The organism is Klebsiella sp. 18074, assembly GCF_902705905.1.
In the GTDB taxonomy this organism is placed as follows: Bacteria; Pseudomonadota; Gammaproteobacteria; order Enterobacterales; family Enterobacteriaceae; genus Klebsiella; species Klebsiella terrigena.
In genome coordinates this window covers 1-115,343 of record NZ_CACSIS010000016.1, presented here as the reverse complement: position 1 = coordinate 115,343, position 115,343 = coordinate 1, and the positions used below count along the sequence as shown (strand labels likewise).

Below are 115,343 nucleotides of genomic sequence, written 5' to 3'. Positions count from 1 at the left end.
ATAAATGACGGTGTGCGCTTTTATTCCTGATTCACGAAAAGGTAAAGCGGAAGAACCTGTGCTCTATCTCACGGATTTTTGCCGGGTAAAACCGTGATCGAGATCACTCAAAACGGTGTTACGAAAAGGGGTTACATTAAACGTGAAGCCGGGCGTAAATTGCCGTTACTCAAAGGGTTAACGATAGTGAGGTTCGATTCTCTTTTTGTTCATCGGCAGGCATAATAACCTGATGCAGTGGACGTATTTGACGGGCAGGTAGATGAAAGCACAACGCATAACGCTCAATGATATCGCAGCGCTGGCTGGCGTAACCAAAATGACCGTCAGCCGCTATTTACGTACGCCGGATAAAGTTAAACCGGAGACGGCAGAGCGCATCGCCAGCGTGATTGCGGAAATTGGCTACGAGCCCGACCCCGACAACCCGGCGATGATCGGCGTCGTTGTGCCGCGCATTGGTGTACTGATCCCCTCCTTTCATAACCAAATCTTTGCCGACCTGCTGGCCGGTATTGAGTCGGTTACCGCCGCGCACGGCTATCAGACGCTGGTGGTGAACTATGATTATGACCGCCAGCGCGAAGAGGAGCAGATAGCCGCCGTGCTGGCCTTTAACGTCAAGGGCCTGCTGCTGACCGAATCAGTTCACACCCTGCGAGCCGATAAGTACCTGAATGCGGCGAAAATTCCCGTTGCGGAAGTGATGGGTCTGACGGACAACCCGGGGCGTATCAACGTGGGCTTTGACAACTTCAAGGCCGGTTTCGATATGACCAATATGCTGCTGGCGAGCGGCAAACGGCAGATCGTCTATTTTGGCGCGATGTCCGACGTGCGCGACGAGCAGCGCTACGCCGGCTACTGCCAGGCGATGGAAAATGCCGGGCTGACGGTGGGGCGCATCGCGCCGAACAAGGTGTCGTCGGTATCGATCGGTACCGGGATGATGACCCTGGCGCGCCAGATGTATGCCCGCATGGACGGCATTCTGTGCACCAATGACGATCTGGCGGTTGGCGTGTTACAAGAGTGCCTGGCATCAGGTATCAACGTGCCTGAAGAGCTGGCGATAGCCGGTTTTCATGGCCTGGAAATCGGCCAGATTATCTCCCCGCGTCTGGCGAGCGTCCTGACGCCGCGCTTTGAAATGGGCAAGGTCGCAACCGAGATATTAATTAAAAAAATCAAAGGGCTGCCGACGATTGAAAAGGTCGATCTGCACTATCGCCTGTCGATGGGGGAGACCATATAGCGTCCCCGGCGCGGCGATGGCGCCGTGTTAGCAGAAAGTTAACGTACGATCCGCTCCAGGCCCGCAATCCGCGGGTTTTGTCTTATCGATCACGGACGGTGTAACAGCTATTTTTAACACGATTCAGCGTGATGTAGATCGCAAAACGCCGCGACAAAAAACCGTTTGATAGTGGCTACAGTCGTTATGAAACTTCAAACAGGTGATCCGATGAATAGTGCTATTACCCGAGCCGTCCTTTTAGTGGCCCCCGTTATTGAGACCTTACAGGAGCAGCTGGCCGTCGAGTTCCCGCTGTTGCGCCTGTACGAACAGGACGATCCGATCGCCTTTTTGCGCGAGCAGGGGGAGAACGTGGCGGCCGTGGTGACCCGCGGGGACGTCGGCGTGCAGAATGGGGTGCTTGAGCTGCTGCCGCACGTTGGCCTGATCGCTATCTTCGGCGTCGGCACCGACGCGGTGGATTTAGAGTTCGCCCGCTCCCGGCAGATTGCCGTCTCCATTACCTCCGGCGTGCTGACCAACGATGTCGCCGATCTGGCGATGGGGCTGCTGCTGGCCGGCTCGCGCCAGCTCTGTCAGGGCGACCGTTTTGTGCGTGAAGGCCGCTGGCTGAACGGCGGCCTGCCGCTGGCAACTCAGGTCAGCGGCAAGCGTATCGGCATTCTGGGGATGGGCAATATCGGCCAGGCCATTGCCCGCCGCGCTCGCGGTTTTGATATGCAGGTGCTCTATACCGACCGTAAGCAGGTTGCCGGACTCGATTATCAGTGGTGCGCCGACCTGCATACCCTGGCCCATGAAAGCGACTTTTTGGTGATCGCCGCCTCCGGCGGTGAAGCCAACCGCGGGATTATCGATGCCTCGGTCTTTAACGTGATGCCGAAACGGGCGTGGCTTATCAACATCGCCCGGGGATCGCTGGTCGATGAGAAGGCGCTGATTCAGGCGTTACAGGATGGTGTTATCGCCGGGGCCGCTCTCGACGTCTTTGAGGATGAACCGCGGGTTCCCGCCGAGCTGATTGCGCTAGACAACGTGGTCCTGCAACCGCACGTGGCCAGCGCAACCCATGAAACCCGACAGAAAATGAGCGATGTGGTTTTTGCTAACGTCGCCGCTTATTTTTCCGGCAAGCCGCTGCCTAACGCTATTAATTAATTAGCGCTCTTATTTTTGTACCCAGCGCCAATAAGAACCTGGTGGGACAGGTTCTTAAATGACAACGATAACCTCTGCATAGAGAGTGCGAAATATGAATGATAAAATTCCCAGCACCCGCTGGCTGCGTATTATTACGCCGGTGTTGATCGCCTGTATTATTTCGTTTATGGATCGGGTTAATATTAGTTTTGCTTTGCCCGGCGGCATGGAAGAGGATTTAGGTATTACCAGCCAGATGGCCGGCGTTGCCAGCGGTATATTTTTTATTGGCTATTTATTCCTGCAAATACCCGGTGGGCGGATTGCGGTTAACGGCAGCGGAAAACGTTTTATTGCCTGGTCGCTGGTGGCCTGGGCGATCGTGTCGGTGGCGACCGGTTTTGTGACCCACGAATATCAGCTGCTGGTTCTGCGCTTTATTCTCGGCGTTTCCGAGGGCGGGATGCTGCCGGTGGTCCTGACGATGGTCAGCAACTGGTTCCCGGAAAAAGAGCTGGGCCGGGCCAACGCCTTCGTCATGATGTTTGCTCCGCTGGGCGGCATGCTGACCGCTCCGGTCTCCGGCGCCATTATTGCCGCGTTCGACTGGCGCTGGCTGTTTATTATCGAAGGGCTGCTGTCGCTGGTGGTGCTGGCGGTGTGGTGGTTCATGATTAGCGACCGCCCGGAAGAGGCCCGCTGGCTGCCGGAGAAGGAGCGCGACTATCTGGTCACCACCCTCGCTGCCGAGCGGGCGGCGAAGCTGGCGGAAGATGCGGTGAGCAACGCGCCGGTAAAAGACGTGTTCCGCAATTCCGGACTGATGAAGCTGGTGATCCTCAACTTCTTCTACCAGACCGGCGATTACGGCTACACTCTGTGGCTGCCGACCATTCTTAAAGGGCTGACCGGCGGTAACATGGCCAGCGTTGGCCTGCTGGCGGTGCTGCCGTTCGTCGCCACCCTCGCCGGGATCTACGTGATTTCACTGTTTAGCGATCGCAGCGGCAAGCGCCGGCTGTGGGTTCGCTTCTCGCTCTACAGCTTTGCCGCTGCGCTGGTGGCGTCGGTGGTGCTGCGCGACCACGTGGTCGCCGCCTATATTGCGCTGGTTATCTGCGGCTTCTTCCTTAAATCGGCCACCAGTCCGTTCTGGTCGATGCCGGGGCGGATTGCCTCAGCGGAAGTGGCCGGCAGCGCGCGCGGGGTGATTAACGGTCTCGGAAATCTCGGCGGCTTCTGCGGCCCCTACCTGGTGGGCGTGATGATCTATCTCTACGGGCAAAACGTGGCGGTCTGCGCGCTTGCCGGATCGTTACTCATTGCCGGAACCATGACCTTCCTGCTGCCGAAGCGCTGCGACCTTGCGGTCAGCGGGCCCAAGGTCAGCGTCAGCAAGCAGCCACGGAACGCGTAAGCTAAGGCGACATAAATCACAGTTATCATTGTAAGCGCTTCAATTAACTGACTACACTCTTGCAGATTACAACAAGAGTTAACGCAGGCTAATCAATGATTCTGATAATTTATGCCCATCCCTATCCGCATCACTCGCATGCGAATAAGCGGATGCTTGAGCAGGCAGGGACGCTGGACGGCGTAGAAATACGCTCTCTTTATCAACTTTACCCCGATTTTAATATCGACGTCGCCGCCGAACAGGCGGCGCTGGCCCGCGCGGATCTGGTTATCTGGCAGCACCCCTTACAGTGGTACAGCGTCCCGCCGCTGCTGAAGCTGTGGATGGATAAGGTGCTGTCGCACGGCTGGGCCTACGGTCATAACGGCATCGCGCTGCGCGGTAAATCGCTGATGTGGGCAGTCACCACCGGCGGCGGCGAAAGCCACTTCGATATTGGCTCCTTCCCCGGTTTTGACGTGCTGGCCCAGCCGCTGCAGGCCACCGGCCTGTATTGCGGGATGAAGTGGCTGCCGCCGTTTGCGATGCACTGCACGTTTATCTGCGACGATGAAACCCTCCAGGCGCAGGCGCGCCACTATCGACAACGCTTAATCGAATGGCAGGAGGCGCACAATGGATAGCCATACGCTGATACAGGCGCTGATCTATCTCGGATCCGCCGCGCTTATCGTACCGATTGCCGTCCGTCTTGGCCTCGGCTCGGTGCTGGGGTATTTGATCGCCGGCTGTATTATCGGCCCGTGGGGCCTGAAGCTGGTGACCGACGCCGAGACGATCCTCCACTTCGCCGAAATCGGCGTGGTGCTGATGCTGTTCGTTATCGGCCTCGAGCTTGACCCACAGCGCCTGTGGAAGCTGCGGGCCTCGGTATTTGGCGGCGGGGCGCTGCAGATGGTGGTTTGCGGGGCGCTGATTGGCCTGTTCTGCATGCTGCTGGGAATGCGCTGGCAGGTGGCAGCGCTTATCGGCATGACGCTGGCGCTGTCGTCTACGGCGATCGCGATGCAGGCCATGAATGAACGTAACCTGACGGTTTCGCAAATGGGGCGTAGCGCCTTTGCGGTGCTGCTGTTTCAGGATATCGCGGCCATCCCGCTGGTGGCGATGATCCCGCTGCTCGCCAGCAGCGGCGGCTCAACCACGCTGTGGGCGTTCGGCCTGTCGGCGCTGAAGGTGGCGGGCGCGCTGGCGCTGGTGGTGGTGCTGGGTCGCTACCTGACCCGACCGGTGCTGCGCTTCGTTGCCCGCTCCGGCCTGCGGGAGGTATTCAGCGCCGTAGCTCTGTTCCTGGTCTTTGGTTTTGGGCTGCTGCTGGAGGAGGTCGGGCTATCGATGGCGATGGGCGCCTTCCTGGCCGGCGTACTGCTGGCCAGCTCTGAGTACCGTCACGCGCTGGAAAGCGATATTGAACCGTTCAAAGGCCTGCTGCTGGGGCTGTTCTTTATTGGCGTCGGGATGTCGGTAGATTTTGGCACCCTGGTGAGTCATCCCCTGCGCATTTTGATTCTGCTGGTCGGCTTCCTGGTTATTAAAGGCGTCATGCTGTGGCTGATTGCGAAACCTCTCGGCGTACCGCGCGCCCAGCGCCGCTGGTTTGCGGTGCTGCTGGGGCAGGGGAGCGAGTTTGCCTTCGTGGTATTCGGCGCCGCGCAAATGGCCGAGGTGCTGGATAGCGAGTGGGCCAAGGCGCTGACCCTGGCGGTGGCGCTGTCGATGGCGGCGACGCCGATTCTACTGGTGCTGCTGACCTGGCTGGAAAAATCATCCTCCGGGCAGGAGCGCGAGGCCGATGAGATTGATGAGGAGCAGCCGCGGGTGATTGTCGCCGGCTTTGGCCGCTACGGGCAGATTGCCGGCCGCGTGCTACTCTCCGGCGGCGTGAAGATGGTCATCCTCGACCACGATCCTGACCACGTTGAGACGCTGCGCAAATTTGATATGAAGGTGTTCTACGGCGACGCGACGCGGGCCGATCTGCTGGAGTCGGCGGGAGCGGCAAAAGCGGAAGTGCTGATCAACGCCATCGACGATCCGCAGGCTAGCCTGCAGCTGGTTGAGCTGGCGAAAGAGCACTTCCCGCATCTGCAAATTATCTCGCGGGCCCGCGATATCGATCACTATATTCAGCTGCGCCAGGCCGGGGTCGAGGCGCCCGAGCGTGAAACCTTCGAGGCGGCGCTGAAATCCGGGCGCATGGCGCTGGAGGCCCTCGGCCTGGGCGCCTACGAGGCGCGCGAGCGCGCCGACCTGTTCCGCCGCTTCAATATCAAAATGGTGGAAGAGATGGTGGAGATGGCGGAAAACGATTCGGCTTCCCGCGTGGCGGTCTTTAAGCGCACCAGCGATATGCTGACCGGCATCATCAACGAAGACCGCACCCATCTGTCGCTGGTCCAGCGCCACGGCTGGCAGGGTACGGAAGAGGGCAGACACACGGGTGATATCGCCGATGAGCCGGAGAATAAACCTTCAGCTTAAGGTATCGCGCGTCGTTCTAATCTGGCGGCTCACGAGGCTGACGTGGGCTCGCCAGCAAATCCGAAAATTTTCGTATTCTTTACCCTCCGTCCAGTCGACGAAGTATTATGCTTTCCGTATAGTGGCGGCAATTTTTTGTATTTGGGAAATATTCAATGATCAGTCTGATTGCGGCGTTAGCGGTGGATCGCGTCATTGGTATGGAAAACGCCATGCCATGGAACCTGCCTGCCGATCTCGCCTGGTTTAAACGTAATACGTTAAACAAGCCGGTGATTATGGGTCGTCTGACCTGGGAATCTATCGGTCGTCCGCTGCCTGGCCGTAAAAATATCGTCATCAGCAGCCAGCCCGGGAGTGACGATCGCGTGCAGTGGGTTAAATCGGTTGATGAAGCGATTGCCGCCTGCGGCGACGTTGAAGAGATGATGGTGATCGGCGGCGGCCGCGTGTACGAGCAGTTCCTGCCGAAAGCCCATAAGCTCTATTTGACGCATATTGATGCTGAAGTGGAAGGCGATACCCACTTCCCGGATTACGATCCGGACCAGTGGGAGTCGGTATTCAGCGAATTCCACGACGCCGACGCGCAGAACTCGCACAGCTACTGTTTCGAAGTTCTCGAACGTCGCTAAGTCCGTCCCCGGTAGCGCCGAGCTTCCGGGAACAGGGCTTCTCAGATTACCCGGATAGCGCGCAGCTATCCGGGATCTTTCTCAGGAGGCGACCGCCTCACCCTCATGCAGATCCTTCTGCCGGTTCGACGGCTGGGTGAAGTACGTCTTGTCTTCCCAGCGCAGGCAGGTGAGATCTCCCCCCCAGCAGCATCCGGTATCCAGGGCATAAATGCCGTCAGGCGTCCCGCGCCCTTCCAGCGAAGCCCAGTGGCCAAAGGCAATGCTGTACTCGTTCGCTACTGGTCCGGGGATGGCAAACCACGGCTTTAGGGGCGCCGGGGCGTCCTCCGGCGCTTCTTTGGCATACATATCCAGCTGCCCGTTCGGGAAGCAGTAGCGCATGCGGGTAAAGGCGTTGGAGATAAAACGCAGTCGCGCAAGGCCGCTCAGCTCGCTGCTCCAGTTGTTGGGCATGTCGCCATACATGGCGTCGAGGAAGAACGGATAGGAGTCGCTGGAGAGCACCGCTTCAACGTCGCGTGCGCACTGCAGCGCCGTTGGCAGATCCCACTGCGGCGTGATGCCGGCGTGGGCCATCACCAGCTTTTTCTCTTCATCAATCTGCATCAGCGGCTGGCGGCGAAGCCAGTTGAGAAGCTCATCGGCATCCGGCGCTTCCAGCAGCGACTTGAGGCGATCTTTCGGCTTGTTGCGGCTAATGCCGGCGAAGACCGCCAGCAGATGGAGATCGTGATTGCCGAGGACAATGCGCACGCTGTCGCCCAGGGATTTTACGTAGCGTAAAACCTCCAGCGAGCCCGGGCCGCGGGCGACTAAATCGCCGGTGAGCCACAGCGTATCCCTGCCGGGAGTAAACGCAACCTGCTTTAATAATGCGATCAGTTCATCGTAGCAACCGTGAACGTCGCCAATAAGGTATGTAGACATGGTTTTAGTGAATGAGCGTTGGTACTGCGAGACGGAAAACAGGGATGTCGACGGAGAACGGCGCACCGTTCACGTCGATCATAGCGTAATGTCCCTGCATGGTGCCCAGCGGCGTTTCAATAACCGCGCCGCTGGTGTATTGAAACTCCCCGCCAGCGGGAATATGCGGCTGCTCGCCGACAACCCCTTCACCCTGAACCTCAGTCTCACGACCGTGACCGTTGGTGATAAGCCAGTAGCGGCCAAGTAGCTGAACCTGACTCCGCCCCAGGTTGCGGATGGTGACGGTATAAGCGAAGACGTAACGATCGTTTTCCGGAGAAGACTGCGATTCGATATAGACGCTCTGTACCTGTACACAAACTCGGGGCGAATTAATCATGGTTAGCTCTCCTTGGTGGGCGCGTTTTCAGTTAACCAGTTAGCTAGCTGACAATACTGTGCCACGGAAATATTCTCTGCACGTTTAGTCGGGTCGATGCCCAGCTCGGTCAGCACTTCAACGCTGAACAGATTGCCGAGGCTATTGCGAATCGTTTTCCGGCGCTGGTTGAACGCTTCGGTGGTGATTCGGCTCAGTACGCGAACCTCTTTGACCGGATGCGGCAGCGTGCGATAGGGCACCAGGCGCACCACGGCGGAATCGACTTTAGGCGGCGGCGTAAAGGCGGTCGGCGGGACTTCAAGCACCGGGATTATCTGGCAGTAATACTGCGCCATGACGCTCAGTCGACCATACGCCTTGCTGTTCGGACCGGCAACCAGGCGATTGACGACCTCTTTTTGCAGCATAAAGTGCATGTCGGCAATGGCATCAGTATAGCTGAACAGGTGGAACATCAGCGGCGTGGAGATGTTGTAAGGCAGGTTGCCGAACACGCGCAGCGGCTGACCCATGTTCTGCGACAGCTCGCCGAAGTTCATGGTCATGGCATCCTGCTGATAAATGGTCAGCTTTGGCCCTAAGAACGGGTGCGTTTTCAGGCGGGCGGCCAGGTCGCGGTCCAGCTCGATAACGGTGAGCTCGTCCAGACGTTCGCCAACCGGCTCGGTCAGCGCGGCCAGGCCCGGGCCGATTTCGACAATCGCCTGGCCTTTCTGTGGATTAATGGCCGAGACAATACTGTCGATCACAAACCGATCGTTGAGAAAGTTTTGCCCGAAGCGTTTACGGGCTAAGTGGCCCTGATGGACTCGATTATTCATTGCGTATTAACAATCATTTTAATGGCGAGATTAAGCGCCGTGATAAAACTGCCGACATCCGCTTTCCCCAGGCCCGCCAGTTCCAGCGCGGTACCGTGGTCAACGGAGGTTCGAATAAAGGGTAAACCGAGCGTAATGTTCACGCCACGGCCGAAACCCTGGTATTTTAGCACGGGAAGACCCTGATCGTGGTACATCGCGAGCACCGCATCGGCATGGTCGAGATATTTAGGCTGAAAAAGGGTATCAGCCGGCAGCGGTCCGCTGAGATTCATCCCCAGGGCGCGCATCTCTTCCAGCACCGGAATGATGGTGTCGATCTCTTCCGTGCCCATGTGGCCGCCTTCTCCCGCGTGCGGGTTCAGACCGCAGACCAGCACGTGCGGATGGGCAATACCAAACTTGTGCCGCAGATCGTGGTCAAGGATAGTGATGACTTCACGCAGCAGGTCGGGAGTAATGGCGTCACTGATCGCTTTCAGCGGCAGATGCGTGGTCGCCAGCGCGACGCGAAGCTCCTCCGTTGCCAGCATCATCACCACTTTACTGGCCTGCGCCCGCTCTTCGAAGAACTCGGTATGCCCGGTGAAGGCGATCCCGGCGTCGTTGATATTGCCTTTATGGACCGGCCCGGTAATTAATGCCGCAAACTCGCCGTTCAGGCAGCCGTCGCAGGCGCGCGCCAGGGTTTCCACCACGTAGCTGCCGTTGCGCACGTCCAGCAAGCCGGGCGTTACCGGGGCGTTCAGCGTGACGGGAAGCAGGGTCAGGGTGCCGGCGCGCTGTGGGGCGGCGGGGCGGGACGGGTCGTAGGGCTGAAGCAATAAAGGAAGACCGAGCCGTTGGGCTCGGTCAGATAACAGTGCGCCATCGGCGCAAACCACCAGTTCAACCGGCCAGTCGCGCTGCGCAAGCTGCGCGACGAGGTCAGGGCCAATCCCGGCAGGTTCCCCGGGAGTGATGACAACACGATTCATACACTTCATCCTTCAGGCTATTTCCTGGTTGGCTACGCCGTTGGCGGTTCATCCATGAGCCTCGCCCGTTTTGGGCCGTCGCAGGCAACGTTAGGGTCAGCGGCTTCGCCCCGCGGGCTCATCGGTGGGCCTGGGGGCGCTATGCGCTTGCCGCCCGATACGCGTGGAACGTCTGGCGTATCGGGCGGTGAATTAGTTACTCAGAACTTTTACGTAAGCGCTGGCGCGCTGTTCCTGCATCCAGGTCGCCGCTTCTTCCGAGAACTTACGGTTCATCAGCATCCGGTAGGCGCGATCTTTCTGCGCCGCGTCGGTTCTGTCAACCTGGCGGGTGTCCAGCAGCTCGATCAGGTGCCAGCCGAAGGAGGAGTGCACCGGAGCGCTGGTCTGGCCTTTGCTCATGTGCATCAGCGCATCGCGGAACGCCGGGTCGAAGATATCGGTGGTTGCCCAGCCCAAATCGCCGCCCTGGTTAGCAGAGCCCGGATCTTCAGAAAACTCTTTCGCTGCTTTAGCGAAGGTGGTTTTCCCGCTCTTAATGTCCGCTGCAATCTGCTCCAGCTTGGCCTTCGCCTGGGCATCGTTCATGATCGGCGACGACTTCAGCAGAATGTGGCGAGCGTGGACTTCGGTCACGGAGATATTCTTGCTTTCGCCGCGCATATCGTTGATTTTCAGGATATGGAAGCCAACGCCGGAGCGGATCGGGCCGACGATGTCGCCTTTCTTCGCGGTGCTCAGCGCCTGGGCGAAGATCCCCGGCAGCTCCTGAATACGACCCCAGCCCATCTGGCCGCCTTTCAGCGCCTGCTGGTCGGCAGAGTAGCTGATCGCCAGCTTGCCGAAGTCCGCGCCGCTGCGCGCCTGCTCAACGATAGAGTTCGCCTGCTCCTGCGCGGCAGCAACCTGGTCAGAGGTTGGGTTTTCCGACAGCGGAACCAGGATGTGGCTCAGGTTCAGCTCGGTGCTGGCATCGTTCTGATCGCCAATCTGTTTTGCCAGAGATTCAACTTCCTGCGGCAGCACGGTAATACGGCGACGCACTTCATTATTACGCACTTCTGAAATCAGCATCTCTTTGCGGATCTGATTACGGTAGGTGGCGTAGTTCAGACCGTCATAGGCCAGACGGCTGCGCATCTGATCCATGCTCATGTTGTTCTGCTTCGCAATGTTGGCAATCGCCTGATCGACCTGGTCGTCAGAGATTTTCACGCCCATCTTCTGGCCCATCTGCAAAACAATCTGGTCCATAATCAGTCTTTCGAGGATCTGATGACGTAGGGTGGCATCATCCGGCAGCTGCTGGCCGGCCTGGCCGGCGTTAAGCTTAACCGATTGCATCAGGCCATTGACGTCGCTTTCAAGAACAACGCCATTATTGACGACTGCCGCTACTTTATCGACAACCTGTGGGGCAGCGAAACTGGTATTCGCGATCATGGCGATACCGAGAAGCAGCGTTTTCCAGTTCTTCATACTTTTTCCATTTCAATTAACCGCAAATGCGGATTACGTTTTAAACCAGCCACATCACAGGGAGTTCTGGTACGGTAAAATGTTCGAACGCAGCATCTGCTGGGTGCCGAGACCGTAGTTGGAGCTCAGGCCGCGTAGCTCAATGTTGATGCCAAAGGTGTTATCGTATTTGCTCTCGCCGTTGCCGTTGTTATCCCAGCCGTTGATCTTACGTTCATAGCCGAGACGAATCGCGTAGCAGCAGGAGTTATACTGCACCCCTAACATCTGGTTGGCGCTCTTTTTGGTATGGGTATCAAAGTAGTATGCGCCGACGACGGACCAGCGATCGACTACCGGCCAGCTGGCGGTCATACCCACCTGAGAAATACCGTTTTTGTACTGCTCAGCGGTTGAATACGAAGGCAGCGTGGCCTGAATGTATTCCGGGCTGGCGTAACGATAGTTAAGTTGGACTAAGCGGTTTTCGTCGCGACGGTATTCAACGGTGCCGTTACCGGTTGCGACGTTATCCAGACGCGTATCGTACTGAATTCCCCCGCGTAAACCCCAGTCATCGGCGATGCGCCAGTAAGTATCTCCGGCCCAAACCAGTGAACCCCTTGTGTCGTTATTCTCCCAGTTGATGTTGTCATCACCGGTACGTGACTCGGTGAAATAATAGATTTGACCAACGGAAATATTAAAACGTTCAACGGCGGCTGCATCATATACGCGAGACGTGATGCCGGTGGTGACCTGGTTTGCGGATGCAATACGGTCCAGGCCGCTGTAGGAGCGGTCGCGGAACAGGCCGCTGTAGTCCGATTGCAGCAGGGTGGAGTCGTAAGAACCGATGTGGCTCTGGTCGCGATACGGGATGTACAGGTACTGCACGCGCGGTTCCAGAGTCTGGGTAAAGCTCTCCTGCATATCGCGCTCGAAGACCATTTTGCCGTCGATTTTGAACTGCGGCATCACGCGGTTAACGGACTCTTTGTAGTCCGCATTGTTCGCCGCGTTGTAGTCGTCGAGGTTGCTCTGCTGGTAGTGGGTCGCCAGCATCTTGGCTTCGGTATTGATGCTACCCCAGCCGTTAGACAGCGGCAGATTGATCGTCGGTTCAAAGTGGACGCGGGTCGCTTCCGGCATGTTGCCGTTAGTATTAACGAAGTGCACCGCCTGACCATAAAGATGGGTATCAAACGGGCCGACGTCGTTCTGGTAGTAGTTAACGTCCAGCTGCGGCTGAGCGGCATAGGAATTGCTCGAATCGCGGTTAAAGACCTGGAACTGTTTGGTCGACACGGTGGCGTCGAAGTTCTGGTTGACGTAGCCGGCGCTGAATTTCTGCGTGGCGTAGCCGTCGGTACTGGAACCGTATTTCGAGCTGAAATCGTTAAAGTAGTCCGGATCGCTGACCTTGGTGTAGTCGGCGTTAAGGCGCCATACCTGGTCGATGACCCCGGAGTGGTTCCAGTAGAACAACCAGCGGCGGCTGTTGCTGTCGCTGGAGTGATCGTCCTGGTAGATCTTATCGGACGGCAGGTAGTCAAACTCGAACAGGCCCGTGCCGGCTTTGGTCAGATAGCGAAATTCGTTTTCCCACATCACGCCGCCACGCTTGTTCATATAGTGCGGCGTCAGGGTAGCGTCGAAGTTAGGCGCGATATTCCAGTAGTAAGGAAGCGAGAACTCCACGCCATTTTTGGTGCTGTATTTGGCGTTAGGGATCAGGAAGCCGGAACGACGCTTATCCCCGACCGGCAGCTGCAGGTAAGGGCTGTAGAAAATAGGCACTGAGCCAAGCTTAAAGCGCGCGTTCCAGATCTCCGCCACCTGCTCTTCGCGGTCGTGGATAACTTCGCTTCCGACGACGCTCCAGGTGTCAGAACCCGGCAGACAGGAGGTAAAGCTGCCGTTTTCCAGAATGGTGTAGCGGTTTTCACCGCGCTGCTTCATCAGATCGGCCTTGCCGCGGCCCTGACGGCCGACCATCTGGTAGTCACCTTCCCAGATATTGGTATCTTTGGTGTTCAGGTTTGACCAGCCTTTCGGGCCTTTCAGGATCACCTGATTATCGTCATAGTGAACGTTGCCCAGTGCATCGACCGTGCGCACGGGCTGAGGCTGGCCCGCTGCCTGCTGCTGATGAAGCTGAACCTCATCCGCCTGAAGACGGCTATTCCCCTGATTAATATCGACGTTACCGGTGAATGTGGCATTATCCGGATAGTTGCCCTTCGCATGATCGGCATCGATCGTCACCGGCAGCTCGTTAGTTTTACCTTCAACGAGGGGACGATTATAGCTTGGGACGCCAAGCATACACTGCGTGGCGAGATCGGCAGCGAGGCCCTGTTGGCTATACAAGGCGCTGGCAATCATGGTGGCCAGGAGGCTGGGAATACGTTTTTTCATACGTTGTATTTGTTGTTCCGTCATCTTGTGGCAGCGGCTTGCAAACGGTCAGAGCCTAACGTACTCATCTTCATCGCGCTAGTGTTAATCCTGCCCGTTTCAATCCCGAGCGTTAGGCACCGTGTAGAATGACGAGTATGATAAAGCAAATTATAGGCTATGTCCCACAATTGACCGAAGCGTCAGTGCTTTGTAACGTGCGGTCATATATAGCTTAACTGGCGGCATAAAGTTTGGGGAGTCTATGCAGTATTTGGGAAAAATAATTGGGGTTGCGGTTGCGCTGATGATGGGCGCGGGCTTCTGGGGCGTGGTGCTGGGCTTATTAGTCGGCCATATATTCGATCGCGCGCGCCGTCGGCGGATTAACGTTTTTGCTAACCAGCAGGAGCGGCAGTCGCTATTCTTTTCCACCACCTTTGAGGTGATGGGCCATCTGACCAAATCGAAAGGTCGCGTGACCGAAGCCGATATTCACGTCGCCAGCATCCTGATGGATCGCATGAATCTACACGGCGAGTCGCGCACTGCGGCACAGCAGGCGTTTCGCGTAGGGAAATCTGATGATTACCCACTGCGCGAGAAAATGCGTCAGCTGCGCAGCGTCTGTTTCGGCCGTTTTGATTTGATTAGGATGTTTCTGGAAATTCAGCTGCAGGCGGCCTTCGCCGACGGCGAATTACACCCTAATGAACGTGAAGTTCTGTTCGTCATCGCCGACGAGCTGGGGATCTCTCGCGCCCAGTTTGAGCAGTTCCTGCGCATGATGCAGGGCGGAGCCCAGTTTGGCGGCGGCTCGCAGCAGCACTCCTCCAGCCAGGGCCGCGGTCAGGCCGGCTGGCAGCAGGCGCAGCGCGGGCCGACCCTTGAGGACGCCTGCAACGTGCTGGGCGTGAAGCCGACCGACGACGCGGCAACCGTCAAGCGCGCCTACCGCAAGCTGATGAGCGAGCACCATCCGGATAAGCTGGTGGCGAAGGGCCTGCCGCCGGAAATGATGGAGATGGCGAAGCAGAAGGCCCAGGATATTCAGAAGGCCTGGGAGCTGGTCAAAGAGCAGCGCGGCTTCTGATTTGCCGACCTCTCCCGCCGGGGAGAGGTTTCAGGACGGGCTCCTGGCGCGGCGGTACATCCGCCGCGGATGGCCAATTTTACCGTACAGCATTTCCACCTCCAGAAAGCCCGTTTCCACGCAGTGCTCCAGATAGCGGCGGGCGGTCGTTTTACTCAGGCCGGCGTCGCTCACCACCTCATCGACCGAAAAGCAGTGCGCTTCCCGCCCGCTAAATAGGTTCTGCACCAGCGCCAGCGTTTTTTCCTCAATCCCCTTGCTGCCGCTGTCGGCGCGAAAGTTTTTCGCCTGCAGCTGGTACAGAGAATCGACGTTTTGCTGATCGACAATCTTCCACTCCCGCTGCTGGTCGTAAAACTGAACGAAGCGCTCGAGAGACTGGCTCAGCCGTTTCCAGGAGACCGGCTTCAGGATGTAGTCGAAGGCCCCGTTGCGAATGGCCAGGCTGCAGGTTTCCATGTCGCTGGCGGCGGTAATAAAGATAACCGAGCAGTTGGCGCTTGCCAGCAGCGGGTCGGTCATCAGCGTCACCCCCTTACCGTCGGGTAAATAGTTGTCGAGCAGCACCAGCTGCGGCGGGCTGGCGTTGAGCATCTGCCGCGCCTGGGTGAGCGAGGCGGCCATGCCCGCCAGCCGCATACGCGGGTGTTTTTGAATCAGCTCGGCGTGCAGCCGCGCCAGCTCGCTCTCATCTTCGACGATCAGTACATCGACCAGGTCATGATGCATAGTGTGCCCCTTGTGGCGGGTGGGCCGGACCGTCGGCGGGAATAAACAGCGTAAAGATGGCCCCGCGCGGCGAGTTATCGGCAACCTCAATGGTGCCGCCAGCCTGAGTGACATAGTGTTCAATAAGATACAGGCCGATGCCGTGATCGCCACGGGTTTTAGTGGTGACGCCGCGTTCGAAAATTCGCTCGCGGATCTCCGGGCGGATGCCGACGCCGCGATCGGCCACTTCAATCATCAGCTCCCGGGCGTTGAGCTGAATCAGCACCTCTACCGGCTCGTGCGGCAGGTCGGCGCGCTGGGTGGCTTCGATGGCGTTATCCAGCAGGTTTCCGATAATCGAGATGAGCTCTGATTCGATTAACGACGGCAGCGGCCGGTCGATGTGGCAGGCGGGATCGAAGCTCAGCTCGACGCCTTTCTCCCGCGCCCGGGCGGCCTTACCCAGCAGCAGGCCGCAGAGCGTCGGCGAGCTAAAGCGGGATGAAATAAAGTCCAGCAGCTCCTGGGCATGCTCCGACTGCGCCTGAATATAGCGAATGGCCTCGTCGTAGTGGCCCATGTGCAGCAGGCCGGAAAGCGTCGTCATGCGGTTCAGCTGCTCATGGCGCATGATACGCAGGTTATCGACATAGCGTTTCACCTGGCTGAGCTGGGCGCTAAGGGAGTTGATTTCGTCCCGGTCGCGGAAGGTGATCACCCAGCCCTGCAGCGAGTTTTCCAGCATAATGCGTACCCGGCTGGCGAGGACGGTGAGCTGGTTGAAGCGGCATAGCTCGTCGTGCGTGTCGTTTTCCAGCATCTCGCCGCTGGCGAAAAACGGCTGCGGCACGATGACGCTATCGATCGACTGCCCGCGCAGTCGGTGCGCGGGCTGGGTCAGGCCGAGCAGGCTGCGGGCGGCGTGGTTAATGACCTTGATGCGGCGGGTGTGGTCGATAACGATAACCCCTTCATAGATCGATTCCATCATCGCCTTTTGTTGGCGTACCAGCAGGCCGATTTCCTGCGGCTCCAGGGAGAAGATCTGCTTCTTGATGCTGCGGGTGAAGTACCAGGAGAAGATAAACAGCGCAACCAGCAGCAGCACGGCGGCGACGAAGATATTGATGACTTTTTGCAGCGTGATGCTGTCGAGGTAGCTGGTCAGATAGCCGACGGAAACGATTCCCACCACCCGGCCCGCGTCGTCACGCACCGGCGCCTTGCTGCGCAGAGAAATCCCGAGCCCGCCTTTGCGGATGGTGGTAATGGTTTTCCCTTCCAGCACCGCCTGATTATCGCCGCCAACCAGCCGGGTGCCGACCCACTCCGGGTGCACGGAGTGGAACAGATGCAGGCCCCGCGCGTCGCCAACAACAATAAAGCTGGCGTCGCTGTGGGCGGCGATTTCCTGCATAAAGGCGTTTATCGCCTGCGGGTCCTTGCGGGCAACCTGCTGGCGTAAATTAGGCATCAGGGCGATCTCTTCGGCCTGTATTTTGGCGCGGGTGCTCATTTCCTGATAAAGCTGATGGCTGGCATCGAAATAGTAATAAACGCCCAGCAGGGCAAAGAGGATCGAGAAAAATGCCACCAGGGAAATAAACAGCTTAAATTGAAAGGAAACTTTCATAGGCCTTGTACAGAGTCTCAGTAAGGCGGGCAAGTCACGAGCGGCCGCTTACGCCGGGGTCAGGGAACAGAATCGATCCGCGAAGCCTATTTATAAATGATCTCCAGGGCTGCGACAAAAAACCATAAAAACCACGCTAATAAATCAGAGATATATCACGCCGGTAATAGAAACCATAAAAACCATAGTGCCCATTAAAACTTCATTTTTAATCTGGCGACCCTCACATTAAGTCGGCTTATTCCCCCCTAGTCTGAAGATGAATAATAACTAAAGGGCTAAACCTATGAGCACCACCGACGATGCATTCTCTGCGACCCTCGATCCCATCGATACCCCAAAGGCCACGCTGAAGCAGCGCTGGTGGCACGTTATGGACAACCGCAAAGTCGGGATTATCCCGCTGCCGCTGTTCCTGCTGGCCGGGGGCTTAATTGCCCTGGACTGTCTGGGCGGCAAGTTGCCGAGCGACATTGTGGTGATGGTGGCGACGCTGGCCTTTTTTGGCTTTGCCTGCGGCGAGTTTGGCAAGCGCCTGCCGGTTCTCGGTAAGCTCGGCGCGGCGGCAATCTGCGCGACCTTTATTCCCTCGGCGCTGGTTCATTACGGCCTGCTGCCGGACGTGGTGGTTGAATCCACCACCAAATTCTACAAGTCGACCAATATTCTCTATCTCTACATCTGCTGCATTATCGTCGGCAGCATTATGAGCATGAACCGCACCACGCTGATTCAGGGGTTCCTGCGCATTTTCTTCCCGATGCTGTGCGGTGAAGTTGTTGGCATGCTGGTTGGCGTTGGCGTCGGGACCGCACTGGGCCTGGAGCCGTTCCAGGTCTTCTTCTTTATCGTCCTGCCGATTATGGCCGGCGGCGTAGGGGAAGGGGCGATACCGCTGTCGATTGGCTACGCCGCGCTGATGCATATGGACCAGGGCGTTGCGCTGGGCCGCATCCTGCCGATGGTCATGCTGGGCAGCCTGACGGCGATTGTCATCTCCGGCAGCCTGAATCAGCTGGGCAAGCGCTTCCCGCATCTGACCGGCGAAGGCCAGCTGATGCCGAACCGCAGCAACGAAACGCATCATGAAAGCGTCGGCGGCGAAAGCGCTGACGGCAAAACGGACGTGGCGACGCTGGCGTCCGGGGCGCTGCTGGCGGTGCTGCTCTATATGCTGGGGATGCTGGGGCAAAAGATGATTGGCCTGCCGGCGCCGGTGGGGATGCTGTTCCTGGCGGTGCTGCTGAAGCTGGCTAACGGCGTATCGCCGCGCCTGCAGGAGGGCTCCCAGGTGGTGTATAAGTTCTTCCGCACCGCGGTGACCTATCCGATTCTGTTTGCCGTTGGCGTCGCGATTACGCCGTGGCAGGAGCTGGTTAACGCCTTCACTATCACCAATCTGCTGGTGATTATCAGCACCGTATCGGCGCTGGTGGCGACCGGGTTCTTCGTCGGTAAAAAAATCGGTATGCATCCGATTGATGTGGCGATTGTCTCCTGCTGCCAGAGCGGTCAGGGCGGCACCGGCGACGTGGCGATTCTGACTTCCGGCAACCGCATGAACCTGATGCCGTTCGCGCAGATCGCAACAAGAATTGGCGGTGCGATTAATGTTTCATTGGGTCTGCTATTCCTCAGTCACTTTTTAGCCTGATTTAACTTTTTTGTAACAGTTAAGTCTGCTTTTTCGTGCTAAATGGCGCAGAAAATTTCTGCGCCCCGTCTCCAAAACAGGGATCGTTTAGCGATACAATCAGCGCCATTATTCGCTATTGCGACGACAGCTCGATCGCTGTCTTTTATTAAGTGAGGAGAGGAACAAATGTCAGTGGATACTCTCGCCCGTGAGGGCGTAAGCATGGAAGCGCTGCTGGCGGCGAAAGAGCAGCGTGCGGCTCGCCAGGCCGACTTGTTAGCCCATTATCAGCAGCCGGTGATTTCGCTGACCCTGGTGACGCCGGGCGCGGTGAAAGACAGCATTCGCTACCGTAATATGATGGGTATGGCGCTGCAGGCCTGCGATCAGATGCTGTGGAAACATCGCTGGCAAACGCTCGATCGCCAGGTATTGTGGCTGCCGACCGGCCCGGAAGCGCTGTGGTGTGTTGATCACGCCGCCAGTGAAATCAAAGCGTTTTGCTCGGAGCTGGAACAGACTCATCCGCTGGGGCGCCTGTGGGATATCGACGTGATTTGCCCGAAAAATGGCCTGGTTGGTCGTCAATCAATGGGTGAAAATCAACGCCGCTGCCTGCTGTGTGAAGAACCCGCGCACGCCTGCGCCCGCAGTCGTCGTCATGATACCGGGCTGGTTGTCGCTCGCGTCGAGAAGATGATTGATGCGTGGTTTGCCCGCGATTAACGCGAACTTCTCGTTTGCTGAATAAGCGATGGGATAGCCCGGGTGAGCCGCTAGCGGCACGACCCGGGACAGTTCTGAACGATTAGAAATCGACGGGGGCGCGAAACGTCATCGCGTTACCGAACGATGGGTGGGTGATGGTCAGCGTTTCGGCGTGCAGCAGCAGACGCGGCGCCATGGCCAGCGCTTCCGGCGTCGCATAAAAGCGGTCGCCGAGAATCGGATGACCGAGGGCCAGCATATGCACGCGCAGCTGGTGCGAGCGCCCGGTAATCGGCTTCAGGCGCACGCGGGCGCTGTTATCGTCCGCGTACTCCAGCACCTCATACTCGGTTTGCGCCGCTTTGCCGGTTTCGTAGCACACCTTCTGCTTAGGCCGGTTCGGCCAGTCGCAAATCAGCGGCAAATCCACCAGACCTTCTGCTTTCTGCGGGTGACCCCACACGCGGGCGACGTACTGCTTCTTCGGCTCACGCTCGCGAAACTGACGCTTCAGCTCGCGCTCTGCCGCTTTGGTCAGCGCCACCACAATCACGCCGCTGGTGGCCATATCCAGCCGGTGAACCGACTCGGCCTGCGGAAAGTCGCGCTGCACGCGCGTCATCACGCTGTCTTTATGCTCCTCCAGGCGCCCCGGCACGGACAACAGGCCGCTCGGCTTGTTGACCACCATAATGTGCTCATCCTGATAGAGGATGACCAGCCAGGGATCCTGCGGCGGATTGTAGTTTTCCATCGCCATATTCGCGTTCCGTTACTGGTGAGTGACGACGATTAAGCGCAGCGCATCGAGACGCCAGCCGGCCTGGGCCAGCGCATCCATCACCTGCTGACGGTTGCTCTCAATGGCCGACAGTTCGTCATCGCGGATGTTCGGGTTCACCGCTTTAAGCGCTTCCAGACGCGACAGCTCCGCCGACAGCTTGTCGTTAGCCTCATCCCGCGCCGCGTCGATCAGCGCCTGAGCGGCTTTTGCGACCTGCGCTTCGCCGAGCTGGAGGATCGCGTGAACGTCCTGCTGTACCGCGTTGACCAGCTTGCTGCCGGTATGGCGGTTAACGGCGCTCAGCTGGCGGTTGAAGCTCTCAAACTCCACCTGGCCGGCGAGGTTGTTGCCGTTCTTATCCAGCAGCATGCGCACCGGCGTGGCCGGCAGGAAGCGATTAAGCTGCAGCTGCTTCGGCGCCTGCGCTTCGACGACGTAAATCAGCTCGAGCAGCAGAGTGCCGACCGGCAGCGCCTTGTTCTTCAGCAGCGAGATGGTGCTGCTGCCGGTATCGCCGGAGAGGATCAGGTCCAGACCGTTGATAATCAGCGGATGCTCCCAGGTGACGAACTGCGCGTCTTCGCGGGAGAGCGCGACGTCGCGCTCAAAGGTGATGGTGCAGCCGTCTTCCGGCAGGCCCGGGAAGTCCGGAACCAGCATATGATCGGACGGGGTCAACACGATCAGGTTCTCGCCGCGATCGTCCTGGTTGACGCCGACGATATCAAACAGGTTCATGGCAAAGGCGATCAGGCTGGTGTCGTCATCCTGCTCTTCAATGCTTTCGGCGAGCGCCAGTGCCCCTTCGCCGCCGTTAGAGTGGATCTCCAGCAGGCGGTCGCGGCCCTGCTCCAGCTGCGCTTTCAGCGCGTCGTGCTGCTGGCGGCAGGATTTAATCAGCTCGTCGAAGCCGTCGGTGGTTTCCGGCGCGGCAAGATAGTTAATCAGCTGGTCATGGACGCTATCGTAAACGGTACGGCCGGTCGGGCAGGTGTGCTCGAAGGCATCAAGGCCTTCGTGATACCAGCGGACCAGCACCGACTGGGCGGTTCTTTCCAGGTACGGTACGTGGATCTGAATATCGTGCGCCTGGCCGATACGGTCCAGACGGCCAATACGCTGCTCCAGCAGATCCGGGTTAAACGGCAGATCGAACATCACCAGGTTGCTGGCGAACTGGAAGTTGCGGCCTTCGGAGCCAATTTCAGAACACAGCAGCACCTGCGCGCCGGTGTCCTCTTCGGCAAACCACGCGGCGGCGCGGTCGCGTTCGATGATCGACATGCCTTCGTGGAAGACCGCGGCGCGAATACCTTCACGCTCGCGCAGCACCTGCTCCAGCTGCAGCGCGGTGGTGGCTTTCGCGCAGATCACCAGCACCTTCTGCGAACGGTGGCTGGTCAGGTGGCCCATCAGCCACTCGACGCGTGGGTCGAAGTTCCACCAGGTTCCGCTATCGCCTTCAAACTCTTGATAGATCTGCTCCGGATAGAGCATATCGCGTGCGCGCTCTTCGGCGGTTTTACGCGCGCCCATAATGCCGGAAACCTTGATGGCCGTCTGGTATTGCATCGGCAGCGGCAGGCGAATGGTGTGCAGCTCGCGTTTCGGGAAGCCTTTCACGCCGTTACGGGTGTTACGGAACAGAACGCGGCTGGTGCCGTGGCGGTCCATGAGCATGGAGACCAGCTCCTGACGCGCGGACTGGGCTCCATCGCGATCGCTGTTGGCGGTCTGCAGCAGCGGCTCGATATCCTGCTCGCCGATCAGCTCGCCGAGCATGTTCAGATCGGCATCGCTCAGCCTGTTGCCTGCCAGCAGCAGGGCAACGGCGTCGGCGACCGGGCGGTAGTTCTGCTGCTCTTCAACGAACTGGGCGAAGTCGTGGAAACGATTTGGATCCAGCAGGCGCAGGCGAGCGAAATGGCTCTCCATTCCCAGCTGCTCCGGCGTGGCGGTCAGCAGCAGTATCCCCGGCACGCGCTCTGCCAGCTGTTCAATCGCCTGATATTCACGGCTTGGCGCCTCTTCGCTCCACACCAGATGGTGCGCCTCATCGACGATCATCAGGTCCCATTCGGCGTCGCATAGGTGCTCAAGGCGATGCTTGCTGCGGCGAACAAAATCCAGCGAGCAGATAACCAGCTGCTCGGTTTCAAACGGGTTGTAAGCATCGTGCTGCGCTTCGGCATAGCGCTCATCGTCAAACAGCGAGAAGCGCAGGTTGAAGCGGCGCAGCATTTCGACCAGCCACTGGTGCTGCAGGGTTTCCGGGACGACGATCAGCACGCGCTCGGCGGCGCCGGCAAGCAGCTGCTGATGCAGGATCATCCCGGCTTCGATGGTTTTACCGAGCCCGACTTCATCCGCCAGCAGCACGCGCGGGGCGTGGCGACGGCCAACGTCGTGGGCGATGTGCAGCTGGTGCGGGATCAGGCTGGTGCGCTGGCCGCGCAGGCCGCTCCACGGCATCCGGTACTGCTCACTCTGATATTTACGCGCGCGGTAGCGCAGCGCAAAGCGGTCCATACGGTCGATCTGCCCGGCGAACAGGCGATCCTGCGGCTTGCTGAAAACCAGCTTGCTGTCGAGCAGCACTTCACGCAGGACCACGTTGGCTTCTTCGGTATCCAAACGGGTACCGGTATAGGCCAGCAGGCCGTTCTCTTCATTAACTTCGTCAACCTGGAGCTGCCAGCCTTCGTGGCTGGTGATGGTGTCGCCCGGATTAAACATCACGCGGGTGATCGGGGAGTCGCTGCGTGCGTACAGACGATTTTCGCCGATGGCGGGGAAAAGAAGGGTAACCATGCGCGCATCCAGCGCTACGACCGTCCCTAATCCCAGTTCGCTCTCTGTGTCGCTAATCCAGCGTTGACCAAGTGTAAAAGGCATATGTGTTCGGCTCTTTAGTTCTTAAATTGCAGGCAATAGTTGATCATCTCCGAATAAGCTGGAGAGGGATCAAGATTGGGTCCAGGAGTGGAAAGGGCGCTATGGTACTGGATGCCGCGGTGATAGTCACCTGTCAAAATAGCCCCAGCTGCCCTGTCACTATTGTAGCAAAATCATCGTCGACAAAGGGAAGAATTCCTTCCGCGACCGGCTGTAATTGTTTCGACAAATAGTGATCGTAATCGAGCGGCGACTGCTGATAATCGACCGGTTCCGGCCCGCCGGTGGTCCAGACATATTTGATGCTGCCGCGCTGCTGGTACTGCTGCGGCCTGCCCAGCCTGACGTTGTGCTCGTCGGCAAGCCTTGCCGCGCGCACGTGCGGCGGGACGTTACGCTGATATTCCGCCAGCGGCCGGCGCAGCCGCTTGCGGTAGATCAGCCGATCGTCGAGCTCGCCGTTCATCAGCCGATTAATCGTCTCCAGGACGTAGTCGCGATAGGGCTGGTTGCGGAAAATGCGCAGATACAGCTCCTGCTGAAACTGCTGGGCCAGCGGCGTCCAGTCGGTTCGCACCGTCTCCAGCCCTTTAAAGACCATTCTCTGCTCCTGCACCTCCTGAATCATCCCGGCGTAGCGCTTTTTGCTGCCGGTATCGGCGCCGCGGATGGTCGGCATTAAAAAACGGCAGAAGTGGGTTTCAAACTCCAGCTCGAGGGTGCTGGTGAGGTGCGATTTCCCCAGCTCGGCGGCCCACCAGCTGTTGACGTAAGCCACCAGCGACCGGCCGATTTTCGCCGCCTCTTGTTCATCATGGGCGCGCCTGAGCCAGACAAAGGTGGAGTCGGTGTCGCCGTAGATAACGTCATAGCCCTGCGACTCAATCAGCGCTTTGGTCTGGCGCATGATGGCGTGGCCGCGCATGGTGATTGACGAGGCCAGGCGCGGGTCGAAAAAGCGGCAGGCGCTGGTGCCAAGCACGCCGTAAAAGGCGTTCATAATGATCTTCAACGCCTGCGACAGCGGCTTGTTTTTATGCCGCTTGGCGTCGTCGCGCCCGTGCCAAATCTGGCTGACGATATCCGGCAGACAGTGCTTCTCGCGGGAGAAGCGCGCGCCGAGAAAGCCTTCGGTGCTGTGCTCGTCATCGGGCTGGGCGCTGCCTTCGATGAGCCCCACCGGGTCAATCAGAAAGGTGCGGATAATCGAGGGGTACAGGCTTTTGTAGTCCAGGACCAGCACCGAATCGTACAGGCCGGGACGTGAGTCCATCACGTAGCCGCCGGGGCTGGCCTGCGGCGGAACTTCGCCGAGATTGGGCGCAACGTAGCCCAGTCGGTGCATGCGTGGAAAATAGAGGTGGCTGAAGGCGGCCACCGACCCGCCGTGGCGGTCGGCGGGCAGGCCGTTAACCGTGGCGCGCTCCAGCAGAAAGGGCACGATCTCCGTTTTCTGGAAGATGCGCGTCACCAGCTCGCAGTCCTGCAGATTGTAGGTTGCCAGCGCGGGCTTATCCTCGCTGAAGCGGCGGTCGATTTCGTCCATCCGATCCCAGGGATTATCAATCGCTTTGCCTTCACCCAGCAGCTCGCGCGCGACCGTCTCAAGCGAAAAAGAGGGGAAGTTCCAGAAGGCGGATTTTAGCGCCTCAATGCCGTCGATAATCAGCCGCCCGCTGGCCTGGGCGAAGAATACGCCATTTTTAAAACCGTGCTCGCGCCACTCCAGCTCGCTGTTGCCGCGGCCGAGCAGCAGCGGAATACGGTAGCGCTCGGCGTGTTTTTGCAGCACGCGCAGGTCGAACTGGACGACGTTCCAGCCGATCAGGATGTCCGGGTCGTGGGCGGCAAACCAGGCGTTGAGCTTTTCCAGCAGCTGCGGGCGGCTGGCGACGTACTCCAGCTGAAAATCAACCGCGGAAGAGGCCGCCGGCTCCGGCCCGAGCATATAGACGACCCGCTGCCCGCAGCCTTCAAGGCCGATGCAGTAGAGCTCGCCGTGGCGGCTGGTTTCGATATCCAGTGAGACCCATTTCAGCGGCGGGCGGTAGTCGGGGTTGGGCTTCATCCGCGCGTTAACCAACTGCAGGCCGTGCGTTTCACCTTCGACCCACACCGGGGCGGTGATAAAGCGCTCCATCAGATAGCGTTCCGGCGGACGAATGTCGCCTTCATAGACCGTGATGCCGTTTTCGCGCAGCTTTTTATCCAGCCGCATCAGCTGGCGGTGAGCGCGGCAGTAGAGGCCAAACACCGGCTGGCGATGAAAATCTTTCAGGGTAAGAGGAGCAAGGCGATGGCCGTTTTCGCCCTCTAGCAGGCGTTCAACCTGCGCACGCTGGGATTCAGGGATAAACGCGACGGATTCCTGCGGCGGCAGCGTGACCTGAAGCGGGCCGTCATCGGTCGCCAGCCAGAAGGTCAGTTCGGTGCCCTGCGCGGTATCCCGCCAGTGACGGGTCAGTAAAAAACCTTCTCGTGGCTGCGTCACGCCGTGCTCTCATTAGTAAAAACCAGGCCTGATTATAGCCTGGTTCATGCAATGGTGCTGGGGTTTTATACAGGTGTGACGGGCATCCGTTCCCGGAGGCGGTGCTTCGCACCTGTTCGGGCAACCAGACTCGCAGACGGTTGTGGAGTTTTATTGCCCGTAATAGGCTTTCGCCCCGTGTTTACGCAGATAGTGTTTATCCAGTAGCGTTTGCTGCATATCTGGTAATTGCGGTGCCAGCTGGCGGCAGAAGATGCCCATATAGGCGATCTCTTCGAGCACAATAGCGTTATGCACAGCGTCTTCGGCGTTTTTCCCCCAGGCAAACGGGCCGTGGGAGTGCACCAGTACACCGGGTATTTGCGCCGGATCGATGCCATTTTCACGGAAGGTTTCGACGATCACTTCACCCGTTTCCCACTCATATTCACCATTGATTTCGTCGTCGGTCATCAGGCGGGTGCAGGGGACCGCGCCGTAGAAATAGTCGGCGTGGGTGGTGCCGGTGGCGGGAATCGACTGCCCGGCTTGCGCCCAGATGGTGGCGTGACGCGAATGGGTGTGGACGATGCCGCCCAGCGTTGGAAATGCCTGATACAGCAGGCGGTGGGTTGGCGTATCTGAAGAGGGTTTCTTCTTACCTTCAATTACTTCGCCAGTCTCAAGGCTGACTACGACCATGTCTTCGGCGGTCATCACGCTGTAGTCGACGCCGGAAGGTTTAATCACCAGTACGTCCTGTTCACGGTCGACGGCGCTGACGTTGCCCCAGGTAAGGGTGACAAGATTGTGCTTTGGCAGGGCCAGGTTGGCTTCCAGTACCTGGCGTTTGAGATCTTCTAACATAATGTACTCCAAATAGCAGGCGAGTCAGGTTTCCCTCACCCCGGCCCTCTCCCAAAGGGAGAGGGAGAAAGGCGGCATCGCGCTCGATCGGTCCCCTCTCCCCGCTGGGGAGAGGGTTAGGGTGAGGGGAACGGCCTCTTAACGTTTTGAACCGTAATAAACTTCGTTCCAGCGCAGCGCATCTTTGAACGACGGTAGGCGGGTCTCGTTATCAATGACGGTCAGCTCGATATCCTGCAGTTCGGCGAACTGACGCATATCGTCCAGGGTCAGCGCGTGGCTGAAGACGGTGTGGTGCGCGCCGCCAGCGATAATCCAGGCTTCAGACGCGGTACGCAGGTCCGGATGGGCTTTCCACAGGGCGTTAGCCACCGGCAGCTTCGGCAGATCGTGCGGGGTTTTCACCGTTTCAATGGTGTTAACCAACAGACGATAACGATCGCCGAGATCGATCATGCTGGCGACGATCGCCGGACCGGTCTGGGTGTTGAAAATGATACGAGCCGGATCGGCTTTGCCGCCGATGCCCAGCGGCTGCACGTCGAGAATCGGTTTCTCGGCGGTAGCGATGGTCGGGCAGACTTCCAGCATGTGTGATCCCAACGCCAGATCGTTACCTTTCTCGAAGTGGTAGGTGTAATCCTCCATAAAGGAGGTGCCGCCCTGCAGACCAGTTGCCATCACCTTCATGATGCGAAGCAGGGCGGCGGTTTTCCAGTCGCCCTCGCCCGCAAAGCCGTAGCCCTGCTGCATCAGACGTTGTACGGCCAGACCCGGAAGTTGTTTCAGGCCGTGTAAATCTTCAAAAGTGGTGGTGAACGCATGGAACCCACCTTGTTCGAGGAAGCGCTTCATCCCCAGTTCGATGCGTGCGGCATCAATCACGTTCTGACGCTTATCGCCGTGGATTTGCGCCGCAGGCGTCAGTCGGTAGGTACTTTCGTACTCATCGATCAGCGCGCTGATTTCACCCTCAGTGACCGCGTTGACCACCTGCACCAGATCGCCCACTGCCCAGGTGTTAACCGTGAAGCCGAACTTGATTTGCGCGGCAACTTTATCGCCGTCAGTGACCGCCACTTCACGCATGTTGTCGCCGAAACGGCACACTTTCAGATGGCGAGTATCCTGTTTCGATACCGCCTGGCGCATCCATGACCCGATGCGCTGATGAGCTTCCTGATCCTGCCAGTGACCGGTCACCACGCTGTGCTGTTGACGCATACGCGCGCCGATGAAACCGAACTCGCGGCCGCCGTGCGCGGTCTGGTTCAGGTTCATAAAGTCCATATCGATGCTGTCCCACGGCAGGGCCGCGTTGTACTGGGTATGGAACTGCATTAGCGGTTTATTGAGGATAGTCAGGCCGTTAATCCACATTTTGGCAGGTGAGAAGGTATGCAGCCACACCACCATCCCGGCGCACTTATCATCGTAGTTCGCGTCGCGGCAAATATGGGTGATTTCATCCGGGGTGGTGCCTAACGGTTTAAGTACCAGTTTGCACGGCAGTTTGGCTTCCGCATTGAGGCTATTCACCACATGTTCGGCATGCTTCGTGACTTGACGCAGCGTTTCTGGGCCATACAGATGCTGGCTGCCAATCACGAACCACACTTCATAGTTATTAAAAATTGTCATTTTCATGTCCTTAATGGGTGAGAGCTGCCTGGGATTGCGGGGCTGTTTCCGCCTTTGCAGTCGAAGGGAGATAGAGTTGTTCTGCGCTGACCGACCACTGCTGGTAGCGCTGATAGAGTTGTTCGAAACGTTGTGCCTGCTCAGGGCGCGGCTGCAAGGTGCTTTCCACCTGGCTGGCCATGTTCTCCTGCGCGGTCGGAATATCGCGGTACACGCCGGCGGAGACGGCGGCAAAGATGGCCGCACCCAGCGCACAACACTGATCGGAGGCGACAATCTGCAGCGGGCGGTTCAGCACGTCGCAGCAGGCCTGCATGATGACCGGGTTTTTGCGCGCGATGCCGCCCAGCGCCATCACGTTGTTGACCGGGATCCCCTGGTCGGTGAAGCACTCCATAATGGCGCGCGCGCCGAAGGCGGTGGCCGCCACCAAACCGCCAAACAGCGCCGGCGCATCGGTGGCGAGATTCAGATCGGTGATGACCCCTTTCAGGCGCTGGTTAGCGTTTGGAGTGCGCCGTCCGTTGAACCAGTCCAGCACCACCGGCAGATGATCGAGGGAGGGATTTTTCGCCCAGGCTTCGGTCAGCGCCGGCAGCAGCTGTTTTTGGCTGGCGCGGATCTGCTCTTTCAGCTCCGGATGGGCAAGCGCCAGCTGCGCCAGCGGCCAGCCGAGAATGCGGCCAAACCAGGCGTAGATATCGCCAAAGGCCGACTGCCCGGCTTCCAGACCGATAAAGTCGGGCACTACGCTGCCGTCGACCTGGCCGCAGATCCCCTTCACCGTGCGGGAGCCAACGCTGTGCTTATCGGCAATGAGGATGTCGCAGGTGGAGGTGCCGATAACCTTAACCAGCGTATTCGGCTGCGCGCCGGCACCCACCGCGCCCATATGGCAGTCGAAGGCGCCGCCGGAGATGGTCACCGTTTCCGCCAGACCCAGGCGCTGCGCCCATTCGGCGCTGAGCGTGCCGACCGGCACGTCGGCAGTCCAGGTGTCGCTAAACATCGGATAGGTCAGGTTCTGGTTAAGAATGGGGTCGAGTTCATCGAAGAAGCTGGCCGGCGGCAGGCCACCCCAGCTATCGTGCCACAGTGATTTATGCCCGGCGCTGCAGCGGCCTCGACGAATATCCTGCGGGCGGGTGGTGCCGGAAAGCAGGGCTGGCACCCAGTCGCATAGCTCAATCCACGAAGTTGCGGCCTCGGCGACGGCGCTATCCTCGCGGGTGACATGGAGGATCTTGGCCCAGAACCACTCGCTGGAGTAGATGCCGCCGATATAGCGAGAGTAGTCCTCTTTGCCAGGCTGGTGGCACAGACGGGTGATGGCCTCCGCCTCCTCCACCGAAGTGTGGTCTTTCCACAGCACGAACATGGCATTCGGGTTGTTAGCAAACTCTTCCCGCAGGGCCAGCACGTTGCCGTCGGCGTCAATCGGTGCCGGCGTCGAGCCGGTGCTGTCAACGCCGATACCGACGACGGCGGTGCGCTGCTCGGGGCTCAGCAGCGCCAGCACGCTTTTCAGCGCGGCTTCCATTGATTCAATGTAATCACGCGGGTGGTGGCGAAACTGATTATTCGGGGCATCGCAAAACAGCCCCTCCTGCCAGCGCGGGTACCACTCTACGCTGGAGGCGAGCTCTTCGCCGGTGGCGCATTCCACTGCCAGAGCGCGAACTGAATCACTACCAAAATCGAGGCCAATCGCAATTGCCATGCTGTTACTCCATGCTGAAAACCATTCATGGTGAAACAGTAGATATTCGTGCCGAAAACCGTCAGGCTGTATTCGCTAATCTTATGGACTATATTGCTGTGAGGTCGCAAAGTGTGACGCCGTGCAAATATTCAATGTGGACTTTCCTGCCGTATTTATAGACACTTTCGTTATGCGCTGGAATGGCTTACATTGAGCGTTGTTGTCGATTTTTGCTGAAATCAGGCGGGTTTTAATTCGAATGTCAACCCGCATCCCATTACGGGAAGCGCGCTTAGCGATAAAATAACGAATATGGACAATTGGTGTCCAGTACCTCTCCGGGAGAGCTGAGTTTATGGCTGAAACACAAAACGATCCCTTGCTACCGGGCTACTCTTTTAACGCCCACCTGGTGACGGGGCTGACGCCGATTGATGCGGAAGGCTATCTGGATTTCTTCATTGACCGCCCGCTCGGCATGAAAGGCTTCATCCTCAATCTGACGATTCGCGGTGAAGGGGTGATCAACAACCAGGACGAGCATTTTGTTTGCCGGCCTGGCGATATTCTACTCTTCCCGCCGGGGGAGATTCATCACTACGGCCGCCATCCTGATGCCCGCGAGTGGTATCACCAGTGGGTCTACTTCCGCCCGCGGGCCTACTGGCATGAGTGGCTGAACTGGCCGACGATTTTCGCCCACACCGGCTTTTTCCGTCCCGATGAGCAGTGGCAGATGCGCTTTGGCGAGCTTTTCGGCCAGATCGTTGACGCCGGACAGGGAGCCGGGCGCTACTCTGAGCTGCTGGCGATCAACCTGCTGGAACAGCTTCTGCTGCGGCGCATGGAGGCCATTAACGAATCCCTCTATCCGCCGCTGGATAACCGGGTTCGCGACGCCTGCCAGTACATTAGCGATCACCTGGCGGACAGCCATTTTGATATTGCCAGCGTCGCCCAGCACGTCTGCCTGTCGCCGTCGCGGCTGTCGCACCTGTTCCGCCAGCAGCTGGGCATCAGCGTGCTGGGGTGGCGGGAAGATCAGCGGATCAGCCAGGCCAAGCTGCTGCTGAGCACTACGCGAATGCCCATCGCGACGGTGGGGCGCAACGTTGGCTTTGAAGATCAGCTCTATTTCTCGCGGGTATTTAAAAAATGCACCGGCGCCAGCCCGAGTGAATTCCGTGCGGGATGTGAATAAAACGTAAATAAAGTGAAATGATGCCCCGGAAAATTGTCACAACCAGTAAACTAAACCCTAAATAATACGAGTTGCAGGCAGGCGGCAACGCAGGGAATCCCCAGGCGCTTACTCAAGTAGGTGACTGGGGTGAGCGAGGAAAGCCAACGCGCATGCAACTTGAAGTATGACGGGTTTATTCTGACAATTGATGGCTTGACGAATGCACGACGGCTCTGGAGAATCCGTGCTTCGTTTTTAAACCGGGCACACTATGCAAGCATTGCTGGAACATTTTATCACCCAATCCACGGTCTACTCTCTGATAGCCGTGATGCTGGTCGCCTTTCTTGAATCGCTGGCGCTGGTCGGGCTGATACTGCCGGGCACGGTGATGATGGCCGGGCTGGGCGCGCTGATCGGCAGCGGTGAGGTTAACTTCTGGCAGGCGTGGCTGGCGGGGATCGTCGGCTGTTTATTCGGCGACTGGATCTCATTCTGGCTCGGCTGGCGGTTTAAAAAACCGCTGCATCGCTGGTCGTTTATGAAGAAAAACAAAGCGCTGCTTGATAAGACCGAGCACGCGCTGCATCAGCACAGCATGGTCACGATCCTGATCGGGCGCTTCGTTGGGCCGACGCGGCCGCTGGTGCCGATGGTTGCCGGGATGCTCGACCTGCCGGTGGCGAAATTTATTCTGCCGAATATTATCGGCTGCCTGCTGTGGCCGCCGCTCTACTTTTTGCCGGGCATTCTTGCCGGCGCGGCTATTGATATCCCCGCCGATGAGAACAGCGCCAGCTTTAAGTGGCTGCTGCTGGGCGCCGCGCTGCTGGCGTGGCTGGCCGGCTGGCTCTGCTGGCGCCTGTGGCGTAGCGCGAAAACAAGCGACCGGTTGACCCGGCTGCTGCCGCGCGCGCGCCTGCTGTGGCTGTCGCCGCTGGCGCTGGTGCTGGCGGGTGTGGCGTTAACCCTGGTGGTTCGCCACCCGCTAATGCCGGTCTATCTCAATATTCTGCACCACGTTATCGCGCGCTGATCCCGAGCAGATGCGAGGCGCTGCTGTTGCCGCTTAAGAGCGCATCGGTGGCGCCATCCCAGGCGATGCGCCCGTCGGCCACCACCAGCGACCGTGGGGCGATGCGGGCGGCATCCTCCACGCTATGCGACACCATCAGCAGCGTCAAACTGCGGCGCTGGCAAACCTCCGCAACCAAAATCAGCATCTCCTGGCGCAGCGCCGGATCGAGCGCGGAAAACGGCTCATCCAGCAGCAGTACCGGCTGCTCGCGCACCAGACAGCGCGCCAGCGCCGCGCGCTGGCGCTGGCCGCCGGAGAGCTCGCCGGGAGGCCTCTCCAGCAGGGAATCGATGCCCATCTGTTCGGCAATGGCCAGCAGGTTGGCGTTTTGCCCGGCGCTCAGCTTAAGGCCAGGGTGCATGCCGAGGCCGATGTTCTGTCGAATGGTGAGATGGTTAAAGAGGTTATTTTCCTGAAACAGCATTGATACCGGGCGACGGGCGGGCGGCGTCGCGGTATGCGGCTCGCCGTCAATGACGATGCTGCCGCTCGCCGGTGGTAAAAAGCCGGCGATCAGGTTCAGCAGCGTGCTTTTCCCCGCCCCGCTGGGGCCGAGCACCGCAATGCGTTCGCCCCGCTGTACGGAAAGGGTGAAACGCATCGGCAGGTGTTGGTACAGCCAGGTTACATCATTCAGTTTTAACATCACGCCCCGGTAGCTTCTCAATCACGGTAAAGAGGACAAAGCACAGCGCCAGCAGCAGCAGGGCGGTTACGGCACCGTCCTGGCTACGATAGGCGCCAATCTGCTGATACAGATAGAACGGCAGGGTGCGGAAATCGTCGTTGCCGAACAGCGCCACCACGCCGAAATCACCGATAGACAGCACGCAGGCAAAGGCCAGCGCCTGGGCCAGCGGGCGCTTCAGGGCGCGCAGCTCAACGACCCTCAGGCGAGTAAAGCCGCTTATTCCCAGCGAGTTGCAGAGCATGCCGTAGCGCACGGCGACGTCGCGCATCGGGTTTTCCAGCACCTTCAGCGCATAGGGGATGGCCATCAGCGCATTGGTGAAGATAACGATACCGTCGGCGGAGTCGGGCAGGCCAACGCTATTATTGAGCAGTAAAAAGAAGCCGGTCGCGAGCACAATCCCCGGCATGGCGAGGATCAGCATCCCGCTGAGCTCCAGCGCCTGGCCGGCCAGCGGGCGGCTGCGGATACGCAGCTCGCGGCTGCTCCACAGCAGCATCATCGTTAGAATAACGCTGAGTATGCCGGCGGCCAGCGCGATGCGCAGGGAGGTCGACAGGGCTTGCCATAGCTCAGGCTGGGCCAGCACCCGCGGCAGGTTATTATTCAGGCCATCAATGATGACCGCCAGCAGCGGCGGCAGCAGCAGCAGCAGCGCGACGGCAATCAGCACGAAGTCGGTGAGACGGCTGTGCAGGCGGTCGTCGGGGTCGCGCCAGCCGCGAACGAGGGTCACGCCGATCGCCACGGCCTTGCTCAGGCGCTGGCTGAGCAGCACCAGCCCGAGGCAGCAGCTCATCTGGATCAGCGCCAGCATCGCCGCACGGGCCGGGTCGTAATCAAAGCTCAGCGCCTGGTAGATCGCCAGCTCGATGGTGGTGGCCCGCGGGCCGCCGCCAAGAGAGAGGACGGTCGCGAAGCTGGCGAAGCAGAGCATAAAGATCAGCGCCGCCACCGGAGGAATTTGCCGCCGCAGCCACGGCCACTCCACGAAGCGGAAAAAGTGAAAGCCGCGCATGCCAAGCTGGGCCGCAATTTGCCGCTGTTCGCCGGGGATATGCTCCAGCGCCTGCAGTAGCAGGCGGGTCGCCATCGGCATATTGAAGAAGACGTGCGCCAGCAGGATCCCCTGCAGCCCGTAGGGTGAAAAATCCCACTGCCATCCCAGCGCGTTAAATACCGCCGCCAGCCAGCCCTGGCGTCCGTAAACGCTCAGGATGCCAAATACCGCCACCAGCACCGGCAGGATGAGCGTCATCGCGCACAGGCGCAGCAGCAGCGTGCGGCCGGGAAAGCGGCGCCGGTAAAGGGCGCGGGCAAGAAAAATGGCTGGCACCACCGAGAGCAGCGCCGAAAGAAACGCCTGCCAGAAGGAGAAGCGAACGACGTGCCAGAGATAGCTGTCGCGAACGATAGTCATCCAGGCCGCCTCCGGCGCGCTGCTCCAGAGCGCCAGAAAAGCGGCCAGCGCCACCACGACCAGCACGGTGGCGGCCGTCAGGCCCGGCAGCAGCCAGCCGATGGTTAGCGGCTGACGGCGCGTTGCCATGCGTTAATCCAGTTCTGCCGTTCGCCAGCGACCTGCTGCGGAGTGAACTCCAGGGTGGTCTGCGGTTTGATCAGCGTGTCAAAGCCGGCAGGGAGCGTCACCTGGGTGACAGGGTACATCCAGTTGCCCGCCGGAATCGCATTCTGGAACCCCGGAGAGACCATAAACTTAAGGAACTTCTCCGCCAGCTCCGGCTGCTTGCTGGCCGCGGTGCGGGCCGCTACTTCGACCTGCAGGTAGTGGCCTTCGCTGAAGCCGGCCGCCGCGTAGTTATCTTTTTTCTCTTCGATGATGTGATAGGCCGGAGAGGTGGTATAGCTCAGTACCAGATCGCTTTCCCCCTTCAGGAACAGGCCGTAGGCCTCGCTCCAGCCTTTGGTGACGGTGACGGTTTTCGCCGCCAGCTTCTCCCACGCCTGCGGGGATTTATCGCCGTACACCTTCTGCATCCACAGCAGCAGGCCGAGGCCCGGCGTGCTGGTGCGCGGATCTTCGTAGATCACCCGCCATTTCTGGTCGCTCTCAACCAGCTCCTTCAGGCTTTTGGGCGGATTTTTGAGCTTGTTTTTATCGTAGACGAAGGCGAAATAGCCGTAATCAAAGGGGACGAAGGTATCGTTGTTCCAGCCACCGGGAACCGTGATCGCGTCGGTCGGCACGTTGCTTTTGGCGAACAGCTTGCTTTGCGCCGCCGCTTCCAGCAGGTTGTTGTCCAGTCCGAGCACCACGTCGGCTTTGCTGTTTTTGCCTTCCATGCGCAGGCGATTCAGCAGCGAAACGCCGTCTTCCAGCGCTACGAACTTCAGCTCGCAGCCGCAGTCGGCTTCAAATGCCTTTTTGACGGCCGGACCCGGGCCCCAGTCCGCGGAAAAGGAGTCGTAGGTATAGACGGTGAGAACGGGTTTAGCCAACGCGGGAGCGGCGACCAGCACCAGCAGCGGGAGTAATTTTTTCAACACTTTGCACCTCACAAAAAGGGGGGTGGCAAAGGATTTTGAGTGAGCCTCAAATCCCTTCGCCGGCGTTATCCGGATCAGGTTCGACGGGTATTTTCTCAGCCTATACACTTCATCCTTCGCGCTGCCTCTGCGTTAGCGTCGCGTGTTCACCCCAGTCACATAGTTTTCTATGCTCCCGGGGATTCACCCGCTTGCTGCCTTGATGCAACCCGAATGATTTTGTGTATACACACTTCATCGAGCGCGCTGCCTCTGCGTTAGCGTCGCGTGTTCACCCCAGTCACATAGTTTTCTATGCTCCCGGGGATTCACCCGCTTGCTGCTTTGAGGTAGTCCGAACGATCGCGTGTATGTTTAATAGCACCCCGTTGAGAACGGCGAATAGTGTAATGATTTTGTTAGTTGACTGAAAGCATTACGGCTCCGGCGGGGCGAACCATGCGGATTTGAAATCAAACCAGCCGAGGGTGTTCATCCTCACGCCGCGCATGCTGCGCTGGCCCTGGATCATCAGCCAGTGGTGGATCAACGGGACGATCGTTTGGTTGGCCAGCAGCTGCTGGCTCCAGGTCGCAGGGTTTAACTCGCCCGCATGCCAACGGCCGGCGTCCTCCTCCCAGTCAATCGGGATGCAGTGGCGAATGAGCGGAACTTCATACAGCCAGGCGAAGAGGGAGAAGTCGATCGGCAGGGTAAAGTTGGCGCTGTTTAGCCAGATGTCGCTGACCACCTCGCCGCGGTGCCACTCCGCATATTCCAGCTCGCGAATCTCCAGCCTGACCTGATGCTCGGCTAACAGCGTCGCCATAATGCCGCCGATCGCGCGATGCTCAATGTGGTCCTGATAATAGGTCAGCGTCACCGACTCGAGGCCCGCGGGCTTCTCGCAGGCGTGGCTGCGCGCATGGTGCCAGCGCGGCAGCAGGCCGTAGGCCGGGAACCAGTTGCCCTGGTAATGTTCGCCCCCGTGGTAGAGCAGGTTCGCCGGCTGGAACAGGTAGCTCAGCCACTGGCGGACGGCGGCATTGGCGCCAAGCGGGCTGCGGGAATCAAACAGCAGGTAGTAGCAGCCCTCTTCCAGGCGGCTTTCGACGGCTTTCTCGCTCTGGGTGGTGCCCTGCAGGGTTAAGCCGCCGTTCGACTCTTCGCCAATCTCCGGAAGCACCCAGACGTTGACCTCGTCAATTAATGCCCGATAGCCGAAGTAGTCGTCGAAGGCGTGGATCTTAAGCTGGTTTTGGTTATTGCGCGCGACGGCATAGGGGCCGGTGCCGATCGGCATCGAGGCGTAGTTTTCCATCGACTGCCATTCGCGCGGCAGTATCACCGCCGAAACCTGGCCCAGCAGCCACGGTAGCCAGCGATCCGGCTGCGTCAGATGGATATCCAGCGTCCAGGCGGTCGGCGAGACGATGCGCTCAATATGGGCGTACAGCGGCAGGGCGTTGCTGCGCTGCAAAGAGGCGATCACGTCCTCCATTTCCAGCTCGCGCCCGTGGTGAAAGTGGATGCCGGGACGCAAAAAGAAGCGCCAGTGTGTGGCCGATAGCTGCTGCCAGTGATGGGCAATATCGGCTTCCAGTTCCCCGTTTTCCTCATTTACCCGCGTCAGGGCGCTGAAGATTTGCCGGGCGATATGGTTTTCCGAACGGCGCAGCGCGCTGCCGGGGAGCAGATTTTTCATTGGTCGGTAGTAGAGCACGCGCAGAATATGCCGCCCCTGGCGAAAGCTCCGTCCGAGGTGGGAGACCAGCATCTGGCGCACGGCGGCCTTATCGCCGACCAGCTGCACCAGCTGATCGATGCGATCCTGCTCCAGCAGATCTTCCGCCCGCTGCTGCTGCAGCGCCAGGCCGGTGTAGAGGAAAGCCAGCTTCGAGCGCTTTCCGCGTCCCGCTTCCGCCTCCCAGGTTAGCCAGCCGCGCTCTTCCATCATGTTTAGCAGGGTTCGCATATGGCGGCGCGAGCAGCTTAGCATCTCAGCCAGCTCGTTGAGCGTCGTCTCCTGCGACTTCCCTTCGCAGCATTGCCACAGGCGGATGAACTGTTGTTGCAGACGGGCAGAAGACATAAAAGGGGAACTCCTGATGAAAACTCAGCAATTTATTAATCCTCATATTAGGTCAATAATAGATTTCGATGAAGCGAGGAGATGAATATGACGAGGTCAACCGCTAAACAGTTCAACCAACGCTACTTTTCTGCGACGCAGGATGCGTCATGGCTAGCCCGCCTGATGGCAGGACGACAGCAGGAAATACTCGGCGAGCTGATGCAGTGGGGAGTTACGTCGCCGACCTCCGATCGTTAACTTGCGCAATCATGTGTGACTGAGTATTGGTGCGTACCTGTCCGCTTTCGCGTTCCCGGCATTAGCATGGCCCACTTGTAGCGGCCGCCGGCCTGTAACCTGAAGCAGATAGAGTATAAAATCACCCGCCAGCAGATGACTTCTGCTGGCTTTTTTCGTTTTCTTCGCGTGGTTTAAGGACATGACATGCTGTGGTTAATGACGATGGGGCGACGTCTTAACGGCGTTTACGCCGCTTTTATGCTGGTCGCTTTCATGATGGGAATCGCTGGTGCGCTGCAGGCGCCAACGCTCAGTTTATTTCTTAGCCGCGAAGTGGGCGCACAGCCTTTCTGGGTGGGGCTTTTCTATACGGTTAACGCGATTGCCGGGATCGCGGTCAGCCTGGCGCTGGCGAAGCGCTCCGATAGCCAGGGCGATCGCCGCCGGCTGATTATGTTCTGCTGCCTGATGGCGGTAGGCAATGCGCTGCTGTTTGCTTTTAATCGCCATTATCTGACGCTGATTACCTGCGGGGTGATGCTGGCATCCATCGCCAATGCCGCGATGCCGCAGCTGTTCGCCCTGGCGCGGGAGTATGCCGACAGTTCGGCGCGGGAAGTGGTGATGTTCAGTTCGATCATGCGCGCCCAGCTGTCGCTGGCGTGGGTTATCGGCCCGCCGCTGGCTTTTATGTTGGCGCTGAATTACGGCTTTACCACCATGTTTACGATAGCGGCGGGCATTTTTGTCGTCAGCCTGGTGCTGATTGCCTTCAAGCTGCCGTCGGTTGCCCGTGTTGAGCAGCCTTCGGAAGGTGCGGAAGTGCTACAGCAGGCTGGGGGGTGGCATGATAAAAACGTACGTATGCTGTTTATCGCCTCGACGCTGATGTGGACCTGCAACACGATGTATATCATTGATATGCCATTGTGGATCAGCAGCGATCTGGGTCTGCCGGATAGTCTTGCGGGGATTCTGATGGGGACCGCCGCCGGGCTGGAAATTCCGGCAATGATTTTGGCGGGCTACTACGTTAAACGCTGGGGCAAGCGTCGCATGATGGTCGCCGCCGTGGCCGCCGGGGTGCTGTTCTACGCCGGGCTGATCCTGTTCCACGACCGTACGGCGCTGCTGGCGCTGCAGCTGTTTAACGCGATTTTTATCGGTATTGTCGCCGGGATCGGCATGCTGTGGTTCCAGGACCTGATGCCGGGACGCGCGGGAGCGGCCACCACGCTGTTTACCAACAGTATTTCCACCGGCGTGATCCTGGCCGGCGTGCTGCAGGGGGCGCTGTCGCAGAGCTACGGCCACGCCAGCGTTTACTGGGCGATCGCGGCGATTTCGCTGGTGACGCTGTTTATGACCTGTAAAGTTAAGGATATCTAATTACTTAGCTACCCCGGCAGGTGATGCCAGCCGGGGTAGTTTCACGCAACTTGCTATTTCAATACAATCCGTTTGATATCGCCAATAATAAAAATATACGCGATAACGCCAATAAGTGCCGTCAAGCCAATATAAATGAGCGCGTAGAAGAAATTACCGGTCATCGATATAATGACGCCAATAATCAATGGGGTAATGATCGACGCCATATTTGCGCAGAAGTTGAAGATCCCACCGGTAAGCCCAGCCATATTTTTAGGGGCAATATCTGAAATTAGCGTCCAGCCCAGTCCAACCATCCCCTGACCAAAGAAGGCTATCGACATAATAATAATGACCGCAGTGTTACTCTCAACCCAGTTAGCCGCGATGATACAGCTGGAAAGCAACAGCCCTGAAATAATGGGTAATTTTCGGCTAATATTTACAGACTTTGTTTTTCTTAATATTTTGTCGGAGACCCAACCACCGAAAAGAATGCCAACAGCCGCTGCCATAAATGGCCAGGAGGCGAAGAAACCAACGTGAAGCCATGGCAAATGGCGCTCATTGGCCAGATAGGTGGGAAACCAGGTCAGGAAGAAAACCAGCGTAGTATTACCTGCAAACTGCCCGAGGCTGGCGCCAATGATTTGCCTGCAGCACAATAAACGTTTTGCATCGGGCCAGTTGAAAGGGACATTTTCATTCGCTTTCTCGGTATTTTCTAAACCGATATATTCCAGTTCGGCTTTATTAGCAGTTTTAGATTCATGCGGCTCATGATAAAACTTCCACCATACAAAAGTGAAGGCAATACCTAATCCACCAGTAATAAAAAATAACGTTCTCCAGCCATGATGCTCAAGAATAATAAATAGTAACGGAGAGAATGCTGCCAGGCCAATATATTCTCCGACGGTGTAAGTTGCCGTTGCGCGCGCGCGTTCATGTTGGGGAAACCATTTACTTACGACCCTACTGTTGACTGGGAAGCAGGGTGCTTCACTGATTCCCAAACCTAAGCGCAGTAGCAACAAGGATTTTAAACCGACAGAAAAGCTTTGTAATAGAGTGAAAGTTGACCAGAAAAAAATTGAAAGTGCGTAGGTTAATTTGTTACCAAAGCGATCTAAAAACATGCCGCCAGGGATTTGTGCCAGCGCATAGGTCCAGGCAAAAGCAGAAAAGACGATGCCCATCATGGCCGGATCGATATGTATTTCGCTTGTTAACTTAGGGGCAACAATACCAAGGATAGTACGATCAAGATAATTTATCATCGTACCGATAGAGAGTAACATTAAAATTACAATTCGCGTTTTGGTTCGCTTCTGTGTGGCCGGTGGCGAGATAGGCCTTTCCTGAACATCGATTGTCCTCATTGAGAATTCCTTTAAAGTTTAAAATATTTTTGCATATATTGACACATGCAAAAATATTTTACTGAACCATTGATTTATTCTATGATATTGCAATCCTTTGTTACGTAATGAATAAAATAACAAAACAATATTTGATGCGACGCCGATATTTGCCCTTTGCGACTCATCATAGATGGCTTGCATGGTATATTAGGTGCATTGGTTTTATTCTTATATTATACGAGAAAAAATAATGAACCTAAAGCAACTTTATTATTTTAAGCGACTGGCAGAAACCGAGCATTACACCGAGGCGGCCTCCAGCCTTTTCATCACCCAGCCCTCCTTAAGCCATGCCATATCAGAGCTGGAGAAAGAGCTGGGAGTGGCACTATTTGCCAGAAAAGGGCGAAATGTCAAGATCACTCAGAATGGTAAACGCTTTCTGCCCTATGTGGAAGATGCGCTAGCCTCTCTGGAAAATGGTCGTATGACGCTGCAAAAAAATAGTGCGGAGAACAAAGAGAATATTCGTATTGCTTTTATTTATACAATGGGTGAGTTTGTTGTTCCGCAGTTAATTAATAAGTACTCACTCTCACCATCTTGTCACAATGTGACGTTTTCTTTTACTCAGGGCACGTCGCTAACGCTGCTGCAGGAACTGAAGGCCGGAAAGACTGATTTAGCGATTTGCTCTTATATTGCTGATGAGCCAGATATTGATTTTATTCCTATAATTCAGCAAGAACTGGTTGTAGTGACGGCGAAAGATCATCCTCTTGCCAGGCTATATGATGATGAAGTCGATCTCGTGGAGACGATTCATTATCCCTATGTCTATTTTTCAGAAAATAGCGGTCTGCGGCATTTTATTGATAACGTATTTATGCAGCAAAAATTAGTGCCGGACATTGCTTGCTACGTTGACGAGGATACGGCGATGGCGGGGCTGGTGAGTATTGATTATGGTATTGCGATTATGCCGCGAATTTCCGCACTCTCGTACTACAACGTGCATATCCTGACGATCAAAAATGCGATTCCTCCACGCTATATCTATCTGGCAACGATGAAAGAGCGGGTAATTTCCCCTGCAATTCAGTCGTTTAGGGATATCATTATTAATGACAGCCAAAAAATGATTTAAGCAGATGCCCGGAGGAAACCTGCGGGCACCGTTTTATCAGGAAAGAATATCCATCAGCTCACGCAGCTGAGTAATGGCGATTTGTCCCGGTGCTGACGCCTGACCCACGGTACCGAAGGTCATTGCTGAACCGAACAAACGACCCGTTACCCGGCTAACCCCGCCGGATTTACCCATCGACATGGTAATTAATGGGCGGGTTGCATATTTTTCTTTCATCGCCAGGGTTGCAGACAGCAGGGTTAATACATCCTGTGGCGACTGCGGCATGACGGCGATCTTCGGTAAATCGGCACCCAGGTCCTGCATACGACGTAGGCGGTAGATAATATCTTCCTGAGCCGGAGTTTTATGGAAATCATGATTACTCATGATGACTTTTACACCAGCCGCATGGGCATCGTTCACCAGTGAACGAATCTGTGCTTCATCATTGAATAGCTCGACATCAATGACGTCAGCGAGCCCGCTAACCGCCGCCTGGCGATTCAGTTCAAAATAAGCTTCATCGCTAATTTCCGTTTCGCCGCCCTCTTTTTTACTGCGGAAGGTGAACAGAAGCGGAATGTCTTTCAGCAACTGACGAATTTCGCCCAGCGCCAACAGTACCTGCTTAATTTCTCTAACCTGCGTGAAGTGATCAACACGCCATTCGATAATATCGGCTCCGGCAGTAGCCAGGGCGCGAGCATTGACTTGCAGTTCGTCAATGGTTTTACCAATCAGCGGAACGCAAATCAGGGTTTCCCCTTCCTGGAAGGTGACGTTTTTTACTGTTACTGCTTTAGTCATGTTGGTATCCATTATTCTTTTTGTCATTGACCATCAGGCGGTTGCTGCAACATAAGATGTTTTTGCAGCGGCGCGAGCCTGAAACTGACGATAACCGATGTACAGAGCGATCACAAAGCCGACGATAGCGATCAGGAGATCAAACCACATAATGCTGGCGATACCAATCTTCGACAGTTTTGCTGTGATGAGCGGAATCGTAAAGCTTGCCAGACTCCCTGCGGTATAAAAGATCCCGGTGGCTTTGCCTTTTCCGTTAGGAAAGCTCATCGCCATAATGGTCGCGCCTATCTGCAGAACACCCCCTGCGGCAGCAAAGCCGATGATAAAGGCAAATCCAGTGACCACCATTGGCGTGGGAAACAAGCAGACGATCAGCAGTGAAATCATCGACAGGAAGGTATAGATGATCATGGCGATGGCCGAACTGAACACCTCTTTGACAAAGGCCGCGGTGACAAATACGCAAATCAGAGAACCCGCGGTATAGACGCTCAGCAGTTTAATGGCTGACTCATGCGGGATCCCTGCAACGAACTCGCCGTACTGCGCTAACCATTGGCTAACCAGATAGAAAGTCGCCATCCCGATATAGCCGTACAGGGTAAATATCACCATATCCAGCTTGCCGGAATTAGTTTGCGGAGCAGCTGTAGCAGCCTGCGACTTTTCAACAGTTTCCTTTTTCGCCCTATGATCCGGGAAAGGCATTCTTATCAGATAGATGGCGCTCAGAACCATCAATACTGCAGCGATGATAAACGACCAGCCATACCACATATTCGCCCATATCAGCGCGCCGATAATGAACGGCAGCAGGAACTGTCCGGCAGAGATGAAGGCTTTGATCAGCACGTTCGCGCGGCTGGCGGAGTTAGGGAAAGACTCCATCAACGCCGGATAGGTTCCGGAATCGAGGAAGCTGTTTGCCAAACCGGCCATAATGCCGAAGAAGTAGGCCATATAAATGTTTTTCGTCAGTAAAATACCGAGGAAAAACACCAGATAGCTGGCTATCCCGAGATAGATAAAGGGTTTGCGTCCAAAGCGATCGGACAGGAATCCTGTCACGATCGTGGCGAGTTTACCAATACCCAGCGACGATATGACGATGGAGACACCAGCAGCGTCGGTTCCCCATTGCGTCTGTAAATTCGCCATATTGAGGGTAATTAATAACACCCCCATGCCATGGATCAGATAGTTAAGGTATAGCCCCGCTGCCGTTGGGACATATTTATTTTTCATCGCGCCCCATCCTTAAAAAAGGATACTTTTGACGTGTTCAACCGGCATTTCTTTGCCCGTCCAGATTTCAAAAGCACGCGCACCTTGCCAGAGCATCATGCCCAGACCGTTGATGGTGCGGCAGCCTTTTTTCTCAGCCACTTCCAGCAGATACGTTTTGCGCGGGTTATAAACCACGTCAGAAACGATCAGATCCGGACGCAGGAAGCTGTCGTCAGGCAGCAGCATCTGGCCTTCAAACGGTTTCATGCCAACGCCGGTCGCGTTAGTAAGAATGACGCTGCTGTCGATCTCGGCGCGCAGTTTGTCATGATCGTCCAGGTCGAACAGATGGATCGCACAGTTGGTGTTATTACGGATCTTGGCGACGGTTTGTTCTGCGTTGGCGAAGAATTTATCTTTACGGTTGAAGATGGAGATCTCTTTAACGCCATCCAGCGCTGCCTGTACGCACAGTGCGGTTGCTGCGCCGCCTGCGCCCAGAACGGTCATTTTTTTGCCGATGATGTCGATACCTGCTTCAGACAGCGCGCGCATATAGCCGGTGCCATCGGTGATGTGACCAGTCAATACACCGTTGTCGTTTACCACGGTATTCACCGCGCCAACCAGTTCTGCTGCCGGGGAGAGTTTATCCAGATACTGACAAATCTCGGTTTTGTTCGGCATAGAGACGTTGCAGCCGCGCAGTTTTAGCGCCCGAAAGCCCTGTACGACATCTTTCAGCTCCTCATTACCAACTTCAAAAGCCAGGTAAACATAGTCCAGTCCCAGTTTGGCAAAGGCTTCGTTATGCATTGTCGGTGACATGCTGTGGCGAATCGGAGTTGCAATCAGGCCAATCAGCTCAGTGTGTCCAGTAATACGTTCTGCCATGATAAAATCCTCAATATGTTAGAAATGGAATTTTTGTAGATTCGCGGTTACCCAGAGCACCCATATCTTCCAGGGTGTCCAGCACGTTGCGCCCCTCGCGCACGCCATCAATGATTCGCCGGGCCATCAGGCTGTCGCCGATGTTCATTATTTTTACGTTATTGGCTCTGGCCCATTGTTCAATCTCATTGAGACCGGTGGTATTGGCGCGCATTCCCAGGCAGACGAAGCCGTAATCAAAGGGAATGTCAAAGGTGCTATCCGCGTTTTTAACTGTGAAGTGCGTTGGGGTAACGGCAACCAACTGCGTTTGCATGTGCTGTTCCACGTGATGTTCATCAAGCATGGTCAACATGGCATTTTTAGTAATGATGTCCAGGTCGCGGCCCGCTGACTCCTGCATTTCGATAAGTACTGCGCTGGCACCGCGTGCGGAGAAATACTCGATGACGTCCAGACCGACGGCACCTGCGCCGACGACGGCAATGCGTTTACCTTTCGCATCGGCAAACTGGTCCAGATGATGAATCATATTGGTAATCGAAAAGACGCTGCCGCCTTCGACATCAATGTTCTCGCGCAGCCCTTCAATTGGAGGCAGCAGGGGAACTGAACCGGTTGCGTTGACGATTAAATCGGGGCGCAGGGCGGAAACCGATTCAACAGTGGCGCGTTTGCCGACCTTCAGCATCAGGTTATCCAGCGAGGCGATACGGTTTTTCATAAACTGCGGGAAATCGGCAATACGCTTTTTCTCTGGTAACAGAGAGATCTCGCTGGCCAGCCCGCCGATGCTGTGTTTTTCCTCCAGCAGCCAGGTATGGCAGCCAACTTCGGCCGCGGTACAGGCCGCTTCCATACCCGCCGTACCCGCGCCGATGACCACCACGTTGGTGTCGCGGTTCACACGCTGCTGTTTGTAGGCGTCGCCGTGGATAATATCCGGGTTGATAGAGCAACGCAGCGGGCGAGAACGGGCGATGCGGTGATCCGCGCAGCCAATGTTGCAGGAGATGCATTTGCGCATCAGGCGCTCGTTACCGCTCTGAACTTTTTGTACCCATTCTGGCTCGGCGATAAGCCCGCGGCCAATTGCAATCAGGTCGGCATCGCCGCTGGCGATAATATCTTCGGCGACTTTTGGTGAACGAATGTTGCCTGCAATAACCGTTGGTTTGTGGAATTTGTCGCGGACCGCGCGGGAGAGATAACGCTTCCAGCCATCCTCCAGAGACATCTGGTCAATCTGGAAATTCAGGTTGTCGTTTTGCGCTGCGGAGACGTTGATAATATCCACTTTTTCCTGGCACAGTTCGAGGATGCGCAGCGAATCTTCGAGCGTATTTCCGCCTTCTAAGAAATCATCAGCGCTAATACGTAAGCTCACCGGAAAACGTGGCCCTACGCAGGCGCGCACTTTATCAACAATTAAGGTTAATATTCTGGCGCGATTTTCTATACTGCCGCCAAATTCATCGGTGCGTTTATTAAACAGCGGCGATAAAAACTGGCTAATTAAATAAGAGTGACCAGCATGAATTTCCACACAGTCAAAACCTGCCCGGCGTACGCGCTCTGCGGCATCGCCAAATTTACTCACGGCGTGATAAATTTCATCACGTGTCATCGGGCGCGGAATATTGCCATTCTTTTTCGATGGTGTGCTGGAAGAGGAAAGCGGCATTTCACCATTCAGACGATAAGCATAAGCTGAAGCGCCGGCATGGTTTAATTGGATACCGACGCAGGCACCGTGTTTATGCAGGATTTCGGTTAATTTGAACAGTCGCGGAATATATTGATCGTTATCGATACGCAGCTGCGTTGTGCCATTAGAAGCGAAAGGAAAATCGATACAAATATTTTCGATAGTGATGAGTCCGGTGCCGCCACGCGCGCGTAACTCATAGTATTCAATCTGTTCCTGAGTGACTTCACCGTTCAGGCTGGCCAGGTTAGTCCCCATTGGCGGCATGATGATACGGTTTTTTATGGTCATCCCGTTAATGGTCAACGGGGAAAAAAGATGGGGGTAGTGGCTCATATGCTCTCTCCACTGGATGCCTGATGGCCGCTGTACGGCGATCCTGGCCTGTCCAAAGTTAATATTTCTCTATAGGGAAAGATAACGAGGCACCAAATGGAAAAATAATGCTTTTTTTTGCGTGGAGCTATAGTGTTCTTCTATGAAATTAACGTTTTAGTTACATGTTTGTATTCTTATCTTAAATATCTCAAGCGATTTTTTACTTGTACTTGTGAATTGACACAATAAAAGGAGGGGAGTGATTGAATAAATTCCCAATTGATAAATATTTATTTTTCCTGGCTTTAAATATTTCTATATATCAGGCTGAACAATATCGATATATGTGCGTCAGATCTCATTTTTCTGCTGAGGAAAACAAAAAGGCCCGGCGCAAAGACCGGGCTGAGAGATGAACTGCGCGTGGTTTTAATTCATAAAGGCGGGTTGTTTATTCTCGTAGGTAGAGATTGCATCTTCATGCTGCAGAGTCAAGCCGATGCTGTCCAGGCCATTGAGCATGCAGTGACGGCGGAAAGCATCAATTTTAAAGCTGTACGACTTGTCGCCTGCTTTAACTACTTCAGCTTGCAGATCAACTTCAAATTTAATGCCTGGCTGCGCCTGCACCAGCTTAAACATCTCGTCGACCTGCTCGTCGCTCAGGGTCACCGGCAGCAGCTGGTTGTTGAAGCTGTTGCCGTAGAAGATGTCGGCGAAGCTTGGCGCGATCACTACCTTAAAGCCGTAGTCGGTCAAAGCCCAGGGAGCGTGTTCGCGCGATGAGCCGCAGCCAAAGTTCTCCCGCGCCAGCAGAATAGAGGCGCCCTTGTATTCCGGGAAGTTGAGAATGAACTCCGGATTCGGCTGCTGCCCCTGGTCATCGAGGAAGCGCCAGTCGTTGAACAGATGCGCGCCAAAACCGGTGCGGGTCACTTTCTGCAGGAACTGCTTGGGAATGATCGCATCGGTATCGACGTTTGCGGCATCCAGCGGAACCACCAGGCCAGTATGTTGGGTAAATTTCTCTGCCATGATGGTTTCCTTATTTAATGTCGCGAATGTCGGCGAAATGGCCGCTGACGGCCGCCGCTGCGGCCATGGCCGGGCTGACTAAGTGGGTGCGTCCGCCGCGGCCCTGACGGCCTTCAAAGTTACGGTTGCTGGTGGATGCGCAGCGCTCGCCGGGGTTCAGGCGGTCGTTGTTCATCGCCAGGCACATGGAGCAGCCCGGCAGACGCCATTCAAAGCCGGCTTCGATAAAGATCTTATCCAGGCCTTCCGCTTCCGCCTGCGCCTTCACCGGGCCAGAGCCTGGGACAACCAGCGCCTGCACGCCCGGCGCGACTTTACGCCCTTTGGCAATTTCGGCCGCCGCGCGTAAGTCTTCAATGCGCGAGTTGGTACAGGAGCCGATAAAGACTTTATCAATCGCGACGTCGGTCAGCGGGATGCCCGGCTTCAGGCCCATATAGGCCAGCGCTTTTTCCGCGCTTGCGCGCTCTACCGGATCGGCGAAAGAAGCCGGGTCGGGGATCAGGTCGGTGACGGAGATAACCTGGCCCGGGTTGGTTCCCCAGGTCACCTGCGGAGCAATCTCTGCGGCCTGTAAGGTGACGACGGTGTCAAAGGTAGCGTCGGCGTCGGTGGTCAGGGTTTCCCAGTAGGCGACCGCATCGCTAAAGTCCTGACCTTTAGGCGCGTGCAGACGGCCCTTCACGTAATCAAAGGTGGTCGCGTCCGGCGCCACCAGGCCCGCTTTCGCGCCCATCTCGATGGCCATATTGCACAGGGTCATGCGACCTTCCATGCTCAGGTTGCGAATGGCTTCGCCGCAGAATTCAACCACGTGGCCGGTACCGCCGGCGCTGCCGGTTTTGCCGATGATCGCCAGCACGATATCCTTCGCGGTGATCCCCGGCGCCGCCTGACCCTGAACTTCAATCTTCATCGTTTTGGCGCGGCCCTGCTTCAGGGTTTGGGTGGCCAGCACGTGCTCAACTTCGGAGGTCCCGATGCCGAAAGCCAGCGCGCCGAACGCGCCGTGGGTCGCGGTATGGGAGTCGCCGCAGACGATGGTCATCCCCGGCAGGGTTACGCCCTGCTCGGGGCCCATGACGTGAACGATCCCCTGATACGGGTGGTTCAGGTCATACAGCTCAACGCCGAATTCGTTACAGTTCTTAATCAGCTCCTGCATCTGGATACGCGCCATTTCGCCGGACGCGTTGATGTCTTTGGTCTGAGTCGAAACGTTATGATCCATGGTGGCGAAGGTTTTTCCCGGCTGGCGCACCTGGCGGTTGTGCGCCCGCAGGCCGTCAAACGCCTGCGGGGAGGTTACTTCGTGTACCAGATGACGGTCGATGTACAGCAGCGGGGTTTCGTTTTGCGCTTCATAAACCACGTGAGCATCAAACAATTTTTCATACAACGTCTTAGCCATGATTACACCCCTTCAGCGACATAGCGGGCAATGATGTCGCCCATTTCATCGGTACTGACCGCCGCCGCACCGCGCGCTAAATCGCCGGTACGGATGCCTTCTTCTAATGCCCGGTTGATCGCGCTTTCGATAGCCGTTGCCGCCGCGTCCGCGTCGAGGCTGTAGCGCAGCAGCAGCGCCAGCGACAGGATTTGGGCTATCGGGTTAGCGATGTTCTTGCCGGCGATATCCGGTGCCGAGCCGCCTGCCGGCTCGTACAGGCCAAAGCCTTGTTCATTGAGGCTGGCGGAGGGCAGCATGCCCATTGAGCCGGTGATCATCGCGCATTCGTCGGACAGGATGTCGCCGAACAGGTTGGAGCACAGCAGCACGTCGAACTGGGACGGGTCTTTAATCAGCTGCATGGTGGCGTTGTCGATGTACATGTGCGCCAGCTCAACGTCCGGGTACTCTTTGGCGATTTCGCCGACGATTTCTCGCCACAGAATGGAGGACTGCAGCACGTTGGCTTTGTCGATAGAGGTCACTTTGCTCCGGCGCTTGCGGGCCGATTCAAACGCGATGTGTGCAATGCGCTCGATCTCAAAGCGGTGGTAAACCTCGGTATCAAACGCTTTCTCGTGATGGCCGCTGCCTTCACGACCCTTCGGCTGGCCGAAGTAGATGCCGCCGGTCAGTTCACGGACGCACAGGATGTCGAAGCCGTTGGCGGCGATATCCGCGCGCAGCGGGCAAAACTCTTCCAGCCCCTGATACAGCTTCGCCGGACGCAGGTTGCTGAACAGCTTGAAATGTTTACGCAGCGGCAGCAGCGCGCCGCGCTCCGGCTGCTCTGCAGGCGGCAGGTGTTCCCATTTTGGGCCACCGACCGAGCCGAACAGAATGGCGTCTGCCTGCTCGCAGCCTTCCACCGTAGCCTGCGGCAGCGGGGAACCCTGACGGTCGATGGCGGCGCCACCGACATCATATTGGCTGGTGGTAATGCGCATATCAAAACGGGTACGGACAGCTTCCAGTACTTTCATCGCCTGGTTCATGACTTCCGGGCCAATGCCATCACCTGGCAACACAGCAATATGGTAATTCTTCGACATTACACAGTTTCCTTCTTGTTCTCGTTATTTTGAGCTTTGCGTTGCAATTCTTTTTCGACTTCAGCGGCGCGCCAGATGTTGTTCAGAACGTGAATCATCGCCTTCGCGGAGGATTCAACGATATCGGTCGCCAGACCGACGCCATGGAAGCGACGACCGTTGTAGTTCACCACGATGTCGACCTGACCCAGCGCATCTTTACCGTGGCCTTTGGCGCTTAAGCCATATTTAACCAGTTCGATGTCATAGCCGGTAACGCGGTTGATGGCCTGATATACGGCATCGACCGGACCGTTGCCGTTAGCCGCTTCGGACTTCACTTCATCGCCGCAGGCCAGCTTGACGGAGGCGGTGGCGATGGCGTTGGAGCCGGACTGCACGCTGAAGTAGTCCAGGCGGAAATGCTCAGGCTCTTCCTGTTGCTTGTTAATAAAGGCCAGCGCTTCCAGGTCGTAGTCGAAGACCTGACCTTTTTTGTCCGCCAGCTTCAGGAAGGCGTCATACAGGTGGTCCATGTTGTAGTCGCTTTCCTTGTAGCCCATCTCTTCCATGCGGTGTTTCACCGCCGCGCGGCCGGAGCGGGAGGTCAGGTTCAGCTGTACCTGATTCAGGCCGATGGATTCCGGGGTCATGATTTCGTAGTTTTCGCGGTTCTTCAGTACGCCATCCTGGTGAATACCGGAGGAGTGAGCGAAGGCACCGGTACCGACGATGGCTTTGTTCGCCGGGATCGGCATGTTGCAAATCTGGCTGACGGTCTGGCTGGTGCGCCAGATTTCGTTGTGATTAATGCGGGTGTGCACATCCATGATGTCTTTGCGCACTTTGATAGCCATGATCACTTCTTCCAGCGAGCAGTTACCTGCGCGCTCGCCGATGCCGTTCATTGCGCCTTCAACCTGACGAGCGCCGGCGTGAACCGCAGCGATGGCGTTACCGACTGCAATGCCTAAATCGTCATGAGTGTGGACGGAGATAATTGCTTTATCGATATTCGGAACGTGTTCGTACAGGCCGGTAATAATATTGGCGAATTCGAACGGCATGGTGTAGCCGACGGTGTCCGGGATGTTAATGGTGGTAGCGCCGGCGCGGATGGCGGCTTCAACGACGCGTGCCAGATCGGCAATCGGCGTACGGCCGGCATCTTCGCAGGAGAACTCAACGTCGTCGGTATAGTTACGGGCGCGTTTAATCATATAGATCGAGCGCTCAATCACCTCATCGAGGGTGCTGCGCAGCTTGGTGGCGATATGCATCGGCGAGGTGGCGATAAACGTATGAATACGAAACGCTTCGGCGATTTTTAAGGATTCGGCCGCGACATCGATATCTTTCTCTACGCAGCGCGCCAGGGCGCAAACGCGGCTGTTTTTGATGGTGCGCGCGATGGTCTGTACGGATTCAAAGTCGCCCGGAGATGAGACAGGGAAGCCGACCTCCATCACGTCTACGCCCATACGCTCAAGGGCCAGGGCAATCTGCAGCTTCTCTTTAACGCTCAGGCTAGCCTGTAACGCTTGTTCCCCGTCACGTAAGGTCGTATCGAAAATAATGACTTGCTGGCTCATGGTTAAATCCTTAATCGGTGTCCTGGGCGCCTTGCTGACGAGCATAAAAAAACCCGCGCAATGGCGCGGGTTTTATAGTCTTACTGGAAGATGACTAACGCTTAACGTCGCCCAGCAGCCTACCGCGCAAATTGGATGCGTTTAGTAGTAGTAGGCTGGTGAAACGAGTGCTGCGAATCATTGCGTCATGCTCCAGATGAAATCGATATGCTTTTAGAGTTACTGGATACGCCTTTTGATGTCAACCCCTGAGGGGGAAAAACGTCTTTTTACCCCGTCACTGAATTAGCTAATTGTGCTGAAGATCGCGCTTTTTTGCCGACAATCGTTTTTGGCGCCGCGGCAGGGGGCGAGGCCATTTAAAACATTCGCACAATTTCATTTTGATTCAAGGCCTCACGCTGTCGTGGCGGCGACGGTAGCCATCTTAATGAAAAGACTGAGAATATTTGACATGTGAATATATTTAAATGAGTTCAGGCTAATTATCTATGATAACGACATGTTAATTTTAATAGCGTGTTCAATCTATACCTTAATGCTGCTTCAATTTAAGTTAACTATTCCTGCCGTTGTTTATCCTTATAACTTATGATTAAACTTAGCACCATCAAGTAATCGATATAGTTAAAATGAAACGGCCATCTTCTAATTCTGCTTATTTTTGCCGAAATCATAACTTTGATATATTCCTAAAATTCATTTTTACCCTTTTGCAAATTTCATATGCGTGCTAAATGATATTTTCAGCATTAATTACTGTACTTGTGCAAAGGGAATTTAGCCTGATGATGAAATTAGATATGATAATTGAAAGTATTGAATATCAAGCAGCCCCTGCGGCAGAGGTGACGAAACCTCAGCTACGCATGGTCGATCTCAATCTGCTCACCGTCTTTGATGCGGTGATGCAGGAGCAGAATATCACTCGCGCGGCGCATTCTCTGGGGATGTCGCAGCCGGCGGTCAGCAACGCCGTATCGCGTCTGAAGGTGATGTTTAATGACGAGCTGTTCGTTCGCTACGGCCGCGGGATTCAGCCAACGGCGCGTGCGGTCCAGCTGTTTGGCTCGGTGCGCCAGGCTCTGCAGCTGGTGCAGAACGAACTGCCGGGCTCCGGTTTTGAGCCAATAAGCAGCGAGCGGGTGTTTAATTTATGCGTGTGCAGCCCGCTGGATAACTATTTGACCGCCACAATCCTCAATAAAGTTAGCGAAGCCGCGCCAAATATTCATTTGATTTTTAAATCGGCGCTGAATCAAAATACCGACCATCAATTACGTTATCAGGAAATTGAATTCGTGGTGGGCTATGAAGAGTTTCGCCGCCCTGAATTTGCCTGCGTGCCGCTGTTTAACGATGAGATGGTATTAGTCGCCAGTCGTCAGCATCCGCGTATTAGCGGATTGCTGGCGGAAGAGGACATTTATCGGGAAGAGCACGCGGTTGTTGCCCTGGATCGCTATGCTTCATTCAGCCAGCCCTGGTATGACACTCTCGATAAACAGGCGCGAATTGCCTATCAGGGCAATGCGATGGTCAGCGTATTAAATGTGGTTTCGCAAACGCAAATGGTGGCTATTGCGCCGCGTTGGCTGGCGGCTGAATTCGCGGATAAGCTTAACCTGCAGCTGGTCACGCTGCCGCTGCAGGTTAATAGCCGGACCTGCTATCTCTCATGGCACGAAGCCGCGGGTCGCGATAAAGGCCACCAGTGGATGGAAGAACTGCTGGTCAGTATTTGCCGGCGCTAATCTGTGCGTACATCACCACAAACGGGAGCCGCGGCTCCTGCTTTGTGAGCGGGCTGCAGGGGATATTTGGGCCTGCCGCTGACCAGGGCCAACGTCGCGGCGCTTTTCGTATGGTTTTATCTATTATTAAGTAATAAGTTAGAATTTTATTCTGTTTGTCTGCGGCGGCTGGCGGCAGATTCAGATGAAAAATGGATGATTTCCTGCGGCACGGCAATTTGTCCGAGTTATTATTTGCGTCAATTCCTGTCGGTGAAGTTTTCCACCTGATTTTTTATTAAATCCTCTTTTTTATTCTTTTAATACCTCTCATGTACCCGCGGTGGCGAATTGCCTGCCCGGTAGGGACCAGTTATGGTAAAGGCACGCAGTCCATTCACCTCAATGCGAAGACGAAACTCTGCGCATTGTGCGAACGCGCGGAAATTGAGTTCCGCTGTCGTTAAAAACAATAAGCCGGGAGGCAAACCATGGAGATGTTGTCAGGAGCCGAGATGGTCGTCCAGTCGCTTGTCGATCAGGGCGTCAAGCAAGTATTCGGTTATCCCGGGGGGGCGGTCCTCGATATCTATGATGCGTTACATACCCTCGGCGGTATCGATCATATTTTGGTCCGCCACGAGCAGGCCGCGGTGCATATGGCGGACGGTCTCGCCCGCGCAACGGGCGAAGTCGGGGTCGTGCTGGTGACCTCCGGGCCCGGGGCCACGAACGCCATTACCGGCATTGCGACGGCTTACATGGACTCTATCCCCCTGGTCATTCTCTCCGGACAGGTGGCGACTTCCCTGATTGGTTACGACGCTTTCCAGGAGTGCGACATGGTCGGTATTTCCCGACCGGTGGTGAAGCACAGCTTCCTGGTTAAGCAAACCGAAGATATCCCCGGTGTCCTGAAGAAAGCCTTCTGGCTGGCGGCCAGCGGCCGTCCCGGCCCGGTTGTCGTCGATCTGCCGAAAGATATCCTCAACCCGGCGAACAAACTGCCGTACGTCTGGCCGGATGCGGTCAGCATGCGCTCCTATAACCCGACAACCAGCGGGCATAAAGGACAAATTAAACGCGCGCTGCAAACGCTGATCGCGGCCAAACACCCGGTAGTATACGTTGGCGGCGGGGCGATTAACGCTCAATGCGAAGAGCAGCTGTATAGCCTGGTGGAAAAACTGAATCTGCCGGTTGCGTCGTCGCTGATGGGGCTGGGCGCTTTCCCTGCCTCGCACCAGCAGGCGCTGGGTATGCTGGGCATGCACGGCACCTATGAAGCCAACATGACGATGCATCACTCCGACGTGATTTTCGCCGTTGGCGTCCGCTTTGACGATCGCACGACCAACAATCTGGCAAAATACTGCCCGAATGCCACGGTGCTGCATATCGACATCGATCCGACGTCGATTTCGAAAACGGTGCCGGCAGACGTGCCGATCGTTGGCGATGCCCGTCAGGTGCTGGAGCAGATGCTGGAGCTGCTGGAGCAGGAAGAGGCGCAGCAGCCGCTGGATGAGCTTCGCGACTGGTGGCAGCAGATCGAGCAGTGGCGCGCGCGTCACTGCCTGCAATACGATACGCAAAGCGGCAAGATCAAACCGCAGGCGGTGATCGAGACTATCTGGCGTCTGACCAACGGCGACGCCTACGTCACCTCCGACGTCGGTCAGCATCAGATGTTTGCTGCGCTCTATTATCCCTTTGATAAGCCGAGACGCTGGATCAACTCCGGCGGCCTGGGCACGATGGGCTTCGGCCTGCCCGCGGCGCTCGGCGTGAAGATGGCGCTGCCGGATGAGACCGTTATTTGCGTCACCGGCGACGGCAGTATTCAGATGAATATCCAGGAGCTTTCCACCGCGCTGCAGTACGAACTGCCGGTTCTGGTGCTGAACCTGAATAACCGCTATCTCGGGATGGTGAAGCAGTGGCAGGACATGATCTATTCCGGCCGCCACTCGCAGTCGTATATGGAGTCGCTCCCGGACTTTGTCCGCCTCGCAGAAGCGTATGGTCACGTAGGGATTCGCATTAACGAGCCGCAGGAGCTGGAGTCAAAGCTGACCGAAGCGCTGGAGCAGGTGCGTAATAATCGTCTGGTCTTCGTCGACGTGACGGTTGACGGCAGCGAGCACGTGTATCCGATGCATATCCGCGGCGGCGGGATGGACGAGATGTGGTTGAGCAAAACGGAGAGAACCTGATTATGCGCCGGATATTATCGGTATTACTGGAAAACGAATCGGGCGCCTTATCGCGCGTTATTGGTCTCTTTGCGCAGCGTGGGTATAACATTGAAAGCCTGACGGTGGCACCCACCGATGACCCGACGCTCTCGCGGATGACGATTCAGACCGTGGGCGATGAGAAAGCGATCGAGCAGATCGAAAAGCAGCTGCATAAGCTGGTGGACGTGCTGCGCGTCAGCGAGCTCGGACAAAACTCGCACGTTGAGCGCGAGATTATGCTGGTGAAGGTGCAGGCAAGCGGCTTTGGCCGCGAGGAGGTCAAGCGCAACACCGAGATCTTCCGTGGGCAGATTATTGACGTCACCCCGTCTATCTACACCGTTCAGCTGGTTGGTACCAGCGATAAGCTGGATGCATTCATCGCCTCGCTGCGTGACGTTGCGAGAATCGTTGAAGTTGCTCGTTCGGGGGTCGTTGGCCTGTCGCGCGGCGACAAAATAATGCGCTGAGTCGCTGAAAATGAGCTAAAAATAGCCCGACACAAACTGTCGGGCTATTTTTTTGCGAAATCGGTAGGAACTGGAGACAAAACCGGTTGCTGTGCTAACTGTTCTGCGTTTAGATGTTATGAAAATGAATCCATACCTGAAGAAAGGTTATGTTCTGTACTAAATTACCCAAGGGGCAATTGTGAAACTGGATGAAATCGCCCGGCTGGCCGGTGTTTCGCGAACCACCGCTAGCTATGTGATTAACGGTAAAGCGAAGCAGTACCGCGTGAGCGATAAAACGGTCGAAAAGGTGATGGCTGTGGTTCGTGAACACAACTATCACCCGAATGCGGTCGCTGCCGGCCTGCGTGCAGGACGCACGCGTTCTATTGGTCTGGTTATTCCGGATCTGGAAAACACCAGCTATACCCGCATTGCTAACTACCTCGAGCGGCAGGCGCGCCAGCGTGGCTATCAGCTGCTGATCGCCTGTTCGGAAGATCAGCCCGATAACGAGATGCGCTGCATTGAGCACCTGCTGCAGCGCCAGGTCGATGCCATTATCGTGTCGACCTCATTACCGCCCGAGCATCCGTTCTATCAGCGTTGGGCCAACGATCCGTTCCCGATTGTTGCGCTCGATCGCGCACTCGATCGTGAACACTTCACCAGCGTTGTCGGTGCCGATCGCGACGATGCGGAAATGCTCGGCGCCGAGCTGCGCAAATTCCCCGGCGACAGCGTGCTGTATCTTGGCGCTTTGCCGGAGCTGTCGGTGAGCTTCCTGCGCGAGCAGGGCTTCCGGACCGCGTGGCAGGACGATCCGCGTGAGGTGCAGTATCTCTACGCTAACAGCTACGAGCGCGAAGCGGCGGGTCAGCTATTCGAGAAGTGGCTGGAAACCCATCCGATGCCGCAGGCGCTGTTTACCACCTCGTTCCCGCTGCTGCAGGGCGTGATGGACGTGACGCTGCGTCGGGAAGGCAAGCTGCCCTCCGAGCTGGCGATTGCGACCTTCGGCGATAACGAACTGCTGGATTTCCTCCAGTGTCCGGTGCTGGCGGTGGCTCAGCGCCACCGCGACGTTGCCGAGCGCGTGCTGGAGATCGTCCTCGCCAGCCTCGACGAACCACGCAAGCCAAAGCCTGGCCTAAGCCGGATTCGCCGGAATTTGTATCGCCGCGGGAGCCTGAACCGTCGTTGAATATTTCCGGCAGCGGGCTGCCGGCATAATTCTTCCACCGCTCGCCAGACGGATGCGCGTCTGGCGATAATCCATACAAATTGGCTTAAAAATGCAAAACTGAATATCTTTCAGACAAATCCCTAAACTTCTTTACGCATTATTTTGTTTTATTCTGGAGTAGGGGCTTTCTTGCACCTGAGGGGTATAAGAAAAGATCTCCCGGTTGATATTTGTATTATTTTGTTACATTCACTAAGTTAATCGCTGAATTAACACTCATTTTATCGCAGACAATACCCCCAATCTTCTCTACCCCGCGACAAGAGAGCCTCTCCGCAGACATCAGGCACTGTTAACGGGCAACAGAATCGCCTAAAATGCCGCTCGCGTCGCAAACTGACACTTTATATTTTCCCGCCGAAGATATTTTGTTGCTTTTAACTGTTACGAATTTGTTGGTTGTTTTCTTACACGTATTCATGACGTTAATTTGCCTCGTTTGTTGATGATTTTATCATCAGGCCTAATATCGGCGGCAAATAATGGGTTTTTAAGCTTCGTTGGTATTCGTGCTGGCTTGACAAGCTTTTCCTCCGCTCCGTAAACTCCTTCTGGTGGGAATTTGTGGGTTAAAGTGGCGAAAAGGGGTGAGGCTGGCATGTTCCGTGGGGCAACGTTAGTCAATCTCGACAGCAAAGGCCGTCTGGCCGTGCCGACGCGTTACCGCGACGGGCTGATTGAGAGTGCTTCCGGTCAATTGGTTTGCACCATTGACATTCATCACCCGTGCCTGCTGCTTTACCCCTTGCCTGAATGGGAAATCATCGAGCAAAAATTGTCGCGTTTGTCGAGCATGAACCCCGCTGAGCGGCGCGTACAGCGTCTGCTTCTGGGACATGCCAGCGAATGTCAGATGGATAATGCCGGGCGGCTCTTGATCGCTCCGGTGTTACGGCAGCATGCCGGGCTGACAAAAGAAGTGATGCTGGTCGGGCAGTTCAATAAGTTTGAGCTGTGGGATGAAACGACCTGGTATCAACGGGTCAAGGAAGATATCGACGCTGAGCAGTCCGCAACCGGGGAACTGCCGGAGCGACTGCAGGATTTGTCTTTATAAAATGATGGAAAATTTTAAACATACTTCGGTACTTCTGGATGAAGCCGTTAACGGCCTGAATATTCGCCCGGATGGTATCTACATTGATGGCACTTTTGGTCGCGGTGGCCACTCGCGTCTGATCCTCTCCCAACTGGGAGCGGAAGGCCGTCTGCTGGCAATCGATCGCGATCCGCAGGCAATCGCCGTGGCGAAGACCATTGATGACCCCCGTTTTTCCATCGTACACGGACCTTTTTCTGCGCTTGCAGATTATGTTAGTGAGCGCGAACTGACGGGCAAGATCGACGGGATTCTTCTCGATCTTGGCGTCTCGTCGCCGCAGCTGGATGACGCGGAGCGCGGCTTCTCGTTTATGCGCGACGGTCCGCTGGATATGCGCATGGATCCGACGCGCGGCCAGTCGGCCGCCGAATGGCTGCAGACGGCCGATGAGGCCGATATCGCCTGGGTGATTAAGACCTTTGGCGAAGAGCGCTTCGGTAAGCGCATCGCGCGCGCCATCGTCGAGCGTAACCGCATTGAGCCGATGACCCGCACGAAAGAGCTGGCGGAAGTGGTGACGGCGGCAACCCCGGTGAAGGATAAGTTCAAACATCCCGCGACCCGTACCTTCCAGGCGGTGCGCATTTGGGTGAACAGTGAACTGGAGGAGATAGAGCAGGCGCTAAAAAGCTCGCTCAGCGTGCTGGCCCCGGGCGGGCGGCTTTCTATCATCAGTTTCCATTCGCTGGAAGACCGCATTGTGAAGCGCTTTATGCGCGAGCAAAGCCGCGGTCCGCAGGTTCCGGCAGGGCTACCGATGACTGAAGAGCAGCTGCGTAAACTGGGCGGCCGTGAGCTGCGAGCATTAGGCAAGTTGATGCCGGGCGAAGAAGAGGTAGCTGAAAATCCTCGTGCCCGTAGTTCAGTTCTGCGCATTGCAGAGAGGACGAACGCATGATCGGCAGAGTGACAGAAGCCCTAAGCAAGGTTAAAGGGTCGATAGGAAGCAACGAGCGCCATGCCTTGCCTGGCGTGATCGGAGACGACCTTCTGCGGTTTGGGAAGCTGCCACTCTGTCTGTTCATTTGCATCATCATTACGGCGATTACGGTGGTAACGACGGCGCACCATACCCGTTTGTTAACCGCCCAGCGCGAGCAGTTAGTTCTGGAACGTGACGCGCTGGATATTGAATGGCGCAACCTGATCCTCGAAGAGAACGCCCTGGGCGATCACAGTCGGGTTGAGCGGATCGCGACCGAGAAGTTGCAGATGCAACACGTCGATCCATCACAAGAAAATATCGTTGTACAAAAATAAGGATTATTGCGACGCATGAAAGCAGCGCCGAAAACGCCAAGACCAAAACGTCAGGAAGAACAGGCCAACTTTATCAGTTGGCGTTTTGCGTTGCTGTGCGGCTGTATTCTGCTGGCTCTGACTTTCCTGCTGGGCCGCGTGGCGTGGCTGCAGGTTATCAGTCCGGACATGCTGGTGCGTCAGGGCGATATGCGCTCCCTGCGCGTACAGGAAGTGTCGACCGCGCGTGGGATGATTACCGACCGCTCGGGCCGTCCGCTGGCGGTGAGCGTGCCGGTGAAGGCGATCTGGGCCGATCCGAAAGAGCTGCACGATGCCGGTGGCGTTACCCTCGACAACCGCTGGAAAGCGCTGGCGGATGCGCTGAATATGCCGCTGGATCAGCTGGCGTCGCGCATCAATACCAACTCGAGAATGCGCTTTATCTATCTGGCTCGTCAGGTCAATCCTGATATGGCCGACTACATCAGAAAGCTCAAGCTGCCGGGGATCCACCTGCGCGAAGAGTCGCGCCGTTACTACCCGTCAGGCGAAGTCACCTCTCACCTTATCGGTTTTACCAACGTCGATAGTCAGGGTATTGAGGGCGTTGAGAAGAGCTTTGACAAATGGCTTACCGGCCAGCCGGGCGAGCGTATCGTGCGTAAAGACCGCTATGGCCGCGTCATCGAAGATATCTCTTCGACCGACAGCCAGGCCGCGCATAACCTCGCGCTGAGCATCGACGAGCGCCTGCAGGCGCTGGTTTATCGCGAACTGAACAACGCGGTGGCGTTTAACAAGGCGGAGTCGGGAAGCGCGGTGCTGGTTGACGTCAGCACCGGCGAAGTGCTGGCGATGGCCAACAGCCCGTCCTACAACCCGAATAATTTCTCCGGCACGGCAAAAGATATCATGCGTAACCGCGCCATCACCGACGTCTTCGAACCGGGTTCCACGGTGAAGCCGATGGTGGTGATGACGGCGCTACAGCGCGGGATCGTCAACGAAAACACCGTGCTGAATACCATTCCTTACCGTATTAACGGCCACGAAATTAAAGACGTGGCGCGCTATAGCGAATTGACCCTGACCGGGGTACTACAGAAGTCGAGTAACGTCGGTGTTTCCAAGCTGGCGTTAGCGATGCCGTCCTCAGCGTTAGTAGATACTTACTCACGTTTTGGGCTCGGAAAAGCGACCAATTTGGGGTTGGTCGGAGAACGCAGTGGCTTATACCCTCAAAAACAACGGTGGTCTGACATAGAGAGGGCCACCTTTTCTTTCGGCTATGGGCTAATGGTAACCCCGTTACAGTTAGCGCGAGTCTACGCAACGATCGGCAGTTACGGCGTGTATCGCCCGCTGTCGATTACCAAAGTTGATCCACCGGTTCCGGGCGAGCGAGTCTTCCCGGAACCTCTCGTTCGTACCGTTGTGCACATGATGGAAAGCGTGGCGCTGCCTGGCGGCGGCGGCGTGAAGGCGGCGATTAAAGGCTATCGCATCGCGATCAAAACCGGTACGGCGAAAAAAGTGGGGCCAGACGGCCGCTACATCAACAAATATATTGCTTACACCGCAGGCGTTGCGCCCGCCAGCCACCCGCGTTTTGCGCTGGTGGTGGTGATCAACGACCCGCAGGCGGGTAAATACTACGGCGGCGCCGTTTCCGCGCCGGTCTTCGGTGCCATCATGGGCGGCGTTCTGCGCACCATGAACATTGAACCGGATGCGCTGGCAACGGGCGAAAAAAGTGAATTTGTGATTAATCAAGGTGAGGGAACAGGTGGCAGATCGTAATTTGCGCGACCTTCTCGCTCCGTGGGTGCCAAATGCGCCGGAGCGAATTCTGCGAGAGATGACGCTGGACAGCCGGGTGGCTGCTTCCGGCGATCTCTTTATCGCGGTATTAGGTCATCAGGCGGACGGGCGTCGTTATATCCCGCAGGCGATAGCGCAAGGTGTTGCTGCCATTATAGCTGAGGCCAAAGATGAGGCTGCTGACGGCGAAATCCGTGAAATGCACGGCGTGCCGGTCATTTATCTTAGCCAGCTCAACGAGCGCCTGTCGGCGCTGGCCGGGCGTTTTTACCATCAGCCTTCTCAGCAGCTGCGCCTGATCGGCGTAACCGGGACCAACGGCAAAACTACCACCACTCAGCTCCTGGCGCAGTGGGGCAAGCTGCTCGGCGAAACCAGTGCGGTCATGGGTACGGTAGGCAACGGCCTGCTGGACAAGGTTATCCCAACGGAAAATACCACCGGCTCTGCGGTAGACGTTCAGCACGTGCTGTCCGGTCTGGCGGGGCAGGGCGCGACCCTGGCGGCGATGGAAGTCTCTTCCCACGGCCTGGTGCAGCACCGCGTTGCTGCGCTGCAGTTTGCCGCCTCGGTGTTTACCAACCTGAGCCGCGATCACCTGGACTATCACGGTGATATGGCGCATTACGAAGCGGCGAAATGGCTGCTCTATTCCACCCACCACTGCGGTCAGGCGATCGTCAACGCCGATGATGAAGTGGGCCGCCGCTGGCTGGCGAAGCTGCCGGATGCGGTTGCGGTATCGATGGAAGACCATATTAATCCGAACTGTCACGGCCGCTGGCTGAAGGCAACCGCGGTGAGCTATCACGACAGCGGTGCGACCGTTCAGTTTGACTCCAGCTGGGGCAAGGGCGAAGTAGAGAGCCGCCTGATGGGCGCCTTTAACGTCAGCAACCTGCTGCTGGCGCTGGCTACCCTGCTGGCGCTGGGCTATCCGCTGGCCGAGCTGCTGAAAACGGCTTCTCGTCTGCAGCCGGTTTGCGGGCGTATGGAAGTGTTTGGCGCGCCGGGCAAAGCGACCGTGGTGGTGGATTACGCCCATACGCCTGATGCGCTTGAAAAAGCGCTGCAGGCCGCGCGTCTGCACTGCAACGGCAAGCTGTGGTGCGTGTTTGGCTGCGGCGGCGATCGCGATAAGGGCAAACGTCCGCTGATGGGGGCTATCGCCGAAGAGTTCGCCGATATTGCCGTTGTCACCGACGATAACCCGCGTACCGAAGAGCCTCGCGCCATTATCAACGATATCCTGGCCGGCATGCTTGATGCCGGGCACGCGAAGGTGATGGAAGGTCGGGCGGAAGCGGTGACCAATGCCGTTATGCAGGCGAAAGAGGGTGACGTGGTGCTGGTCGCCGGTAAGGGCCACGAGGATTACCAGATTGTCGGCAATCGCCGCCTGGACTACTCCGATCGCGTGACCGTCGCGCGTTTACTGGGGACGGTAGCATGATTCGCTTTACGCTTTCTCAGCTTGCCGACATCGCCAGCGGCGAACTGCAGGGTAGCGATCTGGCCATTGATGAGGTTACATCGGATACCCGCAAGATAACGGCGGGCTGCCTGTTTGTGGCCCTCAAGGGCGAGCGCTTTGACGCCCACGACTTTGCCGAACAGGCCAGGCAGGCCGGCGCCGGGGCGCTGCTGGTCAGCCGCAGGCTGGAGTGCGATTTACCCCAGGTGGTGGTGAACGATACTCGGCAGGCTTTCGGTGAGCTGGCGGCATGGGTTCGCCAGCAGGTACCGACCCGCGTGGTCGCGCTGACCGGCTCCTCCGGGAAAACCTCGGTGAAAGAGATGACCGCGGCAATCCTCGGGCAGTGCGGCACGACGCTGTATACCGCCGGCAACCTGAATAACGATATTGGCGTACCGATGACGCTGCTGCGCCTGACTCACGAGCACCGGTATGCGGTGATTGAGCTGGGCGCCAACCACCAGGGCGAAATTGCCTGGACCGTGAGTTTGACGCATCCGGAAGCCGCGCTGGTGAACAACCTGGCCGCCGCGCACCTTGAGGGCTTCGGCTCGCTGGCGGGCGTGGCGAAGGCGAAAGGCGAAATCTTTACCGGCCTGCCGGCAAACGGCATCGCCATTCTCAACGCCGACAATAACGACTGGCTGAACTGGCAGAGCGTCATTGGCGATCGTAAGGTTTGGCGCTTCTCGCCTAACGCTGCCAACAGCGACTTTACGGCGACCAATATTCACGTCACCAGCCACGGTACGGAATTTACCCTGCAAACCCTGACCGGGAGCACGGACGTTCTGCTGCCGCTGCCGGGCCGCCACAATATTGCCAACGCGCTGGCAGCCGCCTCGCTGGCAATGGCGGTCGGCGCTGATTTAGCCGCGGTGAAGGCCGGGCTGGCTCAGCTTACCGCGGTGCCGGGGCGCCTGTTCCCGATCCGGCTTACGGAAAATCAACTGCTGCTTGATGATTCCTATAACGCCAACGTCGGCTCGATGACCGCCGCGGTGCAGGTGCTGTCCGAAATGCCGGGCTACCGAGTGCTGGTGGTCGGCGATATGGCCGAGCTCGGCGCGGAAAGCGCCGCCTGCCATCGCCAGGTTGGCGAAGCGGCGAAGGCGGCAGGGCTCGATCGCGTACTGAGCGTCGGCGCGCTGAGTGCTGATATCAGCTCCTCCAGCGGCGTGGGTGAGCACTTTAGCGAGAAATCCGCGCTGGTGACTCGTCTGCGCGAGCTTCTCGCAGAGCATAAAATTCTGACCATTTTAGTGAAGGGTTCACGTAGTGCCGCCATGGAAGAGGTAGTACGCGCATTACAGGAGAATGGAACATGTTAGTATGGCTGGCCGAACATTTGGTCAAATATTATTCAGGCTTTAACGTCTTTTCCTACCTGACGTTTCGCGCCATCGTCAGCCTGCTGACCGCGCTGTTCATCTCTTTGTGGATGGGCCCGCGTATGATCGCTCGTCTGCAAAAACTCGCTTTCGGCCAGGTTGTGCGCAACGACGGTCCGGAATCTCACTTCAGCAAACGCGGTACGCCGACCATGGGCGGGATCATGATCCTCACCGCGATTGTGGTATCGGTCCTGCTGTGGGCTTACCCCTCTAACCCGTACGTCTGGTGCGTTCTGACGGTGCTGATAGGCTACGGCATCATTGGCTTCGTTGATGACTATCGCAAAGTGGTGCGCAAAGACACCAAGGGCCTGATTGCCCGCTGGAAATACTTCTGGATGTCGGTGATTGCGCTGGGCGTTGCTTTTGCGCTCTATATGGCCGGGAAAGACACGCCGGCTACTCAGCTGGTGGTGCCGTTCTTCAAGGACATCATGCCGCAGCTGGGGCTGCTGTACATTCTGCTGGCCTACTTCGTGATTGTCGGTACCGGCAACGCGGTTAACCTCACCGATGGCCTCGACGGCCTGGCGATTATGCCAACCGTGTTTGTGGCCGCCGGTTTCGCGCTGGTGGCGTGGGCGTCGGGCAACATGAACTTCGCCAACTACCTGCATATTCCCTATCTGCGTCACGCCGGCGAACTGGTTATCGTCTGTACGGCGATCGTCGGTGCGGGCCTTGGCTTCCTGTGGTTTAACACCTATCCGGCTCAGGTCTTTATGGGCGACGTGGGTTCACTGGCCCTCGGCGGCGCGCTGGGCATCATTGCCGTGCTGCTGCGTCAGGAATTCCTGCTGGTTATTATGGGTGGCGTTTTTGTTGTTGAGACCCTGTCGGTCATTCTGCAGGTCGGCTCCTTCAAGCTGCGCGGTCAGCGCATCTTCCGAATGGCGCCGATTCATCACCACTATGAACTGAAAGGTTGGCCGGAACCGCGCGTGATCGTGCGCTTCTGGATTATTTCGCTGATGCTGGTGCTGATTGGCCTGGCGACGCTGAAGGTACGTTAATCATGGCAGATTATCAGGGTAAGAAAGTCGTCATTATTGGGCTGGGTATGACTGGCCTGTCTTGCGTGGACTTTTTCATGGCCCGCGGCGTGACGCCGCGCGTCATGGATACTCGCGCTGCGCCTTCCGGCCTGGATAAGCTGCCGGAAGAAGTGGAGCGCTACGTTGGCGGCCTGAACGAGGATTGGCTGCTGGCGGCCGATCTTATCGTGGCAAGCCCGGGTATCGCCCTGGCGCATCCCTCTCTGAGCGCGGCGATGGATGCCGGCGTTGAAATCGTTGGCGACATCGAGCTGTTCTGCCGCGAGGCGCAGGCGCCGATTGTGGCGATTACCGGTTCAAACGGTAAAAGCACCGTCACCACCCTGGTGGGTGAAATGGCGAAAGCGGCCGGCGTAAACGTCGGCGTCGGCGGCAATATTGGCCTGCCGGCCCTGATGCTGCTGGATGCTGAACGCGAGCTGTATGTTCTCGAACTTTCCAGCTTCCAGCTGGAAACCACCTCCAGCCTGCGGGCGGTTGCCGCGACGATCCTCAACGTGACCGAAGATCATATGGACCGCTACCCGCTCGGCCTGCAGCAGTATCGGGCGGCCAAGCTGCGCGTTTATGAAAATGCGAAGAGCTGCATTGTGAATGCCGATGACGGATTGACGATGCCGGTGCGCGGCGCCGATGACCGCTGCATTAGCTTTGGCGTTGACGTCGGCGACTACCACCTTAACCGCCAGCAGGGAGAAACCTGGCTGCGGGTGAAGGGTGAGAAAGTGCTGAACGTCAAAGAGATGCCGATAACCGGCCAGCATAACTACAGCAACGCCCTGGCGGCGCTGGCGCTGGCGGATGCCGCGGGTCTGCCGCGAGCCAGCAGCCTCAAAGCGTTGACCACCTTTACCGGCCTGGCGCACCGTTTCCAGCTGGCGCTGGAGCATAACGGCGTGCGCTGGATAAACGATTCCAAAGCCACCAACGTTGGCAGCACCGAAGCGGCGCTGAACGGCCTGCATCTGGACGGCACGCTCTATCTGCTGCTCGGCGGTGACGGCAAGTCCGCTGATTTCGCGCCGCTGAAGCGCTATCTGGCCGGCGATAATATCCGCCTGTACTGCTTCGGTCGCGATGGCGAGCAGCTGGCGGCGCTGCGCCCTGAAGCGGCGACGCAGACGGAAACCATGGAGCAGGCGATGCGTCAGATTGCGCCGCTGCTGAAGTCGGGCGATATGGTGCTGCTGTCGCCGGCATGCGCCAGCCTCGATCAGTTTAAAAGCTTCGAACAACGGGGGGATATCTTTACCCGCCTGGCGAAGGAGTTAGGCTGATGCGTCTCTCCCTCCCGCGCCTGAGAATGCCCCGACTGACGCTGCCGCGTTTCCCGGGAATGCGTATCTTCTCCTGGCTGTTTGCCGCGCTGAAGGGCTGGGTGATGGGCTCGCGGCAGAAAGATAACGACAGCCTGGTGATGTATGACCGGATGCTGCTGTGGCTGACGCTTGGCCTGGCGGCGGTCGGTTTCATCATGGTGACCTCGGCTTCGATGCCGGTGGGCCAGCGTCTGGCGAACGATCCGTTTTTGTTTGCCAAGCGCGACGGACTCTACATTCTGCTGGCGCTGGGGATCGCGCTGGTGACCCTGCGCCTGCCGATGGAATTTTGGCAGCGGCACAGTACCGCGATGCTGATCGCCTCGATCGCGATGCTGCTGATCGTGCTGGTGGTCGGGAGCTCGGTAAACGGGGCATCGCGCTGGATTGCGCTGGGTCCGCTGCGTATACAGCCCGCGGAGTTTACCAAGCTGTCGCTGTTCTGCTACATCGCCAACTACCTGGTGCGTAAGGGCGATGAGGTGCGTAATAACCTGCGCGGCTTCCTGAAACCGATGGGCGTGATTTTCGTGCTGGCGATCCTGCTGCTGGCGCAGCCGGACCTCGGAACGGTGGTTGTGCTGTTCGTGACGACTCTGGCGATGCTGTTCCTCGCCGGCGCCAAGCTGTGGCAGTTCATTGCCATTATCGGTATGGGGATCTCGGCGGTTGTGCTGCTGATCCTCGCCGAACCGTATCGTATTCGCCGCGTAACCTCCTTCTGGAACCCGTGGGAGGATCCGTTTGGCAGCGGCTACCAGCTGACCCAGTCGCTGATGGCCTTTGGCCGCGGCGAAATGTGGGGCCAGGGCTTAGGCAACTCGGTACAAAAACTGGAGTATTTACCGGAGGCGCACACTGACTTCATCTTCGCCATCATCGGCGAAGAACTCGGTTATATCGGTGTGGTACTGGCCCTTTTAATGGTATTCTTCGTCGCTTTTCGCGCCATGTCCATCGGCCGCAAAGCGCTGGAGATTGACCACCGTTTCTCCGGCTTTCTGGCCTGTGCGATCGGGATCTGGTTTAGCTTCCAGGCGCTGGTTAACGTCGGTGCGGCTGCGGGCATGCTGCCGACTAAGGGCCTGACGCTGCCGCTGATCAGCTACGGCGGCTCCAGCTTGCTGATTATGTCGACGGCCATCATGTTGCTGTTGCGTATTGATTATGAAACGCGTCTGGAAAAAGCCCAGGCGTTTACACGGGGTGTTCGATGAGCGGTCAGGAAAAGCGGTTAATGGTGATGGCGGGCGGTACCGGCGGGCATGTGTTCCCGGGGCTGGCGGTCGCGCACCATTTAATGGACCAGGGCTGGCAGGTTCGCTGGCTGGGTACCGCCGATCGTATGGAAGCGGACTTAGTGCCGAAGCACGGTATTGAGATCGATTTTATCCGCATCTCCGGCCTGCGCGGCAAAGGCCTGAAGGCGCAGCTGCTGGCGCCGGTGCATATTTTCAACGCCTGGCGTCAGGCGCGCGCGATTATGCAGCGCTTCAAACCGGACGTCGTGCTGGGGATGGGCGGATACGTTTCCGGCCCCGGCGGACTGGCTGCATGGTCGCTGGGCATTCCGGTGGTGCTACACGAACAGAATGGTATTGCCGGCCTGACCAATAAATGGCTGGCAAAAATTGCAAAGAAAGTGATGCAGGCGTTTCCCGGCGCGTTCCCCCATGCTGACGTGGTGGGCAACCCGGTGCGTACCGATGTGCTCGCGCTGCCTCTGCCGGAGCAGCGGCTGGTGGGGCGTCAGGGGCCGACCCGCGTTTTAGTGGTTGGCGGCTCGCAGGGCGCCCGCGTGCTGAACCAGACTATGCCGCTGGTGGCCGGGAAGCTGAACGGCGCGGTAACCATCTGGCACCAGAGCGGTAAAGGCGCCCAGCAGACGGTACAGCAGGCTTACGCTGATGCCGGGCAGCCGCAGCATAAGGTGACCGAATTTATTGATGACATGGCGGCAGCATATGCCTGGGCCGACGTGGTGGTATGTCGTTCCGGTGCGCTGACGGTGAGTGAAATCGCCGCCGCAGGATTACCGGCGCTGTTTGTGCCGTTTCAGCATAAGGATCGCCAGCAGTACTGGAACGCGCTGCCGCTGGAGAAAGCGGGAGCCGCGAAAATTCTCGAACAGCCCCAGTTCACGGTGGATGCCGTGGCGCAAACCCTGGCCGGCTGGGATCGTGAAACGCTGCTGGATATGGCGGAACGAGCGCGTAGAGCCTCGATTCCGGATGCTACCGAGCGGGTAGCGGAAGAAGTGAGCGCTGCAGCACTGGCGCGCTAATCGCGGTGAATCTCACCGCCCGAATAGAGAAGTTGATGGCGTAAAGAATGAATACACAAGATTTGGCAAAACTGCGTTCCATAGTGCCCGAGATGCGTCGCGTCCGGCACATTCACTTTGTTGGCATTGGCGGTGCCGGTATGGGCGGTATTGCCGAAGTTTTGGCCAACGAAGGCTACCAGATTTCCGGCTCCGACCTGGCGCCGAATCCGGTTACGCAGCAGCTGGCTAAGCTTGGCGCCACTATCTATTTCAACCATCGCCCTGAAAACGTGCGCGATGCCAGTGTGGTGGTGGTTTCCAGCGCAATCTCTGCGGAAAACCCGGAGATTGTTGCCGCTCATGAAGCGCGTATTCCGGTTATCCGTCGCGCGGAGATGCTGGCGGAGCTGATGCGTTTTCGTCACGGTATCGCGATTGCCGGCACGCACGGTAAAACCACGACCACCGCGATGGTCTCGAGTATTTATGCGGAGGCCGGCCTCGATCCGACCTTCGTCAACGGTGGGCTGGTTAAGGCCGCGGGCGTGCACGCCCGTCTTGGGCATAGCCGCTATCTGATTGCGGAAGCGGATGAGAGCGACGCTTCGTTCCTGCATCTGCAGCCGATGGTTGCCATTGTGACCAATATCGAAGCCGATCACATGGATACCTACCACGGCGATTTTGAAAACCTGAAGCAGACGTTCGTTAACTTCCTGCACAACCTGCCGTTCTACGGACGCGCGGTGATGTGCGTGGACGATCCGGTCATTCGTGAACTGCTGCCGCGCGTAGGCCGCCAGACGACGACTTACGGCTTTAGCGACGATGCCGACGTGCGTATTGAAGAGTATCGCCAGCTTGGCGCGCAGGGCCATTTCCGCCTGGTGCGCCAGGACAAAGAGGTCATCCAGGTCACGCTAAACGCACCGGGTCGCCATAATGCCCTGAATGCGGCGGCGGCCGTGGCGGTGGCGACGGAAGAGGGCATTGAAGACGATGCGATCCTGCGGGCGCTGGAAGCCTTCCAGGGCACCGGCCGTCGCTTTGATTTCCTCGGCGAATATCCGCTGGCTGAGGTCAACGGTAAAAGCGGCAGCGCGATGCTGATTGATGATTACGGCCATCACCCGACGGAAGTGGATGCGACCATCAAGGCGGCCCGCGCCGGTTGGCCGGATAAAAATCTGGTGATGCTGTTCCAGCCGCACCGCTTTACCCGTACGCGCGATCTGTACGACGATTTTGCCAACGTGCTGACCCAGGTCGACGCGCTGCTGATGCTGGATGTCTACTCCGCCGGTGAAGCGCCGATCCCGGGGGCGGATAGCCGCTCCCTGTGCCGCACTATTCGCGGCCGCGGCAAGGTGGACCCGATTCTGCTTTCCGACCCGGCCCAGGCGGCCGAGATGCTGGCGTCCGTGCTGACCGGGAACGATCTGGTGCTGGTGCAGGGGGCGGGGAATATCGGAAAAATTGCCCGCCACCTGGCTGAAATCAAACTCATGCCGCATAAAGCGGAGGAGGAGCGCCGTGGCTGATAAGATCGCGGTTCTTTTCGGCGGGACCTCCGCCGAGCGAGAGGTGTCGCTCAACTCCGGCGCGGCGGTGCTTGCCGGCCTGCGTGAGGCGGGCGTTGACGCTCATCCTGTCGATCCCCGTGATGTCGACATTACCCAGCTAAAGCAACTGGGTTTTAAGAAAGCGTTTATTGCTTTGCACGGCCGCGGTGGAGAAGATGGAACGTTGCAGGGGCTGCTGGAGCTGATTGAGCTGCCTTATACCGGCAGCGGCGTGATGGCTTCGGCGATCTCCATGGATAAAGTGCGCAGTAAATTACTGTGGCAGGGCGCGGGCTTACCCGTTGCTCCGTGGGTGGCGCTGACCCGTTCGCAGTTCAACGCGGGCCTTACCGAGGAGGTCGCGCAGCAGATTACGGCGCTTGGGCTGCCGCTGATTATTAAGCCGAGCCGTGAAGGTTCAAGCGTCGGCATGTCGAAAGTTAGCGAAAGCTGTGAATTACGCAATGCATTGACGCTGGCTTTTCAGCATGATGATGAAGTTCTGATTGAGAAATGGCTCAGTGGACCGGAATTCACCGTTGCTATCGTCGGTGAAGAAATTTTACCGTCAATTCGTATCCATGTGGCTGGAACCTTCTATGATTATGAAGCGAAGTATCTCTCTGATGAGACGCAATATTTCTGCCCAGGTTGTGAGGATCCTGCCCGCGAGTCAGAAATTCAGGCCCTGGTACTGAAAGCCTGGAATGTTCTCGGCTGTAGCGGCTGGGGACGGATTGACGTCATGCTGGACAGCAATGGCCAGTTTTATCTGTTGGAAGCGAATACTTCTCCTGGCATGACCAGCCATAGCCTGGTGCCGATGGCGGCGCGTCAGGCGGGGATGAGCTTCTCACAGCTTGTTGTTCGAATTTTGGACCTGGCGGGGTGATATGTCGCAGGCTGCGCTGAATACGCGGAACCACGAAGAAGAAGAGGAAATGTCTTCTTCGCGCCGAAGTAATGGAACTCGTCTGGCGGGGATTTTCTTCCTGCTGGCGGTGCTGTGTACCGTATTGGTCAGCGGGTGGATGGTTCTGGGCTGGATGGAAGACGCACAGCGTTTACCGCTGTCCAAGATGGTGGTAACCGGTGAGCGTCACTACACGCGTAATGACGATATTCGCCAGGCAATTCTGGCGCTGGGTTCTCCGGGAACCTTTATGACCCAGGATGTGAATATCATCCAAAGTCAGATTGAGCGCCTGCCGTGGATTAAACAGGCGAGCGTCAGAAAGCAGTGGCCGGACGAATTGAAGATTCATCTGGTTGAATATGTGCCGATTGCGCGTTGGAATGATCAGCATATGGTGGACGTAGAAGGTAATTCTTTCAGCGTCCCGGCGGATCGCACCAATAAACAGAATTTACCGATGCTGTATGGCCCGGAAGGCAGCGAGAACGAAGTGTTGCAAGGATATCGCGACATGGGGCAGGTGCTGGCAAAGGATAAATTCACGTTGAAAGTGGCGGCGATGACCGCGCGTCGCTCCTGGCAGTTGACGCTTAATAACGATATTAAGCTCAACCTTGGCCGAGGCGACACCATGAAACGTCTTCAGCGCTTTATGGAACTTTACCCGGTTCTTCAGCAGCAGGCGCAGACCGATGGCAAACGGATAAGCTACGTTGATTTGCGCTATGACTCGGGCGCGGCGGTAGGCTGGGTGCCTGCTCCCGCTGAGGAAACTAATCAACAACAGAATCAGGCACAGGCAGAACAACAATGATCAAGGCGACGGACAGAAAGCTGGTAGTTGGACTGGAGATTGGCACCGCGAAGGTTGCCGCTTTAGTAGGGGAAGTTCTGCCCGACGGCGTGGTTAATATCATTGGCGTGGGCAGCTGCCCATCGCGTGGTATGGATAAAGGCGGGGTTAACGACCTGGAATCCGTGGTGAAATGCGTACAGCGCGCCATTGACCAGGCCGAACTGATGGCTGATTGCCAGATTTCGTCAGTGTACCTGGCGCTTTCAGGTAAACATATTAGCTGTCAAAATGAAATTGGTATGGTGCCGATTTCAGAAGAAGAGGTGACGCTGGACGACGTAGAGAACGTGGTGCATACCGCCAAGTCGGTCCGCGTACGCGATGAACATCGCGTACTGCACGTCATCCCGCAGGAGTACGCCATTGACTACCAGGAGGGGATTAAAAACCCGGTTGGCCTGTCCGGCGTCCGTATGCAGGCAAAAGTACATTTGATTACCTGCCATAACGATATGGCAAAAAATATTGTTAAAGCGGTGGAGCGCTGCGGTCTGAAAGTGGACCAGCTCATTTTCGCCGGTTTAGCGGCCAGTTATTCCGTATTGACGGAAGATGAACGTGAGCTGGGTGTCTGCGTTGTGGACATCGGCGGTGGTACAATGGATATCGCCGTGTATACCGGCGGCGCGCTGCGTCATACCAAGGTGATCCCGTACGCGGGCAACGTGGTGACCAGCGATATCGCCTACGCCTTCGGTACGCCGCCGAGCGATGCCGAAGCGATCAAGGTGCGCCACGGTTGCGCGCTGGGCTCAATCGTCGGTAAAGACGAAAACGTCGAAGTTCCGAGCGTAGGCGGACGCCCGCCGCGCAGCCTGCAGCGTCAGACGCTGGCGGAGGTTATTGAGCCGCGTTATACCGAATTGCTCAACCTGGTTAATGAAGAGATCCTGCAGCTGCAGGAGCAGCTTCGCCAGCAGGGTGTGAAGCATCATCTGGCGGCGGGGATTGTGTTAACCGGCGGCGCGGCGCAAATTGAAGGCCTTGCCGCCTGCGCGCAGCGGGTGTTCCATACGCAGGTGCGTATCGGTGCGCCGCTAAACATTACCGGTTTAACGGATTATGCCCAGGAGCCGTATTATTCAACGGCGGTTGGGTTGCTGCACTACGGGAAGGAGTCTCATCTTAGTGGTGAAGCAGAAGTGGAAAAACGCGTAACTGCATCAGTTGGCTCGTGGATTAAGCGACTAAATAGCTGGCTGCGAAAAGAGTTTTAATTTTTTAAGAGAACGCAGAAAATTAGCGTTCTCAGGCGACAGGCACAAGACGGAGAGAAACTATGTTTGAACCAATGGAATTAACCAACGACGCGGTGATTAAAGTCATCGGCGTCGGTGGCGGCGGCGGTAATGCCGTAGAGCACATGGTGCGCGAGCGCATCGAGGGTGTTGAATTCTTCGCGGTGAACACCGACGCGCAGGCGCTGCGTAAAACGGCCGTTGGCCAGACTATTCAGATTGGTAGCGGTATTACCAAAGGTCTGGGCGCGGGCGCCAACCCGGAAGTCGGCCGCAATGCGGCGGATGAAGACCGTGAAGCGCTGCGTGCTGCTCTCGACGGCGCAGACATGGTGTTTATCGCGGCAGGTATGGGCGGCGGTACCGGTACCGGTGCGGCACCTGTGGTTGCAGAAGTGGCGAAGGATCTCGGTATCCTGACCGTTGCAGTTGTGACCAAGCCCTTCAATTTTGAAGGCAAGAAGCGTATGGCTTTTGCCGAGCAGGGGATCACCGAGCTCTCCAAGCACGTCGATTCACTGATCACTATCCCGAACGACAAGCTGCTGAAAGTTCTTGGTCGCGGCATTTCGCTGCTGGACGCCTTCGGCGCAGCAAACGACGTACTGAAAGGCGCTGTGCAGGGGATCGCCGAGCTGATTACCCGTCCGGGTCTGATGAACGTCGACTTTGCGGATGTGCGCACCGTGATGTCCGAAATGGGCTACGCGATGATGGGCTCCGGCGTGGCGAGCGGTGAAGACCGTGCGGAAGAAGCGGCTGAAATGGCGATTTCTTCTCCGCTGCTGGAAGATATCGATCTGTCCGGCGCGCGCGGCGTTCTGGTCAACATCACCGCTGGCTTCGACCTGCGTCTGGATGAGTTCGAAACCGTAGGTAACACTATCCGCGCATTCGCATCGGATAACGCCACCGTGGTTATCGGTACTTCTCTGGATCCGGATATGAACGACGAACTGCGCGTGACCGTTGTGGCTACCGGTATTGGTATGGACAAACGTCCGGAAATTACCCTGGTAACCAACAAGCAGGTTCAGCAGCCGGTAATGGATCGCTACCAGCAGCACGGTATGGCGCCGCTGAATCAAGAGCAGAAACCGGCAGCGAAAGTGGTGAACGACAATACGCCGCAAACCGCGAAAGAGCCGGATTATCTGGATATCCCGGCCTTCCTGCGTAAGCAAGCCGATTAAGAATTGGCTGGAAGTTGGGCATCAGCGCTCTTTGTGCTAAACTGCCCGTCCGAAAGTGTTATACACTTCGGTTGGATAGGTAACTTGGCGAGATTATACGATGATCAAACAAAGGACTCTTAAACGTATCGTTCAGGCGACTGGCGTCGGTTTGCATACCGGCAAGAAAGTCACACTGACGTTACGACCTGCGCCGGCAAATACCGGGGTCATCTATCGTCGCACCGACTTGAATCCACCGGTTGATTTTCCGGCTGATGCCAAATCTGTGCGTGATACCATGCTCTGTACTTGCCTGGTGAACGAGCATGACGTGCGGATTTCAACGGTCGAGCACTTGAATGCCGCACTGGCTGGCTTGGGCATTGACAACATTGTTATTGAAGTCGATGCACCGGAAATCCCGATTATGGACGGCAGTGCTGCTCCGTTCGTTTATCTGCTGCTGGATGCCGGCATAGATGAACTGAACTGCGCCAAGAAATTTGTGCGCATTAAAGAGACCGTTCGCGTCGAAGATGGCGACAAGTGGGCTGAGTTTAAGCCGTACAATGGTTTTTCGTTGGACTTTACCATCGATTTTAACCATCCGGCGATTGACTCAAGCAACCAGCGCTATGCGATGAACTTCTCTGCTGATGCATTTATGCGCCAGATTAGCCGTGCGCGTACCTTCGGTTTTATGCGTGATATCGAATATCTGCAGTCCCGTGGCCTGTGCCTGGGCGGCAGCTTCGATTGTGCCATCGTTGTTGACGATTATCGCGTACTGAACGAAGACGGCTTACGCTTTGAAGATGAGTTTGTGCGCCACAAAATGCTGGATGCGATTGGTGACCTGTTTATGTGTGGTCACAATATCATCGGTGCATTCACGGCGTTCAAATCAGGTCACGCGTTGAATAACAAACTGCTGCAGGCCGTTCTGGCAAAACAGGAAGCCTGGGAGTATGTGACCTTCGAAGACGAAGCAGAAATGCCGCTGGCATTCCGTGCACCATCAATGGTTATGGCGTAAGCCTGACCATTCAGTAAAATCGACTGGTAACCTGGTACTCTCTCCGGCCAGGGAGCCAGTCGTTTTTCTTTTTTACCTCCCGGTTCTCATTTTACCCCGATTCAACCATCGTTGACGCCGCGCGTTCGCTGCTTAATTGACCGCTTTTACCTGCGCAAAGCTTTCATTCCTGCTGCCGTGGCGCGGTATTAATGGTAATATTTGGGCGCAAAATTATTTCCTGGGGTTGCTTCAACTAAAGGTAATGGACGTGAGTGGATTGCTGACGCGCTGGCGACAGTTTGGCAGACGGTATTTCTGGCCGCATCTCCTGTTGGGGATGGTCGCGGCTAGCTTTGGCCTGCCTGCGTTAAGCAATAGTCACGAAACGGCATCACCGGCGAAAGCAACGGCCAGTAGCCACACGCCGAATAAAGTTAATTTCTCCCAGCTTGCACTGCTGGAAGCCAACCGCCGGCCAAACTTTACCGTCGACTACTGGCATCAGCACGCCATCCGCACGGTTATCCGTCATCTCTCATTTGCCATGGCGCCCCAGGCGCTGCCGGTTGCGGAAGCGTCTTCGCCATTACAGGCGCAGCATCTGGCCCTGCTTGATACGCTCAGCGCGCTGCTGACGCAGGAAAGCAAGCCGCCGGTCATTGTGCGTCAGGTGGCATACAACCCCTCCCATCGCGCTTTTTGCGTCTCGGCCTGGATTAGCCAGGTCACCGGGATACGCGCCGGACCCCAACGCCTCAGCTGAACTAAAAACGGATCATTCTATTTTTTGTGACTCCGCATCGCGGGGCGTTTGAGATTTTATTATGCTAATCAAATTATTAACTAAAGTTTTCGGTAGCCGTAACGATCGTACACTGCGCCGTATGCGCAAAGCCGTGACGCTGATTAACTCCATGGAACCTGCCATGGAGAAGCTCTCTGATGATGAGCTGAAGGCTAAAACAGAAGAGTTCCGCGCGCGTCTGGCAAAAGGCGAAAGCGTAGAAAGCCTGATCCCGGAAGCCTTTGCCGTGGTACGTGAAGCCAGTAAGCGCGTATTCGGTATGCGTCACTTTGACGTACAGCTGCTTGGCGGCATGGTGCTCAACGAGCGCTGCATCGCAGAAATGCGTACCGGTGAAGGTAAAACGCTGACCGCTACCCTCCCGGCCTACCTGAACGCGCTGTCCGGTAAAGGCGTGCACGTCGTGACCGTCAACGACTACCTGGCGCAGCGTGATGCTGAAAACAACCGTCCGCTGTTTGAGTTCCTCGGTATGACCGTCGGTATCAACATGTCGGGCCTGCCAGCTCCGGCCAAGCGGGAAGCTTACGCCGCCGATATCACCTACGGCACCAACAACGAATACGGCTTCGACTATCTGCGCGATAACATGGCGTTCAGTCCGGAAGAGCGTGTACAGCGTAAGCTGCACTATGCGCTGGTGGATGAGGTTGACTCCATTCTTATCGATGAAGCGCGTACGCCGCTGATCATTTCCGGCCCGGCTGAAGACAGCTCGGAAATGTACAAGAAAGTGAACAAGATCATTCCTCACCTGGTGCGCCAGGATAAAGAGGACTCCGACACCTTTACCGGTGAAGGCCACTTCTCGGTAGACGAGAAGGCGCGTCAGGTGAACCTGACCGAACGCGGTCTGGTGCTGATTGAAGAGCTGCTGGTCAACGAAGGCATTATGGATGAAGGCGAATCCCTGTATTCACCGACTAACATTATGCTGATGCACCACGTGACCGCGGCGCTGCGCGCGCACGTGCTGTTTACCCGCGACGTTGACTACATCGTAAAAGACGGCGAAGTTATTATCGTCGATGAGCACACCGGTCGTACCATGCAGGGTCGCCGCTGGTCAGACGGTCTGCATCAGGCCGTCGAAGCCAAAGAAGGCGTTGATATCCAGAACGAGAACCAGACGCTGGCGTCCATCACCTTCCAGAACTACTTCCGTCTGTACGAGAAGCTGGCGGGGATGACCGGTACTGCGGATACCGAAGCTTTCGAATTCAGCTCAATCTATAAGCTGGATACCGTCGTGGTACCGACCAACCGTCCGATGATCCGTAAGGATATGGCGGATCTGGTCTATATGACCGAAGCAGAAAAAATTCAGGCGATCATTGAAGATATCAGAGAGCGTACTGCCGCCGGCCAGCCGGTTCTGGTGGGTACGATTTCTATCGAAAAATCGGAAGTGGTTTCGCAGGAGCTGACCAAAGCGGGCATCAAACACAATGTCCTGAACGCTAAGTTCCACGCCAGCGAAGCGGATATCGTGGCTCAGGCCGGCTACCCGGCTGCGGTCACCATCGCCACCAACATGGCCGGTCGTGGTACGGATATCGTGCTGGGCGGCAGCTGGCAGGCGGAAGTCGCCGCGCTGGAAGATCCGACTCCAGAGCAGATCGCCCAGATCAAAGCCGACTGGCAGGTGCGTCACGAAGCGGTGCTGGCCTCCGGTGGTTTACACATTATCGGTACCGAGCGTCATGAGTCTCGCCGTATCGATAACCAGCTGCGCGGCCGTTCAGGTCGTCAGGGTGATGCCGGTTCTTCTCGTTTCTATCTGTCGATGGAAGATGCCCTGATGCGCATCTTTGCCTCTGACCGCGTGTCGGGCATGATGCGTAAGCTGGGGATGAAGCCGGGCGAAGCGATTGAACACCCGTGGGTCACCAAAGCGATCGCCAACGCGCAGCGTAAGGTTGAAAGCCGTAACTTTGATATTCGTAAGCAGCTGCTGGAATATGATGACGTGGCTAACGATCAGCGCCGGGCCATCTACAGCCAGCGTAACGAACTGCTGGACGTATCTGATGTTAGCGAAACCATCAACAGTATTCGCGAAGACGTTTTCAAAACGACTATCGATGCGCACATTCCGCCGCAGTCCCTGGAGGAAATGTGGGATATCGAAGGCCTGCAGGAACGTCTGAAAAACGACTTCGATCTCGATCTGCCGCTCAAAGAGTGGTTGGACAAAGAGCCTGAACTGCATGAAGAAACCCTGCGTGAGCGTATTCTGCAGAGCGCGATAGAAACCTATCAGCGTAAAGAAGAAGTCGTGGGCACCGAAATGATGCGTCATTTCGAAAAAGGCGTGATGCTGCAGACCCTGGATTCCCTGTGGAAAGAGCACCTGGCGGCGATGGACTACCTGCGTCAGGGTATCCATCTGCGCGGCTACGCGCAGAAAGATCCGAAGCAGGAATACAAGCGTGAATCGTTCTCGATGTTTGCGGCGATGCTTGAATCCCTGAAGTATGAAGTGATCAGCACCCTGAGCAAGGTACAGGTGCGGATGCCGGAAGAGGTTGAAGCGATGGAGCAGCAGCGTCGCGAAGAGGCGGAGCGCCTGGCGCAGATGCAGCAGCTGAGCCATCAGGATGACGATACCCTGGCGGCGGCCGCATTGGCTGAGGAAACCGGCGAGCGTAAGGTTGGCCGGAACGATCCTTGCCCGTGTGGTTCCGGTAAAAAATATAAGCAGTGCCATGGTCGTCTGAGCTAAGCTCAGAGAATAAAAATAGAGGCGCAGATATCTGCGCCTTTTTTATGGAATTAGCACAATGAAAATACTGCAAATCTCCGTTGGCATCATCCGTAACCCGCAGGGTGAAATCTTTATTACCCAGCGTGCCGCCGATGCGCATATGGCAAATAAGCTCGAGTTTCCCGGCGGCAAAATTGAAGCGGGAGAGTCGGCCGAGCAGGCGCTGGTGCGCGAACTGCAGGAAGAGGTTGGCATTACCGTACGCGCGTCCAGCCTGTTTGATAAGCTGGAGTATCAGTTTCCCGACCGGCATATTACGCTGTGGTTCTGGCTGGTGGACGACTGGGAGGGCGAACCCTGGGGTAAAGAGGGGCAGCCGGGGCGCTGGATTGCCCAGCGGGAGCTGCTGGCCGAGGAGTTTCCGCCGGCCAACGAACCGATTATCAGCAAATTAGTGCACGCCGCCCGCTGAGAAAATGGCCCGGACAGGACGCAAGGTCATCTCCGGGATTTTCTGCCGTCGCGGCGCTACTGCTGCTGTTCGCTCCAGTCATCGGTATCGGACAGGTCGCCTGCGCTGGGAATGCGTTTTTCTTCCGCAGCCCACTCACCTAAATCGATCAGCTGGCAGCGTTTTGAGCAAAATGGCCGAAACGGGCTGTGCTCATTCCAGACCACATTTTTACCGCAGGTCGGGCAGTTAACGATTGTCTCTTTTGACATCTTTCCTCCTTAACAACAGGCCAGTTCAAAATCAAAGCGCTCGGGGACGATACCGAGTTCGCTGTCCAGCGGGAGAAAGCGAATGGCAAAGCGGCTTTTATGGCCAGAAATTTGCGGATACAGCTGGCTGGCAAGATCGAGGCGTAAGCGCAGCAGATCGGCATCATCGCCGTTATCCTGATAAAAACCGTTGAGGCTGGTCTGCTTGCGAAAGGGCGCAGAGTTGCGGATCAAATCGAGGATCAGCACCAGCGCCTGGGTGAGCGGCTGCAGGCTCGCTAACCATCGATTAATCTGCTCGTCGCGATACTCCTGAGGCATATGCAGCCAGATATGCAGCGTGGGGAGATCGAAACTGCAGCAGCCTCCCGGAATGCTCAGTCGCTGGCGAACCAGCGCAATTAAACGATCCTCTCGCAGGAACTGACCGATGCGCGGGGCAGACATCAGCGCGCTGCCGGCGTGCTTTAGCTGTTGGCGCAATTCGTCAATACGCCTGCGGTCGACGCCCGGCACTTCTGCCCAGGACTGCAGTTTACGCTGCTGCCGCTCGAGCTCTTTGAGCAGATCCGTCCGCACCTCGCCGCGTTCGAGAACGTCCAGCAGATCGCCCGTATTACGGAAGAAGTGGAGCGCATCCGAGTAGGTGGCGATCGTCGGGTACACGGAGAGCTGTTGAATCAAAAATTCAATACGCAGCCAGGTGCGCATTTTCTCATTGAGGGGATGTTCAAATAGAACAGGGGTATGCATTACGATTTTTCCTGTGAGGCGGCCTGCGATGCCAGCATTAGATACTTTTCGTGCAGGCGGGCGACATCCGACGCGATGGCATCCGGAGGGCCCATATTTTCAATGACATCATCTGCAGCGGCGAGGCGTTGTTCACGCGTGGCCTGGGCGGCAAGAATGCGTTCTGCGTGCTCACGGCTAACCCGATCGCGCAGTATGGTTCGCGCTATTTGCGTCTCTCTTGCAACATCGACGACCAGCACGCGGTCGGCGTTGGCGACGAGATTGTTTTCGACCAACAGGGGAACGACCCAGAGAACATAAGGAGAAGACGCAGCCTGAATTTGACGGTGGGTTTCCTGCTGAATGAGCGGGTGCAGCAGCGCGTTAAGCCAGGTTTTATCCTCGGCGTGAGCGAAGATGCGTTCCCGTAGGCTGCGGCGGTTCAGCGTGCCGTCATCGTTAATCATTTGCTGGCCGAAACGAGCGGCAATTGCCAGTAGCGCAGGGGTTCCAGGCTCGACCACTTGACGGGCGATAATGTCGGCGTCAATAACGTTAACACCGAGGTGAGAGAATGCATCGGCTACGGTGCTTTTACCGCTACCGATGCCGCCCGTTAACGCTACCGTATACCTCATATACCCCGTTCCTGAAACTGACCATATACACATTGACTTTTCAGCAGCGCCCGCGCTTCACGAGCCGTGACTCTGCGGTGGGGGCCCCGTCAGGCTGCTTCGAGCCGGAGGAGACTTTTACGACGAATACTGGATTGCTTTGTACATATAAATCAAATGGTTAAAAATAACGCTCTGGCCGTTGATTGTCGCGAGCGCGCATTTCTCAATCCACCAGGTAAATTTGTACGATTGTAGCGTAAAAAAAGTGAAAATCGCAGTCTTGCGCAGTCATGATTCGTGCGTATGATAACGTCACTGGAGTTGTGCTCTCACAATAATGCAATTAACCCCAGGAATCCGCACATGCGTATTGAAGAAGATCTGAAGCTTGGTTTTAAAGACGTCCTTATCCGCCCCAAGCGCTCTACCCTCAAAAGTCGTTCTGATGTTGAACTGGAACGTGAATTCACTTTTAAACATTCTGGCCTCTCCTGGTCCGGCGTGCCGATCATCGCCGCGAATATGGATACCGTCGGTACCTTTGGTATGGCAAAAGCGCTGGCCTCATTCGGGATCCTGACTGCCGTCCATAAGCACTACACCGTAGAAGAGTGGTGCAGCTTTGTGCAGACCACGTCTGCCGATGTGCTGAAGTACGTCATGGTTTCTACCGGTACGTCGGATGTTGATTTCGAAAAAACCAAACAGATCCTGACGCAGAACCCGCAGCTCGGCTTCGTTTGTATTGATGTGGCAAACGGTTATTCCGAGCATTTTGTGCAGTTCGTGGCGAAGGCGCGCGAAGCCTGGCCGCTGAAAACGATCTGTGCGGGTAACGTCGTGACCGGCGAAATGTGCGAAGAGCTGATTCTATCCGGCGCGGATATCGTGAAGGTCGGCATCGGTCCGGGTTCCGTGTGTACTACCCGCGTGAAAACCGGTGTTGGCTACCCGCAGCTCTCTGCGGTTATCGAATGCGCCGATGCGGCCCACGGCCTTGGCGGCCAGATCGTCAGCGACGGTGGGTGCACCACGCCAGGTGACGTCGCCAAAGCCTTCGGCGGCGGCGCTGATTTCGTCATGCTGGGCGGTATGCTGGCAGGTCACGAAGAGAGCGGTGGCACCGTTGTTGAAGAGAACGGCGAGAAGTTTATGCTGTTCTACGGCATGAGCTCCGAATCCGCGATGACCCGTCACGTTGGCGGCGTTGCGCAGTACCGCGCGGCGGAAGGTAAAACCGTTAAGCTTCTCCTGCGCGGCCCGGTTGAGAACACCGCCCGTGATATTCTCGGCGGCCTGCGCTCTGCCTGCACATATGTTGGCGCTTCCCGCCTGAAAGAGCTGACCAAACGCACGACCTTTATTCGCGTACAGGAACAAGAGAACCGCGTGTTCAACAGCCTGTAATGCCGTTTGCTGGCGCACCTTCTGCGCCAGCCGCTATCCCCCCATTCCGCTAATGGCGTCGCCCAGATGAAAAATGGGTAAATACATCGCCACCACCAGGATGCCAACGACGGCGCCGGTTATCAGCAGCAGCATCGGTTCCAGAAGCGTGGCCAGGCCCTCTGCCTGGCGGTGCGTGCGTTCGCTATGATGGCGGGCCAGGTTCTCCAGCATGATATCCAGCGACCCTGAAGCCTCACCGGTGCGGATGAGCTGCAGGCATAGCGGGGTAAATCCTTCACTGTTCGCCAGCGCCTGCCAGATGGCGGTCCCACGGGCAATCTGCGTATTAACCTGATGGATTCTCTGGCGCCAAAGCGGGCAGCTTAGCGTCTCTTCTACGCTCTCCAGACCCTGGATAAAGCTGATGCCGGCGCTCTGGGTGAGGGTTAAAACGGTAAATATCTGGCTGAGCCGCTGTCCGCCTATTAGCTTTCCGACTACCGGCAAAGCGTGAAGCAGCTTTTGTCGCCGAAGTAGCCACGAGCGGCGACGATGGGCCAGCCGGTTGAGGAGAAACGGCAGTATCGCCATCAGCAGCAGCAGCGGCCAGCGGTTGCTGAGGCTTTCTCCGGCGCTTATCACTACTTTGGTCAACTGAGGGAGCGGCGTGTTGAACGTCTGGTAGATAGCGGCAAACTCCGGCAGGACAAAGGTGAGCATACCCATGACCACCAGCAGCGCCAGTAGCAGAACGATCAGCGGATAGCGCAGCGCCTTTTTGACCTTTTCGCTCAGCTGCAGCTGTTCCTGCTGCTGGCGAGCCAGATGAAAGCAGCAAAGATCCAGCTTACCGGTAAGTTCTCCGGTGCGGATCATCGCCAGATAGAGCGGAGGAAACGCCTGCGGCCATCTTTCCAGCGCGCTGGAAAGCGAGATGCCCTGCGCGAGATCCTGAGCCAGCGTTCGCAGCAGCGCCTGCCACTGTGCGCCCGTCTGCTGCTGCGCCAGCAGCTCCAGCCCCTCGGCGAGCGGCAGTCCCGCCTGTAAGAGGGTCGCCAGTTGGTGGATAATCTGGCCGCTGTAGCGCGGATGCCAAAGCGCGCTACGTACCGTGCAGCGGCGGAGCGCGAGGGGGATAATCCGTTCATGCTGCAGCGTCTGCATCACCTCCTGGCGGGAGCTTTTCCACAGCGAGCCGTGGCAGAGCGATCCTTTAGCATCAAGCCCGCGCCAGCGCCAAAGGCGTTCAGTCGCCATGGGGGAGCCCCAGCACGCGGACCACCTCTTCAAAGCAGGTCAGCCCCTGCTCAATGGCCAGGCAGGCGCTTTCAAATAGCGTCGTCATTCCGGCCTCACGCGCCAGGGCCTCAATCTCCACCGTGCTCAGCCCCCGGGAAATCGCCTGCTGCAGCGCGGTGCCTATCGGGAGCACCTCAAATAGCGCCTGGCGCCCATAGTAGCCGTGATAGCAGTGTCGACAGCCCGTCGCCTGCCAGCGGGGCAGCCGGCGCGGCCACAGGCTGTGCGGCACGTCAATGCCGCCATCAGCCTCCCGGCGGCAGTGCGGGCATAGCCTGCGCACCAGGCGCTGAGCAATGACCAGCGATAGCGCGGATGAGAGCATCCAGCAGGCGATCCCCATCTGCTGCAGGCGAATAAGCGTTTCGCTGGTCGAGTTGGTGTGCAGCGTTGAGAGCACGAGGTGTCCGGTTTGCGCCGCTTTGATCGCAATTTCTGCTGTTTCCGCATCGCGGATTTCGCCGACCATAACAACGTCCGGATCCTGACGCAGCAGCGCGCGCAGAACGCTGTTAAAGGTTAGTCCGGATCGCGGGTTGATCTGCGTTTGATTCATGCCGGCGATAGGGATTTCCAGCGGATCCTCTACGCTGCAGATATTAACCTCATCGCGGTTTCGCTTCTGCAGGGCGCTGTAGAGCGTGATGGTCTTACCGCTGCCGGTTGGTCCGGTGACCAGCAGCAGCCCCTGGGGCTGATTGAGCGCCGAGACAAAGGCGGCAAGCTGCTCTGGGGAGAGGCCGAGCGCCTCCAGATCCAGCGCCTGTTCCACCTGATGCAGCAGGCGCAGAACGATTTTCTCACCATAGCGACAGGGCAGGGTGGCGATGCGAAATGAGACCGATTGTCCCGAGAGCGTCTGAGTAAACTGACCGTCCTGCGGCAGGCGGTGTTCGGCAATATCAAGGTTCCCGAGCACCTTTAGCCGCGCCGTTATCGGTAGCGCCAGTTCGGCGGCGAGCGGCGCAAGCGGATGGAGGACCCCATCGACCCGCAGGCGTATGCGCAGGCTATTTTCGCCAGGCTCGACGTGGATATCAGATGCGCGCTGGCGCAGCGCCTGCTCCAGAAGCTGATTGACCTGGTCGATGATGCCGGTCGGTGCTTCGCCGCTGGCGGCAGATGGCCCGGGCTGTGCGGACGACTGCTGGCGCTGATTCATTTTTTCCTGGCTCCAGCATTCGATATCGATCCGCTTTTGCGTGGCAAAGCGCAGCGCTTCCATCAGCTCAGGCGGCGGAGAGTCTACGACCGCGATGGAGAGGGTTTGCTCATCGCTGTTAAGCACCAGGGCATGGTAGCGCTGACAGAGGGCGATCAATTTTTCGGCTTTCATCGCGTTGGCCTCAGTTAAAGCGGAAGACGTCTTCACACGCCTGCTTGAGCGCGCTGCCGCTGGCGATGTCGCACTCTCTTTGCCAGCCGGTAATGCCATTTGCGCTATCCCAGCCCGGCGTCATGGTGACGCGTAGCCCGTTGAGGCTCTCCTGCCCGCTAAGCGTGACGACGCCTTGAGCCACGGTCAGGGCGGAAACGTAGCGCGTGGTGGCGGGCGCGGGAATGCCGTTGCTGCCGCCGTCGCAGCTTGCGAGGCCGCCGTGCTCAAGGGCGCAGAGCTCCACCGCCGTGCGGTAGGGAATAAAGGTTTGCAGCACATCGGTCAGCGCCGCCTTGCGCAGATAGTTCTGGTAGGCGGGAATACCGATGGCGCTGAGAATGGCGATAATGCCAATCACCACCATGAGTTCGATAAGGGTAAAGCCGCGTTGTTTGTCCATCGTTTGCTCCTTATTAGCGTCGGGAGCACTGTGGCGGTCTGCGGGGAGGATGACGAGCGGTAAATGAGCGCTCAGGAAGCGGCTTTCCGGGCTTTCTTTACTTATTACAGAGTGAGGGTAAAGCGCTGAGATCGCACTCGCAAAGCGTGCGCCCCGGCAGGCGAACCGTGCCGGGGCGGAGCGTTAACGAAAACGCATCGACAGGTCGAGCGCGCGGACGTGTTTGGTCAGAGCGCCAACGGAGATGTAATCGACGCCGGTTTCGGCAAATTCACGGATCGTCTCGAAGGTGACGTTGCCGGAGACTTCCAGCGCGGCCTGGCCGCTGGTGCGCTTCACCGCTTCGCGCATCAGGTCAGGTGTGAAGTTATCGAGCATGATGATATCGGCCCCGGCCTTCAGGGCTTCATCCAGCTCTTCGAGGGACTCAACCTCAACTTCTACCGGCACGTCCGGATGCAGCCAGAAGGCCTTCTCGACGGCCTGGCGCACGGAGCCGGAGGCGATAATGTGGTTCTCTTTGATCAGGAAGGCATCGAACAGCCCCAGGCGGTGGTTTGCGCCACCCCCGCACAGGACGGCGTATTTTAGCGCGGTGCGCAGGCCGGGCAGGGTTTTACGGGTATCGAGCAGCTGGGTTTTGGTGCCCGCCAGCAGATCCACGTAGCGGCGCACCTCGCTGGCGACCCCGGATAGGGTCTGCACGAAGTTCAGCGCGGTACGCTCGCCGGTCAGCAGCAGGCGGGAAGGGCCCTGCAGCTCAAACAGCGGCTGATCCGCCTTGACCGCGTCGCCATCGTCAACCAGCCAGGTGACGCTGACGTCATCGCCGGCCAGCTGAATAAAGACCTCTTCCACCCAGCGCTTGCCGCAAAACACGCCGTCTTCACGCGTAATGACCACCGCGTGCGAGCGTGCGCTTTCCGGCAATAATTGCGCGCTAATATCGTTGTTAGCGTCAACTTCGCCGCCTAAATCTTCGCGCAGGGACTGGGCTACAGCATCGGTAATATCGAGGTTAATACGTTCCAGCAGCGCGTCACGGCGGCGGTCGGGGTTGTAGCGACGAGGCGACATGATAAAGCTCCAGATAGATAAGATTCAGAAGTGGGAAACATGCTAACCTGAACGACGTTTCTACACCATATACTCTTCATCCTTCAGGCTATTGCAGCGTTGGCGTGCCAGCGCTGTAGAGGTTGAGGCGCGGCACCTGCTCCTTTGCTAAAGGGCGGGCAGGTTGAATTGGCGGATGGCGCATTTTCCGCCCGCCGGCTGCGGCGATCGGTTCCGAACGAATTTGTGTATGATAATCGGCATCCCCGGGCCATGTGCGGCCCGGGAGCATGCGTTAGTGAAAGGAGACTCCGCAATGCAGTTGAACGGAGGATGGCTGGTGGGCGTGCGTCGGGTACCTTCGCCGCACCATGATTGCCGCCCGGACGATGAAACCCCCTCTCTGCTGGTGGTGCATAATATTAGCCTGCCGCCGGGTGAATTTGGCGGTCCGTGGATTGATGCTCTGTTCAGCGGTACGCTCGATCCCAACGCGCATCCCTATTTTGCCGGGATCGCTCAGCTGCGGGTTTCGGCGCATTGTCTGATTCGCCGCGATGGTGAAATCGTGCAATATGTGCCTTTCGATATGCGCGCGTGGCATGCCGGCGTATCCTGCTATCAGGGGCGCGAGCGCTGCAACGACTTCTCTATTGGTATTGAGCTGGAAGGTACGGATACGCTGGCTTATACCGACGCGCAGTATCAGCAGCTGGCCGAGGTTACGCGGCTGCTGACCGCGCTGTATCCGGCCATCGCTGAAAACATGACCGGCCATAGCGATATCGCGCCGGTGCGTAAAACGGATCCCGGCCCGGCGTTTGACTGGGCAAAATTTCGCGGTCTGCTGACCGCCTCGTCAGATAAGGAGATGCCATGACGTTGTTTTCTACGCTGCTGGTTCTCATCGCCGAACGCCTGTTTAAGCTGGGTGAGCACTGGCAGCTTGATCATCGCCTCGAGGTCCTGTTCCGTCGCGTGAAGCGCTTCTCGCTTTTCGGCACGCTGCTGATGGCGGCGGTGGCGATGGTCGCGGTATACATTATTCAGCGCCTGCTGCAGGGCGTGCTGTTTAACGTCCCGCTGCTGGTGTTCTGGATCCTGCTTGGCCTGCTGTGCATTGGCGCCGGCAAAGTCCGTCTGCACTATCACGCCTACCTGAAGGCCGCTTCCCGCAACGATAAGCATGCCTGCGACGCGATGGCCAGCGAGCTGACGCTTATCCACGGCGTTCCGCCGGGCTGCGACAATCGCGAATACCTCAGCGAACTGCAGAATGCCCTGCTGTGGATCAACTACCGCTACTACCTTGCGCCGCTGTTCTGGTTTGTGGTCGGCGGGCCGTGGGGCCCGATCACGCTGATTGGCTATAGCGTTCTGCGCGCATGGCAGTCGTGGCTGGCCCGCTATCAAACGCCGCACCACCGTCTACAGTCAGGAATTGACGGCATTTTGCACGTTGTGGACTGGGTGCCGGTGCGGCTAGTTGGTGTGGTTTACGCGCTGGTTGGTCACGGGGAGAAGGCGCTACCCGCGTGGTTCGCCTCGCTGGGCGATCGCCATTCGTCGCAGTATCAGGTGCTAACGCGCCTGGCGCAGTTCTCGCTTGCCCGTGAACCGCATGTCGACAAGGTCGAGACGCCAAAGGCCGCCGTCTCAATGGCCAAGAAAACGTCGCTGGTGGTGGTGGTGATTATGGCCCTGCTGACGATTTACGGCACGCTGATTTAAGCGCCCGCCCGGCGGCGGGCGCGACGCTTAGTCTGTATCCGCAGGCGGGATGCCAAAATCAGGCATCCCGTTTTCTTGCCAGACGATCCGCTTCAGCCGCGTATGGCGGTTAGGGTCGTACAGCGGGTCGCCTTCAATTTCGGTGTAGTTTCGCGCGTGATATACCAGCACGTCTTCTCCTTCCTCCGTTTGCGTAAAGGCGTTGTGCCCGGGACCATACTGGCGGTTCGCATCGCTGGTGCAAAACACCGGCTGCGGCGATTTATGCCAGTTCTCCGGCCGCAGCGGGTCGGCCTGGCGGTCGATCCACAGCAGCCCCATGCAGTAGTTCTCATCCGTGGCGCTGGCGGAATAGCTCACGAACAGTTTGTCCTCATGAAACAGCGCTGCCGGGCCCTCGTTCACCAGAAAACCACGGCACTCCCAGTCAAACTCCGGCTTACTCAGCATCACGGGATCGCCTTTCAGCGTCCATGGGTTTTCCAGCTCTGCCAGATACAGATTCGAGTTGCCGTCGATATGCGGGGCCTTTTGCGCCCAGAGATACCACTGCTTTCCCTGATGACGGAAGGTGGTGGCATCCAGCGCAAAGGTATCAAAGGGCGTTTTCACCCGGCCTTTTTCTCTCCATCTGCCGGTTAGCGGATCGCCGTCATCGCATTCAAGCACGAACATGCGGTGCTGGAACATGCCCAGCGCGTCGAGATCGTGGGTATGGGTCGCCGCGAAGTAGATGTACCATTTTCCGTCAATTTCATGCAGTTCCGGCGCCCAAATCAGCTGGCTCATCGGGCCGCTTTCCGGCTTGCGCCAGACGACTACCGGCGGTGCCTCGCGCAGGCCCTCCAGCGTGGCGGCGCGGCGGATCTCCAGCCGGTCATACTCCGGGACCGAAGCAATAAAATAGTAGTGCTGGCGATGGCGCAGAATAAACGGGTCCGCGCGCTGTTCAATAAACGGATTCGGCCAGTTGTTCATCAGGCTTTCCTTATCTGTTCGCTGGTTTTCAGGTCCTGAAGGTCGTTCAGCTCGCCGTAGTTGACGCGGCGCTTCTCGAGGTCGGCCTGGATTTGGCTCATAAACTCGCGATTAACTTTTAGCATCCTCACCACCCCTGCGGTCAGCAGATAGCCGATGCCCGGAATAATGCTGAACAGCAGAACAATGCCGTTTACGGCGGAGGCGCTTTGCTCTTTGGCCCCGGAATCATAGCCGTACCAGGAGAGCAGGAAGCCGACCATCGCCCCGGCTACCGCCAGCCCAAGCTTCAGGAAGAAGAGGTTGCCGGAGAAGCTAATGCCGGTGATGCGTTTGCCGGTTTTCCACTCGCCGTAGTCATCAACGTCGGCCATCAACGACCAGTGCAGCGGCGATGGGATCTGATGGAGGATGTTAAGCAGGAAGTAGAGCACCATAATCATCGTGGTGGCGTGCGGGTCGAAGAAGTAGAAGGCGCAGGAGAAGATAGCCAGCACGATGTTGGTCCAGAAAAATACCTGCAGCTTGCACCAGCGGTCGGTCAGCACCTTGGCGAGCATACTGCCGATCATCATCCCAACGACGCCGAGGCTGATAAACAGGGTCGCGAAGTGGGTGCTTTGCTGCATCACCCAGGTTACGTAATACATGGTGGCGGCCATACGGATAAAGCCCGGACAGACGTTGCACAGCGTCAGCAGCAGAATGCGCACCCACTGGTCATTTTTCCAGACGTCTTTAAAATCCTTCTTCAGTTCGTCATTGGTTTGCACCGCCGGACGTACGCGCTCACGTACCGTGGCGAAACAGAATAAAAACATGCACATGCCGATAAGCGCCAGCACGGTCATCGCCATCTGGTAGCCTTTGGCTTTATCGGCGCCGCCGAACCAGTCCGCCATCGGCAGGAGCGTTAACGACAGCAGCAGCGTGGCAATCCCGACCATCACAAAGCGGTAGGACTGGCAGGCAACGCGCTCCCTGGGGTCATTAGTAATGACGCTGCCCAGCGAGCAGTAGGGAATATTGATGGCGGTATAGGTCAGCGAGAGCAGGAAGTAGGTGACGAAGGCATAGATAACCTTGCTGTTATACGTCCACTCGGGCGTGGTGAACATCAGGACGCTAAACAGGGCGTAGGGGAAGGCTATCCACAGCAGCCACGGGCGAAAGCGGCCATATTTGCTGCGGGTGCGGTCGGCCATCGCGCCCATGATGGGGTCGGTCACGGCGTCAATAACGCGTACCGAGAGCAGCAATACGCCGACCAGCGCCGGAGCAAGGCCGAATATATCGGTATAAAAATAGTTAACAAACAGCATGATGGCGCCGAAAATGATGTTACATCCGGCATCGCCCATCCCATAGCCAATCTTTTCTTTAACTGAAAGCTTATTGTCTGCCATCTGGAGATCCTCCCCGTTGCGGTATGGAAGGATTATTTGCTGATATGTTGTTAAATGCGTTGCAGTATCAGGTTAACGATATGGACAAAACGACTGATGCAGGGGAAGTGTGAGGTGGGTAACAGTGCTCTGTGCCCGCAAAGATGCAGCGGGCACAGAGTTTGGAGATGTATTAATGTGCTTTTACGGCGCTGGCGTTTCTTTGTTTGAGCAGGTAGCCGACGCCGAGAACGGCAATCCACACCGGGATCAGGTAGACGGAAATGGCCATGCCCGGAGTGATCAGCATGATGACCAGTACTGCGGCCATGAACAGCAGGCAGATCCAGTTACCGACCGGGTAGAACAGGGCCGGGAAGCGGGAAACCGCACCCTGCTGCTGTTTCGCCCGGCGGAACTTAATGTGCGCCAGGCTGATCATCGCCCAGTTAATCACCAGAGCAGAGACAACCAGCGCCATCAGCAGACCAAATGCTGATTCAGGGGCGAGGTAGTTAATCAGCACGCACAGCGCGGTCACCACGGCGGAAACCAGGATGGTATTCACCGGAACGCCGCGCTTGTCGACGTTCATCAGCGCTTTCGGCGCGTTGCCCTGCTGGGCAAGGCCAAACAGCATCCGGCTGTTGCAGTAGACGCAGCTGTTATAGACCGACAGCGCGGCGGTCAGTACCACCACGTTCAGCGCGTTGGCAACGAAGGTATCCCCCAGCTCGTGGAAGATCAACACAAACGGACTGGTGTCTGCGGTCACGCGGGTCCACGGCAGCAGAGAGAGCAGTACCGCCAGCGAGCCCACGTAGAAGATCAGAATACGGTAGATAACCTGATTGGTGGCTTTGGGAATGCTCTGCTCCGGGTTATCCGCTTCCGCCGCGGTGATCCCTACCAGCTCCAGGCCGCCAAACGAGAACATGATGATGGCCATCATCATCACCAGCCCGGTGAAGCCGTGCGGCAGGAAGCCGCCCTGATCCCACAGGTTACGAACGGTTGCCTGTGGGCCGCCGTTGCCGCTGAACAGCAGCCAGCCGCCGAACAGAATCATCGCCACAACGGCAACGACTTTAATAATGGCAAACCAGAACTCCATCTCGCCGAAGACCTTCACGTTGGTGAGGTTGATGGCGTTAATGGCAACGAAGAAGATAGCTGCAGAAACCCAGGTCGGGATCTCGGGCCACCAGAACTGGACGTATTTTCCGACCGCGGTAAGTTCCGCCATGGCGACCAGAACGTACAGCACCCAGTAGTTCCAGCCGGAGGCAAAGCCGGCAAAACCGCCCCAGTACTTATAGGCGAAATGGCTGAATGAACCTGCCACCGGCTCTTCCACGACCATCTCACCAAGCTGGCGCATAATCAGAAAAGCAATAAAACCGGCGATGGCATAGCCAAGGATAATACCGGGACCTGCTGACTGGATAACGGACGCGCTGCCCAGAAACAGGCCGGTACCGATAGCACCGCCCAGAGCAATAAGCTGTATATGGCGGTTTTTCAGGCCGCGCTTTAGCCGATCGCCTTGCTGTTGACCTTCCATCATGAAACCTCGTGTGTGGTTATTTTGCGTTTACGCTTCATCCTTCAGGCTGTTGCTTTATTGTCAGTCCCTGCCAGATAGCATAGCTATCCCTATTGCTGAGAGTTGATGACCAGCCCTGTTATGCGTGATTCTGCGTCGACATTATTGTGTTGTGTAATTATGAAATTCCGTTTCTGTATTAATTTCTTTACGCAAGGCGGAATATAAAATCACTAAAAGGCCTTTTGTATCATGGAGAATAGTGATAAGCGCGGGCGAATGCACCTGCTTTATGAAGGGGTGATGACGAAGCGAACAAAAAGAAACCATTTGTAAATAGGGCTACGATGGGCGCTTTTAACCCTTAATGACTAACTACGCAATAAAAATGAATATAAAGACGAATTTTGGCCTATTGAATCGGTTCAGGTAGCCTGTTTTACGTTTCATAAAAGTTAACGCTACCTCCAACGGGGTAAAGACATCATTTGTGAGAAGTTACAATTCTGAAATGTTATTTCTGTAAGGTTGTTAAAATGTGCCGGGTTTACTGATTTCAATCAAAACCTGTATGGACAGAAGGTGAATACTTTGTTACTTTACCGCTACGAACTGCGAATTGGTAAGACCAATTGACTACGGGCTAATGGCAGAGACAGGGAATATGGCCTACAGCAAAATCCGCCAACCAAAACTATCTGATGTGATTGAGCAGCAGCTAGAGTTTTTAATCCTTGAGGGGACGTTGCGCCCCGGTGAAAAACTCCCGCCTGAACGCGAACTGGCTAAACAGTTCGACGTTTCCCGTCCCTCGCTGCGTGAGGCGATTCAACGCCTCGAAGCCAAGGGCCTGTTGCTTCGTCGCCAGGGCGGTGGAACTTTTGTACAAAGCAGCCTGTGGCAGAGCTTCAGCGACCCGCTGGTAGAGCTCCTGTCCGATCACCCTGAATCCCAATTCGATCTGCTGGAAACCCGTCACGCGCTTGAAGGCATCGCGGCTTATTACGCGGCGCTGCGCAGCAATGATGCTGACCGCGAACGTATTCGCGAGCTGCATCAGGCTATTGAACGGGCTCAGCAGTCCGGCGATCTGGATGCCGAATCCGATGCCGTCGTCCAGTATCAAATTGCCGTCACCGAAGCAGCGCATAATGTTGTGCTGCTGCATCTGCTACGCTGCATGGAGCCGATGCTGGCGCAAAACGTTCGTCAGAACTTTGAATTGTTGTACGCCCGCCGGGAAATGCTCCCGCAGGTCAGCAATCATCGCACTCGTATTTTCGAGGCGATAATCGCCGGGGAGCCGGAGCAGGCGCGTGAAGCGTCGCACCGACACCTGGCGTTCATTGAAGAAATTTTGCTGGATCGTAGCCGTGAGGAGAGTCGTCGAGAACGCTCACTGCGTCGTTTACAGCAACGGAAAGATGAGAACTCCGGTTCTTAAGCGCCATTTTTTAGAGCGCGGCAACTAAACGCAGAACCTGTCTTATTGCGCTTTTAGTTTCAGTTGCCCTAAATAATTCGGCTTGTATCGCGGTGGCAAGCGTCGGAATCTCCGGGAGCATAGCTAACTATGTGACCGGAGTGAGGACGAGAAGCCAACAATGAGACAAGCCGAAGTATGACGGGCAAAGAGTGCAATGGGACAGGTTCCAGATTAATCAACGATTAGATAGATAAGGAATACCCCCCATGTCAGAACGTTTACCAAATGACGTGGATCCGATCGAAACTCGCGACTGGCTACAGGCGATCGAATCGGTCATCCGTGAAGAAGGTGTTGAGCGCGCTCAGTATCTGATTGACCAACTCCTTTCTGAAGCCCGCAAAGGCGGGGTGAAGGTTGCTGCTGGCACATCTACTGGCAGTTACGTCAACACTATTGCCGTTGAAGATGAACCGGAATACCCGGGGAATCTCGATCTGGAACGTCGAATTCGTTCTGCGATTCGCTGGAACGCCATCATGACCGTTCTGCGCGCATCGAAAAAGGATCTTGAGCTGGGCGGCCACATGGCTTCCTTCCAGTCCTCCGCAACCTTCTATGAAGTGTGCTTTAACCACTTCTTCCGTGCGCGCAACGAGCAGGATGGCGGCGACCTGGTTTACTTCCAGGGCCACATCTCTCCGGGCGTCTACGCACGTGCGTTCCTGGAAGGTCGTCTGACTGAAGAGCAGATGAACAACTTCCGTCAGGAAGTACATGGCAAAGGCCTCTCTTCCTATCCGCACCCGAAACTGATGCCGACCTTCTGGCAGTTCCCGACCGTATCCATGGGTCTGGGCCCAATCGGTGCAATCTACCAGGCTAAATTCCTGAAATATCTGGAACACCGTGGTCTGAAAGATACTTCAAAACAAACCGTTTACGCCTTCCTGGGCGACGGCGAGATGGATGAGCCGGAATCTAAAGGCGCTATCACCATCGCGACCCGTGAAAAACTGGATAACCTGGTCTTCGTCATCAACTGCAACCTGCAGCGTCTGGACGGCCCGGTCACCGGTAACGGCAAAATCATTAACGAACTGGAAGGCATCTTTGCCGGTGCTGGTTGGAACGTTATCAAGGTTATCTGGGGCGGCCGCTGGGATGAGCTGCTGCGTAAAGACACCAGCGGTAAGCTGATTCAGCTGATGAACGAAACCGTTGATGGCGACTACCAGACCTTCAAATCCAAAGACGGTGCCTACGTACGCGAGCACTTCTTCGGTAAATATCCGGAAACCGCAGCGCTGGTTGCCGACTGGACTGACGAGCAGATCTGGGCCCTGAACCGCGGTGGTCACGATCCGAAGAAAGTCTTCGCTGCGCTGAAAAAAGCGCAGGAAACCACCGGCAAAGCGACCGTTATCCTGGCCCATACCATCAAAGGTTACGGCATGGGTGATACCGCTGAAGGTAAAAACATCGCTCACCAGGTTAAGAAAATGAACATGGACGGCGTACGCTACGTCCGCGATCGTTTCAACGTGCCGGTTGCCGATGCTGATATCGAAAAACTGCCGTACGTGACCTTCCCTGAAGGTTCCGAAGAGCATACCTATCTGCACGCCCAGCGTGAGAAACTCCACGGTTACCTGCCGACCCGTCAGCCTAACTTCGATGAGAAGCTGGAGCTGCCGACCCTGGGAGATTTCGGTCCGCTGCTGGAAGAGCAGAACAAAGAGATTTCTACCACCATCGCCTTCGTTCGTGCCCTGAACGTGATGCTGAAGAACAAGTCCATTAAAGACCGCCTGGTGCCGATCATCGCCGATGAAGCGCGTACCTTTGGTATGGAAGGTCTGTTCCGTCAGATTGGTATCTACAGCCCGAACGGCCAGCAGTACACCCCGCAGGACCGTGAGCAGGTTGCTTACTATAAAGAAGACGAGAAAGGTCAGATCCTGCAGGAAGGTATCAACGAACTGGGTGCTGGCGCATCCTGGCTGGCTGCTGCGACCTCTTACAGCACCAACAACCTGCCGATGATCCCGTTCTACATCTACTACTCCATGTTCGGGTTCCAGCGTATCGGTGACCTGTGCTGGCAGGCAGGCGATCAGCAGGCTCGCGGTTTCCTGGTCGGTGGTACTTCCGGTCGTACGACGCTGAACGGCGAAGGTCTGCAGCACGAAGATGGCCACAGCCATATTCAGTCTCTGACTATCCCGAACTGTATCTCTTACGATCCGTCTTACGCGTACGAAGTTGCCGTCATCATGCACGATGGCCTGGAGCGTATGTACGGTGAGAAACAAGAGAACGTTTACTACTACATCACCACGCTGAACGAAAACTACCACATGCCGGCAATGCCGGAAGGTGCTGAGGAAGGTATCCGTAAAGGTATCTACAAACTCGACACCCTCGAAGGTAGCAAAGGTAAAGTTCAGCTGCTGGGCTCCGGTTCTATCCTGCGTCACGTGCGTGAAGCAGCAGAGATTCTGGCGAAAGACTACGGCGTAGGTTCTGACGTCTACAGCGTAACTTCCTTCACCGAGCTGGCGCGCGATGGCCAGGACTGTGAGCGTTGGAACATGCTGCACCCGCTGGAAACCCCGCGTGTACCGTACATCGCTCAGGTGATGAACGACGCACCGGCCGTAGCGTCTACTGACTATATGAAACTGTTCGCCGAGCAGGTTCGTACCTATGTACCGGCTGATGATTACCGCGTACTGGGTACCGACGGCTTTGGTCGCTCTGACAGCCGTGAAAACCTGCGTCACCACTTCGAAGTAGATGCTTCCTACGTGGTTGTTGCGGCGCTGGGCGAACTGGCTAAACGTGGTGAAATCGATAAGAAAGTTGTGGCAGAAGCAATCGCCAAATTTAACATCGATGCAGATAAAGTTAACCCGCGTCTGGCGTAAGAGGTAAGAGAATAATGGCTATCGAAATCAACGTACCGGATATCGGGGCAGATGAAGTTGAAATCACCGAAATCCTGGTCAAAGTTGGCGACAAAGTTGAAGCTGAACAGTCGCTGATCACCGTAGAGGGTGACAAAGCCTCTATGGAAGTCCCGTCTCCGCAGGCTGGCGTCGTTAAAGAGATTAAAGTCTCCGTTGGCGACAAAACCGAGACCGGTAAACTTATCATGATTTTCGATTCCGCCGATGGTGCAGCAGCCGCTGCACCTGCGCAGGAAGAGAAAGCAGCAGCGCCAGCTCCGGCCGCTGCACCGGCTGCGGCCGCGGCGAAAGACGTACACGTGCCTGACATCGGCGGCGACGAAGTAGAAGTCACCGAGATCATGGTCAAAGTGGGCGACACCGTTACGGCTGAACAGTCTCTGATTACCGTTGAAGGCGACAAAGCGTCAATGGAAGTCCCGGCACCGTTCGCGGGTACCGTGAAAGAGATCAAAATCAGCGCTGGCGACAAAGTCTCCACCGGCTCGCTGATCATGGTCTTCGAAGTGGCGGGTGCTGCACCAGCGGCACCGGCACCGGCACAGGCGGCCGCTCCGGCGGCAGCGGCTCCGGCTGGCGCGAAAGACGTTAACGTACCGGATATCGGCGGTGACGAAGTTGAAGTGACCGAAGTGATGGTAAAAGTGGGCGACAAAGTTGCCGCTGAACAGTCACTGATCACCGTAGAGGGTGACAAAGCCTCTATGGAAGTTCCGGCTCCGTTCGCGGGTACCGTGAAAGAGATCAAAATCAGCACCGGCGACAAAGTCTCTACCGGCTCGCTGATTATGGTCTTCGAAGTTGAAGGCGCGGCTCCGGCGGCAGCTGCTCCGGCACCTGCAGCGGCTGCACCGGCTCCGGCTGCGAAAGCGGCGGCTCCTGCAGCGAAAGCTGAAGGCAAATCCGAGTTCGCTGAGAACGATGCTTACGTCCATGCGACTCCGCTGATCCGCCGCCTGGCGCGCGAATTTGGCGTGAACCTGGCGAAAGTGAAAGGCTCCGGTCGTAAAGGCCGCATCCTGCGCGAAGACGTTCAGGCCTACGTGAAAGATGCCGTTAAGCGCGCTGAGTCTGCGCCTGCTGCCGCTGCCGGCGGTGGTATCCCGGGCATGCTGCCGTGGCCGAAAGTGGACTTCAGCAAGTTTGGTGAAGTTGAAGAAGTTGAGCTGGGCCGCATCCAGAAAATCTCTGGTGCTAACCTGAGCCGTAACTGGGTGATGATCCCGCACGTTACGCACTTCGACAAAACCGACATCACTGACCTGGAAGCGTTCCGTAAGCAGCAGAACGCGGAAGCTGAGAAGCGTAAGCTGGACGTGAAATTCACCCCGGTGGTCTTCATCATGAAAGCGGTTGCCGCTGCGCTTGAGCAGATGCCTCGCTTCAACAGCTCCCTGTCCGAAGATGCGCAGCGTCTGACGCTGAAAAAGTACATCAACATCGGTGTGGCGGTTGATACGCCTAATGGTCTGGTTGTTCCGGTCTTCAAGGACGTGAACAAGAAGAGCATTACCGAGCTGTCCCGTGAACTGACGGTGATCTCTAAGAAAGCGCGTGACGGTAAGCTGACTGCTGGCGAAATGCAGGGCGGTTGCTTTACCATCTCGAGCATCGGCGGCCTGGGTACCACCCACTTCGCGCCGATTGTTAACGCGCCGGAAGTGGCTATCCTCGGTGTGTCCAAATCCGCGATGGAACCGGTATGGAATGGTAAAGAGTTCGTTCCGCGTCTGATGATGCCGATCTCTCTCTCCTTCGACCACCGCGTAATCGACGGTGCTGATGGTGCTCGCTTTATTACCATCATCAACAACACTCTGAGCGATATTCGCCGCCTGGTGATGTAAGCGAAAAGCCGGCCTGACGGCCGGCTTTTTTCTGGTAATCTCGCGTGCGTTTTGGGGTTATCAGCAATAAAGGACAAAATCGTTTGCCGTTTGTTGTTTCAAAATTGTTAACAATTTTGTAAAATGCAGGCGGATAGAACGTCCCGGTGGATATAAGGGTATTAATATACATACCCTATGGATTTCTGGATGCAGCAAGGCAGCAAGCGCCAGAATCCCCAGGAGCTTACTCAAGTAAGTGGCTGGGGTGAAGGCGTGAAGCTAACGCAGTTGCGGCCTGAAAGACGACGGGTATGACCGCCGGATACTAACTACAGAGGTCATGATGAGTACTGAAATCAAAACTCAGGTCGTGGTACTTGGGGCTGGTCCCGCAGGTTATTCTGCTGCCTTCCGTTGCGCTGACTTAGGTCTGGAAACCGTCATCGTCGAACGTTACAGCACCCTGGGCGGTGTTTGTCTGAACGTCGGCTGTATCCCTTCTAAAGCACTGCTGCACGTTGCTAAAGTTATCGAAGAAGCGAAAGCGCTGGCCGATCACGGTATTGTTTTCGGTGAGCCGAAAACCGATATCGACAAAATTCGTACCTGGAAAGAGAAAGTTATCACCCAACTGACCGGCGGTCTGGCCGGTATGGCCAAAGGCCGTAAAGTGAAGGTGGTAAACGGTCTGGGTAAATTTACCGGGGCTAACACCCTGGAAGTTGAAGGTGAAAACGGCAAAACCGTGATCAACTTCGACAACGCAATCATCGCGGCGGGTTCCCGTCCGATCGAACTGCCGTTCATTCCGCATGAAGATCCGCGCGTGTGGGACTCCACCGACGCCCTCGAACTGAAATCCGTACCTAAGCGCCTGCTGGTTATGGGTGGCGGTATCATCGGTCTGGAAATGGGGACCGTTTACCATGCGCTGGGTTCAGAGATTGACGTGGTTGAAATGTTTGACCAGGTTATCCCGGCCGCCGATAAAGACGTGGTGAAAGTCTTCACTAAACGCATCAGCAAGAAGTTCAACCTGATGCTGGAAACCAAAGTGACCGCCGTTGAAGCAAAAGAAGACGGTATCTACGTTTCCATGGAAGGCAAAAAAGCCCCGGCTGAAGCGCAGCGTTACGACGCCGTGCTGGTGGCTATCGGCCGCGTACCGAACGGTAAAAACCTCGATGCGGGCAAAGCCGGCGTTGAAGTTGACGAACGCGGCTTCATCCGCGTTGATAAGCAGCTGCGTACCAACGTACCGCACATCTTCGCTATCGGCGATATCGTGGGTCAGCCGATGCTGGCGCACAAAGGTGTTCACGAAGGTCACGTTGCCGCAGAAGTTATTTCTGGCCTGAAGCACTACTTCGACCCGAAAGTGATCCCGTCAATCGCCTATACCGAACCGGAAGTTGCCTGGGTTGGTCTGACCGAGAAAGAAGCGAAAGAGAAAGGCATCAGCTACGAAACTGCCACCTTCCCGTGGGCAGCATCCGGCCGTGCGATCGCTTCCGATTGTGCAGACGGTATGACCAAACTGATCTTCGACAAAGAGACCCACCGTGTTATCGGCGGCGCGATTGTCGGCACCAACGGCGGCGAGCTGCTGGGTGAGATCGGTCTGGCTATCGAAATGGGCTGTGACGCAGAAGACATCGCTCTGACCATCCACGCGCACCCGACTCTGCACGAGTCCGTTGGCCTGGCGGCAGAAGTCTTCGAAGGTAGCATCACCGACCTGCCGAACGCGAAAGCGAAGAAAAAGTAACTTTTTCTTTCCGGCAAAAAGCATAAGCGGCTCTGTGAGCCGCTTTTTTTATGCCTGATGTTTAGATCTGTGTCTGCGTTAATAACCTGCCATATCTTATCAACACTTTGAAATTAGTTACCCACTAAACTTATAGGCAGTTAATTATAAGCGAGGTGGGTTATGAAACTCTTTTTAACAACGACTCTGCTGGCGGCAACGCTGGCTTCGGGTATCGTCAGTGCTGCTGACCTTTCCATTCCCTGGGCTGCCAACAGCGGCGGGACCGAAAGCAACCATATTGCCGCGATGGGGCAGAACCTGAATGTACAGCATCAGCTGATCAGCAAAACCTCAGAAGGGGTATGGGCGGCGAACTCTGGCAGCATTCATCAGGATGAAGCTGCATTGAGCAGCGCGAAGCCGGCATTCAACGGCTATCCGCAGCTGATGCCGCATCAGGGCTAAACCGCGCTCAGACTCTCAGGATGCCCGGCGGCAGATGACTGCGCCGGGCATTTTTTATTGCGTGATAGCCTGCCATTTGGCATCCGGCGCAAAACGGGTGATGGCCTGGGCTAAGGTTGCCGTTTCCTCCCCAAGATTGGCCTGATATACGCGATCGTCCTGATCAATCATAAAGCTCATCACACCCGTTTCCCCCCACTCGACGGGCCAGGCCAGCAGGGCCGCGGCCTGATCGTCGCTGCCGTGAATAATACGAAAATGATAACCGTGATAGCCTTCACCTGGCTCGACGGGGCTAAAGGCCGGGCCTAACGGGCTGGGGGCTTCTCCCGGAGCAGCAGGCCAGTACAGGCCATCTTTTTTGCCATCGCTGCTGATAATCTTCTGCGCCCAACGGTGGTTTAGCTGGTAGTAATCCTGCTGGGCGTCGACGTAGGCATGCATCGCCTGGATAGCCGACAGTTCGTTACGGCCAATGGCCCGGGTGAGTATTTCATCCTGCGCGGCGGCGATGTCGAAATGCCAGCCTTCGTTGTTTTTCACTATTGGAATCGGCAAACGCCACGCTTCACGGCCAACATCCAACCAGGCGGTATCGCTTTGCTGAACGATCTGGTGACTTATCTTCCAGTCGCGCTGAAAGCGGGCCACCGCATCAGGATCGATGCCATCCGGTGGTAAAAACTGCTGCCAGTTATCGCCGAGCAGTTCACTGAAGGCCGCAGGGTTATTGTCATTGATTGCCTGAGCCAGGGCGTTCGCCGCCAGCTCCGGGGTGGAAAATTGCTGCTGGGCCGCGGCCATCATGGGTGAAAATACCAGCGCCAGCAGAGCCATCTTTAACTGTTTTTTCATCTGCATATCCTCAGCGACGACGTTCATGATGTTCAGCCCGATTCTCCCGAACGGCGCTGCGTTGTGGCCGGTTCTGGTTCGAGGCGATGCGGCTTTGCTGCCCGCGAGCATGCTGTGATTGCCAGGATGGCGACCGGCTCTCGTTGCCGCTTAACGCGTTGGACCGCAGGTGGCTTGCCTTTTGCTGACGTTGCTCCGGTGTGGCTGATTTGACTTGCGCACGGCGCTGTTGCTGGTGCTCAGTAGGATGCTGAAGCTGGGTTTTGGCGGCTTCCCGGCGCTGTTGCTGCTGACCGCTACTCTGGCGGTTTTTGATCGCCGCCGTTTGCGTCTTATCGTAGCCGCGATAGTTGTTACGCTGTGTCACCTTGTTGAGCTGTGTTGCGGCGGATTTGCGCTGGGCATCACGCGACGTATTGTTGGCGATGCGTCCATTAGCAACGGTCCCGTTATGCTGCTGGAGCTGCGTTTTTGCCGCCTGACGCTGGGCATCACGATCGCCCGCCACGTGCTGGGTGGCACTCAATCCGCCGGCCACATTAGTCTGATGGAAGCGCTGGGCGACAGTGTTGTTCGGATAAGGAATATTGCCGCGATATGCCGGGTTATGCTGCCAGTTAGTCCGGTCGCCCGTCAGATGTTCGCCGGTGATGCGGTTGAAATTATTGACATTAATATTGATGTTATCGCCATTATGCGAATAACCGCCGTGGTCATAGCCATGACCGTGGTAGTCGTCATCGTCATCCCAGTCGATACTGCTGAACAGCGCCCAGGTCGTGGCGACGCCAAGGCTATAGCCGAGGCCATTCACAAAACTGTTGGTAAACTGCTCCCCTGGAGGCGGCGGCAAATAGACCGGCGGATAGGCGGTGTTGGGCCAGGTTCCGTATACCGTTGAGGGGTTATAGGTAGGGACATACACCACGTTGGGGTCGGTGGATTCGATTTTAATGACCTGAGTCGGCGCTGGTGCAGCGCTGGTGCTTGTGGCGGTCGTCGATGTCGACGTGGCGGTTGCCGCAGGGGCCGGTACGGCGGTGGTGGTGACTTTTTGCTGCGGCGAGGATTTCAGGGTCCCTGTCTGCTGCGCGATATTACGTAACCGCTGCACCGAATCCATCACATCATGCGGCTGGGCTAAAAACGCATTGCCGAGGTTCTCGACCCACGGCGGGTTTTCGCCCATCAATGCCAGCAGTGCCGGGAAAGCAACAAGCGATTTTACGCTCGGATCCCAGGGTTGGCTGGCCACTGCCTGTACCGCGGCGTCGCCCTGCATAGAGGGATTATCCTGGGACCACTGTACGGCCTGCATCACGTTGCTGGGATAGGTCGATGCCATCAGCACCTGTGACAGCAGATTGTCAGGGTAGAGGGCGACAGGGGCCACCCACTGATCAATCTGCGCCTGAGTATAGGCGGTGGTTACTGGCGGAGTGGCCGTTGGCGCCGGCGGCTGAGGTGTGGCCGGGGTGGCAGCAGGAGCGGGCTGAGTCGTTGCAGGCGCTTCGGTAATCGTTTGTGGTGCGCGACTTTTGACATACAGGGTGCCAGAGGCGGCTAAAATCCCTGCACTACAAATCAATGCAATCACGTGGGGTTTAAAAGGTCGTATCATGTTAGCTCCCGGCACAAAAATTTGGCCTGTCTCCACTGAGTATCGCCGAAAATAGCGCTCCTGCCGGAGTATAAGCCGCTCTATTTTTGATTTTTGATGTTTGTTGGGTTTTTGGTCAGCTAACTTGCACAGAATTAAATTTATATACCGGGAAATGAGAGGGAAGCCTGTAAAATCCTGCCCTTAACGATTCAGCTAATTTTTAATGTTGCTTTTTTGTAAACAGATTAACACCTCCCTAAAATCCTGCTATGCTGCCGACGCGGTATCGGGCATTTACCCTACAAACTGCTGTCTCACAGGAGCGTGAAGAGAATCGCCTACCGCATTTTACAATGAGAGCGAGGAGAACCGTCGTGCTAGAAGAATACCGTAAGCACGTAGCTGAGCGTGCAGCCGTTGGGATTGTTGCCAAACCCTTAGATGCAACCCAAATGGCCGCGCTGGTAGAACTGCTGAAAAACCCGCCTGCGGGTGAAGAAGAATTCCTGTTAGACCTGTTAATTAACCGCGTACCGCCGGGCGTCGATGAAGCCGCCTACGTTAAAGCCGGATTCCTTGCCGCCATCACCAAAGGTGAAGCGACCTCCCCACTGGTTACCCCTGAAAAAGCCGTTGAACTGCTGGGCACCATGCAGGGCGGTTACAACATTCATCCGCTGATTGACGCGCTGGACGATGCTAAACTGGCTCCGATTGCCGCGAAAGCGCTGTCCCATACGCTGCTGATGTTTGATAACTTCTACGATGTAGAAGAGAAAGCGAAAGCAGGTAACGAATACGCTAAGCAGGTGATGCAGTCCTGGGCTGACGCCGAGTGGTTCCTGAGCCGCCCGCAGCTGGCGGAAAAAATCACCGTGACCGTTTTCAAAGTTACCGGTGAAACGAACACCGATGACCTTTCCCCGGCGCCGGACGCGTGGTCTCGCCCGGATATCCCCCTGCACGCGCTGGCGATGCTGAAAAACGCCCGTGAAGGCATCGATCCGGATCAGCCGGGTTCGGTTGGCCCGATCAAGCAAATTGAAGCGCTGCAGAAAAAAGGTTTCCCGCTGGCCTACGTTGGCGACGTTGTCGGTACCGGCTCTTCGCGTAAATCCGCCACCAACTCGGTGCTGTGGTTTATGGGCGACGATATCCCGAACGTGCCGAACAAGCGCGGCGGCGGCCTGTGCCTTGGCGGGAAAATTGCACCAATCTTCTTTAACACTATGGAAGATGCGGGCGCACTGCCGATTGAAGTTGACGTCAACGACCTGAATATGGGCGACGTTATCGACGTTTACCCGTTCAAAGGCGAAGTGCGTAACCACGAAACCGATGCGCTGCTGGCGACCTTCGAGCTGAAAACCGACGTACTGATCGACGAAGTCCGCGCCGGTGGCCGTATTCCGCTGATTATCGGTCGTGGCCTGACTACCCGCGCGCGCGACGCCCTGGGCCTGCCGCACAGCACGGCCTTCCGTCAGGCGAAAGACGTTGCCGAAAGCACCAGCGGCTACTCGCTGGCGCAAAAAATGGTTGGCCGCGCCTGTGGTGTAACCGGTATTCGTCCTGGCGCCTACTGTGAGCCGAAGATGACCTCCGTTGGCTCCCAGGACACCACCGGTCCGATGACCCGTGACGAGCTGAAAGACCTGGCGTGCCTGGGCTTCTCCACCGACCTGGTGATGCAGTCCTTCTGTCATACCGCGGCCTATCCGAAGCCGGTCGACGTGACCACGCACCATACTCTGCCTGACTTCATTATGAACCGCGGCGGCGTCTCTCTGCGTCCAGGCGATGGCGTTATCCACTCGTGGCTGAACCGTATGCTGCTGCCGGACACCGTCGGTACCGGCGGTGACTCCCATACCCGTTTCCCGATCGGTATCTCCTTCCCGGCGGGCTCTGGTCTGGTGGCGTTTGCGGCTGCCACCGGCGTCATGCCGCTGGATATGCCGGAATCCGTGCTGGTGCGCTTCAAAGGGAAGATGCAGCCGGGGATCACCCTGCGCGATCTGGTTCACGCCATCCCGCTGTACGCCATCAAGCAGGGCCTGCTGACCGTTGAGAAGAAAGGGAAGAAAAACATCTTCTCCGGACGCATTCTGGAAATCGAAGGCCTGCCGGACCTGAAAGTTGAGCAGGCGTTTGAGCTCACCGATGCTTCCGCCGAGCGTTCTGCAGCCGGCTGTACCATCAAGCTGAACCAGGCGCCGATCGTTGAGTATCTGAACTCCAACATCGTTCTGCTGAAGTGGATGATTGCCGAAGGTTACGGCGATCGCCGCACCCTGGAGCGTCGCGTTCAGGGGATGGAAAAATGGCTGGCGGATCCGCAGCTGCTCGAAGCGGATGCGGATGCGGAATATGCCGCGGTTATCGACATCGATCTGGCGGATATCAAAGAGCCGATCCTCTGCGCACCGAACGATCCGGACGACGCTCGTCTGCTGTCCGACGTTCAGGGTGAGAAGATCGACGAAGTCTTTATCGGCTCCTGTATGACCAACATCGGCCACTTCCGTGCCGCAGGTAAGCTGCTGGATAACCATCAAGGCCAGCTGCCGACCCGCCTGTGGGTGGCTCCGCCAACCCGTATGGATGCGGCTCAGCTGACCGAAGAAGGCTACTACAGCGTCTTTGGTAAGAGCGGCGCGCGTATCGAAATCCCGGGCTGCTCCCTGTGCATGGGCAACCAGGCGCGCGTAGCCGACGGTGCGACGGTGGTTTCCACCTCAACCCGTAACTTCCCGAACCGTTTAGGTACCGGTGCGAACGTCTTCCTGGCCTCAGCTGAGCTGGCGGCAGTAGCGGCGCTTATCGGTAAGCTGCCGACGCCGGATGAGTACCAGACCTATGTTGCGCAGGTAGAGAAGACGGCGGCAGACACCTACCGCTATCTGAACTTCGATCAGCTGGGTCAGTACACTGAGAAAGCGGATGGCGTGATTTTCCAGACCGCGGTGTAATGCGATAAGTCTATTTCGTACATAAACCCTTCAATGCCCGGTGAACTTTACATCACCGGGCATTTTTATTTCCAATCCCTCCGCTCGCTACGCTTTTTTTCTCTCTTACTGCTGCGATAATTACCCTATGGGTACAGTGCAGCGGTGACGCATTGCCCTTGCAGAGGAAGAGACTATGGATTACGAATTTCTGCGCGATATTACCGGAGTGGTAAAGGTGCGGATGGCGATGGGCCACGAGGTGGTGGGGCACTGGTTTAATGAAGAGGTGAAGGATAATCTCGCCCTGCTGGATGAAGTGGAACAGGCCGCGCGTACCGTAAAAGGCAGCGAGCGCTCCTGGCAGCGTGCCGGGCATGAGTACACGTTATGGTTAGACGGCGAGGAGGTCATGATTCGCGCTAACCAGCTGGAGATTTCCGGCGATGAAATTGAAGAAGGGATGAGCTACTACGACGAAGAGAGCTTCTCCCTCTGCGGCGTCGAGGACTTTCTGCAGGTCGTTGCCGCCTACCGCGAGTTTATGCAACAGCGTTAAATCGATCTGTTTGTCAAAAAAAGCCGGGATCCCCTCCCGGTTTTTTTGTGCTTGAAAACGATCAATTGATTTTTATTAATCATTTTAAAACTGTGATCTCCCGCGAGGTTGGCTTTATAGTGATTGAATATAATCGTTATGATTTTATTTAATCAATGTAAGCAAACGGGCGGAAAGACCATGAACATCAAAAAAGCAATAGAACGAGTACCCGGCGGGATGATGGTCGTTCCGCTGGTTATTGGTGCAGTTATCAATACATTTGCCCCGCAGGTGCTGGAGATTGGCGGCTTTACGAGCGCACTCTTTAAAAACGGCGCCGCTCCGCTTATCGGAGCGTTCCTGCTGTGTATGGGGGCCGGTATTAGCGTGAAAGCCGCGCCGCAGGCTTTATTGCAGGGCGGCACCATTACGTTAACGAAGCTACTGATCGCGATTGCGATTGGTCTGGGTGTTGAGAAACTCTTCGGTGCGGAAGGCATCTTTGGTTTAAGCGGCGTGGCGATCATTGCCGCAATGAGCAATTCCAACGGCGGTCTCTACGCCGCACTCGTGGGTGAGTTTGGCAATGAACGCGATGTGGGGGCGATCTCTATTCTCTCTCTTAACGATGGTCCCTTCTTTACCATGATCGCGCTTGGCGCGGCAGGGATGGCCAACATTCCGGTTATGGCGCTGGCCGCGGTTCTGATCCCGCTGGTCGTGGGTATGATCCTCGGTAACCTGGATCCTAATATGCGGGACTTTTTGACCAAAGGCGGGCCGCTGCTCATCCCCTTCTTTGCGTTTGCATTAGGGGCCGGTATTAACCTCGAAATGCTGCTGCAGGGCGGGCTTGCCGGCATCCTGCTGGGCGTGTTGACGACCTTCATTGGTGGATTTTTCAATATCCGGGCCGACCGCCTGGTGGGCGGCAGCGGAATTGCCGGCGCGGCAGCCTCCAGTACGGCGGGTAATGCGGTCGCGACGCCCCTGGCCATCGCCCAGGCCGACCCGTCGTTGGCGGAGGTCGCCGCCGCTGCTGCTCCGCTGATTGCCGCCTCGGTTATCACCACGGCCATCCTGACCCCCATCCTGACCTCGTGGGTGGCTAAGAAACAGGCGCGCAAGGCCGTCGAGGAGAACAACGCATGAAGATGCTCGTTATCGCCGATGATTTCACGGGTTCTAACGATACCGGCGTGCAGCTGGCGAAAAAAGGCGCGCGAACGGAAGTGATGCTCAAGGCGGGGCAAAAGCCATCGCGCCGCGCCGATGTATTAGTGATCAATACGGAAAGCCGGGCAATACCGGCCCAGCAGGCTGCGCAAAGCGTCTCCTCCGTCCTGGCTCCCTGGTGCGGCGGCGAAGAGATACCGCTTATTTATAAGAAAATAGACTCAACGTTTCGTGGCAACGTCGGTGCAGAAGTGACCGCGGCTATGCGCGCCACGGGTCGCAGGGTGGCCGTCATTGCCGCGGCGATTCCTTCCGCCGGACGCACCACGCGCGATGGGCTCTGCCTGGTCAACGGGGTTCCGCTGCTTGAGACCGAATTTGCCAGCGATCCGAAAACCCCCATCACCACCTCGCGCATTGCTGAGCTGGTGGCGCAGCAAAGTGAGATTCCGGTGCACGAAGTCTTCCTTGAGGATCTTCGCCGCGGCGCATTGAGCGCCCTCCTTCGCGCTTATGCTGCTGAGGCAGAGAGCATGGTGGTGGTGGATGCCGTCGAGGATCGCGATCTGCGCTTAATTGCTCAGGCGGTATGCGAACAGAAACAAATGCCGCTGCTGGTGGGCGCCGCAGGTCTGGCGAATGCGCTGCCGGTTGAGGCCTTTATGCAAGAAAAGCAGCCGCTTCCGGTGCTTGTCGTGGCGGGATCGATGAGTGAAGCCACGCGCCGCCAGGTAGAGAGCGCACTATGTCAGGGGCGAGCGGATGTGGTGGAGATCGATGCCTCGCGCCTGCTGCTTGCCGGGGCTGAGCATGAGCAGGCGTCCGTCGTGGAGCAGGCGTGCACGTTACTGGGCCGCCAGCGGCATACGATCCTGCGTACCAGCCGTAGCGCCGAGGACCGGCTGCTTATCACCACGCTGTGTGAACGTACGGGAATGAGCCGCCAGCAGCTCGGAGAGCGGCTAAGCCAGAGCCTGGGCGTCATGACGTTACGGATTATCGAGCAGGCCCGCATTGGCGGCCTGTTTCTGACCGGGGGCGACATCGCCACCGCGGTCGCGGGAGCGCTGGGCGCTGAAGGCTATCGTATTCAGAGTGAAGTGGCCCCCTGCATTCCGTGCGGGACATTCGTAAACAGCGAAATAGACGATCTACCGGTTATCACCAAAGCGGGAGGTTTTGGTTCTGACAGCACGCTATGCGATGCGCTTTATTTTATTGAGGAGATGTATTGTGGGCACTAAAACAGTAGCGATTACGATGGGCGATCCGGCGGGGATCGGCCCGGAGATTATTGTTAAAGCACTGAGCGAAGATGAACTCAATGGTGCGGCGCTGGTCGTGGTTGGCTGCTTACAAACGCTGATACGGCTGCAGGAAAAAGGGCTGGCGCCAGGGGTTGAGTTTCGCGCCATTCAGCAGGTAGCTGACGCCCGGTATGCTCCCGGAATCATTCATGTCATTGACGAGCCGCTGGCTAATCCCAAAACCCTGGCCGTTGGTAAAGTCCAGGCCCAGGCGGGCGATCTGGCCTATCGCTGCGTAAAACGCGCAACCGATTTAGCAATGAAAGGTGAGGTACAGGCGATTGCCACCGCGCCGCTGAACAAAGAGGCGTTACATCTGGCCGGGCATAACTACCCCGGCCACACCGAGCTGCTGGCAACGCTGACCGAAAGCCGCGACTACGCGATGGTCTTATTTACCGACCGGCTCAAGGTCATTCATGTCTCTACCCATATCGCGTTGCGTCAATTCCTCGATACCCTAAACGCACCGCGCGTGGAAACGGTCATCGGGATTGCCGATACCTTTCTGCAGCGGGTTGGATACCCTAGGCCGCGGATCGCGGTGGCGGGGGTTAACCCGCACGCGGGCGAGAATGGTCTGTTTGGCGATGAAGAGATCCGTATCGTGGCACCCGCTATTGAGCGGATGCGGGCGAAGGGGATCGATGTGTACGGCCCTTGCCCTCCTGATACCGTTTTCCTTCAGGCTTATGAAGGGCACTATGACATGGTGGTGGCGATGTATCACGACCAGGGGCATATTCCACTGAAACTGCTGGGCTTTTATGATGGCGTCAATATCACTGCTGGCCTGCCGTTTATTCGTACCTCCGCGGATCACGGAACCGCTTTCGATATCGCCTGGACGGGAAAAGCAAAATCTGAGAGCATGGCTATATCGATAAAACTGGCAATGCAACTGGCGTAAAGACCTGTTATGAAAGGACAACATCGTCTGGATCAAATCGTGGCGTATCTGAAAAATCATACGCTGGTGACGGTAGAGCAACTGGTTGATGCCGTTGATGCTTCCGCTGCCACTATTCGCCGCGATTTGATCAAACTGGATGAGCAGGGCGTGATCAGCCGTAGCCATGGCGGCGTGGCTTTGCGGCGTTTTGAGCCCAGCCAGCCCACCACCAATGAAAAACAGCTGCGCTCACCGGCAGAGAAACGGGCTATCGCCCGTTTTGCCGCGTCGCTGGTCCATCCCGGCGATGCGGTGGTGCTTGATGCCGGGACGACCATGCTGGAACTGGCAAAATGCTTAACGCATCTGCCTTTGCGGGTGATCACAGTCGATCTCCATATCGCGCTGTTTTTATCTGAGTTTCGCCAAATTGAAGTCACGATAGTCGGCGGCAGAATTGATGACAGCAGCCAGTCCTGCATTGGTGAGTTCGGACGTAAGATGTTGCGTAGCGTCTATCCTGATATCGCCTTCATGAGCTGTAACTCATGGAGCATCGCGACGGGCGTGACGACGCCAACGGAAGATAAGGCGGGCCTCAAGCAGGAGATTATCGCCAATGCCAGGCGCAAGATTTTGCTGGCTGATAGCAGTAAATATGGTGCGCACTCTCTGTTTAATGTCGCCCCGCTTACCCGTTTTCATGACGTAATAACCGACGTTAACCTGCCGCCATCTGTTCAGTCCGAGCTGAAAGGGCAGGCGTTTACGCTGACCCTAATGCAGCCAGATTGACGGTTGACGGCGCCGGTCGCAGCGCCGCCAGAAGGAAGGCTACACGCTGGGAATATTGCGCGCGTAGTAAATCTCGCGCATCTCCTTCCACAGCAGGTCGGTAATGACCCTGCGCTCCTCTTCGGTTAAATCTTCCGGCCGGGTATGGAACATGTAGTGCTTCAGGTCGAACTCCTTCAGCAGCATCTTGCTGTGGAAGATATTTTCCTGGTACACGTTGACGTCCACCATGTCATACAGCGACTTGATGTCGTCGGACATAAAGTTCTGTATTGAGTTAATTTCATGATCGATAAAGTGCTTCATCCCGTTGATATCACGCGTAAAGCCGCGAACGCGGTAGTCAATGGTGACGATATCGGATTCCAGCTGGTGGATGAGGTAGTTCAGCGCCTTCAGCGGCGAAATGACGCCGCAGGTTGATACTTCAATATCCGCGCGGAAGGTACAGAGCCCGCCCTCGGGATGGCTTTCCGGGTAGGTATGGACGCAGATATGGCTTTTATCGAGATGGGCGACCACGGTTTCCGGCAGCGGGCCAGGATGCTCGCTTTGATCGATAAGCTGCGGGTCAATCGGTTCTTCACTGACCAGAATGGTGACGCTGGCGCCCTGCGGCTCATAATCCTGGCGCGCGATATTCAGGATATTGGCGCCGATTATCGAGCACGTCTCGGACAAAATCTCGGTCAGGCGGTTGGCGTTATAGAGTTCATCGATATAAGCGATATAGCCGTCGCGCTCTGCCGCCGTTTTGGCGTAGCAGATATCGTAAATGCAAAAACTCAGGCTCTTGGTCAGGTTGTTAAAGCCGTGCAGCTTCAATTTTTTCAATTTAGTTCACCCCCTTATTTAAGATCGCTGATGGACAGCGCATCCAGCAGATATTGCGGTAGGGCGAATGCCGCCGTATGAATTGCCGGGTTGTAATAGCGGCACTTGAGGTTGGCTTTGTGAAAGCGTGCCTGGATAATTTCGCTGGAAAGATGACGCAGCGCGTCATTGTCCGTCGCCCAGGCGAAGGTCATGATGCCGCCGTAATAGGTAGGTACTGCCGCCTGATAGAAGCTGACGTCGCTGAAGTAGTGGCCCAGCTTGCGGTGGCTGTCGACGGCTTCATCTTGCTGCAGAAAGCTCACGCCGTTCTGGGCGACAAAGATCCCGCCGGGGTTCAGGCAGCGCTTACAGCCGGCATAGAACGCCGAGGTGAACAGGCTCTCGCCGGGACCGATTGGGTCGGTGCAGTCGGAGATGATGACGTCAAACGTTTGCGTCGTCTGGTTAACAAAATTGACGCCGTCGTCGATAACCAGCGTAAAGCGCGGATCGTCGTAGGCGCCGGCGTTGTGGTTTGGCAGGTACTGACGGCAGAAAGAGACCACGCCCGCGTCAATCTCAACCATAGTGATCGTTTCGATATGCGGATGACGGGAGACTTCGCGCAGCATGGCGCCGTCACCGCCGCCGATGATCAGCACGTGCTTCGCCTGGCCGTGGGCCAGCAGCGGAACGTGGGTCATCATTTCATGATAGATAAACTCATCGCGCTCGGTGGTTTGCACCACGCCGTCCAGCGCCATCACGCGGCCAAAAGCGGCGTTCTCAAAAATGATCAAATCCTGATGATCGGTCTTCTCGTGATACAGCACGTTATCAACGGTAAAATACTGACCAAAATGGTCGTGCAGTGTTTCATGCCACAGTTTGCTATCGGCCACGGATTGATTCCTCCTTTGTTAACATCTGTTACACCCGTAAAAACGAGCGCAACATCATAGCCAACTATAGATGAGGATGCACGGTGGATATTTCAGCAATGCGTACGCGGGTGAATACGCCTGAAAAGGGAGGCGATAGCGGACGGATATTTTATGGCGGCGAGGTTATTTAACGTAAGCCAGCAGGCTTAGCGAATCGCGCGCCAGTGCTTTACATTTTTTGGGAGTCGAAATCTTGATGCCGCTGAGATCGCGATAGCTGTCTTCGCCGAGCGCTTTCATATTAAAGCTGTCGTAGTTGCTCAGATCCCATTGATTCTGTTGAGCAAAGAAGACCAGCGCGCGACGGATCTGGGTATTAGGCAGGTTCTGGTAACCGCAGTCGTTTTTCAGAAAAACAAATACCGCTGTTAAATCAGCCATATCTTCCGCTTCAGACTCGCTTAACGCGTAGCTATTGGCGGATAGTGCAAGCAGGCTGCCGAGCACTAGTGTTCTGCAAAGCGTCTTCATTTTGTTTACCATTGAATCACGGACGAACAAAGTTAGCATACTTCTTTACATGACGCCGAGCTTTATTCTTACTCTTCTGCTTGACCTTCCCGTTGCTGGAGGGTTTAAGCTCAAAAGTTCGCCAGCAGAATAAAAGGATGTGAAATGCAACGTCGTGAATTTATCAAATTAACCGCCGCGCTTAGCGCATTCAGCGCGCTTCCGCTCTGGAGCCGCTCGGCATTTGCCGCTGCTCGCCCGGCATTGCCAATACCTGAACTGCTCGCCGCCGACGCGCGAAATCGCATCACGTTAACCATTCAGGCAGGGAAAACCCAGTTTGGTCCCCATAGCGCCACCACCTGGGGCTATAACGGTAATCTGCTGGGCCCTGCGCTGCGCCTCAAAAAAGGGGAGGCGGTCACCGTGGATATTCATAACCGCCTGGCCGAAGAGACCACCTTGCACTGGCACGGCCTGGAGGTCCCCGGCGAAGTTGACGGCGGGCCGCAGGGGGTCATTGCGCCAGGGGCTTCCCGCAGCGTGAGCTTCACGCCGGCGCAGCGGGCCGCCACCTGCTGGTTCCACCCGCATCAGCACGGTAAAACCGGGCGTCAGGTGGCGATGGGGCTGGCGGGTCTGGTGCTGATTTCCGATGAGGAGAGCGAGCGCCTGCTGCTACCCAAGCAGTGGGGAATCGATGACGTGCCGGTGATCGTGCAGGATAAGCGTTTCACCGCCGCCGGCGAAATTGACTATCAGCTCGATATCATGAGCGCGGCCGTCGGCTGGTTTGGCGATACGCTGCTGACCAACGGGGCGCTCTATCCCGAGCACGCCGCCCCGCGCGGCTGGCTGCGCCTGCGCCTGCTTAACGGCTGCAACGCCCGCTCGCTCAATTTCTCAACCAGCGACGGCCGGCCGATGTACGTAGTAGCCAGCGACGGCGGGCTGCTTGCCGAGCCGGTCAAGGTGAGCGAGCTGCCGGTATTGATGGGGGAACGTTTTGAAGTGCTGGTGGATACCCGCGACGGCAAAGCCTTCGATCTGATCACGCTGCCGGTCAGCCAGATGGGTATGGCGATTGCCCCGTTCGATAAGCCGCAGCCGGTGCTGCGCGTCCAGCCGCTGACGATTCAGGCATCCGGCCAACTGCCGGATACGCTGGCGGCGATGCCCGAGCTGCCGCCGCTGGCAGGCCTGACCCAGCGTACGCTGCAGCTGTCGATGGATCCGATGCTGGATATGATGGGCATGCAGGCGCTGATGAAAAAGTACGGCGACGGAGCGATGTCAGGCATGCACCACGGCGGCATGATGGATAGCGGCAGCATGGGAAATATGAACCACGGCGAAATGGGCAAGATGAACCATGCGGGTATGGGGCAGATGAACCACGACGGTGGCGCGTTCGATTTCCACAACGCCAACCGTATCAACGGCAAAGCTTTTGATATGGACGTGCCGATGTTCGCTGCGGCGAAGGGAGAGTATGAGCGCTGGGTCATCTCCGGCAAAGGCGACATGATGCTGCACCCGTTCCATATCCACGGTACCCAGTTCCGCATTCTGTCTGAAAACGGCCAGCCGCCCGCCGCGCATCGGACGGGGTGGAAAGATACCGTGCGGGTCGACGGCGGCGTCAGCGAGGTGCTGGTGAAGTTTGACCACGAGGCGCCGAAGGAGTTTGCCTATATGGCGCACTGCCATCTGCTGGAGCATGAGGATACCGGCATGATGCTCGGCTTTACGGTCTAGCCCGGTCGCACGGCCTGTTGTGCAAAAGAAAAGGCCCGGTTTTCACCGCAATGCCGATCAGTTAAGCGGTGATGCGTTACGGTTAACCGGATAGCGGGTTTTTGACATCTTAACCGCCCTCGGCCTTGATAGTCGGGGGCGTTTTGTTATGAACATCGCCTCCAGATTTCCCCTCAGATGCATCAGCCGTTTCGGGATAGTACCCGGCGAAACCGT

96 protein-coding genes, 1 pseudogene and 1 riboswitch are annotated in these 115,343 nt (G+C 56.8%); of the genes and pseudogenes, 53 read left to right on the top strand and 44 right to left on the bottom strand.

From position 1 onward, the window contains the following. Positions 1-262: 262 nt before the first annotated feature. From GVK32_RS16955 to folA, 6 genes are all read left to right on the top strand, one after another. The gene (locus GVK32_RS16955) at positions 263-1,255 is read left to right on the top strand and encodes a LacI family DNA-binding transcriptional regulator (protein ID WP_159869783.1); all 993 of its coding nucleotides are present in this window, start codon (positions 263-265) and stop codon (positions 1,253-1,255) included. Positions 1,256-1,465: 210 nt separating this feature from the next. Continuing rightward, positions 1,466-2,416: a 2-hydroxyacid dehydrogenase gene (locus tag GVK32_RS16950; protein ID WP_159869780.1), complete on the top strand. Its 951-nt coding sequence runs from the start codon at positions 1,466-1,468 to the stop codon at positions 2,414-2,416. Between the two features lie 94 nt (positions 2,417-2,510). Continuing rightward, positions 2,511-3,815, top strand: coding sequence for an MFS transporter (locus tag GVK32_RS16945; protein WP_159869777.1), 1,305 nt, complete (start codon positions 2,511-2,513; stop codon positions 3,813-3,815). Between the two features lie 95 nt (positions 3,816-3,910). Continuing rightward, positions 3,911-4,441 carry a glutathione-regulated potassium-efflux system oxidoreductase KefF gene (gene kefF / locus GVK32_RS16940; RefSeq protein WP_123710141.1) on the top strand — a complete coding sequence of 177 codons (531 nt, stop codon included), beginning with the start codon at positions 3,911-3,913 and terminating at the stop codon, positions 4,439-4,441. Beyond that, on the top strand, positions 4,434-6,299 hold the full coding sequence (gene kefC, locus GVK32_RS16935) for a glutathione-regulated potassium-efflux system protein KefC (protein ID WP_159869774.1): 1,866 nt from the start codon (positions 4,434-4,436) through the stop codon (positions 6,297-6,299). The genes kefF and kefC overlap by 8 nt, the downstream gene beginning before the upstream one ends. A gap of 155 nt (positions 6,300-6,454) precedes the next feature. After that, positions 6,455-6,934, top strand: coding sequence for a type 3 dihydrofolate reductase (folA, locus tag GVK32_RS16930; RefSeq protein ID WP_095103835.1), 480 nt, complete (start codon positions 6,455-6,457; stop codon positions 6,932-6,934). An 81-nt stretch (positions 6,935-7,015) separates the two neighbouring features. Here folA and apaH read toward each other — a convergent pair whose 3' ends face one another. From apaH to lptD, 6 genes are all read right to left on the bottom strand, one after another. Beyond that, positions 7,016-7,864, bottom strand: coding sequence for a bis(5'-nucleosyl)-tetraphosphatase (symmetrical) ApaH (gene apaH / locus GVK32_RS16925; RefSeq protein WP_159869771.1), 849 nt, complete (start codon positions 7,862-7,864; stop codon positions 7,016-7,018). 4 nt (positions 7,865-7,868) lie between these two features. Then, positions 7,869-8,246 carry a Co2+/Mg2+ efflux protein ApaG gene (apaG, locus tag GVK32_RS16920; RefSeq protein WP_041144010.1) on the bottom strand — a complete coding sequence of 126 codons (378 nt, stop codon included), beginning with the start codon at positions 8,244-8,246 and terminating at the stop codon, positions 7,869-7,871. A 2-nt stretch (positions 8,247-8,248) separates the two neighbouring features. Then, positions 8,249-9,070: a 16S rRNA (adenine(1518)-N(6)/adenine(1519)-N(6))-dimethyltransferase RsmA gene (rsmA, locus tag GVK32_RS16915; protein WP_159869768.1), complete on the bottom strand. Its 822-nt coding sequence runs from the start codon at positions 9,068-9,070 to the stop codon at positions 8,249-8,251. Further along, positions 9,067-10,056 carry a 4-hydroxythreonine-4-phosphate dehydrogenase PdxA gene (gene pdxA / locus GVK32_RS16910; RefSeq protein WP_200842901.1) on the bottom strand — a complete coding sequence of 330 codons (990 nt, stop codon included), beginning with the start codon at positions 10,054-10,056 and terminating at the stop codon, positions 9,067-9,069. Before pdxA ends, rsmA begins: the two co-directional genes overlap by 4 nt. Before the next feature lie 183 nt (positions 10,057-10,239). Then, positions 10,240-11,526, bottom strand: coding sequence for a peptidylprolyl isomerase SurA (gene surA / locus GVK32_RS16905; protein ID WP_041144013.1), 1,287 nt, complete (start codon positions 11,524-11,526; stop codon positions 10,240-10,242). Between the two features lie 54 nt (positions 11,527-11,580). After that, the gene (gene lptD, locus GVK32_RS16900) at positions 11,581-13,926 is read right to left on the bottom strand and encodes an LPS assembly protein LptD (RefSeq protein ID WP_159869762.1); all 2,346 of its coding nucleotides are present in this window, start codon (positions 13,924-13,926) and stop codon (positions 11,581-11,583) included. Positions 13,927-14,170: 244 nt separating this feature from the next. Between lptD and djlA the strand changes: the two genes are divergently transcribed. Further along, the gene (djlA, locus tag GVK32_RS16895; RefSeq protein WP_041144015.1) at positions 14,171-14,998 is read left to right on the top strand and encodes a co-chaperone DjlA; all 828 of its coding nucleotides are present in this window, start codon (positions 14,171-14,173) and stop codon (positions 14,996-14,998) included. 30 nt (positions 14,999-15,028) lie between these two features. Here djlA and GVK32_RS16890 read toward each other — a convergent pair whose 3' ends face one another. Both GVK32_RS16890 and GVK32_RS16885 read right to left on the bottom strand, forming a co-directional pair. Then, positions 15,029-15,727 carry a response regulator gene (locus tag GVK32_RS16890; protein WP_159869759.1) on the bottom strand — a complete coding sequence of 233 codons (699 nt, stop codon included), beginning with the start codon at positions 15,725-15,727 and terminating at the stop codon, positions 15,029-15,031. Further along, on the bottom strand, positions 15,717-17,342 hold the full coding sequence (locus GVK32_RS16885; protein ID WP_159869756.1) for a sensor histidine kinase: 1,626 nt from the start codon (positions 17,340-17,342) through the stop codon (positions 15,717-15,719). Before GVK32_RS16885 ends, GVK32_RS16890 begins: the two co-directional genes overlap by 11 nt. Positions 17,343-17,628: 286 nt before the next feature. On the opposite strand from GVK32_RS16885, the gene GVK32_RS16880 reads away from it, so the two are divergent. Continuing rightward, positions 17,629-18,996, top strand: coding sequence for a 2-hydroxycarboxylate transporter family protein (locus GVK32_RS16880; RefSeq protein ID WP_159869753.1), 1,368 nt, complete (start codon positions 17,629-17,631; stop codon positions 18,994-18,996). Positions 18,997-19,164: 168 nt separating this feature from the next. After that, entirely contained in the window at positions 19,165-19,704 is a 540-nt protein-coding gene (gene citX, locus GVK32_RS16875; RefSeq protein ID WP_159869750.1) for a citrate lyase holo-[acyl-carrier protein] synthase, read from the top strand. An 82-nt stretch (positions 19,705-19,786) separates the two neighbouring features. Here citX and rluA read toward each other — a convergent pair whose 3' ends face one another. From rluA to araB, 6 genes are all read right to left on the bottom strand, one after another. After that, positions 19,787-20,446 carry a bifunctional tRNA pseudouridine(32) synthase/23S rRNA pseudouridine(746) synthase RluA gene (rluA, locus tag GVK32_RS16870; RefSeq protein ID WP_159869747.1) on the bottom strand — a complete coding sequence of 220 codons (660 nt, stop codon included), beginning with the start codon at positions 20,444-20,446 and terminating at the stop codon, positions 19,787-19,789. 12 nt (positions 20,447-20,458) lie between these two features. Beyond that, a complete protein-coding gene (rapA, locus tag GVK32_RS16865; protein ID WP_159869744.1) occupies positions 20,459-23,365 on the bottom strand; it encodes an RNA polymerase-associated protein RapA in 2,907 nt (968 codons plus the stop codon). 133 nt (positions 23,366-23,498) lie between these two features. Next, a complete protein-coding gene (polB, locus tag GVK32_RS16860; RefSeq protein ID WP_159869741.1) occupies positions 23,499-25,856 on the bottom strand; it encodes a DNA polymerase II in 2,358 nt (785 codons plus the stop codon). 150 nt (positions 25,857-26,006) lie between these two features. After that, on the bottom strand, positions 26,007-26,702 hold the full coding sequence (gene araD / locus GVK32_RS16855) for an L-ribulose-5-phosphate 4-epimerase (protein WP_159869738.1): 696 nt from the start codon (positions 26,700-26,702) through the stop codon (positions 26,007-26,009). Positions 26,703-26,840: 138 nt separating this feature from the next. Beyond that, positions 26,841-28,343 carry an L-arabinose isomerase gene (gene araA, locus GVK32_RS16850; protein ID WP_110272591.1) on the bottom strand — a complete coding sequence of 501 codons (1,503 nt, stop codon included), beginning with the start codon at positions 28,341-28,343 and terminating at the stop codon, positions 26,841-26,843. Between the two features lie 10 nt (positions 28,344-28,353). Continuing rightward, positions 28,354-30,063, bottom strand: coding sequence for a ribulokinase (gene araB, locus GVK32_RS16845; protein WP_159869735.1), 1,710 nt, complete (start codon positions 30,061-30,063; stop codon positions 28,354-28,356). A 337-nt stretch (positions 30,064-30,400) separates the two neighbouring features. Here araB and araC point away from each other — a divergent pair, with 337 nt between their 5' ends. Both araC and GVK32_RS16835 read left to right on the top strand, forming a co-directional pair. Further along, positions 30,401-31,246, top strand: a complete 846-nt coding sequence (gene araC, locus GVK32_RS16840) for an arabinose operon transcriptional regulator AraC (protein WP_159869732.1) — start codon at positions 30,401-30,403, stop codon at positions 31,244-31,246. Positions 31,247-31,499: 253 nt separating this feature from the next. Beyond that, positions 31,500-32,264: a DedA family protein gene (locus tag GVK32_RS16835; protein ID WP_115193575.1), complete on the top strand. Its 765-nt coding sequence runs from the start codon at positions 31,500-31,502 to the stop codon at positions 32,262-32,264. On the opposite strand, the gene thiQ is transcribed toward GVK32_RS16835, so the two are convergent. The 4 genes from thiQ to sgrR form a co-directional block, all read right to left on the bottom strand. After that, a complete protein-coding gene (gene thiQ / locus GVK32_RS16830; RefSeq protein WP_159869729.1) occupies positions 32,251-32,952 on the bottom strand; it encodes a thiamine ABC transporter ATP-binding protein ThiQ in 702 nt (233 codons plus the stop codon). The two genes, GVK32_RS16835 and thiQ, sit on opposite strands and share 14 nt — an antisense overlap. Further along, complete coding sequence (gene thiP / locus GVK32_RS16825; protein WP_159869726.1) at positions 32,936-34,546, bottom strand: thiamine/thiamine pyrophosphate ABC transporter permease ThiP; 1,611 nt, start codon at positions 34,544-34,546, stop codon at positions 32,936-32,938. The genes thiQ and thiP overlap by 17 nt, the downstream gene beginning before the upstream one ends. Then, positions 34,522-35,505: a thiamine ABC transporter substrate binding subunit gene (gene thiB / locus GVK32_RS16820; RefSeq protein ID WP_159869723.1), complete on the bottom strand. Its 984-nt coding sequence runs from the start codon at positions 35,503-35,505 to the stop codon at positions 34,522-34,524. The genes thiP and thiB overlap by 25 nt, the downstream gene beginning before the upstream one ends. 34 nt (positions 35,506-35,539) lie before the next feature. Then, positions 35,540-35,669, bottom strand: a riboswitch (TPP riboswitch). Between the two features lie 251 nt (positions 35,670-35,920). Further along, positions 35,921-37,576, bottom strand: a complete 1,656-nt coding sequence (gene sgrR, locus GVK32_RS16815; protein ID WP_159869720.1) for an HTH-type transcriptional regulator SgrR — start codon at positions 37,574-37,576, stop codon at positions 35,921-35,923. Between the two features lie 87 nt (positions 37,577-37,663). On the opposite strand from sgrR, the gene sgrT reads away from it, so the two are divergent. Both sgrT and GVK32_RS16805 read left to right on the top strand, forming a co-directional pair. After that, entirely contained in the window at positions 37,664-37,816 is a 153-nt protein-coding gene (gene sgrT / locus GVK32_RS16810; protein ID WP_159869716.1) for a glucose uptake inhibitor SgrT, read from the top strand. A gap of 186 nt (positions 37,817-38,002) precedes the next feature. After that, positions 38,003-39,187 (top strand): sugar efflux transporter, encoded by a 1,185-nt coding sequence (locus GVK32_RS16805; RefSeq protein WP_159869713.1) that lies wholly within the window; start codon positions 38,003-38,005, stop codon positions 39,185-39,187. A 53-nt stretch (positions 39,188-39,240) separates the two neighbouring features. Here the strand turns inward: GVK32_RS16805 and GVK32_RS16800 are convergent, their stop codons facing one another. Next, on the bottom strand, positions 39,241-40,551 hold the full coding sequence (locus GVK32_RS16800) for an MFS transporter (RefSeq protein ID WP_159869710.1): 1,311 nt from the start codon (positions 40,549-40,551) through the stop codon (positions 39,241-39,243). Positions 40,552-40,783: 232 nt separating this feature from the next. Here GVK32_RS16800 and GVK32_RS16795 point away from each other — a divergent pair, with 232 nt between their 5' ends. Further along, on the top strand, positions 40,784-41,680 hold the full coding sequence (locus tag GVK32_RS16795; protein WP_159869707.1) for a LysR family transcriptional regulator: 897 nt from the start codon (positions 40,784-40,786) through the stop codon (positions 41,678-41,680). A gap of 36 nt (positions 41,681-41,716) precedes the next feature. Here GVK32_RS16795 and aroD read toward each other — a convergent pair whose 3' ends face one another. The 9 genes from aroD to leuL form a co-directional block, all read right to left on the bottom strand. Further along, on the bottom strand, positions 41,717-42,472 hold the full coding sequence (gene aroD / locus GVK32_RS16790) for a type I 3-dehydroquinate dehydratase (RefSeq protein ID WP_159869858.1): 756 nt from the start codon (positions 42,470-42,472) through the stop codon (positions 41,717-41,719). Positions 42,473-42,505: 33 nt separating this feature from the next. After that, on the bottom strand, positions 42,506-43,720 hold the full coding sequence (locus GVK32_RS16785; RefSeq protein ID WP_159869704.1) for an MFS transporter: 1,215 nt from the start codon (positions 43,718-43,720) through the stop codon (positions 42,506-42,508). Positions 43,721-43,732: 12 nt separating this feature from the next. After that, on the bottom strand, positions 43,733-44,596 hold the full coding sequence (locus GVK32_RS16780) for a shikimate dehydrogenase (RefSeq protein WP_110272577.1): 864 nt from the start codon (positions 44,594-44,596) through the stop codon (positions 43,733-43,735). A 10-nt stretch (positions 44,597-44,606) separates the two neighbouring features. Then, positions 44,607-46,640, bottom strand: a complete 2,034-nt coding sequence (locus tag GVK32_RS16775; protein WP_159869701.1) for an FAD-dependent oxidoreductase — start codon at positions 46,638-46,640, stop codon at positions 44,607-44,609. A 411-nt stretch (positions 46,641-47,051) separates the two neighbouring features. Continuing rightward, positions 47,052-47,657, bottom strand: a complete 606-nt coding sequence (leuD, locus tag GVK32_RS16770; RefSeq protein ID WP_159869698.1) for a 3-isopropylmalate dehydratase small subunit — start codon at positions 47,655-47,657, stop codon at positions 47,052-47,054. A gap of 10 nt (positions 47,658-47,667) precedes the next feature. Continuing rightward, the gene (gene leuC, locus GVK32_RS16765) at positions 47,668-49,068 is read right to left on the bottom strand and encodes a 3-isopropylmalate dehydratase large subunit (protein WP_159869695.1); all 1,401 of its coding nucleotides are present in this window, start codon (positions 49,066-49,068) and stop codon (positions 47,668-47,670) included. Positions 49,069-49,070: 2 nt separating this feature from the next. Then, positions 49,071-50,162 carry a 3-isopropylmalate dehydrogenase gene (leuB, locus tag GVK32_RS16760; protein ID WP_159869692.1) on the bottom strand — a complete coding sequence of 364 codons (1,092 nt, stop codon included), beginning with the start codon at positions 50,160-50,162 and terminating at the stop codon, positions 49,071-49,073. Continuing rightward, on the bottom strand, positions 50,162-51,733 hold the full coding sequence (gene leuA, locus GVK32_RS16755) for a 2-isopropylmalate synthase (RefSeq protein WP_159869689.1): 1,572 nt from the start codon (positions 51,731-51,733) through the stop codon (positions 50,162-50,164). The genes leuB and leuA overlap by 1 nt, the downstream gene beginning before the upstream one ends. A 94-nt stretch (positions 51,734-51,827) precedes the next feature. Further along, positions 51,828-51,914 carry a leu operon leader peptide gene (gene leuL / locus GVK32_RS16750; protein WP_115193567.1) on the bottom strand — a complete coding sequence of 29 codons (87 nt, stop codon included), beginning with the start codon at positions 51,912-51,914 and terminating at the stop codon, positions 51,828-51,830. A 604-nt stretch (positions 51,915-52,518) separates the two neighbouring features. Between leuL and leuO the strand changes: the two genes are divergently transcribed. The 24 genes from leuO (at position 52,519) to mutT (ending at position 79,829) form a co-directional block, all read left to right on the top strand. After that, positions 52,519-53,487: a transcriptional regulator LeuO gene (gene leuO, locus GVK32_RS16745; protein ID WP_159869856.1), complete on the top strand. Its 969-nt coding sequence runs from the start codon at positions 52,519-52,521 to the stop codon at positions 53,485-53,487. Positions 53,488-53,553: 66 nt separating this feature from the next. Continuing rightward, positions 53,554-53,757 carry a hypothetical protein gene (locus GVK32_RS16740; protein WP_159869686.1) on the top strand — a complete coding sequence of 68 codons (204 nt, stop codon included), beginning with the start codon at positions 53,554-53,556 and terminating at the stop codon, positions 53,755-53,757. 200 nt (positions 53,758-53,957) lie between these two features. Next, positions 53,958-55,682: an acetolactate synthase 3 large subunit gene (ilvI, locus tag GVK32_RS16735; protein ID WP_159869683.1), complete on the top strand. Its 1,725-nt coding sequence runs from the start codon at positions 53,958-53,960 to the stop codon at positions 55,680-55,682. 2 nt (positions 55,683-55,684) lie between these two features. Continuing rightward, complete coding sequence (ilvN, locus tag GVK32_RS16730; protein WP_041144039.1) at positions 55,685-56,176, top strand: acetolactate synthase small subunit; 492 nt, start codon at positions 55,685-55,687, stop codon at positions 56,174-56,176. Between the two features lie 181 nt (positions 56,177-56,357). After that, positions 56,358-57,362: a catabolite repressor/activator gene (gene cra, locus GVK32_RS16725; RefSeq protein ID WP_041144040.1), complete on the top strand. Its 1,005-nt coding sequence runs from the start codon at positions 56,358-56,360 to the stop codon at positions 57,360-57,362. A 640-nt stretch (positions 57,363-58,002) separates the two neighbouring features. Further along, positions 58,003-58,461, top strand: a complete 459-nt coding sequence (mraZ, locus tag GVK32_RS16720; RefSeq protein ID WP_041144041.1) for a division/cell wall cluster transcriptional repressor MraZ — start codon at positions 58,003-58,005, stop codon at positions 58,459-58,461. 1 nt (position 58,462) lies between these two features. Next, a complete protein-coding gene (gene rsmH, locus GVK32_RS16715) occupies positions 58,463-59,404 on the top strand; it encodes a 16S rRNA (cytosine(1402)-N(4))-methyltransferase RsmH (RefSeq protein WP_159869680.1) in 942 nt (313 codons plus the stop codon). Continuing rightward, positions 59,401-59,766: a cell division protein FtsL gene (ftsL, locus tag GVK32_RS16710; RefSeq protein WP_002888550.1), complete on the top strand. Its 366-nt coding sequence runs from the start codon at positions 59,401-59,403 to the stop codon at positions 59,764-59,766. The genes rsmH and ftsL overlap by 4 nt, the downstream gene beginning before the upstream one ends. Positions 59,767-59,781: 15 nt before the next feature. Next, positions 59,782-61,548: a peptidoglycan glycosyltransferase FtsI gene (locus tag GVK32_RS16705; protein ID WP_159869677.1), complete on the top strand. Its 1,767-nt coding sequence runs from the start codon at positions 59,782-59,784 to the stop codon at positions 61,546-61,548. Beyond that, complete coding sequence (gene murE, locus GVK32_RS16700; protein ID WP_159869674.1) at positions 61,535-63,022, top strand: UDP-N-acetylmuramoyl-L-alanyl-D-glutamate--2,6-diaminopimelate ligase; 1,488 nt, start codon at positions 61,535-61,537, stop codon at positions 63,020-63,022. Before GVK32_RS16705 ends, murE begins: the two co-directional genes overlap by 14 nt. Next, a complete protein-coding gene (gene murF / locus GVK32_RS16695; RefSeq protein ID WP_159869671.1) occupies positions 63,019-64,377 on the top strand; it encodes a UDP-N-acetylmuramoyl-tripeptide--D-alanyl-D-alanine ligase in 1,359 nt (452 codons plus the stop codon). The genes murE and murF overlap by 4 nt, the downstream gene beginning before the upstream one ends. Then, a complete protein-coding gene (gene mraY / locus GVK32_RS16690; RefSeq protein WP_041144046.1) occupies positions 64,371-65,453 on the top strand; it encodes a phospho-N-acetylmuramoyl-pentapeptide-transferase in 1,083 nt (360 codons plus the stop codon). The genes murF and mraY overlap by 7 nt, the downstream gene beginning before the upstream one ends. A gap of 2 nt (positions 65,454-65,455) precedes the next feature. Next, positions 65,456-66,772, top strand: coding sequence for a UDP-N-acetylmuramoyl-L-alanine--D-glutamate ligase (gene murD, locus GVK32_RS16685; protein WP_159869668.1), 1,317 nt, complete (start codon positions 65,456-65,458; stop codon positions 66,770-66,772). Then, positions 66,772-68,031, top strand: a complete 1,260-nt coding sequence (gene ftsW / locus GVK32_RS16680) for a cell division protein FtsW (RefSeq protein WP_159869665.1) — start codon at positions 66,772-66,774, stop codon at positions 68,029-68,031. Before murD ends, ftsW begins: the two co-directional genes overlap by 1 nt. Beyond that, entirely contained in the window at positions 68,028-69,098 is a 1,071-nt protein-coding gene (murG, locus tag GVK32_RS16675) for an undecaprenyldiphospho-muramoylpentapeptide beta-N-acetylglucosaminyltransferase (protein ID WP_159869662.1), read from the top strand. Before ftsW ends, murG begins: the two co-directional genes overlap by 4 nt. Positions 69,099-69,145: 47 nt before the next feature. Next, positions 69,146-70,621, top strand: coding sequence for a UDP-N-acetylmuramate--L-alanine ligase (murC, locus tag GVK32_RS16670; RefSeq protein ID WP_123710108.1), 1,476 nt, complete (start codon positions 69,146-69,148; stop codon positions 70,619-70,621). Then, positions 70,614-71,534 carry a D-alanine--D-alanine ligase gene (locus tag GVK32_RS16665; RefSeq protein ID WP_159869659.1) on the top strand — a complete coding sequence of 307 codons (921 nt, stop codon included), beginning with the start codon at positions 70,614-70,616 and terminating at the stop codon, positions 71,532-71,534. The genes murC and GVK32_RS16665 overlap by 8 nt, the downstream gene beginning before the upstream one ends. A 1-nt stretch (position 71,535) precedes the next feature. Then, positions 71,536-72,372, top strand: a complete 837-nt coding sequence (gene ftsQ / locus GVK32_RS16660; protein WP_041144052.1) for a cell division protein FtsQ — start codon at positions 71,536-71,538, stop codon at positions 72,370-72,372. Then, entirely contained in the window at positions 72,369-73,631 is a 1,263-nt protein-coding gene (gene ftsA, locus GVK32_RS16655) for a cell division protein FtsA (protein ID WP_004857881.1), read from the top strand. The genes ftsQ and ftsA overlap by 4 nt, the downstream gene beginning before the upstream one ends. A gap of 62 nt (positions 73,632-73,693) precedes the next feature. Next, positions 73,694-74,845 (top strand): cell division protein FtsZ, encoded by a 1,152-nt coding sequence (gene ftsZ / locus GVK32_RS16650; protein WP_041144053.1) that lies wholly within the window; start codon positions 73,694-73,696, stop codon positions 74,843-74,845. Between the two features lie 100 nt (positions 74,846-74,945). Continuing rightward, positions 74,946-75,863: a UDP-3-O-acyl-N-acetylglucosamine deacetylase gene (gene lpxC / locus GVK32_RS16645; protein WP_041144054.1), complete on the top strand. Its 918-nt coding sequence runs from the start codon at positions 74,946-74,948 to the stop codon at positions 75,861-75,863. A 250-nt stretch (positions 75,864-76,113) separates the two neighbouring features. After that, the gene (gene secM, locus GVK32_RS16640; RefSeq protein ID WP_200842900.1) at positions 76,114-76,608 is read left to right on the top strand and encodes a secA translation cis-regulator SecM; all 495 of its coding nucleotides are present in this window, start codon (positions 76,114-76,116) and stop codon (positions 76,606-76,608) included. Between the two features lie 61 nt (positions 76,609-76,669). After that, positions 76,670-79,375: a preprotein translocase subunit SecA gene (secA, locus tag GVK32_RS16635; RefSeq protein ID WP_159869653.1), complete on the top strand. Its 2,706-nt coding sequence runs from the start codon at positions 76,670-76,672 to the stop codon at positions 79,373-79,375. A gap of 58 nt (positions 79,376-79,433) precedes the next feature. Next, positions 79,434-79,829, top strand: coding sequence for an 8-oxo-dGTP diphosphatase MutT (gene mutT, locus GVK32_RS16630; RefSeq protein WP_159869650.1), 396 nt, complete (start codon positions 79,434-79,436; stop codon positions 79,827-79,829). A gap of 56 nt (positions 79,830-79,885) precedes the next feature. On the opposite strand, the gene yacG is transcribed toward mutT, so the two are convergent. Genes yacG through coaE form a run of 3 tightly spaced genes read right to left on the bottom strand, consistent with a single transcriptional unit; the run spans position 79,886 to position 81,453 of the window. Further along, on the bottom strand, positions 79,886-80,080 hold the full coding sequence (gene yacG, locus GVK32_RS16625) for a DNA gyrase inhibitor YacG (RefSeq protein WP_041144058.1): 195 nt from the start codon (positions 80,078-80,080) through the stop codon (positions 79,886-79,888). Positions 80,081-80,089: 9 nt separating this feature from the next. After that, a complete protein-coding gene (gene zapD / locus GVK32_RS16620; protein WP_159869647.1) occupies positions 80,090-80,833 on the bottom strand; it encodes a cell division protein ZapD in 744 nt (247 codons plus the stop codon). After that, entirely contained in the window at positions 80,833-81,453 is a 621-nt protein-coding gene (coaE, locus tag GVK32_RS16615) for a dephospho-CoA kinase (protein ID WP_159869644.1), read from the bottom strand. The genes zapD and coaE overlap by 1 nt, the downstream gene beginning before the upstream one ends. A 345-nt stretch (positions 81,454-81,798) precedes the next feature. On the opposite strand from coaE, the gene GVK32_RS16610 reads away from it, so the two are divergent. Continuing rightward, positions 81,799-82,842, top strand: a complete 1,044-nt coding sequence (locus GVK32_RS16610) for a GMP reductase (RefSeq protein ID WP_159869641.1) — start codon at positions 81,799-81,801, stop codon at positions 82,840-82,842. 33 nt (positions 82,843-82,875) lie between these two features. On the opposite strand, the gene hofC is transcribed toward GVK32_RS16610, so the two are convergent. The 4 genes from hofC to nadC form a co-directional block, all read right to left on the bottom strand. Continuing rightward, entirely contained in the window at positions 82,876-84,081 is a 1,206-nt protein-coding gene (hofC, locus tag GVK32_RS16605) for a protein transport protein HofC (protein WP_159869638.1), read from the bottom strand. After that, complete coding sequence (gene gspE, locus GVK32_RS16600) at positions 84,071-85,459, bottom strand: type II secretion system protein GspE (RefSeq protein ID WP_159869635.1); 1,389 nt, start codon at positions 85,457-85,459, stop codon at positions 84,071-84,073. Before gspE ends, hofC begins: the two co-directional genes overlap by 11 nt. A gap of 10 nt (positions 85,460-85,469) precedes the next feature. Further along, positions 85,470-85,901, bottom strand: coding sequence for a prepilin peptidase-dependent pilin (ppdD, locus tag GVK32_RS16595; protein WP_159237425.1), 432 nt, complete (start codon positions 85,899-85,901; stop codon positions 85,470-85,472). 183 nt (positions 85,902-86,084) lie between these two features. Beyond that, complete coding sequence (nadC, locus tag GVK32_RS16590) at positions 86,085-86,978, bottom strand: carboxylating nicotinate-nucleotide diphosphorylase (RefSeq protein ID WP_123710100.1); 894 nt, start codon at positions 86,976-86,978, stop codon at positions 86,085-86,087. 295 nt (positions 86,979-87,273) lie between these two features. Here nadC and ampD point away from each other — a divergent pair, with 295 nt between their 5' ends. Both ampD and ampE read left to right on the top strand, forming a co-directional pair. Further along, positions 87,274-87,837, top strand: a complete 564-nt coding sequence (ampD, locus tag GVK32_RS16585; protein ID WP_159869632.1) for a 1,6-anhydro-N-acetylmuramyl-L-alanine amidase AmpD — start codon at positions 87,274-87,276, stop codon at positions 87,835-87,837. After that, positions 87,834-88,688, top strand: a complete 855-nt coding sequence (gene ampE, locus GVK32_RS16580) for a beta-lactamase regulator AmpE (RefSeq protein WP_159869629.1) — start codon at positions 87,834-87,836, stop codon at positions 88,686-88,688. Before ampD ends, ampE begins: the two co-directional genes overlap by 4 nt. A gap of 27 nt (positions 88,689-88,715) precedes the next feature. On the opposite strand, the gene GVK32_RS16575 is transcribed toward ampE, so the two are convergent. From GVK32_RS16575 to aroP, 3 genes are all read right to left on the bottom strand, one after another. Then, complete coding sequence (locus tag GVK32_RS16575; protein ID WP_115193559.1) at positions 88,716-89,666, bottom strand: family 43 glycosylhydrolase; 951 nt, start codon at positions 89,664-89,666, stop codon at positions 88,716-88,718. Further along, positions 89,666-91,072, bottom strand: a complete 1,407-nt coding sequence (locus tag GVK32_RS16570) for a glycoside-pentoside-hexuronide (GPH):cation symporter (protein WP_159869626.1) — start codon at positions 91,070-91,072, stop codon at positions 89,666-89,668. The genes GVK32_RS16575 and GVK32_RS16570 overlap by 1 nt, the downstream gene beginning before the upstream one ends. A 172-nt stretch (positions 91,073-91,244) precedes the next feature. Beyond that, positions 91,245-92,618, bottom strand: coding sequence for an aromatic amino acid transporter AroP (aroP, locus tag GVK32_RS16565; protein WP_123552731.1), 1,374 nt, complete (start codon positions 92,616-92,618; stop codon positions 91,245-91,247). 643 nt (positions 92,619-93,261) lie between these two features. Here aroP and pdhR point away from each other — a divergent pair. From pdhR to GVK32_RS16540, 5 genes are all read left to right on the top strand, one after another. Next, a complete protein-coding gene (pdhR, locus tag GVK32_RS16560) occupies positions 93,262-94,041 on the top strand; it encodes a pyruvate dehydrogenase complex transcriptional repressor PdhR (protein ID WP_004857919.1) in 780 nt (259 codons plus the stop codon). Positions 94,042-94,289: 248 nt separating this feature from the next. Next, positions 94,290-96,953, top strand: coding sequence for a pyruvate dehydrogenase (acetyl-transferring), homodimeric type (aceE, locus tag GVK32_RS16555; RefSeq protein ID WP_041144072.1), 2,664 nt, complete (start codon positions 94,290-94,292; stop codon positions 96,951-96,953). Positions 96,954-96,967: 14 nt separating this feature from the next. Then, positions 96,968-98,842, top strand: a complete 1,875-nt coding sequence (gene aceF / locus GVK32_RS16550) for a pyruvate dehydrogenase complex dihydrolipoyllysine-residue acetyltransferase (RefSeq protein WP_159869623.1) — start codon at positions 96,968-96,970, stop codon at positions 98,840-98,842. 325 nt (positions 98,843-99,167) lie between these two features. Next, the gene (lpdA, locus tag GVK32_RS16545; RefSeq protein ID WP_041147519.1) at positions 99,168-100,592 is read left to right on the top strand and encodes a dihydrolipoyl dehydrogenase; all 1,425 of its coding nucleotides are present in this window, start codon (positions 99,168-99,170) and stop codon (positions 100,590-100,592) included. 162 nt (positions 100,593-100,754) lie between these two features. Further along, the gene (locus GVK32_RS16540) at positions 100,755-101,039 is read left to right on the top strand and encodes a hypothetical protein (RefSeq protein WP_159869620.1); all 285 of its coding nucleotides are present in this window, start codon (positions 100,755-100,757) and stop codon (positions 101,037-101,039) included. A gap of 54 nt (positions 101,040-101,093) precedes the next feature. On the opposite strand, the gene GVK32_RS16535 is transcribed toward GVK32_RS16540, so the two are convergent. Both GVK32_RS16535 and GVK32_RS16530 read right to left on the bottom strand, forming a co-directional pair. Then, on the bottom strand, positions 101,094-101,894 hold the full coding sequence (locus GVK32_RS16535; RefSeq protein ID WP_159869617.1) for a DUF2950 family protein: 801 nt from the start codon (positions 101,892-101,894) through the stop codon (positions 101,094-101,096). 10 nt (positions 101,895-101,904) lie between these two features. Beyond that, on the bottom strand, positions 101,905-103,515 hold the full coding sequence (locus tag GVK32_RS16530; protein WP_159869614.1) for a DUF3300 domain-containing protein: 1,611 nt from the start codon (positions 103,513-103,515) through the stop codon (positions 101,905-101,907). A gap of 356 nt (positions 103,516-103,871) precedes the next feature. Here GVK32_RS16530 and acnB point away from each other — a divergent pair, with 356 nt between their 5' ends. The 6 genes from acnB (at position 103,872) to GVK32_RS16500 (ending at position 111,159) form a co-directional block, all read left to right on the top strand. Beyond that, positions 103,872-106,469, top strand: coding sequence for a bifunctional aconitate hydratase 2/2-methylisocitrate dehydratase (gene acnB, locus GVK32_RS16525; protein ID WP_159869611.1), 2,598 nt, complete (start codon positions 103,872-103,874; stop codon positions 106,467-106,469). A 175-nt stretch (positions 106,470-106,644) separates the two neighbouring features. Further along, a complete protein-coding gene (gene yacL, locus GVK32_RS16520; RefSeq protein WP_123710091.1) occupies positions 106,645-107,007 on the top strand; it encodes a protein YacL in 363 nt (120 codons plus the stop codon). Between the two features lie 180 nt (positions 107,008-107,187). Next, positions 107,188-108,141, top strand: a complete 954-nt coding sequence (locus tag GVK32_RS16515) for a 2-keto-3-deoxygluconate permease 1 (protein WP_123710090.1) — start codon at positions 107,188-107,190, stop codon at positions 108,139-108,141. Continuing rightward, entirely contained in the window at positions 108,138-109,409 is a 1,272-nt protein-coding gene (locus tag GVK32_RS16510; RefSeq protein WP_159869608.1) for a D-threonate kinase, read from the top strand. The genes GVK32_RS16515 and GVK32_RS16510 overlap by 4 nt, the downstream gene beginning before the upstream one ends. Continuing rightward, the gene (locus GVK32_RS16505; RefSeq protein ID WP_159869605.1) at positions 109,399-110,382 is read left to right on the top strand and encodes a D-threonate 4-phosphate dehydrogenase; all 984 of its coding nucleotides are present in this window, start codon (positions 109,399-109,401) and stop codon (positions 110,380-110,382) included. The genes GVK32_RS16510 and GVK32_RS16505 overlap by 11 nt, the downstream gene beginning before the upstream one ends. 9 nt (positions 110,383-110,391) lie before the next feature. Beyond that, the gene (locus tag GVK32_RS16500) at positions 110,392-111,159 is read left to right on the top strand and encodes a DeoR/GlpR family DNA-binding transcription regulator (protein ID WP_159869602.1); all 768 of its coding nucleotides are present in this window, start codon (positions 110,392-110,394) and stop codon (positions 111,157-111,159) included. 39 nt (positions 111,160-111,198) lie between these two features. Here the strand turns inward: GVK32_RS16500 and speD are convergent, their stop codons facing one another. The 3 genes from speD to GVK32_RS16485 form a co-directional block, all read right to left on the bottom strand. After that, positions 111,199-111,993, bottom strand: coding sequence for an adenosylmethionine decarboxylase (gene speD / locus GVK32_RS16495; protein WP_132513306.1), 795 nt, complete (start codon positions 111,991-111,993; stop codon positions 111,199-111,201). 14 nt (positions 111,994-112,007) lie between these two features. Next, positions 112,008-112,877, bottom strand: coding sequence for a polyamine aminopropyltransferase (speE, locus tag GVK32_RS16490; RefSeq protein ID WP_159869599.1), 870 nt, complete (start codon positions 112,875-112,877; stop codon positions 112,008-112,010). Positions 112,878-113,042: 165 nt separating this feature from the next. After that, positions 113,043-113,390 carry a YacC family pilotin-like protein gene (locus GVK32_RS16485; protein ID WP_095104103.1) on the bottom strand — a complete coding sequence of 116 codons (348 nt, stop codon included), beginning with the start codon at positions 113,388-113,390 and terminating at the stop codon, positions 113,043-113,045. Positions 113,391-113,534: 144 nt separating this feature from the next. Between GVK32_RS16485 and cueO the strand changes: the two genes are divergently transcribed. Further along, entirely contained in the window at positions 113,535-115,127 is a 1,593-nt protein-coding gene (cueO, locus tag GVK32_RS16480) for a multicopper oxidase CueO (RefSeq protein ID WP_159869596.1), read from the top strand. A gap of 57 nt (positions 115,128-115,184) precedes the next feature. On the opposite strand, the pseudogene GVK32_RS16475 reads toward cueO, so the two are convergent. Beyond that, a pseudogene (locus GVK32_RS16475) lies at positions 115,185-115,343 on the bottom strand (IS4 family transposase); the annotation flags it as partial.

Excerpts from the sequence above, each read along its gene's own strand:
- surA (WP_041144013.1), bottom strand. The coding sequence starts at position 11,526 with ATGAAGAACTGGAAAACGCTGCTTCTCGGTATCGCCATGATCGCGAAT.
- rapA (WP_159869744.1), bottom strand. The coding sequence starts at position 23,365 with ATGCCTTTTACACTTGGTCAACGCTGGATTAGCGACACAGAGAGCGAA.
- araA (WP_110272591.1), bottom strand. The coding sequence starts at position 28,343 with ATGACAATTTTTAATAACTATGAAGTGTGGTTCGTGATTGGCAGCCAG.
- ftsW (WP_159869665.1), top strand. The coding sequence starts at position 66,772 with ATGCGTCTCTCCCTCCCGCGCCTGAGAATGCCCCGACTGACGCTGCCG.
- GVK32_RS16800 (WP_159869710.1), bottom strand. The coding sequence starts at position 40,551 with ATGAGGACAATCGATGTTCAGGAAAGGCCTATCTCGCCACCGGCCACA.
- djlA (WP_041144015.1), top strand. The coding sequence starts at position 14,171 with ATGCAGTATTTGGGAAAAATAATTGGGGTTGCGGTTGCGCTGATGATG.
- GVK32_RS16485 (WP_095104103.1), bottom strand. The coding sequence starts at position 113,390 with ATGAAGACGCTTTGCAGAACACTAGTGCTCGGCAGCCTGCTTGCACTA.
- sgrT (WP_159869716.1), top strand. The coding sequence starts at position 37,664 with ATGACGAGGTCAACCGCTAAACAGTTCAACCAACGCTACTTTTCTGCG.
- aroD (WP_159869858.1), bottom strand. The coding sequence starts at position 42,472 with ATGACTAAAGCAGTAACAGTAAAAAACGTCACCTTCCAGGAAGGGGAA.
- GVK32_RS16945 (WP_159869777.1), top strand. The coding sequence starts at position 2,511 with ATGAATGATAAAATTCCCAGCACCCGCTGGCTGCGTATTATTACGCCG.
- GVK32_RS16805 (WP_159869713.1), top strand. The coding sequence starts at position 38,003 with ATGCTGTGGTTAATGACGATGGGGCGACGTCTTAACGGCGTTTACGCC.
- nadC (WP_123710100.1), bottom strand. The coding sequence starts at position 86,978 with ATGTCGCCTCGTCGCTACAACCCCGACCGCCGCCGTGACGCGCTGCTG.
- secA (WP_159869653.1), top strand. The coding sequence starts at position 76,670 with ATGCTAATCAAATTATTAACTAAAGTTTTCGGTAGCCGTAACGATCGT.
- gspE (WP_159869635.1), bottom strand. The coding sequence starts at position 85,459 with ATGAAAGCCGAAAAATTGATCGCCCTCTGTCAGCGCTACCATGCCCTG.
- ppdD (WP_159237425.1), bottom strand. The coding sequence starts at position 85,901 with ATGGACAAACAACGCGGCTTTACCCTTATCGAACTCATGGTGGTGATT.
- rsmH (WP_159869680.1), top strand. The coding sequence starts at position 58,463 with ATGATGGAAAATTTTAAACATACTTCGGTACTTCTGGATGAAGCCGTT.
- GVK32_RS16880 (WP_159869753.1), top strand. The coding sequence starts at position 17,629 with ATGAGCACCACCGACGATGCATTCTCTGCGACCCTCGATCCCATCGAT.
- ftsZ (WP_041144053.1), top strand. The coding sequence starts at position 73,694 with ATGTTTGAACCAATGGAATTAACCAACGACGCGGTGATTAAAGTCATC.
- mraZ (WP_041144041.1), top strand. The coding sequence starts at position 58,003 with ATGTTCCGTGGGGCAACGTTAGTCAATCTCGACAGCAAAGGCCGTCTG.
- araC (WP_159869732.1), top strand. The coding sequence starts at position 30,401 with ATGGCTGAAACACAAAACGATCCCTTGCTACCGGGCTACTCTTTTAAC.
- GVK32_RS16795 (WP_159869707.1), top strand. The coding sequence starts at position 40,784 with ATGAACCTAAAGCAACTTTATTATTTTAAGCGACTGGCAGAAACCGAG.
- kefC (WP_159869774.1), top strand. The coding sequence starts at position 4,434 with ATGGATAGCCATACGCTGATACAGGCGCTGATCTATCTCGGATCCGCC.
- yacL (WP_123710091.1), top strand. The coding sequence starts at position 106,645 with ATGGATTACGAATTTCTGCGCGATATTACCGGAGTGGTAAAGGTGCGG.
- GVK32_RS16540 (WP_159869620.1), top strand. The coding sequence starts at position 100,755 with ATGAAACTCTTTTTAACAACGACTCTGCTGGCGGCAACGCTGGCTTCG.
- apaH (WP_159869771.1), bottom strand. The coding sequence starts at position 7,864 with ATGTCTACATACCTTATTGGCGACGTTCACGGTTGCTACGATGAACTG.
- GVK32_RS16780 (WP_110272577.1), bottom strand. The coding sequence starts at position 44,596 with ATGGCAGAACGTATTACTGGACACACTGAGCTGATTGGCCTGATTGCA.
- folA (WP_095103835.1), top strand. The coding sequence starts at position 6,455 with ATGATCAGTCTGATTGCGGCGTTAGCGGTGGATCGCGTCATTGGTATG.
- araD (WP_159869738.1), bottom strand. The coding sequence starts at position 26,702 with ATGTTAGAAGATCTCAAACGCCAGGTACTGGAAGCCAACCTGGCCCTG.
- murD (WP_159869668.1), top strand. The coding sequence starts at position 65,456 with ATGGCAGATTATCAGGGTAAGAAAGTCGTCATTATTGGGCTGGGTATG.
- GVK32_RS16955 (WP_159869783.1), top strand. The coding sequence starts at position 263 with ATGAAAGCACAACGCATAACGCTCAATGATATCGCAGCGCTGGCTGGC.
- ftsA (WP_004857881.1), top strand. The coding sequence starts at position 72,369 with ATGATCAAGGCGACGGACAGAAAGCTGGTAGTTGGACTGGAGATTGGC.
- yacG (WP_041144058.1), bottom strand. The coding sequence starts at position 80,080 with ATGTCAAAAGAGACAATCGTTAACTGCCCGACCTGCGGTAAAAATGTG.
- leuD (WP_159869698.1), bottom strand. The coding sequence starts at position 47,657 with ATGGCAGAGAAATTTACCCAACATACTGGCCTGGTGGTTCCGCTGGAT.
- ampE (WP_159869629.1), top strand. The coding sequence starts at position 87,834 with ATGACGTTGTTTTCTACGCTGCTGGTTCTCATCGCCGAACGCCTGTTT.
- ilvI (WP_159869683.1), top strand. The coding sequence starts at position 53,958 with ATGGAGATGTTGTCAGGAGCCGAGATGGTCGTCCAGTCGCTTGTCGAT.
- GVK32_RS16890 (WP_159869759.1), bottom strand. The coding sequence starts at position 15,727 with ATGCATCATGACCTGGTCGATGTACTGATCGTCGAAGATGAGAGCGAG.
- murG (WP_159869662.1), top strand. The coding sequence starts at position 68,028 with ATGAGCGGTCAGGAAAAGCGGTTAATGGTGATGGCGGGCGGTACCGGC.
- aceF (WP_159869623.1), top strand. The coding sequence starts at position 96,968 with ATGGCTATCGAAATCAACGTACCGGATATCGGGGCAGATGAAGTTGAA.
- sgrR (WP_159869720.1), bottom strand. The coding sequence starts at position 37,576 with ATGTCTTCTGCCCGTCTGCAACAACAGTTCATCCGCCTGTGGCAATGC.
- GVK32_RS16885 (WP_159869756.1), bottom strand. The coding sequence starts at position 17,342 with ATGAAAGTTTCCTTTCAATTTAAGCTGTTTATTTCCCTGGTGGCATTT.
- GVK32_RS16950 (WP_159869780.1), top strand. The coding sequence starts at position 1,466 with ATGAATAGTGCTATTACCCGAGCCGTCCTTTTAGTGGCCCCCGTTATT.
- mraY (WP_041144046.1), top strand. The coding sequence starts at position 64,371 with ATGTTAGTATGGCTGGCCGAACATTTGGTCAAATATTATTCAGGCTTT.
- zapD (WP_159869647.1), bottom strand. The coding sequence starts at position 80,833 with ATGCATACCCCTGTTCTATTTGAACATCCCCTCAATGAGAAAATGCGC.
- cueO (WP_159869596.1), top strand. The coding sequence starts at position 113,535 with ATGCAACGTCGTGAATTTATCAAATTAACCGCCGCGCTTAGCGCATTC.
- ftsL (WP_002888550.1), top strand. The coding sequence starts at position 59,401 with ATGATCGGCAGAGTGACAGAAGCCCTAAGCAAGGTTAAAGGGTCGATA.
- ampD (WP_159869632.1), top strand. The coding sequence starts at position 87,274 with ATGCAGTTGAACGGAGGATGGCTGGTGGGCGTGCGTCGGGTACCTTCG.
- coaE (WP_159869644.1), bottom strand. The coding sequence starts at position 81,453 with ATGAGGTATACGGTAGCGTTAACGGGCGGCATCGGTAGCGGTAAAAGC.
- apaG (WP_041144010.1), bottom strand. The coding sequence starts at position 8,246 with ATGATTAATTCGCCCCGAGTTTGTGTACAGGTACAGAGCGTCTATATC.
- GVK32_RS16530 (WP_159869614.1), bottom strand. The coding sequence starts at position 103,515 with ATGATACGACCTTTTAAACCCCACGTGATTGCATTGATTTGTAGTGCA.
- pdhR (WP_004857919.1), top strand. The coding sequence starts at position 93,262 with ATGGCCTACAGCAAAATCCGCCAACCAAAACTATCTGATGTGATTGAG.
- GVK32_RS16535 (WP_159869617.1), bottom strand. The coding sequence starts at position 101,894 with ATGAAAAAACAGTTAAAGATGGCTCTGCTGGCGCTGGTATTTTCACCC.
- aceE (WP_041144072.1), top strand. The coding sequence starts at position 94,290 with ATGTCAGAACGTTTACCAAATGACGTGGATCCGATCGAAACTCGCGAC.
- GVK32_RS16610 (WP_159869641.1), top strand. The coding sequence starts at position 81,799 with ATGCGTATTGAAGAAGATCTGAAGCTTGGTTTTAAAGACGTCCTTATC.
- rsmA (WP_159869768.1), bottom strand. The coding sequence starts at position 9,070 with ATGAATAATCGAGTCCATCAGGGCCACTTAGCCCGTAAACGCTTCGGG.
- GVK32_RS16785 (WP_159869704.1), bottom strand. The coding sequence starts at position 43,720 with ATGAAAAATAAATATGTCCCAACGGCAGCGGGGCTATACCTTAACTAT.
- thiP (WP_159869726.1), bottom strand. The coding sequence starts at position 34,546 with ATGGCAACGCGCCGTCAGCCGCTAACCATCGGCTGGCTGCTGCCGGGC.
- leuC (WP_159869695.1), bottom strand. The coding sequence starts at position 49,068 with ATGGCTAAGACGTTGTATGAAAAATTGTTTGATGCTCACGTGGTTTAT.
- GVK32_RS16575 (WP_115193559.1), bottom strand. The coding sequence starts at position 89,666 with ATGAACAACTGGCCGAATCCGTTTATTGAACAGCGCGCGGACCCGTTT.
- GVK32_RS16500 (WP_159869602.1), top strand. The coding sequence starts at position 110,392 with ATGAAAGGACAACATCGTCTGGATCAAATCGTGGCGTATCTGAAAAAT.
- GVK32_RS16510 (WP_159869608.1), top strand. The coding sequence starts at position 108,138 with ATGAAGATGCTCGTTATCGCCGATGATTTCACGGGTTCTAACGATACC.
- lpxC (WP_041144054.1), top strand. The coding sequence starts at position 74,946 with ATGATCAAACAAAGGACTCTTAAACGTATCGTTCAGGCGACTGGCGTC.
- GVK32_RS16570 (WP_159869626.1), bottom strand. The coding sequence starts at position 91,072 with ATGGCAGACAATAAGCTTTCAGTTAAAGAAAAGATTGGCTATGGGATG.
- leuA (WP_159869689.1), bottom strand. The coding sequence starts at position 51,733 with ATGAGCCAGCAAGTCATTATTTTCGATACGACCTTACGTGACGGGGAA.
- hofC (WP_159869638.1), bottom strand. The coding sequence starts at position 84,081 with ATGGCGACTGAACGCCTTTGGCGCTGGCGCGGGCTTGATGCTAAAGGA.
- ftsQ (WP_041144052.1), top strand. The coding sequence starts at position 71,536 with ATGTCGCAGGCTGCGCTGAATACGCGGAACCACGAAGAAGAAGAGGAA.
- GVK32_RS16515 (WP_123710090.1), top strand. The coding sequence starts at position 107,188 with ATGAACATCAAAAAAGCAATAGAACGAGTACCCGGCGGGATGATGGTC.
- GVK32_RS16705 (WP_159869677.1), top strand. The coding sequence starts at position 59,782 with ATGAAAGCAGCGCCGAAAACGCCAAGACCAAAACGTCAGGAAGAACAG.
- leuB (WP_159869692.1), bottom strand. The coding sequence starts at position 50,162 with ATGTCGAAGAATTACCATATTGCTGTGTTGCCAGGTGATGGCATTGGC.
- mutT (WP_159869650.1), top strand. The coding sequence starts at position 79,434 with ATGAAAATACTGCAAATCTCCGTTGGCATCATCCGTAACCCGCAGGGT.
- leuL (WP_115193567.1), bottom strand. The coding sequence starts at position 51,914 with ATGATTCGCAGCACTCGTTTCACCAGCCTACTACTACTAAACGCATCC.
- GVK32_RS16775 (WP_159869701.1), bottom strand. The coding sequence starts at position 46,640 with ATGAGCCACTACCCCCATCTTTTTTCCCCGTTGACCATTAACGGGATG.
- kefF (WP_123710141.1), top strand. The coding sequence starts at position 3,911 with ATGATTCTGATAATTTATGCCCATCCCTATCCGCATCACTCGCATGCG.
- murC (WP_123710108.1), top strand. The coding sequence starts at position 69,146 with ATGAATACACAAGATTTGGCAAAACTGCGTTCCATAGTGCCCGAGATG.
- lptD (WP_159869762.1), bottom strand. The coding sequence starts at position 13,926 with ATGAAAAAACGTATTCCCAGCCTCCTGGCCACCATGATTGCCAGCGCC.
- pdxA (WP_200842901.1), bottom strand. The coding sequence starts at position 10,056 with ATGAAGTGTATGAATCGTGTTGTCATCACTCCCGGGGAACCTGCCGGG.
- murF (WP_159869671.1), top strand. The coding sequence starts at position 63,019 with ATGATTCGCTTTACGCTTTCTCAGCTTGCCGACATCGCCAGCGGCGAA.
- thiQ (WP_159869729.1), bottom strand. The coding sequence starts at position 32,952 with ATGTTAAAACTGAATGATGTAACCTGGCTGTACCAACACCTGCCGATG.
- GVK32_RS16835 (WP_115193575.1), top strand. The coding sequence starts at position 31,500 with ATGCAAGCATTGCTGGAACATTTTATCACCCAATCCACGGTCTACTCT.
- lpdA (WP_041147519.1), top strand. The coding sequence starts at position 99,168 with ATGAGTACTGAAATCAAAACTCAGGTCGTGGTACTTGGGGCTGGTCCC.
- rluA (WP_159869747.1), bottom strand. The coding sequence starts at position 20,446 with ATGGCGATGGAAAACTACAATCCGCCGCAGGATCCCTGGCTGGTCATC.
- citX (WP_159869750.1), top strand. The coding sequence starts at position 19,165 with ATGTCAGTGGATACTCTCGCCCGTGAGGGCGTAAGCATGGAAGCGCTG.
- ilvN (WP_041144039.1), top strand. The coding sequence starts at position 55,685 with ATGCGCCGGATATTATCGGTATTACTGGAAAACGAATCGGGCGCCTTA.
- araB (WP_159869735.1), bottom strand. The coding sequence starts at position 30,063 with ATGGCAATTGCGATTGGCCTCGATTTTGGTAGTGATTCAGTTCGCGCT.
- aroP (WP_123552731.1), bottom strand. The coding sequence starts at position 92,618 with ATGATGGAAGGTCAACAGCAAGGCGATCGGCTAAAGCGCGGCCTGAAA.